Annotated in this window: 115 protein-coding genes, 3 pseudogenes, 2 riboswitches and 1 other annotated feature (2 of these 121 only partly in view); of the genes and pseudogenes, 43 read left to right on the top strand and 75 right to left on the bottom strand. The window is 47.4% G+C overall.

The window, feature by feature from the left end; translation table 11 throughout:
* A protein-coding gene (locus ACW5MY_RS06120; protein ID WP_013351858.1) for a DUF1360 domain-containing protein crosses the window boundary here: on the bottom strand, positions 1-111 show its 5' portion. It extends 246 nt beyond the left edge of the window; 111 of the gene's 357 nt are visible here — the first part of the coding sequence; it begins with the start codon at positions 109-111; its stop codon lies beyond the left edge, outside the window.
* Positions 112-281: 170 nt separating this feature from the next.
* Between ACW5MY_RS06120 and ACW5MY_RS06115 the strand changes: the two genes are divergently transcribed.
* The 5 genes from ACW5MY_RS06115 (at position 282) to cotZ (ending at position 2,837) form a co-directional block, all read left to right on the top strand.
* Positions 282-668: a spore coat protein gene (locus tag ACW5MY_RS06115; RefSeq protein ID WP_014470608.1), complete on the top strand. Its 387-nt coding sequence runs from the start codon at positions 282-284 to the stop codon at positions 666-668.
* A gap of 37 nt (positions 669-705) precedes the next feature.
* Positions 706-1,020, top strand: coding sequence for a hypothetical protein (locus ACW5MY_RS06110; RefSeq protein ID WP_013351856.1), 315 nt, complete (start codon positions 706-708; stop codon positions 1,018-1,020).
* Between the two features lie 92 nt (positions 1,021-1,112).
* A complete protein-coding gene (locus ACW5MY_RS06105) occupies positions 1,113-1,613 on the top strand; it encodes a spore coat protein (protein WP_013351855.1) in 501 nt (166 codons plus the stop codon).
* A gap of 149 nt (positions 1,614-1,762) precedes the next feature.
* Positions 1,763-2,245 carry a CotY/CotZ family spore coat protein gene (locus tag ACW5MY_RS06100; protein ID WP_013351854.1) on the top strand — a complete coding sequence of 161 codons (483 nt, stop codon included), beginning with the start codon at positions 1,763-1,765 and terminating at the stop codon, positions 2,243-2,245.
* 148 nt (positions 2,246-2,393) lie between these two features.
* Positions 2,394-2,837 (top strand): spore coat protein CotZ, encoded by a 444-nt coding sequence (cotZ, locus tag ACW5MY_RS06095; RefSeq protein WP_013351853.1) that lies wholly within the window; start codon positions 2,394-2,396, stop codon positions 2,835-2,837.
* 57 nt (positions 2,838-2,894) lie between these two features.
* Here cotZ and ACW5MY_RS06090 read toward each other — a convergent pair whose 3' ends face one another.
* The 10 genes from ACW5MY_RS06090 to ACW5MY_RS06045 all read right to left on the bottom strand — a co-directional run bounded on the left by ACW5MY_RS06090 (position 2,895) and on the right by ACW5MY_RS06045 (position 11,784).
* Complete coding sequence (locus tag ACW5MY_RS06090; RefSeq protein WP_013351852.1) at positions 2,895-3,482, bottom strand: CotO family spore coat protein; 588 nt, start codon at positions 3,480-3,482, stop codon at positions 2,895-2,897.
* A 97-nt stretch (positions 3,483-3,579) separates the two neighbouring features.
* Positions 3,580-4,356: an enoyl-ACP reductase FabI gene (fabI, locus tag ACW5MY_RS06085; RefSeq protein WP_013351851.1), complete on the bottom strand. Its 777-nt coding sequence runs from the start codon at positions 4,354-4,356 to the stop codon at positions 3,580-3,582.
* Between the two features lie 130 nt (positions 4,357-4,486).
* Positions 4,487-5,299 (bottom strand): bifunctional hydroxymethylpyrimidine kinase/phosphomethylpyrimidine kinase, encoded by an 813-nt coding sequence (thiD, locus tag ACW5MY_RS06080; RefSeq protein WP_013351850.1) that lies wholly within the window; start codon positions 5,297-5,299, stop codon positions 4,487-4,489.
* Positions 5,300-5,321: 22 nt separating this feature from the next.
* Positions 5,322-6,332 carry a thiazole biosynthesis adenylyltransferase ThiF gene (thiF, locus tag ACW5MY_RS06075; RefSeq protein ID WP_013351849.1) on the bottom strand — a complete coding sequence of 337 codons (1,011 nt, stop codon included), beginning with the start codon at positions 6,330-6,332 and terminating at the stop codon, positions 5,322-5,324.
* A complete protein-coding gene (gene thiG / locus ACW5MY_RS06070; protein WP_007610655.1) occupies positions 6,329-7,099 on the bottom strand; it encodes a thiazole synthase in 771 nt (256 codons plus the stop codon). The genes thiF and thiG overlap by 4 nt, the downstream gene beginning before the upstream one ends.
* Positions 7,096-7,299, bottom strand: coding sequence for a sulfur carrier protein ThiS (gene thiS, locus ACW5MY_RS06065; protein ID WP_013351848.1), 204 nt, complete (start codon positions 7,297-7,299; stop codon positions 7,096-7,098). The genes thiG and thiS overlap by 4 nt, the downstream gene beginning before the upstream one ends.
* Positions 7,296-8,405 carry a glycine oxidase ThiO gene (thiO, locus tag ACW5MY_RS06060; RefSeq protein WP_013351847.1) on the bottom strand — a complete coding sequence of 370 codons (1,110 nt, stop codon included), beginning with the start codon at positions 8,403-8,405 and terminating at the stop codon, positions 7,296-7,298. The genes thiS and thiO overlap by 4 nt, the downstream gene beginning before the upstream one ends.
* On the bottom strand, positions 8,389-9,006 hold the full coding sequence (tenI, locus tag ACW5MY_RS06055) for a thiazole tautomerase TenI (RefSeq protein WP_014470610.1): 618 nt from the start codon (positions 9,004-9,006) through the stop codon (positions 8,389-8,391). The genes thiO and tenI overlap by 17 nt, the downstream gene beginning before the upstream one ends.
* The gene (gene tenA, locus ACW5MY_RS06050) at positions 8,981-9,691 is read right to left on the bottom strand and encodes a thiaminase II (protein ID WP_013351845.1); all 711 of its coding nucleotides are present in this window, start codon (positions 9,689-9,691) and stop codon (positions 8,981-8,983) included. Before tenA ends, tenI begins: the two co-directional genes overlap by 26 nt.
* Positions 9,692-9,777: 86 nt before the next feature.
* Positions 9,778-9,886, bottom strand: a riboswitch (TPP riboswitch).
* Positions 9,887-9,939: 53 nt separating this feature from the next.
* Positions 9,940-11,784 carry a monovalent cation:proton antiporter family protein gene (locus ACW5MY_RS06045; protein ID WP_289394291.1) on the bottom strand — a complete coding sequence of 615 codons (1,845 nt, stop codon included), beginning with the start codon at positions 11,782-11,784 and terminating at the stop codon, positions 9,940-9,942.
* A 225-nt stretch (positions 11,785-12,009) separates the two neighbouring features.
* On the opposite strand from ACW5MY_RS06045, the pseudogene prpE reads away from it, so the two are divergent.
* Positions 12,010-12,760: pseudogene (prpE, locus tag ACW5MY_RS06040) on the top strand (bis(5'-nucleosyl)-tetraphosphatase PrpE).
* 33 nt (positions 12,761-12,793) lie between these two features.
* Here the strand turns inward: prpE and ACW5MY_RS06035 are convergent.
* From ACW5MY_RS06035 to ACW5MY_RS06020, 4 genes are read right to left on the bottom strand one after another with little or no spacing between them, the layout of a single operon-like run.
* Positions 12,794-13,687: an RluA family pseudouridine synthase gene (locus ACW5MY_RS06035; protein WP_013351842.1), complete on the bottom strand. Its 894-nt coding sequence runs from the start codon at positions 13,685-13,687 to the stop codon at positions 12,794-12,796.
* 14 nt (positions 13,688-13,701) lie between these two features.
* Complete coding sequence (locus tag ACW5MY_RS06030; RefSeq protein ID WP_013351841.1) at positions 13,702-14,502, bottom strand: NAD kinase; 801 nt, start codon at positions 14,500-14,502, stop codon at positions 13,702-13,704.
* A gap of 17 nt (positions 14,503-14,519) precedes the next feature.
* Positions 14,520-15,155 carry a GTP diphosphokinase gene (yjbM, locus tag ACW5MY_RS06025; RefSeq protein WP_013351840.1) on the bottom strand — a complete coding sequence of 212 codons (636 nt, stop codon included), beginning with the start codon at positions 15,153-15,155 and terminating at the stop codon, positions 14,520-14,522.
* A 27-nt stretch (positions 15,156-15,182) separates the two neighbouring features.
* Positions 15,183-15,548, bottom strand: coding sequence for a UPF0738 family protein (locus tag ACW5MY_RS06020; protein ID WP_013351839.1), 366 nt, complete (start codon positions 15,546-15,548; stop codon positions 15,183-15,185).
* A 124-nt stretch (positions 15,549-15,672) separates the two neighbouring features.
* Between ACW5MY_RS06020 and ACW5MY_RS06015 the strand changes: the two genes are divergently transcribed.
* From ACW5MY_RS06015 to ACW5MY_RS05995, 5 genes are all read left to right on the top strand, one after another.
* Entirely contained in the window at positions 15,673-16,245 is a 573-nt protein-coding gene (locus tag ACW5MY_RS06015) for a CYTH domain-containing protein (protein ID WP_013351838.1), read from the top strand.
* A 4-nt stretch (positions 16,246-16,249) separates the two neighbouring features.
* Positions 16,250-16,936, top strand: a complete 687-nt coding sequence (locus ACW5MY_RS06010; protein WP_013351837.1) for a lytic transglycosylase domain-containing protein — start codon at positions 16,250-16,252, stop codon at positions 16,934-16,936.
* A gap of 224 nt (positions 16,937-17,160) precedes the next feature.
* Complete coding sequence (locus ACW5MY_RS06005; protein WP_013351836.1) at positions 17,161-17,559, top strand: globin domain-containing protein; 399 nt, start codon at positions 17,161-17,163, stop codon at positions 17,557-17,559.
* A complete protein-coding gene (gene spxH / locus ACW5MY_RS06000) occupies positions 17,556-18,458 on the top strand; it encodes a protease adaptor protein SpxH (protein WP_289394290.1) in 903 nt (300 codons plus the stop codon). The genes ACW5MY_RS06005 and spxH overlap by 4 nt, the downstream gene beginning before the upstream one ends.
* A gap of 284 nt (positions 18,459-18,742) precedes the next feature.
* Complete coding sequence (locus ACW5MY_RS05995; RefSeq protein WP_003155026.1) at positions 18,743-18,910, top strand: hypothetical protein; 168 nt, start codon at positions 18,743-18,745, stop codon at positions 18,908-18,910.
* A 35-nt stretch (positions 18,911-18,945) separates the two neighbouring features.
* On the opposite strand, the gene pepF is transcribed toward ACW5MY_RS05995, so the two are convergent.
* From pepF to mecA, 3 genes are all read right to left on the bottom strand, one after another.
* Complete coding sequence (gene pepF, locus ACW5MY_RS05990) at positions 18,946-20,775, bottom strand: oligoendopeptidase F (protein WP_462061726.1); 1,830 nt, start codon at positions 20,773-20,775, stop codon at positions 18,946-18,948.
* A 228-nt stretch (positions 20,776-21,003) separates the two neighbouring features.
* Positions 21,004-22,164 (bottom strand): competence protein CoiA family protein, encoded by a 1,161-nt coding sequence (locus tag ACW5MY_RS05985; protein ID WP_013351833.1) that lies wholly within the window; start codon positions 22,162-22,164, stop codon positions 21,004-21,006.
* Positions 22,165-22,315: 151 nt separating this feature from the next.
* Positions 22,316-22,972 carry an adaptor protein MecA gene (gene mecA / locus ACW5MY_RS05980; RefSeq protein WP_014470612.1) on the bottom strand — a complete coding sequence of 219 codons (657 nt, stop codon included), beginning with the start codon at positions 22,970-22,972 and terminating at the stop codon, positions 22,316-22,318.
* Between the two features lie 275 nt (positions 22,973-23,247).
* Here mecA and ACW5MY_RS05975 point away from each other — a divergent pair, with 275 nt between their 5' ends.
* Positions 23,248-23,904, top strand: coding sequence for a TerC family protein (locus ACW5MY_RS05975; protein ID WP_013351831.1), 657 nt, complete (start codon positions 23,248-23,250; stop codon positions 23,902-23,904).
* Between the two features lie 57 nt (positions 23,905-23,961).
* Here the strand turns inward: ACW5MY_RS05975 and spx are convergent, their stop codons facing one another.
* The 8 genes from spx to ACW5MY_RS05935 form a co-directional block, all read right to left on the bottom strand.
* Positions 23,962-24,357: a transcriptional regulator Spx gene (gene spx, locus ACW5MY_RS05970; protein WP_003327578.1), complete on the bottom strand. Its 396-nt coding sequence runs from the start codon at positions 24,355-24,357 to the stop codon at positions 23,962-23,964.
* A gap of 177 nt (positions 24,358-24,534) precedes the next feature.
* Positions 24,535-25,113, bottom strand: coding sequence for a GNAT family N-acetyltransferase (locus ACW5MY_RS05965; RefSeq protein WP_013351830.1), 579 nt, complete (start codon positions 25,111-25,113; stop codon positions 24,535-24,537).
* Between the two features lie 117 nt (positions 25,114-25,230).
* Positions 25,231-26,418: a putative glycoside hydrolase gene (locus ACW5MY_RS05960; protein ID WP_013351829.1), complete on the bottom strand. Its 1,188-nt coding sequence runs from the start codon at positions 26,416-26,418 to the stop codon at positions 25,231-25,233.
* Between the two features lie 107 nt (positions 26,419-26,525).
* Positions 26,526-27,443 carry an oligopeptide ABC transporter ATP-binding protein OppF gene (oppF, locus tag ACW5MY_RS05955; RefSeq protein ID WP_014470613.1) on the bottom strand — a complete coding sequence of 306 codons (918 nt, stop codon included), beginning with the start codon at positions 27,441-27,443 and terminating at the stop codon, positions 26,526-26,528.
* The gene (locus ACW5MY_RS05950; RefSeq protein ID WP_013351827.1) at positions 27,436-28,512 is read right to left on the bottom strand and encodes an ABC transporter ATP-binding protein; all 1,077 of its coding nucleotides are present in this window, start codon (positions 28,510-28,512) and stop codon (positions 27,436-27,438) included. Before ACW5MY_RS05950 ends, oppF begins: the two co-directional genes overlap by 8 nt.
* Before the next feature lie 12 nt (positions 28,513-28,524).
* Positions 28,525-29,442: an oligopeptide ABC transporter permease OppC gene (gene oppC / locus ACW5MY_RS05945; RefSeq protein ID WP_013351826.1), complete on the bottom strand. Its 918-nt coding sequence runs from the start codon at positions 29,440-29,442 to the stop codon at positions 28,525-28,527.
* A gap of 3 nt (positions 29,443-29,445) precedes the next feature.
* Positions 29,446-30,381 carry an ABC transporter permease gene (locus ACW5MY_RS05940; protein ID WP_013351825.1) on the bottom strand — a complete coding sequence of 312 codons (936 nt, stop codon included), beginning with the start codon at positions 30,379-30,381 and terminating at the stop codon, positions 29,446-29,448.
* A gap of 106 nt (positions 30,382-30,487) precedes the next feature.
* Complete coding sequence (locus ACW5MY_RS05935) at positions 30,488-32,122, bottom strand: peptide ABC transporter substrate-binding protein (protein ID WP_013351824.1); 1,635 nt, start codon at positions 32,120-32,122, stop codon at positions 30,488-30,490.
* Between the two features lie 477 nt (positions 32,123-32,599).
* Positions 32,600-32,811 (top strand) — a binding site (T-box leader).
* 55 nt (positions 32,812-32,866) lie between these two features.
* Between ACW5MY_RS05935 and trpS the strand changes: the two genes are divergently transcribed.
* On the top strand, positions 32,867-33,859 hold the full coding sequence (gene trpS, locus ACW5MY_RS05930; protein WP_012117281.1) for a tryptophan--tRNA ligase: 993 nt from the start codon (positions 32,867-32,869) through the stop codon (positions 33,857-33,859).
* Between the two features lie 34 nt (positions 33,860-33,893).
* Here the strand turns inward: trpS and ACW5MY_RS05925 are convergent, their stop codons facing one another.
* From ACW5MY_RS05925 to ACW5MY_RS05885, 9 genes are all read right to left on the bottom strand, one after another.
* Complete coding sequence (locus ACW5MY_RS05925; protein ID WP_007409116.1) at positions 33,894-34,646, bottom strand: YjbA family protein; 753 nt, start codon at positions 34,644-34,646, stop codon at positions 33,894-33,896.
* Positions 34,647-34,793: 147 nt separating this feature from the next.
* Positions 34,794-35,708, bottom strand: coding sequence for an oligopeptide ABC transporter permease (gene opp4C, locus ACW5MY_RS05920; RefSeq protein ID WP_013351823.1), 915 nt, complete (start codon positions 35,706-35,708; stop codon positions 34,794-34,796).
* A gap of 21 nt (positions 35,709-35,729) precedes the next feature.
* On the bottom strand, positions 35,730-36,680 hold the full coding sequence (locus ACW5MY_RS05915) for an ABC transporter permease (RefSeq protein ID WP_013351822.1): 951 nt from the start codon (positions 36,678-36,680) through the stop codon (positions 35,730-35,732).
* A 66-nt stretch (positions 36,681-36,746) separates the two neighbouring features.
* Positions 36,747-38,375, bottom strand: coding sequence for a peptide-binding protein (locus ACW5MY_RS05910; RefSeq protein WP_289394288.1), 1,629 nt, complete (start codon positions 38,373-38,375; stop codon positions 36,747-36,749).
* A gap of 77 nt (positions 38,376-38,452) precedes the next feature.
* Complete coding sequence (locus ACW5MY_RS05905) at positions 38,453-39,442, bottom strand: ABC transporter ATP-binding protein (RefSeq protein WP_013351820.1); 990 nt, start codon at positions 39,440-39,442, stop codon at positions 38,453-38,455.
* A complete protein-coding gene (locus ACW5MY_RS05900; protein ID WP_013351819.1) occupies positions 39,439-40,425 on the bottom strand; it encodes an ABC transporter ATP-binding protein in 987 nt (328 codons plus the stop codon). Before ACW5MY_RS05900 ends, ACW5MY_RS05905 begins: the two co-directional genes overlap by 4 nt.
* Before the next feature lie 172 nt (positions 40,426-40,597).
* Entirely contained in the window at positions 40,598-41,383 is a 786-nt protein-coding gene (locus ACW5MY_RS05895) for a DUF2268 domain-containing putative Zn-dependent protease (RefSeq protein WP_013351818.1), read from the bottom strand.
* Positions 41,384-41,466: 83 nt separating this feature from the next.
* Positions 41,467-42,705 (bottom strand): beta-ketoacyl-ACP synthase II, encoded by a 1,239-nt coding sequence (gene fabF, locus ACW5MY_RS05890; RefSeq protein ID WP_013351817.1) that lies wholly within the window; start codon positions 42,703-42,705, stop codon positions 41,467-41,469.
* A 23-nt stretch (positions 42,706-42,728) separates the two neighbouring features.
* On the bottom strand, positions 42,729-43,667 hold the full coding sequence (locus tag ACW5MY_RS05885; protein WP_013351816.1) for a beta-ketoacyl-ACP synthase III: 939 nt from the start codon (positions 43,665-43,667) through the stop codon (positions 42,729-42,731).
* A 165-nt stretch (positions 43,668-43,832) separates the two neighbouring features.
* Between ACW5MY_RS05885 and ACW5MY_RS05880 the strand changes: the two genes are divergently transcribed.
* Positions 43,833-44,051: a hypothetical protein gene (locus ACW5MY_RS05880; RefSeq protein WP_013351815.1), complete on the top strand. Its 219-nt coding sequence runs from the start codon at positions 43,833-43,835 to the stop codon at positions 44,049-44,051.
* Positions 44,052-44,080: 29 nt separating this feature from the next.
* On the opposite strand, the gene ACW5MY_RS05875 is transcribed toward ACW5MY_RS05880, so the two are convergent.
* The 4 genes from ACW5MY_RS05875 to ACW5MY_RS05860 all read right to left on the bottom strand — a co-directional run bounded on the left by ACW5MY_RS05875 (position 44,081) and on the right by ACW5MY_RS05860 (position 46,713).
* On the bottom strand, positions 44,081-44,272 hold the full coding sequence (locus ACW5MY_RS05875; RefSeq protein WP_013351814.1) for a ComZ family protein: 192 nt from the start codon (positions 44,270-44,272) through the stop codon (positions 44,081-44,083).
* Between the two features lie 12 nt (positions 44,273-44,284).
* The gene (locus tag ACW5MY_RS05870; RefSeq protein WP_013351813.1) at positions 44,285-45,238 is read right to left on the bottom strand and encodes a BMP family ABC transporter substrate-binding protein; all 954 of its coding nucleotides are present in this window, start codon (positions 45,236-45,238) and stop codon (positions 44,285-44,287) included.
* A 93-nt stretch (positions 45,239-45,331) separates the two neighbouring features.
* Positions 45,332-45,898 (bottom strand): hypothetical protein, encoded by a 567-nt coding sequence (locus ACW5MY_RS05865; protein ID WP_289394286.1) that lies wholly within the window; start codon positions 45,896-45,898, stop codon positions 45,332-45,334.
* 80 nt (positions 45,899-45,978) lie between these two features.
* Positions 45,979-46,713 carry a lipase family protein gene (locus ACW5MY_RS05860; protein ID WP_013351811.1) on the bottom strand — a complete coding sequence of 245 codons (735 nt, stop codon included), beginning with the start codon at positions 46,711-46,713 and terminating at the stop codon, positions 45,979-45,981.
* A gap of 260 nt (positions 46,714-46,973) precedes the next feature.
* On the opposite strand from ACW5MY_RS05860, the gene ACW5MY_RS05855 reads away from it, so the two are divergent.
* Complete coding sequence (locus ACW5MY_RS05855) at positions 46,974-47,162, top strand: YjzD family protein (protein WP_013351810.1); 189 nt, start codon at positions 46,974-46,976, stop codon at positions 47,160-47,162.
* A gap of 40 nt (positions 47,163-47,202) precedes the next feature.
* Here the strand turns inward: ACW5MY_RS05855 and ACW5MY_RS05850 are convergent, their stop codons facing one another.
* The 10 genes from ACW5MY_RS05850 to ACW5MY_RS05805 form a co-directional block, all read right to left on the bottom strand.
* The gene (locus ACW5MY_RS05850) at positions 47,203-47,382 is read right to left on the bottom strand and encodes a YjzC family protein (RefSeq protein WP_013351809.1); all 180 of its coding nucleotides are present in this window, start codon (positions 47,380-47,382) and stop codon (positions 47,203-47,205) included.
* 91 nt (positions 47,383-47,473) lie between these two features.
* Positions 47,474-48,430 (bottom strand): ornithine carbamoyltransferase, encoded by a 957-nt coding sequence (argF, locus tag ACW5MY_RS05845; RefSeq protein ID WP_013351808.1) that lies wholly within the window; start codon positions 48,428-48,430, stop codon positions 47,474-47,476.
* A complete protein-coding gene (locus ACW5MY_RS05840; RefSeq protein ID WP_013351807.1) occupies positions 48,418-51,513 on the bottom strand; it encodes a carbamoyl phosphate synthase large subunit in 3,096 nt (1,031 codons plus the stop codon). The genes argF and ACW5MY_RS05840 overlap by 13 nt, the downstream gene beginning before the upstream one ends.
* Positions 51,506-52,564: a carbamoyl phosphate synthase small subunit gene (locus ACW5MY_RS05835; protein WP_013351806.1), complete on the bottom strand. Its 1,059-nt coding sequence runs from the start codon at positions 52,562-52,564 to the stop codon at positions 51,506-51,508. The genes ACW5MY_RS05840 and ACW5MY_RS05835 overlap by 8 nt, the downstream gene beginning before the upstream one ends.
* Positions 52,565-52,631: 67 nt before the next feature.
* Positions 52,632-53,789, bottom strand: coding sequence for an acetylornithine transaminase (locus tag ACW5MY_RS05830; RefSeq protein WP_013351805.1), 1,158 nt, complete (start codon positions 53,787-53,789; stop codon positions 52,632-52,634).
* Complete coding sequence (gene argB, locus ACW5MY_RS05825) at positions 53,786-54,562, bottom strand: acetylglutamate kinase (RefSeq protein WP_125122374.1); 777 nt, start codon at positions 54,560-54,562, stop codon at positions 53,786-53,788. The genes ACW5MY_RS05830 and argB overlap by 4 nt, the downstream gene beginning before the upstream one ends.
* 14 nt (positions 54,563-54,576) lie before the next feature.
* Positions 54,577-55,794: a bifunctional ornithine acetyltransferase/N-acetylglutamate synthase gene (argJ, locus tag ACW5MY_RS05820; protein ID WP_013351803.1), complete on the bottom strand. Its 1,218-nt coding sequence runs from the start codon at positions 55,792-55,794 to the stop codon at positions 54,577-54,579.
* A 21-nt stretch (positions 55,795-55,815) separates the two neighbouring features.
* Positions 55,816-56,853, bottom strand: a complete 1,038-nt coding sequence (gene argC, locus ACW5MY_RS05815; RefSeq protein WP_289394283.1) for an N-acetyl-gamma-glutamyl-phosphate reductase — start codon at positions 56,851-56,853, stop codon at positions 55,816-55,818.
* Positions 56,854-56,987: 134 nt separating this feature from the next.
* A complete protein-coding gene (locus ACW5MY_RS05810; protein ID WP_013351801.1) occupies positions 56,988-57,530 on the bottom strand; it encodes an MFS transporter in 543 nt (180 codons plus the stop codon).
* The gene (locus ACW5MY_RS05805; RefSeq protein WP_013351800.1) at positions 57,527-58,963 is read right to left on the bottom strand and encodes an FAD-binding oxidoreductase; all 1,437 of its coding nucleotides are present in this window, start codon (positions 58,961-58,963) and stop codon (positions 57,527-57,529) included. Before ACW5MY_RS05805 ends, ACW5MY_RS05810 begins: the two co-directional genes overlap by 4 nt.
* 327 nt (positions 58,964-59,290) lie before the next feature.
* Here ACW5MY_RS05805 and fosB point away from each other — a divergent pair, with 327 nt between their 5' ends.
* Positions 59,291-59,713 (top strand): metallothiol transferase FosB, encoded by a 423-nt coding sequence (gene fosB / locus ACW5MY_RS05800; protein ID WP_013351799.1) that lies wholly within the window; start codon positions 59,291-59,293, stop codon positions 59,711-59,713.
* Positions 59,714-59,846: 133 nt separating this feature from the next.
* On the opposite strand, the gene ACW5MY_RS05795 is transcribed toward fosB, so the two are convergent.
* On the bottom strand, positions 59,847-60,155 hold the full coding sequence (locus tag ACW5MY_RS05795) for a metal-sulfur cluster assembly factor (protein WP_003155088.1): 309 nt from the start codon (positions 60,153-60,155) through the stop codon (positions 59,847-59,849).
* Between the two features lie 62 nt (positions 60,156-60,217).
* Positions 60,218-60,985, bottom strand: coding sequence for a prolyl oligopeptidase family serine peptidase (locus ACW5MY_RS05790; RefSeq protein WP_013351798.1), 768 nt, complete (start codon positions 60,983-60,985; stop codon positions 60,218-60,220).
* Between the two features lie 114 nt (positions 60,986-61,099).
* Here ACW5MY_RS05790 and ACW5MY_RS05785 point away from each other — a divergent pair, with 114 nt between their 5' ends.
* The 3 genes from ACW5MY_RS05785 (at position 61,100) to ACW5MY_RS05775 (ending at position 62,344) form a co-directional block, all read left to right on the top strand.
* Entirely contained in the window at positions 61,100-61,912 is an 813-nt protein-coding gene (locus ACW5MY_RS05785; RefSeq protein ID WP_013351797.1) for a Cof-type HAD-IIB family hydrolase, read from the top strand.
* 85 nt (positions 61,913-61,997) lie between these two features.
* A complete protein-coding gene (locus ACW5MY_RS05780) occupies positions 61,998-62,147 on the top strand; it encodes a hypothetical protein (RefSeq protein ID WP_013351796.1) in 150 nt (49 codons plus the stop codon).
* On the top strand, positions 62,147-62,344 hold the full coding sequence (locus tag ACW5MY_RS05775; protein ID WP_013351795.1) for a DUF3813 domain-containing protein: 198 nt from the start codon (positions 62,147-62,149) through the stop codon (positions 62,342-62,344). Before ACW5MY_RS05780 ends, ACW5MY_RS05775 begins: the two co-directional genes overlap by 1 nt.
* A gap of 37 nt (positions 62,345-62,381) precedes the next feature.
* Here ACW5MY_RS05775 and ACW5MY_RS05770 read toward each other — a convergent pair whose 3' ends face one another.
* The gene (locus ACW5MY_RS05770; RefSeq protein ID WP_013351794.1) at positions 62,382-62,843 is read right to left on the bottom strand and encodes a BsuPI-related putative proteinase inhibitor; all 462 of its coding nucleotides are present in this window, start codon (positions 62,841-62,843) and stop codon (positions 62,382-62,384) included.
* A 14-nt stretch (positions 62,844-62,857) separates the two neighbouring features.
* Positions 62,858-63,700 carry a YitT family protein gene (locus tag ACW5MY_RS05765; protein WP_013351793.1) on the bottom strand — a complete coding sequence of 281 codons (843 nt, stop codon included), beginning with the start codon at positions 63,698-63,700 and terminating at the stop codon, positions 62,858-62,860.
* Between the two features lie 125 nt (positions 63,701-63,825).
* Here ACW5MY_RS05765 and ACW5MY_RS05760 point away from each other — a divergent pair, with 125 nt between their 5' ends.
* On the top strand, positions 63,826-64,677 hold the full coding sequence (locus tag ACW5MY_RS05760; RefSeq protein ID WP_013351792.1) for a DegV family protein: 852 nt from the start codon (positions 63,826-63,828) through the stop codon (positions 64,675-64,677).
* Between the two features lie 88 nt (positions 64,678-64,765).
* On the opposite strand, the gene ACW5MY_RS05755 is transcribed toward ACW5MY_RS05760, so the two are convergent.
* The 4 genes from ACW5MY_RS05755 to ACW5MY_RS05740 all read right to left on the bottom strand — a co-directional run bounded on the left by ACW5MY_RS05755 (position 64,766) and on the right by ACW5MY_RS05740 (position 69,907).
* Complete coding sequence (locus ACW5MY_RS05755) at positions 64,766-66,076, bottom strand: cytochrome P450 (protein ID WP_013351791.1); 1,311 nt, start codon at positions 66,074-66,076, stop codon at positions 64,766-64,768.
* A 132-nt stretch (positions 66,077-66,208) separates the two neighbouring features.
* On the bottom strand, positions 66,209-67,858 hold the full coding sequence (locus ACW5MY_RS05750) for a methyl-accepting chemotaxis protein (protein ID WP_038462709.1): 1,650 nt from the start codon (positions 67,856-67,858) through the stop codon (positions 66,209-66,211).
* Positions 67,859-67,860: 2 nt separating this feature from the next.
* Complete coding sequence (locus tag ACW5MY_RS05745) at positions 67,861-68,835, bottom strand: BMP family lipoprotein (protein WP_013351789.1); 975 nt, start codon at positions 68,833-68,835, stop codon at positions 67,861-67,863.
* Between the two features lie 175 nt (positions 68,836-69,010).
* Positions 69,011-69,907 carry a CvfB family protein gene (locus ACW5MY_RS05740; RefSeq protein ID WP_289394456.1) on the bottom strand — a complete coding sequence of 299 codons (897 nt, stop codon included), beginning with the start codon at positions 69,905-69,907 and terminating at the stop codon, positions 69,011-69,013.
* 99 nt (positions 69,908-70,006) lie between these two features.
* On the opposite strand from ACW5MY_RS05740, the gene ACW5MY_RS05735 reads away from it, so the two are divergent.
* The 4 genes from ACW5MY_RS05735 (at position 70,007) to ACW5MY_RS05720 (ending at position 74,043) form a co-directional block, all read left to right on the top strand.
* Complete coding sequence (locus tag ACW5MY_RS05735; RefSeq protein ID WP_289394280.1) at positions 70,007-70,498, top strand: YajQ family cyclic di-GMP-binding protein; 492 nt, start codon at positions 70,007-70,009, stop codon at positions 70,496-70,498.
* Between the two features lie 100 nt (positions 70,499-70,598).
* Positions 70,599-70,721, top strand: a riboswitch (SAM riboswitch).
* Positions 70,722-70,810: 89 nt separating this feature from the next.
* The gene (locus ACW5MY_RS05730) at positions 70,811-72,652 is read left to right on the top strand and encodes a bifunctional homocysteine S-methyltransferase/methylenetetrahydrofolate reductase (RefSeq protein ID WP_289394279.1); all 1,842 of its coding nucleotides are present in this window, start codon (positions 70,811-70,813) and stop codon (positions 72,650-72,652) included.
* Positions 72,653-72,736: 84 nt separating this feature from the next.
* A complete protein-coding gene (locus ACW5MY_RS05725) occupies positions 72,737-73,177 on the top strand; it encodes a GNAT family N-acetyltransferase (RefSeq protein WP_013351785.1) in 441 nt (146 codons plus the stop codon).
* Between the two features lie 239 nt (positions 73,178-73,416).
* A complete protein-coding gene (locus tag ACW5MY_RS05720) occupies positions 73,417-74,043 on the top strand; it encodes a pentapeptide repeat-containing protein (protein WP_013351784.1) in 627 nt (208 codons plus the stop codon).
* Between the two features lie 9 nt (positions 74,044-74,052).
* Here ACW5MY_RS05720 and pdxR read toward each other — a convergent pair whose 3' ends face one another.
* The gene (gene pdxR / locus ACW5MY_RS05715) at positions 74,053-75,498 is read right to left on the bottom strand and encodes a MocR-like pyridoxine biosynthesis transcription factor PdxR (protein WP_014470017.1); all 1,446 of its coding nucleotides are present in this window, start codon (positions 75,496-75,498) and stop codon (positions 74,053-74,055) included.
* A 125-nt stretch (positions 75,499-75,623) separates the two neighbouring features.
* Here pdxR and ACW5MY_RS05710 point away from each other — a divergent pair, with 125 nt between their 5' ends.
* Positions 75,624-76,232 carry a LysE/ArgO family amino acid transporter gene (locus tag ACW5MY_RS05710; RefSeq protein WP_289394455.1) on the top strand — a complete coding sequence of 203 codons (609 nt, stop codon included), beginning with the start codon at positions 75,624-75,626 and terminating at the stop codon, positions 76,230-76,232.
* Positions 76,233-76,287: 55 nt separating this feature from the next.
* Entirely contained in the window at positions 76,288-76,800 is a 513-nt protein-coding gene (locus ACW5MY_RS05705) for a DinB family protein (RefSeq protein WP_038462705.1), read from the top strand.
* A gap of 26 nt (positions 76,801-76,826) precedes the next feature.
* Here the strand turns inward: ACW5MY_RS05705 and iolG are convergent, their stop codons facing one another.
* From iolG to ACW5MY_RS05690, 3 genes are all read right to left on the bottom strand, one after another.
* The gene (gene iolG / locus ACW5MY_RS05700; protein ID WP_013351780.1) at positions 76,827-77,858 is read right to left on the bottom strand and encodes an inositol 2-dehydrogenase; all 1,032 of its coding nucleotides are present in this window, start codon (positions 77,856-77,858) and stop codon (positions 76,827-76,829) included.
* Between the two features lie 236 nt (positions 77,859-78,094).
* Positions 78,095-79,120 (bottom strand): LacI family DNA-binding transcriptional regulator, encoded by a 1,026-nt coding sequence (locus tag ACW5MY_RS05695; RefSeq protein ID WP_013351779.1) that lies wholly within the window; start codon positions 79,118-79,120, stop codon positions 78,095-78,097.
* Between the two features lie 35 nt (positions 79,121-79,155).
* Positions 79,156-80,019 (bottom strand): AraC family transcriptional regulator, encoded by an 864-nt coding sequence (locus ACW5MY_RS05690; RefSeq protein ID WP_013351778.1) that lies wholly within the window; start codon positions 80,017-80,019, stop codon positions 79,156-79,158.
* Between the two features lie 122 nt (positions 80,020-80,141).
* Between ACW5MY_RS05690 and ACW5MY_RS05685 the strand changes: the two genes are divergently transcribed.
* Positions 80,142-81,509: an MATE family efflux transporter gene (locus ACW5MY_RS05685; RefSeq protein WP_289394274.1), complete on the top strand. Its 1,368-nt coding sequence runs from the start codon at positions 80,142-80,144 to the stop codon at positions 81,507-81,509.
* A 35-nt stretch (positions 81,510-81,544) separates the two neighbouring features.
* Here ACW5MY_RS05685 and ACW5MY_RS05680 read toward each other — a convergent pair whose 3' ends face one another.
* Positions 81,545-82,288, bottom strand: a complete 744-nt coding sequence (locus ACW5MY_RS05680; protein ID WP_013351776.1) for a squalene/phytoene synthase family protein — start codon at positions 82,286-82,288, stop codon at positions 81,545-81,547.
* 84 nt (positions 82,289-82,372) lie between these two features.
* Entirely contained in the window at positions 82,373-84,214 is a 1,842-nt protein-coding gene (asnB, locus tag ACW5MY_RS05675) for an asparagine synthase (glutamine-hydrolyzing) (protein ID WP_013351775.1), read from the bottom strand.
* Between the two features lie 172 nt (positions 84,215-84,386).
* On the opposite strand from asnB, the gene ACW5MY_RS05670 reads away from it, so the two are divergent.
* On the top strand, positions 84,387-84,929 hold the full coding sequence (locus ACW5MY_RS05670) for a DUF2777 family protein (protein WP_013351774.1): 543 nt from the start codon (positions 84,387-84,389) through the stop codon (positions 84,927-84,929).
* A 38-nt stretch (positions 84,930-84,967) separates the two neighbouring features.
* Here the strand turns inward: ACW5MY_RS05670 and ACW5MY_RS05665 are convergent, their stop codons facing one another.
* The 3 genes from ACW5MY_RS05665 to ACW5MY_RS05655 form a co-directional block, all read right to left on the bottom strand.
* On the bottom strand, positions 84,968-87,643 hold the full coding sequence (locus ACW5MY_RS05665; protein WP_013351773.1) for a peptidase S8: 2,676 nt from the start codon (positions 87,641-87,643) through the stop codon (positions 84,968-84,970).
* Between the two features lie 174 nt (positions 87,644-87,817).
* The gene (locus ACW5MY_RS05660; RefSeq protein WP_013351772.1) at positions 87,818-88,174 is read right to left on the bottom strand and encodes a YisL family protein; all 357 of its coding nucleotides are present in this window, start codon (positions 88,172-88,174) and stop codon (positions 87,818-87,820) included.
* 94 nt (positions 88,175-88,268) lie between these two features.
* Entirely contained in the window at positions 88,269-89,174 is a 906-nt protein-coding gene (locus ACW5MY_RS05655; protein WP_013351771.1) for a fumarylacetoacetate hydrolase family protein, read from the bottom strand.
* A 216-nt stretch (positions 89,175-89,390) separates the two neighbouring features.
* On the opposite strand from ACW5MY_RS05655, the pseudogene ACW5MY_RS05650 reads away from it, so the two are divergent.
* The 7 genes and pseudogenes from ACW5MY_RS05650 to ACW5MY_RS05620 all read left to right on the top strand — a co-directional run.
* Positions 89,391-89,504 (top strand): annotated as a pseudogene (locus tag ACW5MY_RS05650) (aspartyl-phosphate phosphatase Spo0E family protein); the annotation flags it as partial.
* A 296-nt stretch (positions 89,505-89,800) separates the two neighbouring features.
* Positions 89,801-90,022 (top strand): spore germination protein, encoded by a 222-nt coding sequence (locus tag ACW5MY_RS05645; RefSeq protein WP_003155135.1) that lies wholly within the window; start codon positions 89,801-89,803, stop codon positions 90,020-90,022.
* Positions 90,023-90,034: 12 nt separating this feature from the next.
* Entirely contained in the window at positions 90,035-90,268 is a 234-nt protein-coding gene (locus tag ACW5MY_RS05640) for a spore germination protein GerPB (protein WP_014470013.1), read from the top strand.
* 34 nt (positions 90,269-90,302) lie between these two features.
* The gene (gene gerPC / locus ACW5MY_RS05635) at positions 90,303-90,923 is read left to right on the top strand and encodes a spore germination protein GerPC (RefSeq protein ID WP_013351768.1); all 621 of its coding nucleotides are present in this window, start codon (positions 90,303-90,305) and stop codon (positions 90,921-90,923) included.
* Complete coding sequence (locus ACW5MY_RS05630) at positions 90,920-91,096, top strand: hypothetical protein (protein ID WP_013351767.1); 177 nt, start codon at positions 90,920-90,922, stop codon at positions 91,094-91,096. Before gerPC ends, ACW5MY_RS05630 begins: the two co-directional genes overlap by 4 nt.
* Complete coding sequence (locus ACW5MY_RS05625) at positions 91,096-91,491, top strand: spore germination protein GerPE (RefSeq protein WP_013351766.1); 396 nt, start codon at positions 91,096-91,098, stop codon at positions 91,489-91,491. Before ACW5MY_RS05630 ends, ACW5MY_RS05625 begins: the two co-directional genes overlap by 1 nt.
* Positions 91,492-91,530: 39 nt before the next feature.
* On the top strand, positions 91,531-91,749 hold the full coding sequence (locus ACW5MY_RS05620; RefSeq protein ID WP_013351765.1) for a spore germination protein: 219 nt from the start codon (positions 91,531-91,533) through the stop codon (positions 91,747-91,749).
* Positions 91,750-91,789: 40 nt separating this feature from the next.
* On the opposite strand, the gene ACW5MY_RS05615 is transcribed toward ACW5MY_RS05620, so the two are convergent.
* From ACW5MY_RS05615 to addB, 5 genes are all read right to left on the bottom strand, one after another.
* The gene (locus ACW5MY_RS05615) at positions 91,790-92,089 is read right to left on the bottom strand and encodes a hypothetical protein (RefSeq protein ID WP_013351764.1); all 300 of its coding nucleotides are present in this window, start codon (positions 92,087-92,089) and stop codon (positions 91,790-91,792) included.
* 15 nt (positions 92,090-92,104) lie between these two features.
* Positions 92,105-95,497, bottom strand: coding sequence for an exonuclease subunit SbcC (sbcC, locus tag ACW5MY_RS05610; protein WP_013351763.1), 3,393 nt, complete (start codon positions 95,495-95,497; stop codon positions 92,105-92,107).
* A complete protein-coding gene (gene sbcD / locus ACW5MY_RS05605; protein ID WP_013351762.1) occupies positions 95,494-96,666 on the bottom strand; it encodes an exonuclease subunit SbcD in 1,173 nt (390 codons plus the stop codon). Before sbcD ends, sbcC begins: the two co-directional genes overlap by 4 nt.
* Before the next feature lie 66 nt (positions 96,667-96,732).
* On the bottom strand, positions 96,733-100,437 hold the full coding sequence (gene addA / locus ACW5MY_RS05600) for a helicase-exonuclease AddAB subunit AddA (RefSeq protein WP_462061900.1): 3,705 nt from the start codon (positions 100,435-100,437) through the stop codon (positions 96,733-96,735).
* A complete protein-coding gene (addB, locus tag ACW5MY_RS05595) occupies positions 100,424-103,924 on the bottom strand; it encodes a helicase-exonuclease AddAB subunit AddB (protein WP_013351760.1) in 3,501 nt (1,166 codons plus the stop codon). The genes addA and addB overlap by 14 nt, the downstream gene beginning before the upstream one ends.
* A 140-nt stretch (positions 103,925-104,064) precedes the next feature.
* Between addB and ACW5MY_RS05590 the strand changes: the two genes are divergently transcribed.
* The 5 genes from ACW5MY_RS05590 (at position 104,065) to ACW5MY_RS05570 (ending at position 108,770) form a co-directional block, all read left to right on the top strand.
* Complete coding sequence (locus ACW5MY_RS05590; protein ID WP_289394264.1) at positions 104,065-104,778, top strand: DUF421 domain-containing protein; 714 nt, start codon at positions 104,065-104,067, stop codon at positions 104,776-104,778.
* Positions 104,779-104,846: 68 nt separating this feature from the next.
* Positions 104,847-105,374: a ferritin-like domain-containing protein gene (locus ACW5MY_RS05585; RefSeq protein WP_013351758.1), complete on the top strand. Its 528-nt coding sequence runs from the start codon at positions 104,847-104,849 to the stop codon at positions 105,372-105,374.
* A 240-nt stretch (positions 105,375-105,614) separates the two neighbouring features.
* Positions 105,615-106,235, top strand: a complete 621-nt coding sequence (locus ACW5MY_RS05580; RefSeq protein WP_013351757.1) for a TetR/AcrR family transcriptional regulator — start codon at positions 105,615-105,617, stop codon at positions 106,233-106,235.
* A 15-nt stretch (positions 106,236-106,250) separates the two neighbouring features.
* The gene (locus tag ACW5MY_RS05575) at positions 106,251-107,447 is read left to right on the top strand and encodes an MFS transporter (RefSeq protein WP_013351756.1); all 1,197 of its coding nucleotides are present in this window, start codon (positions 106,251-106,253) and stop codon (positions 107,445-107,447) included.
* Positions 107,448-107,612: 165 nt separating this feature from the next.
* Positions 107,613-108,770, top strand: coding sequence for an AbrB family transcriptional regulator (locus tag ACW5MY_RS05570; protein ID WP_013351755.1), 1,158 nt, complete (start codon positions 107,613-107,615; stop codon positions 108,768-108,770).
* A gap of 37 nt (positions 108,771-108,807) precedes the next feature.
* On the opposite strand, the gene ACW5MY_RS05565 is transcribed toward ACW5MY_RS05570, so the two are convergent.
* The 4 genes and pseudogenes from ACW5MY_RS05565 to ACW5MY_RS05550 all read right to left on the bottom strand — a co-directional run bounded on the left by ACW5MY_RS05565 (position 108,808) and on the right by ACW5MY_RS05550 (position 112,174).
* Positions 108,808-109,332 (bottom strand): MarR family transcriptional regulator, encoded by a 525-nt coding sequence (locus ACW5MY_RS05565; protein WP_013351754.1) that lies wholly within the window; start codon positions 109,330-109,332, stop codon positions 108,808-108,810.
* Between the two features lie 86 nt (positions 109,333-109,418).
* Positions 109,419-110,893: pseudogene (locus ACW5MY_RS05560) on the bottom strand (monooxygenase).
* A gap of 142 nt (positions 110,894-111,035) precedes the next feature.
* Positions 111,036-111,551: a signal peptidase I gene (gene lepB / locus ACW5MY_RS05555; RefSeq protein WP_013351752.1), complete on the bottom strand. Its 516-nt coding sequence runs from the start codon at positions 111,549-111,551 to the stop codon at positions 111,036-111,038.
* Complete coding sequence (locus ACW5MY_RS05550; protein WP_013351751.1) at positions 111,548-112,174, bottom strand: TVP38/TMEM64 family protein; 627 nt, start codon at positions 112,172-112,174, stop codon at positions 111,548-111,550. The genes lepB and ACW5MY_RS05550 overlap by 4 nt, the downstream gene beginning before the upstream one ends.
* 150 nt (positions 112,175-112,324) lie before the next feature.
* On the opposite strand from ACW5MY_RS05550, the gene ACW5MY_RS05545 reads away from it, so the two are divergent.
* The 3 genes from ACW5MY_RS05545 to ACW5MY_RS05535 all read left to right on the top strand — a co-directional run.
* Positions 112,325-112,684 carry a hypothetical protein gene (locus ACW5MY_RS05545; protein WP_013351750.1) on the top strand — a complete coding sequence of 120 codons (360 nt, stop codon included), beginning with the start codon at positions 112,325-112,327 and terminating at the stop codon, positions 112,682-112,684.
* Between the two features lie 121 nt (positions 112,685-112,805).
* A complete protein-coding gene (locus ACW5MY_RS05540) occupies positions 112,806-113,006 on the top strand; it encodes a DUF3311 domain-containing protein (RefSeq protein WP_003155162.1) in 201 nt (66 codons plus the stop codon).
* Positions 113,003-113,103 carry the start of a sodium:solute symporter family protein gene (locus ACW5MY_RS05535; protein ID WP_013351749.1) on the top strand. The gene runs 1,369 nt beyond the window's last position, so the window shows 101 of its 1,470 coding nt (coding positions 1-101); its start codon is at positions 113,003-113,005; its stop codon lies off the right edge, out of view. The genes ACW5MY_RS05540 and ACW5MY_RS05535 overlap by 4 nt, the downstream gene beginning before the upstream one ends.

The following is a 113,103-nucleotide window of genomic DNA, read 5'->3' as shown; positions in this document are numbered from 1 at the left end:
CTCATGAAAAAGGCTCCGGAGCGGCGCCATAATGGTGTCAAATACGAAAAGCCTTGCCAGCCGAAAAACGGCAAACGATAACAGAATAAATGAAAGCCAATTGATAACCACCTGTTCACTCCTTTTTAAAACATGACCTCTTTATACATATGCGAAAACCCTGATCTTCATGAATCGCACCTTGTCCGGTAAAAAAATAGGTGCGGTTTAGTTGTTTTTCTTATTCCGCTCAGCGTTTCATTTGCATTATATAAAGTATGAATGAGAAAGGAGTGAAGGTTATGTCGTTTGAAGAAAAAGTCGAAACACTGCAACCGCAAATATACGAACAATTATCCAACGAATTCGAGCAGACGATCGAAGTGATTGATTGCGAAAATGTCACAATAGATACAACACATATAACGGCCGCTCTTTCTATACAAGCCTCAGTTACTACGGCGATTATCCTCGCGACACAGCTCGTGATCGCAGATGAAGACACAGCCGACCAAATGGTAACCGAACTGCTGATCCTGGATGATTGCCAGATAAAAAAAAGGACCGTCATTCAAGTCCTGAACAGCCGCAATATTAAAATCACACTGACAGCAGACGATATTATGGCCTTTGTACAAATTTTATTTCAATTATTAAACATACTTTTTGCTGAACTAGACATCCTTTAACCTTTCTTTTCAAATATTTAAATAGAGGTGAGAACAAATGGCAGATAACGAAAAATTAAAAAAAGAACTCGAAAATCTACCAGAAGTGGATCCGCTTTTAAAAGTGCTTGTCAGCAATGTCTTCAAAAAACACGGCGTGACAAAGGATAAAATGCGGGAAATACCTGATGAAGAAAAAGAAATGCTGATCGCATTAGTCAAAGACATGCAGGCGAAATCAGAAGCTTTTCTTGAAAGCCAGAAACAGAAAAAAGAGCAGGAAAAAGCGCAAGAACAGCAGACAAATCCGCAAACCCGCAGAGAACAATTAATCGAACAGCTCCGGCAAAGACGCCAAAATCCCGGTCAATAACTAAAAAATAGTGATTTTTATCAGGATATATGCCTGAGTCAAAGTAAGGGGCCGGCTCATTTAATAATAGTAAAAGAAAAGGAGGAATAGATATGGAAAGCAGACCATACTCTTGGGTTGCACTTGATCCTGAATGCGAACATCCGCGAGAAGAAAAAGAAGAAAAAGAAGGCAGAAGATGTAATGTTTGCTGTAACGGAAACGGATTCGGCGAAGATAATGCCTTCCTTGACCAAGACCTGGCTCAGGCGAATATCAACAAACAAGTTTCTGAAGAAGCGATTATTATCAGAGACTCTTGTGATATTAACGTGACGTCAACAGACGTTCAAGCAGTCGCTTCAGTCATGACAGCAATTAATGCAGCAGTCGTAACGGCCACTCTCACTTCAATCGCTGACGGAGTCATCGCTGAATTGGTCGCGCAAGACTTATTGCAGCTAACAGCTAACAAACAAATCAATCGTCAAAAACTGCTCATCGAAAACTCCCGCGGCGTAAACGTGACAACAGTAGATGCCGATATCGCAGTGCTGATCTCAACAGCGACAAATTTACTGATTGCTGTCTTAGTCATCACCCTCGTCCTCTAAAAAGAAAAGCAGAGCTAAAAACGCTCTGCTTTTTCTTATTTTCTCCGCATATGATGAATATATAGACGTTCACCCACACCAAGTGAAGCACGCGTACATATGTTGTTAAAGACAAAAGTCAAATACCCTAAAAGAAGGAGCTGAAATCCATGAGCTGCGGAAAACACCATGGCCGAGATGAAAATTGTGTATGCGATGCAGTCGAGAAGATTTTAGCAGAGCAAGAGGCTGTTGAAGAACAATGCCCGACTGGATGCTATTCCAATCTGTTAAGCCCGACGGTTACCGGTAAAGATACCATCCCGTTTCTCCTGTTTGATAAAAAAGGCGGTTTGTTCTCCACATTCGGAAACGTCGGAGGATTTGCGGATGACAGCCAGTGCTTCGAGTCTATTTTCTTCCGGGCAGAAAGAGTTTGCGATTGCTGCGCGACGCTTTCAATACTGCGCCCCGTAGATGTGCACGGCGACACCCTCAGCGTCTGCCATCCTTGTGATCCGGATTTCTTCGGTTTAGAAAAAACAGATTTTTGCATTGAAGTTGATCTAAGCTGCTTCAGCGCCATTCAATGCCTTTCACCGGAGCTTGTCGACCGGCCTGCGCCGCACAAAGAGAAAAAGCACCACGGATAGTCATTGATTCGCATCTTTTCTAAAGGAGAATCCCCTTCCAACCTTCTATTACAGATGCAATCATCAGCCCGCCCGGACGTCCGGGCGGCTGACTCTCCGATATCGTTTAATCCGGTACCATTTAAAACGTGAAGTCAGGAGGGATATTATGAGCAAGAATACAACATACTGTGTGCGTGAAGCAGTAGAAAATATTGAAGACCTGCAAAATGCGGTTGAGGAAGAATGTCCGGCCGGATGCTATTCCAACCTTTTATCGCCGGGTTATTCATTAGGCGATACAGTGCCATTTGTGCTTTTCACTTCTAAATCAGCGCCGTTTGTCGCGTTCGGAAATGTCGGCGAGCTGGATAACGGCCCGTGCTTTAATACCGTTTTTTTCAGGGTTGAAAGAGTCTGTGACGGATGTGCCACATTAAGCCTGCTTATTGCTTTTGACGAGCATAAGCACATTCTTGATTTTACAGATAAAGATTCTGTCTGCGATGTATTCCGTTTAGAAAAAACACACTATTGCATTGAAGTCGATCTTCACAGCTTCTGCGCCATCAATTGCCTGAACCCGAGACTGCTGAACCGCACACATTCTTAATCGAAAAGCATAAAAATAAGCTGCCGGATTAAAGAATTCAGGCAGCTTTTTGTATGGTTAAAAACCGAGCGGATGCAGCGAGGTGATATCGCTAATGGCAAGCTCCGCAGGCGCACCGTTGCTCGTCGTCCTCAAATAGATGGCATCATTTTTTCTGCCGACGATCACGCCTCTGTAAGTTTTCCCGTTGGCTTCTATCAGACAAAGCGCCCGCGGCATATTATGCGGCAGCTTCGTTAAGAAATCAATTTTTTCAACAATGGACATTCTGCTCATCGGCTTTTTCACGCGCTTCGGCGGAACTTTCTCCTCCGGGGCGTCATTGTGAACCGCTTCAGGCTCTTTTTCAGCGGTGTCAGGTTCATCAGCAGCTTCCTGCACTTGCGCCGGAACTTCTTGAGAGGCTTCCTCCGCGCGGCTGTGCTGTACAGGCGTCTGATTTTCCGGTTTGGCAGACGCGGCTCCGTCGGGCTGAGTCTTACATTCTTCCTCCTGCTTTCCAAACGCCGGCTCTTCTTCCGGCGGCTGATGTGCTTTCCTTTTTTTGATTAATATGTCCTGCATTGATGATTGCGTGTCTGTATAATCCGGCTGAACAATATACATGAGCGGTTTTTTGTCCGCGCTTCTGTTTTGTTTTGACATCTTCATCCCTCCGATTCTGTCATGTTTTATCTATATGACAGAATGATTAAAATCAGAAGAAAGAAAAAAGCAATCCCTGAAAGGGACTGCTTGTCAATTAACGTGCGGTAATATGGAAACCGGAATCAACGTGAAGATTTTCGCCCGTGATGCCTCTTGAGAGGTCACTGAACAAGAATGCAGCCGTGTCGCCCACTTCTTCAGGCGTTGTCGTGCGGCGCAGCGGTGCGCGCTCTTCGATTTCTTTCAGGATAGAGTTGAAATCACTGATTCCTTTTGCAGACAGCGTGCGGATCGGGCCTGCTGAAATACTGTTGACGCGGATGTTTTCTTTTCCTAAGTCAGCGGCTAAATATCTGACGCTCGCATCAAGAGACGCTTTTGCCACACCCATTACGTTATAGTTTGAAACGACGCGCTCTCCGCCGAGGTAAGTGAGTGTAACGATGCTTCCGCCTTCAGTCATGATCGGACGCGCCGCTTTTGCGACCGCTGTCAGAGAGTAAGAACTGATGTTATGCGCAAGCAGGAATCCTTCACGGTTCGTATTTAAATATTCACCGACAAGCTCTTCTTTGTTTGCAAACGCGATGCAGTGCGCGATGCCGTGAATCACGCCGACCTGCTCTTTAATGCTCGCAAAGCAAGTTTCGATCTCAGCGTCATTTGTCACATCACACGGAAGGATGAGAGAATCATTTCTTTCTAATGTAGCCGCAAGGTCATGAACTGATTTTTCCAAGCGTTCTCCTGCGTATGTGAAAATGAGGCGCGCTCCGGCTTCATGCAGCGAGCGGGCGATTCCCCAGGCGATACTGCGTTTATTGGCGACGCCCATCACAACGATGTTGCGGCCTTCAAGTGAAAAATTCATATGTATAAAGCCTCCTGTAATCGTCTTAAAGACATAGTTTTAGTACCTGATCTTAATTTTTATCATATCATAACCTTGTCCAGATTGAAAGCATGGGAAAAAGACCGCTGGGTGTCGAAGCGGTCTCTTTTTATCTCGTCTGCAGACTGTTTCTTTTAAAGGCAAAATGATTGGTCGGGCCGTGTCCCGCTCCGATGCCGAGCGTATGTTCCACCGCTTCACGCACAAAATTGGCGGCTATCTCAAACGCGGTTTGAATCTGTTCTCCCTTTGCGGTTTCCGCCGTCAGCGCAGCCGCAAACGTGCAGCCTGTTCCGTGAGTATGTTTGGTGTCAATATAGGCGTGACTGATTTGGGTAAAAGACGAACCGTCAAATAATAAATCAACGATTTTCCCCTGTTCCGGCTGATGTCCGCCTTTTATGATGACGTTTTTTGCGCCAAGCCTGCAAAGGCATTCAGCCGCTTTTTTCCGGTCCTCAAACGTGCGGATTTCCATCCCCGTCAATGCCTCAGCTTCCGGAACATTCGGCGTAACCGCATAGCTGCGCGGAATCAGCAGCTCTTTTAACGCGGCCTGTGATTCCACCCGCAGCAGGGAAGCGCCTCCTTTGGCAATCATGACGGGGTCGGTGATGAGATGATCCAGCCCGTACTGATCTATTTTTTCCGCTATTTCCGCAATCATCTCTGCGCTCCACAGCATCCCCGTTTTTATCGCGTCAGGCCGTAAATCTTCCGCCACCGCGTCGATCTGGCTGCCCAGCGCTTCCCTGGTGAGCGGATAGATGCCGTGAACGCCCAATGTGTTCTGGGCGGTTACCGCTGTAATGGCTGACATTCCGAAGACACCGAGCTCCTGAAAGGTTTTGAGATCGGCCTGAATACCGGCGCCGCCTCCTGAATCTGACCCGGCAATCGTCAATGCTTTGCATATGCTCATGCTGTTTTTCTCTCCTTTCACATTATCCGATCCATTTATGATAAAAGGATTTCGCTCTGCTGATATCACTTGTACCGTGAATTAATGCTCTTCCGTCACGAAACAAAACCATCTTGACATTGTCTGCGCGGAACGAAATTAAATACGGGTTGGCTGACACGTCAAGCCCCGCCCGCCTGAGCTGTTCCGCAAGCCTTTGCAGATCAAACTGTTCGGATATCCCCGTTCTGATCTGTACCGTGTTCCGGCCGCACAGAACCGCCGCTTTCGTCTGATTTTCATAAGATAAAAACGGAAAATCATTTGTGCCGCAGCTTGGACAATCAGCCGACTTAAGCTGGGCGACGTTTATTTCTGACCGTTCATTTTTCCATAAATCAAACGAACGGAGAACATGCTCAACAGGTTCGCCCGTTAACAGCTTCAGCGCGTCTGCAGCCTGAAAAACGGCCGTCTGCAGGACAGCCGGGCTGATAATTCCCGCCGTATCGCATGTCATTCCGCCTAAAGGCAATGTCTCAAGCAGACAGTGAAGACACGGCGTGACACCGGGTATGACGGTGAATGAAAGTCCGTAGCTTCCGACACAGGCGCCGTACAGAAAGGGAATTCCTTTCTGTACAGCCGCGTCATTCACAATCATCCTTGTTTCAAAGTTGTCAGTGGCATCCACGATAAGGGATGCGTCACAAATCAATCCGGGTGCGTTTTCCGCAGTGACATCCATGACAAAACCTTCTACCTCTACATCACTGTTTATAGATCGCAGCCGCTTTTCTGCTGCCGCGGCTTTCGGCATTTCCTGTCTGACATCGTCTTCGGTATAAAGCTGCTGGCGCTGGAGATTACTCCACTCCACATAATCTCTGTCGGCGATCGTTACCTTCCCGACTCCTGCTCTGACAAGCATCTCCGCACTTGCCGTGCCGAGCGCACCCGCACCGATAATCATGGCATGAGACGAACGGAGCTTCTGCTGGCCTGAGGGACCGATCGGCTGAAACAGCTCCTGTCTGGAATATCTGTCCGTCATACCGGAAGACCGTCACGCGGACTGCTTGCAGTTCCGTAATCTTTCACCGGTATTCTGCCGGCTTCATAAGAAAGGCGGCCCGCTTCTACGGCAAGCTTCATTGCCCGGGCCATTTTGACCGGATCATCAGCGCCTGACACAGCAGTATTTAATAACACGCCGTCAGCCCCGAGCTCCATCGCGTAGGCCGCGTCTTTGGAAGACCCGACGCCGGCATCGACAATGACCGGCACCTTCGCCTGTTCAATGATGAAGGAAAGATTCAGCGGATTTAAAATCCCCTGGCCTGAACCGATCGGTGAAGCGCCCGGCATAATGGCATGAACTCCGAGCTCCTCAAGACGCCTTGCGAGCACGACATCATCTGACGTATACGGCAGAACGATAAATCCCTCTTCGAGCAGCTGTTCTGATGCTTTCAATGTCTCAACCGGATCAGGCAAAAGTGACCGGCTGCATCCGATAACTTCTACTTTTATCATGTCACAAAGTCCGGAAGCTTTGGCAAGCCTTGCAATTCTGACTGCCTCTTCAGCCGTTGCGGCGCCGGCTGTATTCGGCAGAAGCGTGTACTTAGATAAATCAAGCTGTTCGAGAAAGTTTGGCTGAGACTCTTCAAAGATGTTCATCCGCCGCACCGCAAAGGTTAAAATATCTGATTCCGAAACCGCCACCGCTTCTTTCTGAATCTCAAAACTCGGATATTTACCTGTTCCTAACAGCAATCTTGACTGAAACTGCTTTCCTCCTATTGTTAACATCCTCATCCGCCTCCTACAAAATGAACAATTTCTATGACATCCCGGTCACACAAACTTGTATTTTCATAATTCTTTTTTTCAATGATTTCTTTATTTCTCTCTACAACTACGATTCTGTGATCAAGCTGATACGATTCGAGCAAATCCTGAACCGTTCCCTCTTTTCGATCCCAATCAATTTGTTTTCCGTTCAGCTGAAGGATCATATGTGAACCGCCTCCTTGCGATCAATTCGAAACGCTTCTTCCCATTCATGTTTCACCTGTTTCCCCAGGATCATATCCCGCACCATTTCAGCCGTTGCCGGGGCCAATAAGATGCCGTTTCTAAAATGGCCGGCGGCGAATATGATGCCGCTGTCTTCAGGATGCCGCCCGATAAACGGCTTTCCGTCTCTTGTACCCGGCCTGAGCCCCGCCCAAAACCGGTCTATTTTCATATGTTCGATGGCGGGCAGCATGGTTTTCGCTTTTGAGATGACGGCTTCGATCCCGCCGATGTCAGGCGTATCGCTCCAGTCGCCCTGTTTCATTGTGGCACCGATGACAAGCCGGCCGCTTTTTCTCGGGACGACATAACTTTGACCATGGTAAAGGGTTTTGGTAAGCGGGATATGGTCATTCCACACAGAAAGGCATTCTCCTTTCACAGGGAAAAAAGGCTGTCCCAAGCCGAGCTGGCTGAAAAACCGGCCGCTCCATACACCGCTTGCAACTGCGACTTGGTCAGCATAAACATCCCCGCCGGATGTTGTGATACAGAATGCTCCGTTCACCCGTTTAACGGCGGTCACATGTGTATGCTCATATATATCAGCGCCATAGCGCCGCGCCCCTTTTGCATACGCTTTGCAGACATAATACGGCTCGACATGGACATCGTCTTTTATAAAACTTGCGCCGAGAATGTCCTTTGAAGCGTACGGCTCTTTTTCAAGGGCTTCTTCCGCTGAAAGCCAAGTGACGGAAGGTAAATCATCCATCTTTCGTAAACGGATAATGTCTTCTTCGGTATACGCCAGTTTAAGCATTCCGCCGTTATGGCGCCTGATGTCAATGCCGCAAGCCTCCTCCAGCTCGCGCCCTGCCGCTTCATACAGTCTTTGGCTGTACATGGCGAAATCAAAAAACGCATCCCGGTTTTCACATTCCGCATGAGCACCCAGCATTCCCGCAGCAGCGCTTGTCGTTTTTCGGCCGATCGCACCGTCTTCAAACAAGACAACGTTCTTTTGAGTCTTCGCCAGTTCATAAGAAATGGCGCACCCGATAATTCCGCCGCCGATAACCGCCGTTTCATAGTGCTTCTTCATAATCGGCCTCCCTTATTGCGCGTGCATACCGTTTTGCCGCTTCCTCAGGATTTTCAGCTGAGAAAATGCCTGACATGACGGCAATTCCGTCCGGTTTCGCCTGCTTTGCCTTTCCGATTGTCTGCAGTGTCACTCCGCCGATTGCGATTACGGGGATAGAAAGCGTGCTTTTAATATCTGAGAGCAGGCTGATGCCTCTTGCTTCAAGTCCTTGTTTACATTCGGTTTCAAATACATGGCCGAACACCACATAATCCGCATCTTCTTTTTCAGCTTGGACCGCTTCTTTCAGCGAATGAACCGAACGCCCGATATGAAGATGGGGAAATCTGTTTCGCACCTGTTTGACGGAAAAGCTGCGGGCCGGAAGCTGAACACGGTGTATATTGGCAAAAAGCGCGACATCCGCCCGGTCATTAATAACCAATTTGTCCTTATCGGCGCCGCCTTTTTTCAAAAGTGCCAAAAGCTGCATGATCTCTCCCGCTGTTTTGTCCCGCTCACGGATATGGATAAAGCTCACTTCATGCTGAATCGAAAGAATATCCTCCGCCAGCTCGGCAACGGGCTTGCGATTATCGGTTACCGCGTGCAGCTCCAAAGGACTCCACCTCTTTTCCGCCCTTTCCGGACCAGCCTTCTTTTTGATAAGCCATTCCCCAAAATTGATATTCATAATAGCTTGAAATCACAAAATTCTCTTTCATTTTCGCGCGGATTTCCTCTGTGCTGCTTTCAGCAATCTCGTTAAAACGGCTGATCTGTTCTTCGACTTGCTGTCTGAACCAGTCTCCGCCGTATGTGCCGATCCATTTTTCATAAATCGGATGTTCCGGTTTGCATTCCTTTAAGTGTTCGCCGACTTCATAATAAAGCCAATAGCAAGGCAGAAGCGCAGCTAAAATTTCTCCAAATTGGCCGCTCATCACCGATCTGTACATATGAGACGTGTAAGAATAAGCCGTCGGTGCCGGTTTAAAGGCCGCACGTTCTTCTTCTGTAATTCCTAAAAGCTCCGTAAACTCGCGGTGCAGCGCCATTTCTGCTTCATATGTACCCTGAGCGTGGCCTGCCATCCTGCCCGTCGTAAACAAGTCTTTGGCATATGCGGCTCCGAATGCCTGAACTTTTGCAAAATGTGTCAAGTAGTAGGAATCCTGCAGCACGTAATAGCTGAAACGGTCGATCGGCAGGCTTCCGTCACCGATTCCCGTTACAAACGGATGAACAAAACTTCCGTCCCACCATTCGGCTGCCGCCAGTCTGCACTCTTCAGAAAATGTCATTATGTCTTCCCCCCTGATAAAATAAAAAAACCACTTTCCCGCATCGGAAAAGTGGTTTGGAATTTATATGGATAAAAGGAACCCAAAAAAATACCGCTCCACTTCCCTACGCAGGTCTGAACCTGTTCAAGTTATGAGGGTCTAAAAGTCTCACTTTTATCTCAGCCCTTATGAAGGACACCCCTAGTGGTCATACGATTGATTATTTACTTGTTATGCCTTCTATCTTATCACGAATTGCAATTTGGTCAAGCTTCAAGAATGTTTCTCAGTTTCGACACGTAGTTACGCGAGCCCGTAACGATGAGACGGTCTCCTGTTTTCAGCCGCGTGTCTCCGTGCGGAACGATGCTGTCCACACCTCTGAAAATCCGGACGAAAATCACATCGCCCATCAGCGGAAATTCCCGGAGAATGATGCCGTTATACGCCGTGTTTTCCAGATTGATCTGATAAAGCGAAGACTCTTCGTTCGTCAGGAGGCTCATCACGCCGGGCGCCTCGATTAACGCGCGCAGCAGCGTTTTTGTAGACAGAAGGATAGAAAAAATACTGATGCCCTCTTCCTTCAGTTTTGTTTCATGTTCAACCGAGCCGACGCTCGCAATGATACGCTCAGTCCCTTTCTCTTTCGCGATTAAGGCGATTTCAGCGTTCACGTCTTCATTGCCCGTCGCCACTACAAGGATATCCGTTTTGAAAATATCGTGGGACTCAAGCGTGCCGGGCTCATAATCAGAAATGGTCTCAACCGAAAAAACGGATTCCGCAAGCTTTTCTCCGGCATTTTCCTGATCCACATGAACGACCCGAACTTCATATTCCTCATCAGGCAATTCCAGCGTCACCGGGAGCGTCATTTGATTTGCGCCGATAAATGTAATGCGCTTTTTCTCCTGCGGCGCACTTTGCCGTTTGTATAATTTTTTAAATCCGATCGGTGTGATGATGCTGGCAATAACCGCAACCAACGTCAGCGCGCCGGACATATTAGCGCTGATAATGTGGAGCCTTTCTCCGATCGTAGCCGCCGCGATGACAAGCGAAAGCGTGGATGTCAGCAAAAACCCCGAAGCAAACACGGTTCTTTTGTCATACCATTTCTTTAAATAAATCACCGGGAGCATTTTGCTGATAAACAGCGCAATCAGAAGCAGCGGGATCATCGTCAATATTTTCGGATCTTGGAAGAGCGTCCAAATGTCCAGTTTCACCCCGACCATGACGAAAAAGATCGGAATTAAAAACCCGTATCCGAATGAATCCAGCTGCTCCACCATCTCTTTATTCGGAGACAGAAGCGATACCAAAACGCCTGCTAAAAACGCGCCGAGAATATTTTCCGCCCCGAGAGATTCTGACAAAGCGACAAGCACGATAATCAGTGTGAAAATGGCTCTCGTGCCGATCTGAACGGTGCCTTTAGACATCGACTGCACAAATGAGCGGTGTTTAAAGATCCTGCCGAAGAAATACAGCACGACTCCCGCGGCAAAGAGAATCAAAAGAAGCCACATATTTCCGCTGTCTTCTCCGTAAAGAGAAGAGAAGAAAGCGAGCAGAATCATCGTAACCAAGTCCGCAATAACGGCGACAAGCAGAATGATCTGGCCGATGTTGGAGTTCATGATCCTTTCTTCTTTTAAGGTCGGAACCACCACTCCGAGTGATATCGTCGAAATAATAAGCGTCATTAAAAATGCGTTTTGAATAAAACCGGCTAAGACAAAGCCGTAGGACAGCAGCAATGATAAAATAAAGATGCCGAAAAATATAATCAGTGCGGCAGAAAACGTGTTGGGCGCTTCCTTGCCGTTCGGAAGGAATTGTTTTTTCTTCCCTTTCTCAAATGACGAAAAATCAATTTCCAAACCGCTTAAGAACATTAAAAAGATAAAGCCGAGGACAGACAGCGTCTCCAGCCACGTGTCTCCCTGAACGACGAGATTCAGGCCGCTTTTTCCGATAATAAGCCCCATGATGATTTCCGCGACGACAACCGGAATGCTGAGCTTAAACCGATGCAAAAGGAGCGGCGTCAAAAAAGCGACGATCAGAACGACGACTAAAGATGCGACTGATGTGTGTTCCATTAGTAAATACCTCCTTAAAACAAGGGTTATAAAAGCCCGCTTAAAGCGGACAAAACCTTACTTTTTTAAAAACATAACGCATATTCTAACAAGGCTGACCGCGAAAAAAAAGTGATAAGGCTTTATTTCTTTAATTCTTTTTTTAATTTGTGCCAAAACAGCGTAATTAGGTATAGGAATTAACCCCATAATAAATAAAAAACCGTTCAAAGGAGGCTGACACAAATGGCTTATGACATCATCAGCGATATACACGGATGTTATGACGAAATGATCGCTTTAATGCAAAAGCTCGGATATGAAGTGAAAGACGGAAACGCCCGTCCATCCTGAAGGCAGAACGCTTGTCTTTGCGGGGGACTTAACCGACAGAGGCCCTAAATCCGTTGAGGTGATGCGTTTTGTGACAAAAGCATATGAAAAAGGGGCCGTCCGTTATGTCCCGGGAAATCATTGCAACAAACTGTATCGCTACTTAAAAGGAAACCCCGTAAAAGTGATGCACGGACTGGAAACAACGGCAGCGGAACTGAAAGAGCTGTCTCCCGCTGACAGAACGGAAATATCCAGACAGTTTATCCGATTATATGAGTCAGCGCCGCTTTACGACATTTTACATAACGGCGAGCTCGTTGTCGCCCACGCTGGCATAAAAGCTGACGATATCGGTAAATACACGCGTAAGGTGAAGGAGTTTGTTCTGTACGGTGATATCACGGGAGAAACCTATCCCGACGGCAGGCCCGTCAGAAGAGACTGGGCTGCCGCTTATGAAGGCAAAGCATGGGTGGTTTACGGCCATACCCCGGTAAAACGCCCCCGGATCGTCAACCGTACGATCAATATTGATACAGGCTGTGTCTTCGGCAATAAGCTGACAGGCTTTCGTTTTCCGGAGCACGAAACCGTTTCTGTAACAAGCTCAATGCCGTATGATGCATCACGATTTCGCGAGGATGACGGCACGCAGACATGAAAAAAAGCCCGAGACCGGTTAACGGTTCGGGCTTTATATGTGTTCAATCAATGTTTTCATATCGTCAGGAACGGGGGCATGAAAAACGAGCGTTTCTCCGGTCATGGGGTGTACAAATGAAAGCAGCTCACTGTGAAGAGCCTGCCGTGCAATTCCCTCGTTTTTTCCGCCGTACAGTGTATCGCCGACTAACGGATGGCCGAGATAACTCATGTGCACCCGGATTTGATGCGTCCGCCCCGTCTCCAGACGTAACGCTGCAAGCGTGGACGCATGTCCCGCTTTTTCCGCTTGAAAATGCGTCACTGCTTTTTGTCCCTCCGGCGTTACCATCCGCTCAATAATACTGTCGGGCTTTCTTCCGATGGGCGCGTCCACCGTTCCTTCTTTCTGCAGAATGACGCCGTGTACGACAGCGAGATACCGCCTGTTAACAAGGCCCTTCTTCTGCGCTGCCGACAAAAGGGAATGGGCAAGCCGATGCTTGGCGATCAGCATCGCTCCCGATGTATCCCTGTCAAGACGGGTGACAAGATGAACTGTTGACTGCACGCCGTTTTTACGATAGTGGCTGATCACTCCGTTCGCGATGCTTTCGGACGGGTGCTCTCTTGATGGAATTGAGGAAACATACGGCTGTTTATTGACCACAAGCACATGGTCATCTTCATAAAGGATATCAAGCGGAACCGGCTCAGGCAAAAGCGTTTCACTCACATGCTCCTTTGGGAATTCAATCTTAAGCACATCTCCGGCCGCTAACACGGTGCGGACGGTTACGTGCTCTCCGTTTACAAGAAGGTCTCCGCCGCCGAATTTAATATCAGCGAGAAGCCGCTTTGAAATGCCGAGCTGCGCCGTATATTCTTTTACCGTCATGCCGGCTTCCGGGGCAGAAATGTTCTTTTGGATAAAAAAGTTTTTCAATCCGTTTCCTCTTTCTATTCGCCTTTTCCGATAAAGGAGTCCTGCACTCTTTTCCAAAACGGAAACGGGCGGAATCTTGCAAATCTGACTTTTTCTTTTGCCACCCGGCACAGAATAGACTTGACATCCTTATGCAGCAAGGTTAAATGATCTATCGTGACTTGGAAGTCGACTTCGTTTCTCGGCTTGATGACACAGTTATGATGATCGGGAAGCAAAAGCGGCGAACCGACAGTCCTGAACACTCTGTTATTGATGGATGCCATTTCCGCAAGCTGAATCGCTCTGATGGAAGGGTGGATGATCGCGCCGCCTAACGCTTTATTATAAGCCGTGCTTCCGGAAGGCGTGGACAGACATAAACCGTCTCCCCTGAACGTTTCAAACAGCTGGCCTTTAATTTCAACGTCAGCGACGAGACTGCCTTCTATGCTTTTGATCGTACATTCGTTCAAAGCCAGATACCGCTCCTCACGTTCTTCATCATGATAAGTGACAATCACCTCAAGAAGGGGATACTCCACGGTGTGATACGGCGTTTTGGCGATGGCCAGAACAAGCTTCTCTATCTCCTGCGGAACCCAATCGGCATAAAAACCCAAATGCCCCGTGTGAACCCCGACAAAAGCAGTTTTATCGAGACGGTCGCTGTACCTGTGGAACGCGTAAAGAAGCGTTCCGTCACCGCCGACGGAAATAACGATTTCCGGCTCTTTTTCATCCAAGGTCATGTCAAAATCGAGTAAATACGCCTGTATTTTGCTTTTCAGTGTATCTGAAACCTCGTCTCCTTTTGAAGAAACGGCAAATTTCATGCCATTCCCCTCCTTTCCTACTGGTGGCCGCCCGCTTTTTTCTTTCGTGAAAACGCGGCTTGGGCTTCCTGGATCTCTCCGCGGATTTCTGACATTTCTTCATCGAGCCGGGATGCGGCTTCTGAGGCCCGCTGCAGCCTCAGCTTTACTTTTTCGGGAATGTTCCCGCTGTATTTGTAATTCAGTGAATGCTCAATGGTTGCCCAAAAGTTCATGGCAAGCGTCCGAATCTGTATTTCTACAAGAAGGTGCTTTTCTCCGGACGCTGTCTGTAAAGGATATAAAACGACAAGGTGGTAAGACCGATATCCGCTTTCTTTATGCTCTGCTATGTAATCCCGCTGGTCGACAACGGTAAAATCTTTTCTGGCAAACAGCATATTTTTGACGATCTGGATATCATCTACAAATTGGCACATAATACGAAGCCCCGCGATATCCTGCATCGTTTCAATCTGATGAAGCGGTATGCTTTTCCGTCTCGCTTTTTCAAGTATGCTCGCCACCGGCTTTACGCGGCCTGTCACAAATTCAATCGGTGAGTGATCATCTTCATACTCATAAAGGGTTCTGACACCTTTCAGCTTCACCTTTAATTCTTCAACAGCCTGGCGGTATGGCGCTAGAAATTGCTCCCATTGTTTGTCATCCATCGTACATCCCCCAATTCCGAACCTGTTCTAAAGAAATACGCTTTTCACTTTTTCTTCCATATCTCCGTAGTTTGCATTATCTTTAATATTTTCAATAAGATAATCGAGTTCTTCATGCAGCCCTGAAAGTTCAACCGTTTTGCCGCCGGCCTCAAGCACCGCCGGTTTTCTTTGGTCAAGGGCCTCTTTCAGATCCGGCCATACATGGTCTTTTATAATGACATATTCAAAAGAGTCAGCTGTTTCAAGTATGTATACAAAAGCAAAGTGATCGGAATCAACAAGCATTTGACCTGAGGCTTTGCGTTCCGCTCCGCTTAAGTCTTCTCCGCACTTCAGTCGGAGCGCGTCTTCTGTTAATGATGCATTTTGGATTTCAATTCTCTTTTGCATAATGTTCTCCTTTTTTAACAAAGTACAGCATTTATTTTATCATATCAAGGTCGATATTGATAAACGTAACCTCTAAAGAGATAATGGGAATTATACAATTTTTCGTCCTGAAAGGAAGACTGTCATGACCCAAGAAATAGAAATTGAGTTCAAAAATCTGCTGACAAAATCAGAATTTCAGAAACTAAGTGAAGCACTCGGCATGAAAAAACATGATTTTAAGCAGCAGATCAATCATTATTTCGACACAAAAGATTTTTCTCTGAAACAAAAAAAATCAGCCCTCCGCATCCGTGAAAAAAACGGCGCGTTCGTCCTGACATTAAAAGAGCCTGCCGCGGTCGGTCTGCTGGAAACGCACCAAGAGCTTACGTCACCTGACCTTGACGGCTTTAAGATTCCGGAAGGCCCTGTCAAACGGCAGCTGGAAGGTCTCGGTATCAATTCAGAACACATTTGCTGGTTCGGAACGCTGTCAACTGAACGCGCGGAAAAAGAATCAGAAAAAGGCTTAATCATTTTAGATCACAGCCGATATTTAGAGAAAGAAGACTTTGAATTGGAATTCGAGGCCGCTGACTGGGACGAAGGAAAACGGGCGTTTGAACAATTGCTCAAGCAATTCAGCATCCCGGAGCGGACCACTAAAAATAAAATCCAGCGTTTTTATGAACAGAAACAAAAAAAGGTGGAATGACAGAGTGAATATAACGAATTGGGCGGCCATTCTCCAGCTTCAATCAATGGCGCTGCAATCAATCTCTAATACAGGCACGGCTTCAAGCGGACAATCTTCACAAAGCCCGCTTTCAGATTTCAGCGCGCTGCTCAGCCAGTATACGGACACAGCCGTCCGGCAGCAGCCGGAAGCGGGAATTTTAAACGGGGTGCGGACCGCTCACACTTCATATTCACCGAGAATTCCGGTTACAGCCAGTTCAGCGGACGCATCACAGACCGCTTCTCAAAGCATTAAGCCTGCGAATGCGGCTTCTGACATCAGCACCGGAAACTTTTCAATAGACAGCGCCATTCAAAAAGCGGCCGAGAAATATGGAGTGGACGAAAAGCTGATCCGCGCCGTTATTAAACAGGAATCGGGCTTTAATCCGAAAGCGGTCAGCGGCGCGGGGGCAATGGGGTTGATGCAGCTTATGCCTTCCACGGCTGAATCACTCGGGGTGTCAAACCCGCTTGATCCCGTCCAGAACGCTGACGGCGGCACGAAGTACTTAAAGCAGATGCTCACGAAATACGACGGGAATGTGTCCTTGGCGTTAGCCGCCTACAACGCGGGCCCCGGCAACGTAGATCGGTACGGAGGCGTTCCGCCGTTTAAGGAAACACAGCAATATGTCAAAAACATAACCCGGCAGTATTACGCGTAAACCAGAGAGGCTTCCTTCTCTGGTTTTTTTGCGGAGTGAAATCTTACACATGAATGAAGGCGATGTGATATGATATGAAATACAAGCGCCTGACAGAAAGGCACTTTGTTTGTAGAAATAAAATGTTATTGCTAAAATATACAGTAACTGAAGATAGTAAAACTGAAAGATAATTTCGCAATAGGAATGATGGTTCCTATTAGCCATATAAAGGAGTAGTCAACATGGGACAATCGTTTAACGCACCATATGAAGCGATTGGAGAGGAACTTCTATCGCAACTTGTTGATACTTTTTATGAGCGTGTCTCGTCTCATCCCTTGCTGAAACCAATATTCCCAAGTGATTTGACTGAAACGGCCAGAAAACAAAAGCAATTTTTAACCCAGTATTTAGGCGGGCCTCCCCTTTACACAGAAGAGCACGGACATCCCATGCTCAGGGCAAGGCATCTTCCCTTTCCGATTACGGCCGAGAGGGCTGATGCGTGGTTAAGCTGTATGAGCAGTGCGATGGATCATGTCGGGCTAGAGGGCGATATTCGTGAATTTCTGTACGGGCGTCTGGAATTAACGGCCAGACATATGGTAAACCAGTCGGAAGCGGAGGATCGATCATATTGACGAATTATCAGCATGAGCAATACTTCGCCCATTGCCACGGACATCCAAAAAAACCGCTGGAAATTTACATGTTTGTTGACCCTTTATGTCCTGAATGCTGGTCGCTGGAACCCGCCATAAAAAAACTAAAAATCAGATACGGACGTTTTTTTACGCTGCGGATCATTGTCTCCGCGAGTATCACGTCGCTGAATAAGCAAAAACGGAAAAAACACCTTCTTGCCGAAGCTTGGGAAAAAATTTCGAACCGTTCCGGGATGCCTTGTGACGGAAGCCTTTGGCTTGAGCAGGAACAGCCTTTGTCATCGCCTTACCTTGCCGCACTCGCGTTAAAAGCGGCCGAACTGCAAGGAAGAAAGGCCGGCATCGTGTTTCTTCGCAACATGCAGGAAAGCCTGTTTGTCTCAAAGCAGAATATTACGGATGAAGACGTTCTTTTAGAGATTGCCAAAAAGACGAAATTGGATGTCGAAGAATTCAAACGCGACCTCCATTCACAAAGCGCAGTCAAAGCGCTTCAGTGCGATATGAAAATCGCGGCGGAAATGGACGTCACCGTCAATCCGACATTGACGTTCTTTAACAGCCTGCATGATGATGAAGGGCTGAAGGTGCCAGGCAACTATTCTTATGACGTATACGAAGAAATCTTATTCGAAATGCTCGGCGATGAACCGAAGCCTTCTGAAATGCCGCCTTTGGAATGTTTCATTGAATATTTCCGGTTTGTCGCATCGAAAGAAATTGCACTTGTTTATGATTTAAGTCTTGAAGAAGTTGAAAAAGAAATGAAAAAACTGGCATTCGCCAAAAAGGTCGCCAGAGTGGAAGCAAAGCACGGTCTGTTTTGGAAATCCCTGGCCGGCACCAAGGAAGATGTCACCTGCTATGATCATTAAAAAAAGCTGATTCCTTACGGAGCCGGCTTTTTTTGTGCAAATAAAGAAACCGCGCCGGGATAAGCGCGGTTTCATATGTCTTAACGACAACAAAGGGGATGGGAGAAATTTTTCACGGTCAAACAAAGGGGTAATGTTTGTTTGTGATCAATTTCACATCCTTATCATATCAAATCTTGTCGAGTTTTGACAAGCCATAAGCTTAATGTTCATATTTTTGTCACAAAACATAACTGACTGCTTGTTTTCATAGAATATATCAATGAAAACAAGGAGGGACATAAATGCTCCGCACCGTATTGATCATCGGAATGATTGTGTTTTTCTTCTTTTTAAATCTGCTGGCTATGATGCATATGCTGCCGATTTACATTACATCTCCCCTGCTGTTTCTATCCATATTGTTTGCCCTGTACCGGCTGAATCACCGAAAAACGTTTAAAGGATTTTAAAAAGCCTGCGCATCTAATGCACAGGCTTTTTTGTATTAGGAAGGATTCACTTTCGAAAGGAGTTCTTCCATTTCATTCAGTTTCTCTTCAAACATTTTGCAGGCAGCTTCGATCGGTTCAGGCGAAGTCATATCGACTCCCGCTTTTTTCAGGATGTCGATCGGATATTCTGAGCTTCCGGCTTTTAAGAAGTTGGTATAACGCTCAACCGCAGGCTTGCCTTCTTTTAAGATCTGGCTGCTCAGCGCTTGAGCCGCACTGTAGCCTGTCGCATATTGATACACATAATAATTGTAATAGAAATGCGGAATTCTTGACCATTCCAGGCTGATTTCTTCATCAATTACCATGTTGTCTCCGAAATACTTTTTATTCAGATCATAATAAAGCTTGTTCAGCAGTTCAGGCGTTAACGGCTCGCCTTCTTGCGCTTTCGTATGAATCAGATGCTCAAATTCAGCGAACATCGTCTGTCTGAAGACTGTGCCTCTGAAACCTTCAAGCATGTGGTTGAGAAGATACAGACGCTGTTTTTCATCTTTTAAGCTGTTCAGCATATATTCACCGAGCAGCGCTTCATTGGTCGTAGAAGCGACTTCAGCGACAAAAATGCTGTAGTTTCCGTACGGATACGGCTGATATTTTCTCGTATAGTAGCTGTGCACGGAATGGCCGAACTCGTGAACGAGCGTAAACAGATTATTGACAGTGTCGTGCCAGTTCATTAAGATGTACGGATTCGTGCCGTATGTACCGGACGAATAAGCACCGCTGCGTTTTCCTTTGTTTTCGTATACATCGACCCAGCGGTTTTCAAGTCCTTCTTTTAAAATAGACGCGTATTCATCGCCTAACGGAGCAAGCCCTTTGAGCATATAATCTTTTGCTTCCTCATATGTGACCTTCATTCCCGAATCTTTTACAAGCGGTGTGTACAGGTCATAATTGTGGACTTCATCAAGGCCGAGCACCTTTTTCCGCAGATCAATGTAACGGTGTAATAACGGAAGATGTTTATTGATCGTTTTGATAAGGTTATCATAAACTTCTTCAGGGATGTTGTTATTGGATAAAGCCGCTTCCCGTGCTGATTTGTATTTTTTCACCCGGGCGTAGAAATTATCTTTTTTCACAGTGCCACTGAGTGTAGTCGCCATCGTGTTTTTATACTGTCCGTATGTTTTATATACGGCTTTAAAGGCGTTTTTACGGACTTCCCGATCGCTGCTTTCCAGAAAATTAATAAAGTTGCCGTGTGTGATTTGAGTTTCCTTGCCGTTTTCATCTTTTATCGACGGAAACGTAATATCGGCGTTGTTTAAAACACTGAATGTATTGGAAGGCGAAGACAGCGCTTCTGACGCTTCCGCAAGCAGGGCCTCTTCTTTTTCGCTCAGCACGTGCGGACGCTGTTTTGTAATTTCTTCAATGGCATGGGAGTAAACCTTAAGCTCTTCTTTTTCCAGAATAAACTGATGCAGCTTGTCCTCCTGAATCGCCAGAATTTCCGGTTCAATGTAAGCAGTCGCACTGGCGGCCTGAGAATACAGACTTGCGGCTTTGTCGTTCAGTCCTTGGTAGAAAGAATTTCCCGTATCCTGATCTGAGCGCATATGCGCGTATGCATAAAGTTTTCCCAGACGGCTCGTCACTTCATCCTGTGCGGTAAGCCCCGCGTATAAATTATCGGCTGAATGAGCAAGCGTGCCTTTAAAGGAAGATAAATTCGGAATTAATTCTTTAACTGCTTGAAATTCTTTATTCCAGGCCTCATCACTAGGAAAAATATCCTCTAGTCTCCATGTATGCTCTGCCTTTACTTCACTTCTGTCAGGCAGCTGTGCTGCTTTATTTTCCTCAGTCATGGTGATCCCCCTCGTTTTCTTTATTTCAAGCCAATTGAAAAAATGATTGTTTCTCCAAAAGCTTGTGTTGTGATTATCTTCCGGCTTTTCACTGCCTTTTGTCAAATCATATGCGGCGTATAAGACCGAGCATACCAATAATACAATGAAAAACCGAAAACAAAATGCTTGTACGCCCTTCACATTCAGCCACCACCTTGACGTTAGGGTGAACGAAACGGAGCATTCTCATTCCCTAAAAAAGAGCAGGTCCCGGCGGTGCAGCTCTTCGGCCGTTTGAGGGCGCTTGTGTTGGGTTGAAGGCATATATACTTCATTCTCAGTTTCCCTTAAAAAATCCTGCAAACATAAGAAATCAGCATATTGTTTTATCGCCATTCTGATGAGATCTTCATGTGAATCATACCGCATCCTGATCTCCTGCCGCCGGATTTTTTGCCGCAAATAATGAACCATGCCGGATAACCGGATCGGTGCGCCTTTTTCACAAAGCTCCGCAAGCCGCAAGTATAAATGGCCCTGCCACACAAAAACGGGACTTGCAAACACAAAGCCCGCTGAAACGGGGATAAACACTTCAGAAGGCAGAAAAGGAAAGGCAATCTGATGCCGTTCGTAAAAAAGTTGCCGGATAAGACCTGCATCTTCAGATAAAAACCGGCCGCTTTTTTTGCGGAAGCCTGCTACGGCGCGTCCCCAAGAGGAAAGGTTGACGCTGTGCCGGCCCTCCGGGAGAGAAATGTCTTTCAGGTTTGCTTTATGAAGAGGGATCATGGTTAAGCCGGCATAAGAATAGCCGGTGTAAAACGGGGTGATGGAATGAAGCTTATAAAAGGAGCGGACATCGGGGCAGTAAAACATCAAGGAGGAAAATGAGTTAACTTCAAATAATTGCCAGTGATAAGCAGAAAGCCGGAAAAAATGCGCAGCCAGCCGTTTTAAGCGTTTTGCTCCGATGATCCAGACAGGCCGATACCCGGCGTTTTTCAAGCCGGCCGTCCGGCTCTTTAAAGAATCTGCCGAAAGGTTTGCACATTGAAATTCAAAAGCCAGCCGCTCTGTGCCGCTTTCCGCCGTCAGATCAGGCCGCTGTCGGGCGGAAGGCAGATACGGCTCTAGGCTGACGGCGCAACCTTGTGTCTTAAGCCAGAGAAAAAGCTGTCTTTTTCCTTCCAGATGATATTCGCTTTCGGGTTCGGATTCTCCCGGGCACAGCCTGCTTTTTTTATGAGCGAAGTGCGGCAGTTTTTCCCGTCCCAATTTAATATCAAGCTCACTTTCACAAACGGGGCAGAACCAGCGTTTCTTTCTCAGCTCCGCCGCTTTTTCTTTTGAATAGCTTCCGGCCAGCTGAATGAGCTGTCCCTCGGCAGTCAAAGCACTGAACATGCTGCATCTTCTCCTTTCCTGAATCTTGATGTATTCAGCAGAAAGAAGGCATACTCCTTTTTGCGGATGAGAGCCGTTATGCAATTTTCAGCCGTTCATAAAGTCATTCAGAACAAAAAAAAACCGATTTCTGCTGAGAGAAATCGGTTTGTTATGATGCAAAGTGTTTTTTTATCGTATATAACGCATGATCAGCGATCACCAATTTTCCGTATTCTTCAAGACGGTGAATGCTGACTGATGATTCTTGCGCGTACTCCAACAGGATGCTTAGCTGATTTTCAACCTCTTCATCAGTTTGCTCATAAAAATCTGCATATAAATAATATCGGTCTTCAAACGAATACAGGGTCGTTTTAATTCCGTTAAGATTCAATTTTGATAGCGAGATGAGATCCTCAAAATCGTCGAACCGCAAAGTGAACTGAAGCTTTTGCTCCTTATCCTCCCGATTCTCGGCCTGCTCTTCTTTCTGGAAATCATCAAGTAGAGCATCGAGATTTTCATCTGCCGGCTCTTGTTTTTTATCTTCCGGGATCGGCAGTTCGAGTTTTTGTCCGTCCTTGGAAAGCTGGGCTTTTGTTACGATTATTTCCAGTCCTTTGTCCAATGCCTGAACCTGAATCCAAAGAGGACCCTCGACAGCGAATTCCTCTTCATCATGCACTTCATCCATGACTTCCCAGAACAGTTCTTCACTGCGCTCGCGATTGTACCAGATTTCTTCTCTGTCAAAACCGCGATCTTCAATATCACCATAAGACATATAAAATTTTACTGTATGCTCATTAATTCTTTCTATTTCCATTTTGCCAACCTTCCCTTCTTTATAAGATGTTGAAGGGACATCTAAGCTCCCGATGAATAGTACTTTACTACACTTTACCCATTCCGTCCACATCTTAACCTTATAGAAGACAGCGCAAATTCTTTATATTTCTATTTTATGATAAAACAGTTATAAAAGAAATAAAAAAGCATTTTCACACCGAAAAACAGGCTTTCTCCCGGTTCTCATCATAAATAGCGCACCGCCTCATATATTAGCTGTACAAGCAACCGATCTATAAGCGAGGTGTTATTATGCCGCACGATTACCTGCTGTCCCTTCTGCTCATTATCGGAATTGACCTCATTCTCGGCGGTGACAATGCCGTCGTCATCGCGATGGCCAGCCGGAATCTGGCGCATAAGCAAAGACAGCAAGCGATCATCTTCGGAACGTTTATCGCAGTCGTCTTAAGAATCGTTCTGACGAGCGCCGCGGTCTATTTATTGAATGTTCCTTTTTTACAATGCGCAGGCGGAGTGTTTTTATTGTATCTCGGCTATCAGCTTCTGATCGAGAAGAAAGATGCGCAGCATGTGAAAAGCAGTTCTTCCCTTTGGAAAGCCATCCGCACAATCGTTCTGGCTGATATCTTTATGTCGCTTGACAATGTCATTGCTGTAGCCGGCGCTTCTCACGGTGAGCTTACACTTGTTGTGATCGGGCTCTTCATCTCGGTGCCGATCATCATCTGGGGCAGCAAGCTCGTTCATGCCGCTATGGACAAAATGCCTTTATTGATGTATGCCGGGAGCGGCCTTCTCGCGTTTACCGGCGGTGAAATGATTGCCGGAGACAGCAAACTGTCATTTTTCATGGCAGAACACAGCGCAATACAGATGATGCTGCCGATTTTGACCGTCGTTTTTGTCATACTCGCCAGTATGATTTATCAACAGACTGAAAAATAACAAAAAGCCCAAAACGCGATGGTTTTGGGCTTTTTCCATGCTTATCGTAAGCTTATATCAGTTGGCAAGACGCTGTGCTTCTCTTAATTGGAAAGAACGCACTTTTCTTGGCAGGAATCGTCTGATTTCGTCTTCGTTATAGCCGACTTGCAGACGTTTTTCATCAATGATGATCGGACGGCGGAGCAGTCCCGGATGCTCATTGATCAAAGTGTACAAGTCTTGAAGAGGCATTGATTCAACGTTTACGTTTAGTTTCTGGAATACTTTAGAACGGGTAGAGATAATTTCATCCGTACCGTCTTCAGTCATACGCAGAATCTGCTTGATCTCATCAATTGATAACGGCTCGGAGAAGATGTTTCTTTCTTCAAACGGAATCTCGTGCTCTTCAAGCCAAGCTCTTGCTTTTCTGCATGACGTACAGCTAGGTGATGTGTATAATGTAACCATTAATCTTCACTCCTCTAATTAGTAGGATGAACATGTTTGTATTCTCAAATTGAAATGACTTTAAAAAAGGAATCTTTATAGGTATTATACTATAAAAAAGTAAGTGTGAACAGTCTCCTGAGAAAAAAATGTGTCAATCCGGCAAATTTACGTTTTGCGGAATTTTTTCATTCTCAATTAGCTCAGCTGATCGAAAATGTTTTTTCGTTTGTTCTCATCAATGACTTTGAGAACTTCATCCGTTTTTTCGTATGATTCTCCGTACCATTTTTCATCTTTATAAGTGTGAATGGTTTCATATGTCTGTTTCATCGCTTCAAACATTTCTTCTTCTGACTCTGTCTTAGGTGACCAGTACAGAATCTCCATTTTGTTCACTTCATTCGTAGCCAATGACCGGCGCCGATACCCGATTGACTGCGCGTGCTTGAAATGCTCTCTTTGATAAAAACGCAAACGCTTCTGTGTATCCGTGTCATCCTCGTCAACAGGCTCCACCTCAAGAAGAATCGGCTTGTTTTTCTTTTTCAGCCTGCCGATCAGCTTGCTTCCGAGACCTTGACCTCTGGATTTCTTTGACACAAACAGGTAATCAATAAAGATAAAAGAGTCAAATTCCGCATACATCAGCACGTGGTACTGGCCCTCTTCTTTATGATAAACATCGCTTTGCTCCTTCAACAGAGCTTCCATATGCGCTTTTGATTTCATTTCTTCAATCGGAAAATATTCACTCAGCTTCTCGTACCAGTTCATTCATTTGCTCCTTATGGGTTCGTTGTCTTCACACTTTTAGATATACCCCATTTCCGATTGTTTAAACAATCTTACATCTATTAAGACGTGTAATCCTTTGACATGGTTTCAATTTTTTTAAAATGGTGTGTAATCCACATTTTTTGTATAACGGTTTGCCGCGTCCCACAATAAAAATTCGTCAATCCCTTCATCATGCAGCGCTTTTATCTGGTCTTCCACCTGGCTTTTCCCGTATTCTTGGTAATTTCCGCTGCCGAGATAAGAAGCCGTGAAGTCCTGAAGCCACGGACGTGACACCGGCGGATGTTTCAGTTTGGACAGTTTTTTATTTTCCACCTTCGCGTATTCTTTGACGACTTTGTAAGGCTCAAGGTCCGGTTTATCAATTCCGAAATAGCTTGTCCAATGGCTCGGGTAAATCATGGATGAGATGACATCGACCCGTACTGAAATCTTGCTGAAATTCTGGCCGATCCCCGGTGCTTCCGGCAGCGTCGCAGAATAACCGAAAATATCAGCCGACACATCCGCACCGTACGGTTTGAGTTTTCTTTTCGCATAACCGACAAAATCAGTGACGGCGTGCACGCGTTTCTGCACATTGCTGTCCGCTGTTTTTCCGTAATCGCCGTGTCCGTATGTCAGTTCGTCATCACGTTTTTCAAAGCCTTCAGGAAAACGGACATAGTCAAACTGAATTTCTTGAAACCCCATCTTCGCGGCTTGTTTTGCAATCTTTACATTGTAATCCCATACTTCTTTCATAAACGGATTGACGAACGATTCTCCGCGGCCGTTTTTCCAGACACTTCCGTTTTTTTCTTTAAAGGACCATTCCGGCTTTTCGTTCGCGAGTTCGCTGTCTTTAAATACGACAATACGCGCAATCGGGTAGATCTTTTTTTCCTCCAGTTTTTTCATCATCTTTTTTGGGTCTTTGATGTACGGCTTGGCGATTTTGGCATACTCAGAATGACCGTCCGGCTTAAAGGTAAGATTTCCGTGGTCATCCTTCACATCGATCACCATTGAATTGAGCTCCGTTTTGTCCACAAAGTCTGTCAGCTCCTGAAATTTGCTGCCTCCCGCTGAATGCCCTGTAACGTAAATGCCCCGAACCTTATCAGGATGTGTAAAATGCAGACCTGACGGATAAGCGAACCTGTCATTTGCTTTTGGCAGTTCTTTTTCAGTCAGCGCCACTTTCACAAGCGGCTGTTCCTCTTTCACAGCGGCTTGTGCAGGATAAGCGCCTGCACTGAAAAACAGTCCCGCCGCAATGGCGCATAAAATAGTTCTCATACTGATCTCCCCCTTTTTTTCCATTATAGGAAAACGGGAGCAGCCTTAATAAACTTGGATGTGCGCAAAAAAAATCCTCCAAGACTAAGTCTTGAAGGATGATACTTTTATTGATAGGTTTTAAATTCAGCTTCAGTGCACATGACAAAGTGTCCCGGTTTGACTTCACGAAATTCCATCTTTTCTCCGTTTTGGAGCTGATGGATTGACGGGTCGTACTTCTTTCGCGTGCGATTTCTTTCATAGTCCGGATCAGGGAGCGGGATGGCGGACAGCAATGATTTCGTGTAAGGGTGAAGCGGGTTTTCGTAAAGCTCATCCGCCGGCGCAAGCTCCACCAGTTTCCCGAAATACATAACGCCGATGCGGTCGCTGATGTATTTGACCATTGATAGATCATGGGCGATAAACAGGTAAGTGAGTCCTTTTTCTTTCTGCAATTCTTTCATTAAATTGACGACCTGTGCCTGAATGGAAACGTCAAGCGCCGAAATCGGTTCGTCCGCAATGATAAACTCCGGATCAACCGCCAAAGCTCTGGCGATTCCGATACGCTGGCGCTGTCCGCCCGAAAATTCATGCGGATAGCGGTTGGCGTGTTCTTTATTTAAACCGACCGTTTCCAGCAGTTCGTGAACCCGCTGCATCCGCTCTTTTTTCGTTTTTGCCAGACGGTGAATATCTATCCCCTCGGCAATAATGTCGGCGACTGTCATTCTCGGATTTAAAGAAGCGTACGGGTCCTGGAAAATCATCTGCATTTTCCGGTTAAACTCCAGCAGTTTCTTGCGGGATTTTTTTCCGTGGACATTTTCTCCGTTAAAGAGAACTTCACCGCCGGTTGCCTCATACAGCCGGATAATACTGCGGCCCGTCGTTGATTTACCGCAGCCAGATTCCCCGACAAGGCCGAGCGTTTCACCTTTATAAATATCAAATGACAAATCATCTACGGCTTTTACTGTTCCTTTCGGCGTAAAAAAATGCTGTTTTAAATGTTTGATTTCGAGCAGTTTCTCAGTCATTTTTTTCACCTTCCTTCATTAAAACAGGCTGCTGATACGTATTCGGCAGCTGACGGATTTTAGCCTTCACCGCTTCAGGCGGCTCGACCTTAGGCGCATCAGGATGCAGAAGCCATGATTTCACAAAATGCGTATCAGACACTTTATACATCGGCGGTTCCTGTTCAAAATCAATCTTCATCGCATATGAACTGCGAAGCGCAAATGCGTCCCCTTTCGGAGGATTCGTCAGATCAGGCGGCGTACCTGGAATGGCCGTCAGTTTTTCCTGGTCGGTGCTGTCCAGGCTCGGCATTGAGGCGAGCAGCCCCCATGTATACGGATGGCGCGGATCATAAAAGATTTCATCCACCGTGCCCGATTCGACCACCTGACCCGCATACATGACGGCGACCCGGTCAGCGACATTGGCGACAACGCCGAGATCGTGCGTAATAAAAATGATGGATGTATCAATTTTCTTTTGGAGATCTTTCATCAGCTCAAGGATCTGAGCCTGAATCGTCACATCAAGAGCTGTTGTCGGTTCATCGGCAATTAACAGTTTCGGATTTGCCGCGAGCGCCATCGCGATGACGACACGCTGTCTCATACCGCCTGAAAATTCGTGCGGGAATTGGCCGATCCGTTTTTCAGGCATCGGAATTCCGACGAGATCAAGCAGTTCTACGGCGCGTTTTTTAGCCGCTTCTTTTGAGATTTTTTCATGTTTGAAAAGCACTTCCGTAATTTGTTTGCCGACTTTCATTGTCGGGTTCAGAGAGGTCATCGGGTCTTGGAAAATCATTCCGATTTCCTTTCCTCTGATGGCCTGCATTTCTTTTTCGGACATCGGTACGATATCGCGCCCGTCAAAAAGAATCTGTCCTCTTTTAAAATAGCCCGGCGGCATCGGGATCAGCTTCATAATTGCTTGGGAGGTCACACTTTTTCCGGAACCTGACTCTCCTACGATCGCCAGCGTCTCTCCTTTATTCAAATGGAAATTCACGCCGCGGATTGCCTGTACCTCTCCGCCGTATGTTTTAAATGAAATGGCTAAGTCTTTTACTTCTAACAAGCGTGTCACTCATATCACTCCTTATTTGCGTAACTTAGGATCCAGCGCGTCTCTTAACCCGTCGCCGACAACGTTAAAGCCGAACATCGCCAGGCAGATAAAACCGGCAGGGAAGAACAGACGCCAAGGGTAATAGGTTAATGCAGGCAATCCGTCTGAGGCCATCGTTCCCCAGCTCGCAAGCGGCGCAGGTACGCCGAGCCCCAAATAACTTAAAAACGCTTCTGTAAAAATCGCCGTCGGAACCGTCAGTGTCATCGTTACGAGGATAGATCCCATCGCGTTCGGGACGATATGCTTAAACAAAAGCCGGCCGGTTTTAGCGCCGAGTGTCTGTGAAGCAAGCACATACTCCTGATTCTTTAATTGCAGCACCTGTCCGCGGACGATTCTCGCCATGTTGATCCAGCCCGTGATCGTCATCGCGACGATAATGGTCAGCAATCCTTTCGGCAGGACGACCATAAGCAAAATAACCATTAATAATGAAGGAACAGCCCACAGAATGTCAGCGATGCGCATCATCACTTCATCTGTGCGTCCGCCGCGGAATCCGGAAATGCTGCCCCAGATTACGCCGATTAATAAATCAAGCACGGCAGCGGCTACACCGATAAAGATGGAAATCCGCGCGCCTACCCATGTCCGGACGAATATGTCCCTTCCAAGGTCATCTGTGCCGAACCAATGATCTTTCGACGGTGCTTTATCGGCATTTAATAGATTGGTAGTCGCATAATCATATCTTGAAAAGACAGGTGCAAAAATCGCCATAAGAATAATAAGAACGATCAGTATAAACCCGACCATCGCAAGCTTATTGCTGCGGAAGCGGAGCATGGCGTCTTTCCAGAGGGAAAGGCTTTTTTTACTTATTTTTTCGGCATCGCCGGCATTAGCTGAAGCTGGTTCAAACATATTTTTAGGAATGTTCTGCATGGTCTAGGCTCCTTTCTTTGCTTTAGAAAGCTTGATTCTCGGATCGATTAATCCGTACAGCACGTCTACAATTAACACGCAAAAAAGAAGGATTACGCTGAAGAACACGGTAACTCCCATAATGACGGTATAATCACGGTTTGTAATACTGTTTACAAAATGCGCCCCTAAACCGGGAATTCCGAAAATAGATTCAATGATGAAACTTCCAGTTAAAATGGATGCCGCCATCGGCCCCATATATGTCACGACGGGCAAAAGCGCGTTTCGAAGCGCATGGCGCACGGTGACTGACGGACGGGAAAGTCCTTTTGCTTTTGCAGTCCGTATGTAATCGCTGTTTAACACTTCAATCATGCTTGAACGGGAGAGTCTGGCAATGAACGCCATCGGCATGGAAGCGAGCGCAATGGAGGGCAGAAAGGTGTATGCCCAGGATTCCCACCCCGCGACCGGGAACAGTTCTAATTTAATTGAGAAAATATATTGCAAAATCGTCGCCAATATAAAGCTCGGAACTGAGATCCCAAAGATCGTTAAGATCGCAATGGTATAATCCTGCCATTTATTATGGTACAGGGCAGCCAGCACCCCGAAAAGCACACCAAACGCTAAAGCGAGGAGAATAGCTTCTGCACCGAGAGTGAATGAGACGGGGAAGCCTGAGTTGATTAAATCATTAACACTTTGGCCTTTATATTTAAAAGAAGGTCCGAAGTCCCACAGCGCCACAGATTTTAAGTAGCTGACATATTGAACGAAAAGAGGCTTGTCCAGACCATAGTGTTCGTTTAAGTTTGCCTCAATTTCAGGCGGCAGCTTTCTTTCGCCGGAAAATGGTCCGCCCGGCGCTGCCTGCATTAAGAAGAAAGTGGCGGTCACAATCACAAACAGCGTGATGATCATGTAAATGAATCGTTTACCGATATATTTCAGCAAGGTGAACACCTCCATGTTTTTTACAATTTTATACTTTATCAGTAAGAAAGGTATATGGGGACATCCTCCCCATATACCTTGGGTCTTTTGTTTTCAGAACTGCCTTTTATTCAAAAGAAGCGTTTCTGAAGTAAACTTCACCTGTTCCGGTTATGATCACATTTTTGAGGTTTTTATCCTGCACCCAAGTATCTGTATAGAAATAAACTGGCGCGACCGGCATTGCGTCAATAAAGATTTTTTCTGCTTTTTTCAGCTCTGCGATACGTTTATCCGGATCCGTTTCAAGCTGAGACTGATTCAGCAGCTTTTTAAACTCAGGGTCTTCCCATCCGGTATCATTGTTTCCGCCTTCTTTATCGCGGAACAATTCAAGGAAGTTGATCGCGTCATTGAAATCGCCGAGCCAGCCCATACGTCCGATTTGGTAATCCTGGCTGTGCAGCTTGTCGATGTACACATTCCATTCTGAGTTATCAAGCTCCACTTTGACACCCAAGTTCTTTTTCCACATTTCCTGTACGGCCTGCGCGATTTTCGCATGCGCATCGTCCGTATTGAAGGAAAGTTTGATTGCCGGAAGGTCAGAGGCACTCTTGACGCCTAATTCCTTCAGTCCTTTATTTAAGAATTCTTTTGCTGTTTTGACGTCATTGTCTTTGAAATAACCTTTTGTGTTATCCTTGAATCCCTTCATTGACGGCGGTACTGCAGCCATGGCCGGGATTTGTTCGCCCTGCGTCACATTTTTCACGATTGACGAGCGGTCGATTGCATAAGCAAGGGCTTTACGGATGTTCACATTGTTAAGCGGCTTCGCTTCTGTGTTGAATTTGTACCAATACACGCCTGCGATCGGTTCAACGTGAAGAGATCCGTCTTTTTTCAATGTCGGCAGAGATTCAGTCGGAAGCTGACCGAGCGGCATTCCTGCCCAGTTAAGTTCGCCCGCCTGGAATTTTTTCAGTTCGGTGTTGTTATTGTTAATCATCACCATGTTGATTTTCTTCAATTTCACAGAATCTTTATCCCAATATTGATCGTTCTTTTCGAGCGTGATGGAACCGCTGTGTTTCCAAGCTGTCATTTTGAACGGCCCGTTTGACACATAATTGTCGCCCGCGTTTGTGTTCCAGTTTTTATGTTTTTCCGCAATTTTCTTGTTGATCGGCATATACGTATAGAATGAAGTTAATTGCAGGAAGTAAGGTGTCGGGTTATTCAGTTCAACTTTTAATGTTTTGTCGTTTACGGCTTTTACGCCTACGTCATCAAGCTTTCCTTTACCTGTATTGGCAGCTTCAGCGCCTTTGATGTAGTAGAGCTGATAAGCGTATTGTGATTCGTTGTTCGGGTCAAGCGCCCATTTCCATGCATATTCAAAATCCTGCGCAGTCACGGGATCGCCGTTAGACCATTTCGCACCGTCACGAATCGTAAATGTATAGGTCTTTCCGTCTTTGCTTGTTTCAATTTTAGATGCAGTTCCTTCTTCAGGCTCACCTTTGGAGTTTACGCGTGTCAACCCTTCAAAGGTCTGGCGGATTACGCCTCCCGAAACAGAATCATTCGCTAAACCCGGATGCAGTGAGAACGGCTCGGTTTTAATATTGATATTAAGTGAAGTCTGTCCTTTGGTGTCTTTTTTACCATCGCCTGATCCGCCGCTGAATCCGCCGCACGCACTTAACACAAGCGAGAAGATAAGCATCAAACCTACAATAGACCAACGCTTTTTCATGCACTAACCCCCTAATCAAATTTTTCAGCCTTTACTACTAAATACTCAGAAATATCAGACAAAATAACTTAATATTTTTCTAAACTTTAATTGTGTTCCGTCTTTTCTGATTATTTTATGTAAAGAAGCTGTAACAATAGAGTGAACAAGTTCATTATAATGAAATGAATAATTTATTGCAATACTATTTTCTCAATTTAAAATATTTAAATTTGGTCAGTTTTTCTGTCAATAAGGTGATACACTTCTATTGTTTAAAGCGTAACCTAACTAAATTTTTTCATTGTAATTTCCAGTTCATATTGCTTTTTACATATAATATTCGTTATACGAAATGTTGATATGCGTTATCATTTAGGCATTTTTAGTTCTTTTCGGGTATTTCCAGGCCGTAAGCAAATTGGAAATACGCTTGTATTCTCCTGATGACATTTGGCTATAATTGATTTATAATAGATCAATCAAATACATTTTATTGTGATTGCTATGATGAAGAGTAGTACACATGTTAACCCGTTTGAAGAGAGCCTGCGGTGCTGGGAGCAGGTAACGGACCATGCGGAATGGACTTCTGAGCAGCTGACCGAACATAAGTAGGCCCAGCCGGAGCAGCCTCCGTTACCAACGTCTCGAGCGATTCCATTTTAATGGAATAATCAGGGTGGCACCACGGTTCATTCGTCCCTTTTTTCTACGGGAAGAATGGGCTTTTTTTATTATGTTTTAAGAAATGAGGTAAGTTCTATGAAGAAAACGATTTTTTCAGGCATTCAGCCGAGCGGTTCCGTTACCCTCGGCAACTACATCGGCGCGATGAAGCAATTTGTCGATTTGCAGCATGACTACAACGGATACTTCTGTATCGTCGATCAGCATGCGATCACGGTTCCGCAGGATCGGCTTGAGCTGCGGAAGAACATCCGCAATCTCGCGGCTCTATACGTGGCCGTCGGGCTTGATCCCGAGAAAGCGACCCTCTTTATCCAGTCAGAGGTTCCCGCTCATGCCCAAGCGGGGTGGATGCTCCAATGCGTCGCATATATCGGCGAGCTTGAGCGGATGACGCAATTTAAAGATAAGTCAAAGGGCAAAGAAGCCGTCGTATCAGGACTGCTAACATACCCGCCGCTGATGGCCGGTGATATTTTACTGTACGGAACGGATCTTGTTCCCGTCGGAGAAGACCAAAAACAGCATCTTGAACTGACCCGCAACCTGGCGGAACGCTTCAATAAAAAATACAATGACATCTTCACGATTCCTGAGGTGAAAATCCCTGAATCAGGCGCGCGCATCATGTCACTGGCTGATCCGCTCAAAAAAATGAGCAAATCAGATCCGAACCAGAAAGCATACATCACGCTGCTTGATGAGCCAAAGCAGCTCGAAAAGAAAATCAAGAGCGCTGTCACTGATTCCGAAGGCATTGTAAAGTATGATAAAGAAAACAAACCGGGCGTCTCTAATCTTTTGACGATCTATTCTATTTTAGGAAACACATCAATTGAAGAATTAGAGGCCAAATATGAAGGAAAAGGGTACGGTGAATTCAAAAGCGATTTAGCCGAAGTCGTTATCGGCGCACTGACACCGATCCAAGAGCGCTATCGTGAATTAATTGAGAGCGACGAGCTTGACCGCATTCTCGACGAAGGAGCGGCGCGCGCTAACAAAACGGCCGGCAAAATGGTGAAAAAAATGGAAAACGCCATGGGTCTCGGGCGGAAAAGAAGATAAAGAAAAGAGGCGGGATAACCCCCGCCTCTTTTTTTTAGTTCACTTTTGATTCCTGTTCCATTTCCCAAAGCTTTTCGAAAAACGGCTGTCCTTTAATCAAATTCTCACAGAACGCGAGATGCTTGTCTGACCAGCCTTCAATTGTTTCATTGTAAAGCATGTCCCAAATCTCCTCAAAGCTCATCCGTTTGATCTGCTCGTACATATGCGGATTCCATTCCGTATACCAATACACAATCTCCGCGCGGTTTTTCAGCCCTTTCAGCTGATCAAGCGCCATAAACATCAGCTGCTTGATCTGCCGTTCTTTTCTCGTCAGGCCTCTGACATGCTCCGGCGCCAGTGATAAAATGTGATATTCCTTTGAAGACTCCAATTGCGCCGGCTCAAATTGAAACGATTCCGGCTCTACATCCTTGACCATTTCATAAACAAGCTGCTCCTGTCTCGGAATCAGGCGGCTCTTTCTGACCGGGATGGTATATCCGATCGTATCCACGGCAATGATGCCGATCCCGTCTGTCACGACAAAACAGTACTCAAGCTTCGTCCGCTCATGATTTTTTCGCACGTATGACTTTTGATGCACTTGATCAAGCAGCTCTTTCGGAAGCTCTGATAAGTCGTTTTCTATGTAATGAAATAATACTGACGGCACTCTGAGCAGCGGCGTCTGATCCAAAAGCTCAACCGTGTCTTCCTTCCGCCATTCGTGAAAATGGCAGACATTGTAGCCATTCTCTTCCCCTTCAAACCAATTGACCCACACATCATGAAGAAATAACATATTCGACCCCTCACTTTATAAAAACTGTTGTCCACAGTATAGGCAAGGGAAAGATAAATTATTCCATTTCGATATGAGATTTCCGCAATACAGGACTGGATTTCTGCCTGTAACGCAACAAAAAAATCTCCCGTTTCGTCCGGGAGATCATTTCACATTTTTCGGATCAAGCGCATCACGCAGCCCGTCTCCGACAAAGTTGAAGCACAATACGGTAAGAAGGATCAGCAATCCCGGGAATAACGGGTACCACCAAGCTTGAATCATAAGCGTAAAGTTTTGCGCATCCTGAAGCATATTGCCCCAGCTTGCGATCGGAGGCTGTATCCCGAAACCGAGGTAACTTAATGTAGACTCTGCCAAAATAACCGTTCCCACTTTTAATGTGGCTGAGACAATTATCGGTCCCAGCGCATTCGGCAATATATGAGAAAAAATGATATGATGATTTTTTGTACCGATCGTCTTTGCAGCCAGTACAAACTCTCTGGAACGAAGCGATAAAAACTCCCCCCGGACAAGGCGCGCTGTTGTTGTCCAGCCTGTAAGGGAGAAAATTAAAATTAATTTATCCATTCCGGGCTGAAAAATCGTAACAAGTGTAATAAGCAAAAATATATCAGGTATAGATAGTACGATATCAACAGTTCTCATGAGAATGGCATCGACAATCCCCTTAAAATATCCGGCAACAGCTCCGACAACTGTCCCGATAGTAATCGCACCGATCACAGAAGCGAATCCGACAAGCAAGGAAACCCGCGCCCCGTACAGAACCCTCGTAAAGATATCTCTTCCGAATTTATCAGTTCCCATTAGATGTTTTAAACTCGGCGGTTTCAAACGGTTGATAAGAGATTGACTCTCTGGAGAGTAAGGAGCGATTACCGAAGCGAATAAGGCAGACAAGATGATGATGGTTAATATAACGGCTCCGATGACAGCAAGTTTATTTTGAAAGAACTTTTCGAAAAAAATCTTAGTCATTGTTTCCGGTTTGGATTGAATATTTTCCTTTAATTTTATTTCACTGGGGGGTGTGCCGGTATTTGGCTGTAACATTTGATCTCTCACCTCTCTTTGTTAATATTCAATGCGGGGATCAACCAACGCATATAAGATGTCTGCAATTAAATTCCCCACCACAACCAAAACAGCTGAAATGACCGTCATGGCCATGATAACCGGATAATCTCGTGAAAAGGCTGAATCAATAAACAATTTGCCGAGACCCGGCCAAGTAAAAATCTGTTCTACCACTACCGCTCCCCCGATAAATGACGGTATCATCAGACCAAAAATAGTGATAACCGGAAGAAGTCCGTTTCTCAAACCGTGTTTAAAAATCACTTTATTATCCCGAAATCCTTTCGCACGCGCCGTACGTATATAATCCTGCTTTAACACATCAAGCATACTGGATCTTGTATATCTCGTTATTCCAGCCATGTCTGCCGTGGCGAGCACAAAAGCAGGCAGAATTAAGTGATGCAAACGGTCAAATATGTTGAAGTCAGCATTTAAAGTGCCTACTCCGCCAGTGGGAAACCATCCCAGATTTACAGATAAGACCATGATTAAAATCAAACCGAACCAAAAATTCGGAATGGCAAGCCCTAAAAATGAAGTAACAGTTATCCCATAATCCAATTTTGAATAAGGCCGTTTCGCCGACAGAACACCAAATGGAATAGAGATAAGAAGAGCGACAAGGGTTGAAAAAAGCATAAGCACAATCGTATTCGGTAAGCGGGATAAGATAAGTTCAGAAACAGGAGTGCCTTTCTTTACGATAGAAGTCCCGAAATCCCCTTGGAGCATATTCCCCAGCCATTTCACATATTGAACGGGTTCCGGATCGTTCAACCCGTATTTTTCAATGAATTTCGCCCTGTCCGCTTGACTGATTGTAGGGTCCATCATAAGTGACATCGGATCTCCGGGCGCTGCTTTCATGATGGCAAATGATAAAATCGTAATGCCTAAGAGAATCGGCAAGGACATTAATGTTCGCCGTAAAATATATGTAACCATGTTCTTGTCCCCTTTTTAAATAGGATAAGAGAGGAAAGGAACTTCCTTCCCTCTCAAGGGCTTCTGCTATTTTTGGTCCAGCCACCATTTTTCAATATTGTACAAGTCATTTTTAGGGTGGAATACATAGCCTTGTAAATTATTCGGCATCGCTCTGTGATAATTGTAATAGAATAAGAAGCTGTACGGCTGATCTTCCGCAATCAATTTGTAAATCTCTTCATATTTCTTTTGGTATTCTTTTCTGTCGGTAATTGACTTCGCCTCTTCAAGAAGCTTATCGACTTTCGGATTTTTATACCAGATATTATTCAGCCCGTTTTTAGATTGGCTTGAATGGAAGATGGAGAACTGATCCGGGAACGTTGTAAGACTCCATCCGAGAAGAAGTGCGTCATAATCCCAATTAGGGGCACTGGTCTGTTCAATTAACGCACTGAATTCAACAATCCGCGGCTTAGCCTCAATTCCCACTTCTTTTAATTGCTGCTGAACGACAACTGCTAAATCTTCGCGAATTTTATTGCCTTGATTCGTTTTAATTTCAAAAGAGAATTTTTTCCCATCTTTGTCAAGGTAGCCGTCACCGTCATGATCTTCCCATCCGGCTTCTTTTAACAGCTGTTTTGCTTTTTTCGGATTATAATCAAATGTCGGCACTTTAGACTTCGGATAATTCCATGACAGCGGACTCTCAGGAACATTCGCTACCTTGCCGTCTCCATTCAGCACTTGATCCACCATTGCCTGCCTGTCAAGAGCGTAAGTCAATGCCTGGCGCACTTTTTTATCCTTAAAGAGCTCTTTTTTCTCATTCCAGCCGATATAGCTGTAGTTTAAACCAAGGTCAGATTTGACCTTCACATTTCCAAACGTTTTAACCGAATCAAAATCAGTGCCAGGCACAACGAAGAAATCAATATCTCCCGCTTTTAACTGGGCCACGGCAGCGTTAGAATCAGGAATTGTTTTCACTGTCACTGTATCGAGATAAGGTCTGCCTCCAAAGTAATCATCGTTTGCTTTCAGTTTGACATACTCGCCCTTTTTCCACTCAGCAAACTTAAACGGACCGGAGCCGATTGGATTTTTACGGTTAAATTCATTCTCTCCCAGGTCGGCAACCGGAACCTTACCCAAAATATGTTTAGGTAAAATGCCGTAACTGTCGAGAACGACATTATAGAAATAGGCATCTTTTTTCTTCATTTTAAATTGAATTTCATATTTTCCTTTTTTCGTTACGGATTTAAGTGACTCAAAACCTGAGCCCCGCTCACCGTTGTAATCTTTGTTAAGAGGAATACTGTAGGTGAAAACTACATCATCGGCTGTGAGCTCTTTTCCATCATGGAATTTAACGCCTTTTTTAAGTTTTACGTTATACGTTAATCCCCCGTCAGCTTCTGTTACTTTTTCAGCCAGCGACGGCTTGACGTTCAATTTTTCATCGGTTTCTAATAATGTGCTGTAAATCATTCCTTCAATATCGGAACTTGCAACATCAGTGGAGTAAAGAGGATTAAAAAGTGTTGGTTCCCCAGTTGACCCGACAACCAAATCTCCGCCTTTTTGCGGCTTTCCTGCCGGTTTGGATTCGGTGCTTGTGGATTTTGAACCGGAGCATGCTGACAGGAAGATGGCGAGCGTCATAAAAACACTAAGCATCATCAGTGCGGTTTTACGTAATTTCATATCAATTCCCCCTTTGTGATATATATGCGGCAAACAGGTTATGTAATCCGGCATACCCCCTCTCGATGCTTGCCTTTTCAGGCGTATAAATGGCAGGAAACGTAATGGCCGGGAGCGGCTTCCTCAAATGCCGGGACTTGTTCCTTGCAGATCGGTTTGGCCATCGGGCATCGCGTGTGGAACACGCATCCTTTCGGCGGGTTTGCCGGGCTCGGCAGTTCTCCTTTCAGGATAATTCGTTCCCGCTTGACGGCGTCTTTTTTTCTCGTCACAGGCACTGAAGACAAAAGCGCTTGCGTATAAGGATGAAGCGGATTGTCGTACAGCTCGTGTTTATCGGTCAGCTCCATCATTTTCCCCAGATACATGACGCCGACTTTGTCACTGATATGGCGGACAACACTCAAATCATGAGAAATAAACAAATAGGTCAGATTGAATTCTTCCTGCAGCTCCTCCATCAGATTGATGACTTGGGCCTGAATGGAGACATCGAGCGCGGAAACGGGTTCATCCGCGATAATCAGCTCGGGATTCAATGTCAAAGCCCGCGCGATCCCGATCCGCTGACGCTGCCCTCCGGAAAATTCGTGCGGATAGCGGTTTGCAAAGCTCGGATGAAGACCGACTTTCGCCAGCAGCTCCTCCACTTTCTCGTTCCGCTCGCGCATGCTGTACATATGGTGAGTCTGTAACGGTTCTTTAATAATGGAGCGGAGCGTTTTTCTCGGATTAAGCGATGCAAAGGGATCTTGGAAGACCATCTGGATGTTTTTCCGGACGCTTTTTCTCAGCTTTTCTTCAGATAAGCCGGAGATATCCTGACCTTTAAAAAGAATCCGGCCGTCTGTCGGCTTGTATAGACGGATCATCGTTCTTCCCGCCGTTGATTTGCCGCATCCTGATTCACCGACGATGCCGAGCGTCTCCCCTCGCTTCAGTGAAAATGAAACGCCGTCAACAGCCTTTATGTCTCCGACTTTTCTTTGAAAAAAACCGGAGCGGATCGGGAAATATTTTTTTACATCTTTCAGCTCTAAAATCGTTTCTTGGCTCACAGCTGTCATTTTGATTGGGCACCCTCTTCCTCATATAGAAAACATCTTACAGAACGGCCGCTTTCATGTGTCACCAGCTCCGGCTGCCCCGTTTTGCATTTGTCCATCGCTTTTGAACACCTCGGGGCGAATCGGCAGCCTACCGGAAGATTATCCGGTGTCGGGACACTGCCTTTGATCGCTTTTAATGTATCAATCTCTCCGTCTATCACCGGTATGGAGTTTAACAGCCCTTCCGTGTACGGATGGAGAGGGTTTAAAAATAAGTCTTCCACACTCGCGCTCTCTACGACTTGTCCGCAGTACATTACAATCACCCTGTCTGCGGCTTCTGAAACGACGCCTAAATCGTGAGTGATAAGCAGAATGGAAGTATCGAATTTATTGCAGAGGTCTTTCATCAGCTCCAATACTTGGGCTTGTATCGTCACATCAAGCGCCGTCGTCGGTTCATCGGCGATCAAAAGTTTCGGATTGCAGCTGAGCGCAATGGCGATCATCACCCTCTGTCTCATCCCTCCGGACAGACGGTGCGGATATTCTTTCATCACTTGTTCCGCTCTGGAGAATCCGACGAGCTCAAGAAGCTCAACGGCCTTTTTGGCCGCTTCTTTTTTACTCATTTTTTTATGGTATTCAAGCACTTCGGTAATTTGTTCCCCGATGGTCAGCACCGGGTTCAGGGAAGTCATGGGTTCCTGAAAGATCATAGAGACGTCATTTCCGCGGATTTTGCAATATTCGTTTTCGGTGAAGGAGGCCAGGTCCCTGCCTTCAAGCTTAATCGAGCCGTCCATAATTTTTCCGCCCGATCCTTGGACAAGTCCCATAATAGAAAGCGAGGTGATGCTTTTGCCCGAGCCGGATTCTCCTACAAGTGCGACGGTTTCGCCTTTGTTAATGTGAAAATCAACCCCGTCGACTGCGAGAATCGGCTGTTTCTTTCTGAAAAAATAGGTCTTTAAATTATTCACTTCTAATAGTGTGCTCATGATACGCCCCTTTCTCATTCCGGTGCAGCAGAGGGAAACATACGTTTCGCTATCACAAAATATAGAATAGTCGAAAAATTTTATAGTTGTATATTATTACATCATTATTACAAAAGCAAGAATTTTTTTGATAAATGTAATATCCTTAAATAATTTCCATTCTTTTAATCTTTTAAAGCGTTGCTTCCAGAAAGGTTTTTGAAGGTGTGGCCAATGCTTCTTTTACTGTTTTTTGATGGTCGGTTAAATATTTTTTTACTATATTGAATCCGACGGCATACCCAAGCATTGAGGGGAAGTATCCTTTTCCGTATAACAGCTGGGAAAACATCCTGTTGTCTCTCGTTAATCTGAGGTTCGGCTTGACTCTTTTTTCAAACAGAAAATCAAGCTGCTCAGGCGTATAGTAGGACGTCCATTCCGCCGTAAGACTTGAGCCGAAGCGCTCATATACAGCATATTCTGCCAGCCCCTCCATCATGATTGTATCAAGTAATGTCTCATCTTTTTCGTCCATTGTCACATGCTCTAACCGGCAGACGTGATTATATTCATGCGTCATAAGGGCGGATACAGCGGAATTGGAGATATCCGACGATAAAAAGAGAAACATTTTGTCCCGGAAGGCTAGACCGGATTTTGACCCGAATTCCATACGTACTTTCCGGTTCCGTTCATCGACGGGCAAAACAACGATCGGCACGTCCGGCCCGCTCCACTTCTCCTTTAAATAAGCTTCCTCCTTTTGGATATGGCTGTAGCATCCCCTTTCTTTCAGCCGTTTACTGGTCACGACACCGTCCTTCAGATGGCGGAACATGCCGTGGTTTTGAAGCATCGCAAGTATCGATTTCCATTCTTTCTTTTCGGCCCCTGAAAAAAGCGGCAAAAGGTGCGGGGCCAAATCATTGATGGATGCCGCCTTTTCCATCCATTGATATGTCAGCTTGACGCTCATACCGGTTCGCCTCCTCTTGTTGTTATCATATGCACGCACAAAAAAACCGGCCACCTTTTTCAGGCAGCCGGTCAAAAACTGTATTATTGATATTTTTTAAAGATCAAAGTGGCATTATGTCCGCCGAATCCAAGCGAGTTGCTGAGTACGATGTTTACATCCTGCTCGCGCGCTTTGTCCGGTACATAATCTAAATCACACTCTTCATCAGGTGTTTCGATGTTAATTGTCGGCGGGATGATCCCGTCTTTAATCGCCATGACGGAGAAGATTGCTTCAATTCCTCCGGCAGCGCCTAACAAATGACCCGTCATTGATTTTGTCGAACTGACGGCAAGCTTGTACGCATGATCACCGAAAACCGTCTTAATGGCTTTTGTCTCGTATTTGTCATTGTAGTACGTGCTTGTGCCGTGAGCGTTGATGTAATCAATTTCTTCAGGCTTGATGCCCGCGTCTTTGATTGCTTCCTGCATCGCTCTCGCACCGCCTTCCCCGTCTTGGGCAGGCGCGGTAATGTGGTAAGCATCACCGGTTGAACCGTAGCCGACAATTTCTCCGTAGATTTTCGCACCGCGGGCAAGCGCATGCTCAAGCTCTTCAAGCACGACGATCCCCGCGCCTTCTCCCATGACAAAGCCGTCACGGTTTTTATCAAACGGGCGGCTTGCCGTTTTCGGATCAGGATTTGTAGAAAGGGCTTTGTTTGCGCTGAAGCCCGCAAATGACATTCTTGTCAGCGGCGCTTCCGTTCCGCCCGAAATCATCGCATCGGCATCGCCGCGCTGAATGACTTTAAACGCGTCACCGATAGAGTTCGTTCCCGTCGCGCATGCCGTCACCGTGCAGGAGTTGACTCCTTTTGCTCCGAGAGCGATTGAGATTTGGCCTGTCGCCATATCCGGAATCATCATCGGCACAAAGAACGGGCTGACCCTTCTCGGACCTTTTGTCAGGAAGATTTCGAATTGGGATTCAAGCGTTTCAAGGCCGCCGATTCCGGACCCGACCCAAACGCCGACTCTCGGCGCGATCTCTTCTGTAATGTTCAGACCGGCATCTTCAACGGCCATTTTCGCGGCTACGACAGCATATTGAGTGAAGCGGTCCATTTTTCTCGCTTCTTTTTTATCCATGTAGTTTTCAACATTGAAATCTTTCAGCTCAGCAGCTACTTTCGCCGGATACTCGTCCGATTCCACACGTGTGATCGGTCCGATTCCGGATACGCCGCTGATTGCATTTTTCCAGCTTGTTTCGGCATCATTGCCAAGCGGAGACAGGGCTCCAAGCCCTGTAACGACTACTCTTTTTTTACTCATCTTGTGTGCACCTCACCTTTTTTCTATCGTCCCCAGCGCATTGCTATGGCGCCCCATGTCAATCCTCCGCCGAAACCGACCATGACGATGACATCGCCGTCTTTAATTTTACCTGCTTCCAGTTCCTCTACTAATGAAATCGGAATGGATGCTGCGGATGTGTTTCCATATTTATGAACTGTTTTAGACATCTTTTCAACCGGAAGCTCCAAACGCTCCCGTGCCGCTTCCATGATGCGGATGTTTGCCTGATGGGGAATCAAAAAGTCTACATCCTCTTTGGAGAGGCCGGCTTTTTCAATTACATTTACACTCGATTCACCCATTTGCCGGACGGCGAATTTGAATACTTCTCTTCCATGCATGATTGTATGCCCTTTTTCATCTAAGTACAAGTGCTGACCGCCTGTACCGTCTGCTCCGAGCTCAAATGACAGTATGCCTCTGTCGTCGCTGACCGGTCCGATGACCGCCGCTCCGGCTCCGTCTCCGAACAGAACAGCCGTATTGCGGTCTTCCCAGTCTGTAATGCTTGAAAGCTTTTCAACGCCGACGACGAGGACATGTTTGTATGTTTGTGATTCAATGAATTGTTTGGCGGTTACGATACCGTACATAAATCCCGCACATGCGGCGCTGATATCCATCGCGCACGCTTTTTTAGCCCCGAGCTTTTCTTGTATCATACAGGAAACGGTAGGGAAAGACTGATCGGGAGTGACCGTGGCCACGAGGATCATATCAAGATCCTCAGCGGAAATGCCCGCCTGATCAAGCGCTTTTTGCGCAGCCTCGGCAGCCATGCCGGATGAGTACATATCTTCAGCGGCGATTCTTCTTTCTTCTATACCTGTTCTCGTACGAATCCACTCGTCCGATGTATCTACCATTTGTTCAAGATCATGATTTGTCAGCACTTTTTCCGGAATGTAACGGCCGACACCAAGAATTCCAGCTTTCATAGGAAAGACTCCTTTTTATAATGAATTTATAACTAATTAGTTATGATCAATTATTAGTATCAGGTACTAATTCTACCCTATTTTTTTTCTGTTGGCAATATATTCGTCTAAACTATCGGCTCTTGATCCTCATAGAATAAACGGAAGACGAAAGGAGGCTTTACTATGGATATTTTCTCTAAGATGATGTTCGGCAACTCCGAGGAGCGGGATAAAGAACCGGAAGAAAATCCGGAGCAGCCTCAGGCTGAAAACGAAGAGCAGATCGATTACAACCACGTGATGAATCAGCTGGGCTCCATCATGAACTCCCTGGATCAATTAAAGCCTGTATTTAAAGACCTCGGGCCGATGGTGTCCGCCATAAAGAAAAAAATCATGTGAAAAGCCACTTCATGAAAAAGTGGCTCTCTTTATTTATTCAGCTCCCCGGCATCAGATCTGCCAAGCTCATACGCTTCCGCCATGACCGATGTAAACAGGTTCATGAACGGCTGAATCATTTCCATAGACAGATCAATGCCTGATTTCTCAAGCTCCGCCTTTGCTTCCGGCAGGTATTTCATCGCGATCTGCATAAATTCAAGAGACTTTTCATGCTGCATGTGTATCCACCTCTATTCATTTGACGGCAGTTCATTTGTTTGGTTATACGTTTTTACAAGGTCTGAGATTTTGTCTTGAAAGGCTTTGTCCACCAAAGGGCTGAACGTCCCCATTTCAACGACTCCTTCCCTGAAATCGAAGTTGTGATCTCCGCTCTTGAGCGTACCTTTATTATATTGCTCGGCGATTAATGTATAAGCTTTGTCTACATTTTGCACGGTGCTTGTCAGCACCGTGTTTTTGCCGAGATACGATTGCTCGGCGACATAGCCGATGGCGTAAAGCCCGTCTTTTTTGATTTGCTGAATGACAGGAACATTATACCCGTCTCCGGCCGGATACACAACATCCGTGCCTTCCGCTTTTAACTTCTCGTAAAGATGCAGCGCTTCATTGCCGTTATCCCAGTGGTCCGTAAATTCAGTATTGACGGTGATATCGGGATTTTCGTATTTCGCCCCTTTGATAAAGCCGTCTACTTCAGGCTGCCATAAGAACGAGGCGATGACGCCGACCTCATTGGTTTTTGACATATGGGCAGCCGTCATTCCCCCGAAAAAGCCCATCGCTTCTCCCATGAGATGAACGCTTGTGACATTATCGTTTTTCGCCGTTCCGTTTGCGACGACGAACTCCATATCGGGATAATCCTTGCTGATCATATTGAAGATTTCCTCGTATTCATTTCCGTGCCCGTATAAAAGATTGACTCCTTTTTTATGCAAATCATCTATCGCTTTTAAAATATCTTCATCAGATCTGATATTTTCTTTATAATAAACGTCAACGTTAAATTCAGATTGTATCGCTAATAAACCTTTGTAACCTTTTGTGCCCCATACCAGGTCACTGATGGTATCGGGAAAAAGCATTCCGACCTTCTCAATTTTTCCTTTAAACGGAGTTTGTGCGCACCCGCTCAATAAAAGGAGGACAGAAAAGATCATGACAAGCCTGGTGATCAAGCCGTGTTCAACCCCTTTTCAAACTCATAACATGTATAATTAATTGACATACGTTTATTGTAGCGGTAATGCACATAACATGGAAGGTATTTCTTAAAAATTGTCGAATATTGATAAAAATTGTCTTTTCCACTCTTGAATTTTCTTTTCCGCTTCCGTTTTTTGCGTTTTTTCTTTTATTTCCAGGGTAATAATCTGATTTTCATCCTCTGTGCCGTCAGTTTCAAGCTTATTCATCAGACCGCAGACCGCGTCTTCTAAAAAGACCCTGTTTTCGCCGTTTTCTTTCGCTTCCGTCCACGGGCCGTAAAGAGGCGGAAGGATAATCGCTTTAGCCGTGTCCCGCTGACCGTTTTTTTCCCAGTCTTCGTGATCCTCACTGTAAACAATCCAATATAAAGGCTCCTTCCTGTCTTCAGGCAGACACCCGCTCCCATATTGAACACAGATTCGATCGTATTCCTTTTCGCCGATTTCATCTATTATTTGAAAAAGCCCGTTTCTCCCGAGCCACATTAAACGTTCTTCTAAATACAGCTGCCTCGTTTTGTCCTCCGGTTCATCCAAAATGACATCAACATGCACACCCTCATCCATCATCCGTTCGCATAATGAAAGGCCTAGAAATTCATCTGCTCCAATGATCAGCGCTGTCTTCATCACATCTGCCGCCTTTCCGGTTTTTCATTCAAACAAGCAAAACAGCCCTCTGAAAAGAGATGGCTTTTGTATTCTATTCATTACAGGTCTTTTTCATGACTGCGGAAAAACCGGCAGATGGCTCTGTACATCCGCGCTGGATTCTCAAGCAGGTGATACGTGATAGCGGTCTTACTTCCGGTCTTTTCCCGGGCTTCTTTATATACGTTCGCATGCAGGGTATACGGGTACGGCGCTCCGGTCGTTCTTTGCCATATATGTACCGGCGCGCAGGTGCTGCATCCGGTGATGGTCTGATAGTTCAGTGAGCTTGCCTCTTTTTCAGAAACACCGAAGCTTTGAGCCGTTTCTCTCAGAAACTGTTTATAAAAAAACTTATTTTCTTTCTCTGATTCGAAATGGGCTTGAAGATCAAGACAAGGATCTAACATTGCGGCTGAACGGATATGCTCGGGCGAAGATCGCAGCAATTGATCGGCGATGAGGGCGCCCATGCCTTCTGCGAGCAAGTGTATCTTCGGATTGAGGGTTTCTTGTTTCAGCACATAATGAATCAGCTGCCTGGCGTAAGCGGCGGCTTTTTCCGATCCCCAGTGCCTTCCGTATAAATTGCTGTTGAAGATCGTATAACCTCTGTCACGCAGCGTATTTAACAGCTGGTTTCTCCCTTCATGTTCGAGCCAAAAGCTTGAATCCCCGCTGACAAAGTGAGTTCTGTCTCCAAGAATAAAGATACAGAAGCCGTTCGGCCGATACGGCAGATGGATGACGTTCAGCTCAGATCCGAGTTGGAAAAATCTTTCCGTTATCCCCATGCCTTTCCGCCTCCTTTTACTCCTAGTCTCTCTATTGACTATCATATGTAAGACGAATGAAAACGGATCAGTTAAACCCCTATTTGCTTCTATGTTTTGGCTATTATACCAAGTGCGGGGACCGTATTTTCCATCAGACAGCCGAACTTGCGGGAGAAAGTCAGCTCCGGGCGCGCTTTTTGATGCGAAAATGACCTTCCGCCCGCGCTTTATGTATGGTATGATACAACGTAGAATAAAATGAAGGACGAGGTGGAAACGTGCGGTTTATTATCAGTTTTATTTGGACGTTCCTTTTATCACATATGGCCTGTTATTTGATCGCCTCCATGAACAGCGCGGCATACAATTTCAAGCAATCATCCGTTATTGCAGTGGTTATTGCGGTGCTTGTCTTTGTTCTTGCGGAGATCATGCCTGTCAAACAGGATGCAAGCCAGCATTCATAAAAGAACTAAAAAACCTGCTTTTCAGCAGGTTTTTTTGTATTCACGGTTTTCGCTGATACGTCCACAGTCTGTTGTGATTTGAAGTCTCGGGAAACATTTCTCCCGTTGTGAGCTTGATTTTTTGCGGATTTTTGACCATGCTTCCCGTTTCGCCGATTTCAACGTACACACCGTTATTCGGCGCTTTTTGTCCCGGGCGGAATTGATGCTGCTGTCCCATGTCATTTCCTCCTTTTTCTTTTTCATGTAGTATGCGCTTGTATGGAGGAAAATATTAAAAAGCCGCTGAATGAGGTTCAGCGGCTTTTTTGTTAATCCTGTTTGTAAAGAAGAGCTTTCAGGAGCGCTTTTTGCGCGTGAAGCCGGTTTTCCGCCTGCTGGAATACCGCCGAATTCGGACCGTCGATAATGTCGGACGTGACCTCTTCCTCCCGATGCGCGGGCAGGCAATGCAAAAATGTATAGTCAGGTTTGGCGAGACTGACGAGTGAGGCGTTGACTTGATAAGGGGCAAACACGCTCAGCCGCTGCTGCGTCTCTTCCTCCTGCCCCATGCTCGTGAAGACGTCGGAGTAAATCACGTCGGCATCCCGCACCGCTTCCTGCGGATTATCGGTCAGGGTGATCTTCGTTCCGGAAACAGCCGCGGCTTCTTTCGCGGCATTTACCGCCTCTTCCTCAACTTCATAGCCTTTCGGCGAAGCAACCGCAACGTCACAGCCCATTTTTGCGCAGCCGATCATGAGTGAATGCGCCACATTATTTCCGTCACCGATATAGGCGACTTTTACTCCTTTCAGCTTTCCTTTTATTTCTTGTATCGTCAACAGATCCGCGAGAGCCTGACACGGATGGTACCGGTCGGTCAGCCCGTTTATGACGGGAATGTCTGCATGCTCGGCAAGCTCTTCGACTTTTTCATGCGCGAAGGTGCGGATCATAATGGCATCAACGAATCCGGACAGCACCTTCGCCGTATCTGCGACCGTCTCTCCCCGGCCAAGCTGCAGGTCACTGCTTGAAAGAAAAAGTCCGGTTCCGCCGAGCTGGGCCATTCCCGCTTCAAATGACACACGCGTGCGGGTCGAAGATTTTTCAAAAATCATCGCCAATGTTTTCCCTTGGAAAATCGGCTGTATCGGATGTTGTTTTAACAATGAAGCTTCTGTAAGAAGCGCGTTGATGTCTGACGGGCTGACATCTTTTAAGGAAAGAAAATCTTTGCCGTACAAATGGGTTAATGTGTGTTCCGCTTTTACTGTGTGCATGATTCCACTTCCTTTTGATAAAGATCTTTGAGCGATACAGGCTGAGGTGTGCCGGAGCCGCTTGCCAAAAATGCTTTGACGGTTTCCAGTTCAGTAAAGACCGTCACACCGTGCGTCATGGCTTCTATCCGCTGTTTGCGCGCTTCTTCTGAGTGATTGAAATTGATATGAACCGCTTTATCCCTTCGGTCTGCCCAAGCCTGAAAAGAGTCTTGGCATACGGTGAATCCCGCTTCTTGGGTCTGCTGTGCCAGTTTTTCATCTCCGCCTTCCAGATAGACGCTGCCTTTTTTCTCCCAGACGTGCGCATAGATTTTTTTCAGGGCGCTTTCTGCGTCAAACGCGACACACATGCCTTCTCCGGTCGACTTCATTTCCGGGCCGGGCTTTACGTCCACGTCCTGAATGGCGTGAGAAGAAAATACCGGGAATTTCACTGCCGTTCCGTGCTGATTTTGTATCACGGGCTTGATTTCTTTAAGGGAAGCTCCGGCCAGCAGTCTGGCGGCAAGCGGAATCATCGGGACTCCCATAACCTTAGACACTACAGGAACCGTTCGGCTTGCCCGCGGATTCACTTCAAGAACGAGAATATCTCCCTTTTCATCAATTACAAACTGGATGTTCATGATGCCTTTGAATGCCAGTTTTACCGCAATTTTTTCGGCAGCCTCTTTTAACTCCCGCTGCATTTCAGGGGTGACAGAAGGCCCCGGAAGAATCGCAAAACTGTCGCCTGAATGGACGCCTGCCCGTTCGATATGCTCTGTGCAGGTCGGCACAAATACTTCATGTCCGTCAGAAATCAGATCGATCTCCACTTCTTTTCCTGTAATGTACTGGTCGATCAAAATCGGGTACGGCATGCCCGCTTCGTTTTCAAGCAGTTCTGAAATTTGCGCTTCTGACTCAACGATTATCATGCCCATCCCTCCGATGACATAAGACGGACGGATCAGCACGGGATAGCCGATACGGCTTGCTTTTTCCGCGGCTTCTTCTTTCGTATAAGCTGTTTCCCCTTTGGCATGTTTCAGATCCAGATCATCAAGCAGTTTATAAAACAGATCCCGATCCTCCAGCGCATCAAGGGTTTCAAAGGATGTTCCGAGCAGCGGAATGCCCGCTTTTTCCAGCGGTTCAGCAGCATTGATAGCGGTCTGTCCCCCAAACTGGACGATGGCAAAATCAATGTTTTCATGTTCCGCCACGTTTAAAATATGCTCTGTCGTCAGCGGTTCAAAATAGAGCCGGTCGGCAATTTCGTAATCCGTGCTTACTGTTTCCGGATTGTTATTGATCATAATCGTTTCATATCCGAGCTTTTGCAGGGTCAGGACGCCGTGAACGGCACTGTAATCAAATTCCACTCCCTGCCCGATGCGGATCGGGCCTGAGCCGATGATAAGCGCGCGTTTTTTCTCTTTTCGGCTGATATCTCCGTCGCTTTCCCCGAGATAGGTGGAGTAGAAATAATTCGTCTTGGCATCAAATTCAGCGGCGCATGTATCTACGATTTTAAACGACGGGACGATGCCCGATTTCTTTCTGAGAGCGCGGATGTCTTCTTCCGTTTTTCCCGTAAGAGATGCGATCATGACGTCCGTGAAGCCCTTTACCTTCGCCTGTTTTAAAAGCGGGACAGACAGGTTATCTCCTTCTTCCATCAGCTTGTTTTCCAATGTGATGATATTCCGGAACACATGGAGAAAAAACGGGTCAATTTTCGTTTCGGCATGAATGTCTTCTATTGTTACACCGCGGCTTAACAGTTCCATGACGACGAAGAATCTCCGGTCATCCGGCGTTACCGCTAATTCCCGCAGCTGATTGAGCGTACAGCCGCCGAGTTCAGGCAGGCGGGTGCCGATCGTTTTCAGCTCAAGGGAGGCCGCCGCTTTTTGAATGGCCGCTTCCATATTTCTTTCGATCGCCATGACCTCTCCCGTGGCTTTCATCTTCGTTCCGAGCGTGCGGTCGGCATATTTAAATTTATCAAACGGCCAGCGCGGGAATTTGACGATGACATAATCAAGCGCCGGTTCAAAGCTTGCATAGGTAGAGCCTGTCAGCGGATTTTTCAGTTCATCAAGCGTATAGCCGACGGCAAGTTTCGCCGCCATTTTGGCAATCGGATAGCCGGTCGCTTTTGACGCGAGGGCTGATGAGCGGCTGACACGCGGGTTCACTTCAATGACATAGTACTGTTTGCTGAACGGATCCAGCGCAAATTGAATGTTGCAGCCGCCGACCACATCCAGCGCCGAAATAATCGCCAGGCTTGCCGAACGAAGCATCTGATATTCCTCATCGGTTAACGTCTGGGACGGTGCAACGACGATAGAGTCTCCTGTATGCACGCCGACGGGATCGATGTTTTCCATGTTGCAGACGGTAATGCATGTATGATTTTTGTCGCGCATGACCTCGTATTCGATTTCTTTAAAACCGGCGATGCTTTTTTCGACGAGGCATTGGCTGATCGGGCTTGCTAACAGCGCCTGTTTAATCAGCGTCTGAAACGCTTCTTTCGTTTTCGCGATTCCGCCTCCCTTTCCGCCTAACGTATACGCCGGTCTTAGAATGACCGGAAACCCGATAGACTCAGCGAAGCGGAGGGCGTCTTCTTCGTTGTCGACGATTTCGCTTTCCGGAACGGGCTGGTCAAGCTCTTTCATCAGGGCGCGGAACTGCTCCCGGTCTTCGCCTTTTTGAATGGTTTCCACCGATGTTCCTAAAAGCTTGACGTGATGCTTCTTCAGCACGCCTGCTTCTTCAAGCTTAACGGCTAAATTCAGCGCGGTCTGACCTCCTAAATTGGCAAGCAGACCGTCCGGTTTTTCTTTTTCAATAATGGCCTCGATGCTTTCGGGTGTAAGCGGTTCAAAATAAATTTCATCAGCAAACGCCTCATCCGTCATAATCGTTGCCGGGTTGTTGTTGACGAGAATAACACGGTATCCTTCTTCTTTCAGAGCCATGCAGCCCTGTGTTCCTGAATAATCGAATTCAGCCGCCTGGCCGATGATGATCGGGCCGGAGCCGATGACCAATATGCTGGAAATGGTTGTATCTTTAGGCATGAGCGATTTCTCTCCTTGCTGGTATCACTTTCTCTAGAAATTCATCAAATATCCACTCGCTCTCAGCCGGTCCGGGATGAGCTTCAGGGTGGAACTGAACGCTTAATACGGGAAGGCGTTTGTGAATGAGCCCTTCCACTGATGTGTCATTGACATGATGGAACCTGATCGACAGCTCATTTTCGTCAATTGATGATTCATCGACGACATAGCTGTGGTTCTGGCTTGTCATAAACACCCGTTTCGTTTTCCGGTCAATGACGGGATGGTTGGCACCCCTGTGACCGAACGGCAGCTTATACGTATTCCCTCCGAAAGCGAGAGCAATCAGCTGATGTCCGAGACAAATGCCGAGTGCGGGGAAAGCATTCAGTAAAGCCTTAATCCGGGTCATGTACGGAGCAATCGCTTTCGGGTCCCCAGGCCCGTTTGAAAGCACGATTCCGTCAGGCTGAATGTCATAAACGGCGTTCATCTGGTGATACGGAATGACCGTTACTTTACAGCCGCGCTTGACAAGCGACGAAGCGATTGATTTTTTAAAACCGAAATCAATCAGCGCAATATGCCGTTCTCCGTCCCCCATTGAGGTGATCTCTTCGGCCTGCGCCAGCTCAGCCGGGTTTTCTGTTCCGCATGCCGCCGGAACCTCTCCTGTTGTTGATACGGCAGCGTTCATCGTGCCGCCGGAGCGGATGGTTTTGACGACGGCCCGTGTGTCCACTTCGGTTAAGAGCGGGATGTTCCATTTATTTAAATACTCTCTCAGGCTTGAGACTGCTTCATGGTGAGAAAAATGTTCACACGCTTCATACACGACAACAGCCTTGACTTGAGGGATCTTACTTTCAAGATCTTTTTCATTAATTCCGTAGTTTCCGATCAGCGGATACGTAAAAACGATGATCTGGCCCTTATATGACGGGTCTGTAAGCACTTCCTGGTAGCCCGTCATTCCGGTGAAAAAAACCGCTTCGCCAACGCAGCATGCCTCTTTTTCAAGTTCACCGCCGAATGATGTTCCGTCTTCCAATACTAAATAGCCTTTCATCTAAAGCCCACCTCTTGATGAATAATTAATTAAAAATATGAATTTTTATACCTTGATAACAAAAAAATTATCGTTTCACTGCGGAATTCGCTTCGATCGCTGCTTTCAGCATGCTGACGGCCGACAGTATTTCTTCTTCAGAAACCGTAAGCGGCGGAAGCAGCCTGATGACATTCGGTCCGGCCGGAAGCACGAGAAGTCCGCGTTCCTGCAGATCTCCGATGATGCCGGAAACGGGGCCTGCGCATTCAATGCCGATTAATAACCCTTTTCCGCGGATGTTTTTTACAAAAGGCACTGTCAGCTCACGTTTCAGCTGCGCTTTTAAAAAAGCACCTTTGTCCGCCGCAGCCTGGAGAAAGTCCGGCTGAAACACAATGTCCAAGGTCGCATTCACAGCTGCCATGGCAAGCTTATTGCCGCCGAAAGTCGTGCCGTGCGTACCCGGTGTGAAGGCTTCGCCAAGCTTCTTTTTGCCGATCACGGCTCCGACGGGAAAACCGTTTCCAAGCCCTTTCGCAACAGTGATAATGTCCGGAGAGATGCCGAAATGCTCATAGCCGAATGCCTTGCCCGTCCGGCCGATTCCGGTTTGAATCTCATCTGCGATAAGCAGCGCCTTTCTGTCTTGGCAAAATGTCTGTAATGCTTTGATGAATTCCGGATCGGCGGGATGAACTCCCCCTTCACCCTGCACCGTCTCAAACATGACGGCGGCGATGTCATCCTCGTTTGAAAGCGTGCTGAATGCCGACGGATCATTAAACGGCAGATAGTGAAAACCTTGAAGCATCGGTCCGAAACCGGTTTTGATTTTGTCTTGTCCGGTGGCGGCCATTCCCGCATATGTCCGTCCGTGAAAAGATTGATGGAATGTCACGATTTTTGTTTTTCCCGTTGCTTTACGGGCAAGCTTAATGGCGCCTTCATTCGCTTCGGCTCCGCTGTTGCAGAAGAAAACAAGATCCCCCGCGCTATGTTCAGCAAGCTTTGCCGCGGCTTTTTCCTGAAGGTCATTTTCAAACAGATTGGAAACGTGCCATACGCTGTCAAGCTGTTGTTTGACCGCTTCTGTCACCGCGTCATGGCAATGGCCGAGATTGGAAACGGCGATACCCTGAATAAAATCCAGATACGTTTTTCCGTTTTCATCCTCTGCGATTGTCCCTTTCGCTTTTTTGATATCGATAGGCCAGCGGCTGTAGGTTTGAAATAAGCTGCTCATGACACGCTCTCCTTTTCCTTGACGATTTTTGTTCCTTGAAAGGCTTGATCAGTGAAAAACGCTCCTTTTCCGTTCACAATCATCACTTCCGCCACATCTTCACTCAATGCCGATAATGCCGACTTCACCTTCGGAATCATCCCTCCCGAAATGACGCCGTCGTCGATGAGGGCTTGAATCTCTTGCGGCGTCAGAGTATCCAGACGGTTCTCTCCGTCCATAATTCCTTCGACATCCGTGACAAATAAAAGTTTATCGGCGTGTAAGGCGGAAGCGACGGCCGAAGCCGCGGCGTCTGCATTTACGTTCAGCGTTTTGAAATCACTTGTCATGGAAAGCGGAGCGATAACGGGAATGATGCCTTCTTTCATTAATGCTTGAATAATGGCCGGATCGGTTTTTTTGATTTCGCCCACTTCTCCGTATTTATCTTGATCAAGATAGGATGCTTGAAGGAGTCCGCCGTCCTTTCCTGAGATTCCCGCTGCTTTCAGCCCGTTTTTCGCCAGTTCGGCCACGAAAAATTTATTGACCGACCCTGACAAAACCATTTCCGCTGTCTCAAGCACCGGTTTGGTCGTTTTCCGCTGCCCATCGACAAATTCCGTTTCTATCTGCAATGTTTTCAGCATTTGTGAAATTTCCGGGCCGCCCCCATGCACGACGGCAATGTTCCAGCCCGATTGCATAAGCTCTTTTACATTTTGAAAAAAAGCGGCGGATAACTCGCGGATCACGCTGCCGCCGCACTTAAAAACAATGGTTTTCCTCATGCCGCTCTCCTTTGTTATGTGCGATAGCTCGCATTGATTTTGATATAATCATAGGTTAAGTCACAGCCCCATGCCCGGCCGCTGCCGGAGCCTTCGTTCAGGCGGACTGCGATCGTAATTTCATCACATGATAAGTACTCCTTGGCATCGGTTTCTGAAAACGGCTGAGGTTCGTTGTTTTTAAACAGACACTGTCCGCCGAGGAAAACTTCCACTTGTTCGGCCGTTACGCTTGCCGCACTGTGCCCGATTGCGCCGATGATGCGCCCCCAATTGGCGTCCGTGCCGTAAACGGCGGTTTTCACAAGGCTTGAGCCGACGATTTTTTTGGCGATAATATTCGCTTCAAGATTATTTTTCGCACCTTCGACTTTGGCTTCAATTAATTTCGTCGCTCCTTCACCGTCTCTGGCAATTTCTTTGGCAAGGTCTTCGCACACAAGCTTTAACCCCTTTTTAAAAGCCGGCCAGTCGGGATGCTGCTCCGTCAGACGATCATTCCCCGCGCAGCCGTTCGCCATTACGAGCACCATATCATTCGTCGATGTTTCTCCGTCAACGGTGATTTGATTAAATGAAACATCCGTGATCTCCCTGAGCGCGTTTTTGAGCGACTGTTCTTCCACGGCCGCGTCCGTTGTGACAAAGCCGAGCATTGTCGCCATGTTGGGGTGGATCATGCCTGAGCCTTTCGCCGCTCCGCCGATCGTGATGATGTCTCCGCCGATCACCAGTTCATAACACGTCTGTTTCGTCACCGTATCCGTCGTCAAAATGGCTTCTTCAAATGCTCCGGACAATGACGGCGCTTGACCGAGCTGTTCAATACCCGCTTGAATTTTTTTCATGTCTAAAAGCTCACCAATCACCCCGGTTGACGAAACCGCCACAAGCTCTGGTTCAATACCGAGCTGGCTTGCGAAGCTGTCCCGCATTTGATAGGCGTCCTTTAAGCCTTGGTCTCCCGTACAGGCGTTGGCAATCGCGCTGTTGACAATTACCGCCTGAAGCACAGCTTCTTTTTTCAAGCTGTCTTGCGTCACTTTCAGCGGCGCTGCCTGAAAATGGCTCTGCGTATATACCGCTGCACTGACTGCCGGCGCCTCGCTGATAATCGCTCCGAGATCTTTTTTTGAATAGCGCAGCCCGCAGTGGACACCCTTTGCCTCAAACCCTTTCGGCGAGGATACGCCGCCTTTTATTTTCGTGATTTCCTCACTCAGCTGAATCATATTCTGAATCCCTCTTTCGTTCTATGGATAGACTGGCGTCATCGTGAGTCCCGTTTCTTCCTGCCAGCCATTCATGATATTTAAATTTTGCACCGCCTGCCCGGCGGCGCCTTTCATCAGATTATCTATGACAGAAACGATAGTCGCACGGTTTGTTCTTTCGTCCACAGTGACACTAATATCGCAAAAATTGCTGCCGTATACTTCTTTTGTCGCCGGGTATTCACCCTCCGGCCTGATTCTGACAAAATATGAATCTTTGTAAAATTCGCAATACATTTCTCTTATCTGCGCAGAAGACATTCCCGGAGGTGCGTCAGTATACATCGTCGCCATAATGCCTCTTGTCATCGGCGCCAAATGAGCGGAAAACGTAATTGGACCTGTGCCCGGCTGCCATGCCGCCAATTGCTGTTCAATTTCGGGGGTATGCTGATGGTCATTGACCTTATAAATTTTGAAATTATCATTCAGCTCAGAATAATGAGTGCCCATGGATGCTTTTCGGCCCGCGCCAGATACGCCGGTCTTCGCATCAACAATCAGAAATGAATCTTGTAAAAGCTTATTTTTTGCCAGCGGGGCGAGACCGAGCAGTACAGCCGTCGGAAAACAGCCCGGATTAGCAATCAGCTTTGCAGTCTGAATCTCTTCTTTTTGCAGTTCCGCTAAACCGTAAACCGCGTTTTGAATCGTTCCTTCAGGGGCAGCCTTCCGCTTATACCACTTTTCATACACGGCCGGGTTATGAATCCGCAGATCGCCGGAAAGGTCAATGACCGGGATGCCCGCTTCCGCCAGCTTAGGTGACCACTCTCCGGAAACGCCGGGCGGCGCGGCTATGAACATGACATCAATTTCGTTTCGGATGGTTTCTATATGAAGCGGCTGGAGTGATTGGGACGCTATATTCCTCAGATGCGGATATGAAGCATTATATGCCTTTCCTTCGTCACTCGATGAATATAATATACAATTATCTGCATAAGGGTGATGGTTAAGAATCCTGACAAGCTCAGCGCCTCCATAACCAGTTGCGCCTATAATACCTATTTTCAACGGGTTCACCTTCTTGGTTTTTGTGAAATTATTTAACATTATAACATGAATAAAAATTAATTCAATTGTATATTTAATATTTTTTCACCCGTTTTTCCATCTGTTTTCAGAGACAAAAAAACAGGCTGATCGGATCAGCCTGTTTTCTTCAGCATCATCAGCCCGCTTATAAAAAACAGCACAGAGCTGGCGTAAAAAATAATATATACCGTAAAGAAATCAGCAAGAAAGCCGCCGATAATAATGGCGGCGGCTGAAAATACAGCCGTCCAGAAGTGGTAGCTGCCGACTTTTTTCCCACGTTCCCCGCCGTCGGTATAATCGGCGATCAAGATTTTTTCGCCGTGTTTTTGCATGGCCCCGAACAGGCCCAAAAGCACTTGCACAACATAAACCTGTTGTACGCCGGTAATATGCGGGAGCGTCAGAAGAAGCAGCGCCATGCCCCATGAATTCGCCATAAGGAACCAGCGGGGATCCAGTCTTGCCGACAGCCTGCCGAGCAGCGGATGGATCAAAGCACCGCTCAGGCCGAACAAGCCGTATGACAGACCGAATTGCGTGTAGCTGGAGCCGATGTTTTTAATAAATAAAATATAAAACGGAAAGATCAGGCTGCCGGCAAAAAAGACACTGCTTTGAGACAGGATCAGCCATTTTAAATGATTTTGTTTCATGATTTGTACCTCTGATAAAAATAATTCATAAATAAGTCATCCGGATCATACTTGTGTTTTTTCTGAAAGAATATATCGCTTTTCGGATATGCCTCGCGCATCTGCTCCTTCGTTTGGTACAGCATATACGGCAGATAATAGCTGCCGTGATGGCGCAATGCCGTATCCGTCATTTTTCTGACGATGCGGGCCGTATCCGCCTGACTGTCTTTTGAAAACCCTTCATTGATTAAAAGAACGAGCGAAAACATGTCATCCTTTGCGTATGACAGATCGGCTTTTTCATTTTTTTGCACGTAGCGGATCGTAATATTTACAAGGTTGAGGTCTTCATGTGACAGCGCCGCGCGTAAATCATGAATGTACGGCGCAAATTCGCCGACGGGTACAAAGTACTCTTGAAGCACATCGGTGTTGTCCGTGTTTTCATATTCCAAAAATTTCGATTCTGACCTCATGACATTGTTCCTTGAGATTTTCACGCCGTTTTGGCTGAGAAAATAAGACTGCTGTGCCGACCAGAGCCAATTTCTTCCCCAGTCATACCGGCGGGAGAGGCCGAGCGCGAATTTTGTCAGCGCAGGATGCTCATCTTCTTTCAGCTCATTGTGCTGCTTTAATTCTTTCTGATTGTCTGAAAGCGTGTAATCAGTCACATACATATCGTGCAAAAAGCCTTTATCTCCGGTTGCAATCCGTGCGAGATGCATGCGCACTGCAGGGTTGCGCCGGACATGCTGAGTAAAATATTGACTGTATGTATCAGCGTTCATGCGCTTCGTTTTCATTTCATACAGCTCATCATCCGTCAGCTCGATATCCGCGTCAAGGATGACGCCGAACAGGCCGTATCCGCCGATGACGGCTGAAAACAGGTCATCTTTCGGGGTGACGGTGATGATTTTGCCGTCCGCTTTTAAAAGATGAAATGATTTGACCGTATCTATCAGCGAACCGTACCGGATATCCCGTCCGTGGGCATTGGCACTCAGTGAGCCGCCGATCGTGAAAATGTTTTGTGACTGCATGACCTTTACCGCGAGCCCGTACGGATTGACATAGCGCTGAATATCATTCCACGTCGCTCCGGCCTGCACTCTGATGATTTTTTTCTTCCGGTCGAGACCGAGTATTTTGTTGTAGCCCGTCATGTCGAGAACGATACCGTCTTCATAATACGTCTGGCCGCCCATTGAGTGCTGGGCGCCTGCGATTGAGATGTTCAGATGCTTTCTCTTTGCTTCCTTAATCGTTTCGACCAATGTTTCTTTCTCTTTTCCTTTGACCGTCTGCTTAATTTTCACGGGCATGAGACGGCTGACATCCGTCATTGTTCCCGTCTTCTGCTCCCGTTCTTTGTGGAAGGCAGAAACAGCGAACAGCCCCGTATAAACAAGGATGCTAAGGATAATGAAAAGTATTTTTTTCTTCATAGGTTCCTCCCTCGCATGCAGCCGGTCTATTATATCATGACTCAAGCCCTCTTTTTTCCTTTTTATCCTTAAACCGCAAAACACCGAATGATGGAACATTCGGGGCTTTTTAGCTCCTTGTCTTTTTTTCGCACGCCGGTCTGCAACGACAATCCCGGCAGCGAAAAGAAGGCAGTACGAATCAGGTTTAATACAGCTTAAAGGCCAGCCGGAAAACAGCGCGGTAAACGGTGATCATAAAAATCACAGAAACCCTTAAAAAGTTTTTTAGTCGGTATATAATCGTTATATATAAGGAATAACAACCATTTTAAATGAGGTGGGAAAATGAACATAAAAGGAATCAATCATCTTCTTTTTTCTGTTTCACATTTGGAAAAATCTATAGAATTTTATGAGAACGTATTTCATGCACAACTCCTGGTTAAAGGACAAAAAACAGCATATCTTGATCTGAATGGGCTTTGGCTTGCGCTTAACTTAGAGGTGGATATTCCAAGAAATGAAATACATAAATCCTACACCCATATGGCTTTTACAATTGAGGCGAAAGATTTTGATGCAATACATCAAAAATTAAAAAGTCTAAATGTAAATATATTAAATGGACGTGCCAGAGATAAGCAAGATCAAAAATCAATTTATTTTACTGATCCTGATGGACATAAATTTGAATTCCACACAGGTACTCTGCAAGACAGACTAGCCTATTACAAAAAAGATAAACCCCATATGAAATTTTATATATGATGGTTTATGTAAACTTTTGTGCACTCCAACACGTTTTGCGATCCTAAGCAACCCCCGCAGCCAAAAGAAAAGCACCTCCGGATTTTAGGGTGATCCTAAATTCCGGGGTGCACTCAAAAAGCTGTCTTTCTTATTACTGAATCCCTAATGCGATTTTCGCGTAGCGTGACATTTTGTCTCTTGTCCACGGCGGGTTCCAGACAATGTGAACCTCAGTCTCTTTTACGTCCGGAATGTCGGCGAGCGCTTTTTTCACCTCGTCGACGATGATCGGAGCGAGCGGGCACCCCATTGATGTCAGTGTCATCGTGACGTGCGTCAGGCCGTCGTCATCCATATCAACGTCGTATACGAGGCCGAGATTGACGATATCGACGCCGAGCTCAGGGTCAACGACCTGCTCCAAGGCGCCCATGATGTTTTCTTTTAATGCTTCTTCCACGTTCCATCACTCCTTTTTCCTCAGTATAACGTATATGCGGCTTTTGTTAACACCTTTGTGCTTTATAAATGCTTATCGAACCAGGCGACTGTTTCTAAAACGGCGTATCGCGGGACTTTATGATCCGCCCGTTCGTCTTTCAGAAACTGAAGATGCTCAGGCCGGCTGCTGTAAAGCGGTTTAATCGTTTCATAAAAACCGCGGGTCGGTGCATACGGAACAACTTTGTCTTGGACACCGTGCCAGAACAACAGCGGGCGGCTGCGCAGTTTTTCCGGGTGCAGACTGAGATCGAACGGTTTGAGCCGCGCAAACAGTTCATCGACCTGTTCTTTTGTGACGTCAATTTCGATGTCCTGCTTCTGGATGTGGTCAATCTGCTGCTGAAAAAACGCCGTATAGTTCGGGCTTCCCATCAGACTGACGCCGGCTTTGACCCAATCATACGCAGCCATCGCGCCGAAAGTCGTAATTCCGCCCATTGACGTGCCGGCGAGGCCGATCCGCCCGTCTTCAATCAGACCGCGCGCTTCAAAATCCTTTTTCAGCACGTCAAGCTCCGTGATTTCATTTAATACAATGTCCCAAAAATGGACGGCGAGCTCTTCCGCTGCCAGCTGTTCAGCGCGTTCACCGTGGTAAAGAGCTTCCGGCAGCACGGCTCTGAAGCCCTTTTCAGCAAGCAGGTAAGCAAAATGAAGATTATGCTCCTTCGCGCTTGTAAAACCGTGAATAAAGAAAACAAGGGGAGCGGGACGGTCCCGATTTTCTTCTTTTACAATATGTAAAAACGGAATGCCTGATACGGTTTGATGATCAATAAGAATCACGTTGACTCCCTCCTTAGGATAACCATAATCATAAGTGTAACATGTAGACAATAAAGATGGTAAAAAGCTACACTGTACATAAGAGAAAAACAGCAAATCATAAAGGAGTTATTTATGGAGACAAAACCTTATCTCATCGCCTTAGATCTGGATGGAACTTTATTAAAAGATGATAAAACCATTTCCCCCGAAACGGCACGGACGATTCAATTGCTGACAGAAGCGGGACATCATATCTGTATCTCAACCGGGCGCCCTTTCCGTTCCAGTTCGATGTATTATGACGAGCTGGGGCTGACAACGCCGATTGTTAATTTTAACGGAGCGTTTGTCCACCATCCGAAAGACGAATCATGGGGACGCTATCATACGTCTTTATCAGTCGATGTGGTCAGACAGCTGGCCGAGCTTACAGAGACCTATCAAATACATAATGTGCTCGCTGAAGTTATCGATGATGTGTACTTCCATTATCATGATGAGCATTTAATCGAGGCGTTTCATATGAATATGGCGAATGTCACGTTCGGCGATCTGCGCGAAACAGTCAAAGAAGATGTGACGTCCGTATTGATTCACGCGAAGGAAGAGGACGTCGCGGACATCCGCGCGCATTTATCCGAGGTGCATGCCGAGGTCATTGACCACAGAAGATGGGCAGCTCCATGGCATGTGATTGAAATTATTAAACACGGGATGAATAAAGCGGTCGGCCTGAAGAAAATCAGCGACTATTACCAAGTGCCGAGAGAACGGATCATAGCGTTCGGCGATGAAGACAACGATCTTGAAATGCTCCGGTTCGCCGGCTGCGGCGTAGCGATGGAAAACGGCACGGATGAAGTCAAACAGGCGGCTGACCGTGTCACGGGTTCAAATGAAGCGGACGGTATCGCCGCATTTTTAACATCCTATTTCTCCCTATGAGGTTTTCCCGCTCATAACCAGAAGCCTTCCGCCCATACTAAAACAGACGACTCATCTCGTCTAAATATGGAAGGGGGACATTGCAATGGGTAAACGAAACAAATCAAAACGGTTTATTCAGCAAGGCAAGGACTCTGTCAGTCTTCATGACGCAAGATTTCCATATCGGTCTACATTAGAGGAAGCACAGCATGAGGCAGCAAAAGACGAAGCTGAAAGACAGGTTTTTTATTAATGAGAAACGAACTGTTTTCTCAAGCCAAGTCATTCGTCCAGCAGGCTGTCATGATTGCTAACGGTTTCGAGGACGGCGACCGGGAAAAAGCTGTCTCACGCGCCAAAAATGCCGTGTCTTCCGCGTACGCCAATTCGACAGATGCAGAACGTCAGCAGCTGCACCAATTTCAGGATCAGCTGGAGAAATTGCAATAAAAAACGGCGCCCCGTTTAGACGGGGGCGCCCTTTTTTTTACTTCACTTCAAATGTTTTTACCGTTTTCAGCCTTTTTCCGATCTGATCGGACTTTCCTAAAAACGTCACCGTGACCGTATATGTTCCCGGGCCGGGCACGTTTTTCCACACATCTGAAAAGTCATATGTTTCATTCGGCATTAATGTCACGGTCTGAAACGCCTGAGTAAACATTCTGTCTTTTGAATAGCGGTACAGTTCTTTGTTATGTTGATCATGTACGGTCAATTCGAATTTCTGCCCTGAGCTGAATGTGAAATCGATCGGGCTGCCGCTTTTGTTTTTTAAAGACATTTGAAATTCGATCTGCTGATCCGTCTGCACAGGATTTACGGCTAATTCAACTTGCTGTTCATTCATCTCTCCGGATACCTCCTCAGCGGGCTCCTTCTGCCCGGATTGACTGCTGCATCCGATCAGTAAAACGACCGGTAATAACAGGCCAAACAGCCATTTCATTCTATCCGCTCCTATCAGTCTTTTCTGAAGAAACCAAAGATCCCCGTCGTTTGCACGATGTTTGTGAAGGCTTTCGGGTCGACCTCTTTCACGATTTTCTCAAGATCATACAATTCGTACCGCGTGATGACGATGATCATCATTTCTTTCTGTTCGTTCGTGTAAGCGCCCTTTGCCGGCACCGTCGTAATGCCGCGAACCATTTTTCCGTAAATCGCTTCTTTGATTTCATCGGCTTTTTTCGTAACGATCATGGCGGTCAGTTTCATGTGGCGGGTGTGAATGGCGTCAATCACCCTTGTTGTGACATACAGAGCGACAAGGGTATATAATGCTTTCTCCCATCCTTGCAATAATCCTGCCGTCAAAATGATAATCCCGTTCAAAATGAAGAAATACGTACCGACCGGTTTATCCTTCCATTTGGCCAGCACCATCGACACGATATCAAGGCCGCCTGTGGAAGCGCCGAATTTCAGCGTTAAACCGATGCCGACAGCTGAGATGACTCCTCCGAATACGGTATTCAGGAGAATATCGTGCGACAGTCTCATTTCCGGGAGAATTCCCATAAAGACGGACGTCAGCGCTACGCTTAATATGCTGTATACGGTGAATGATCTGCCGACTTTCAGCCACCCTAACACACCGATGGGAATGTTTAAGAGGAACATGAGAACTCCTGTCGAAATATAAAAAGGGGCGTATTGATCAACGACGCTTGACAGCAGCTGGGCGACACCGGTAAAACCGCTGGCATATACATTCGCCGGTATCAGGAATAAATTCAGTCCCGCCGCATACAGAAACGCGCCGATGACGACAATTGTTAATTTTTTTGCTTGTTCAAGTACCATGGCTTGCTCCTCCGCTCATTTTCATTATTAGCTTTTCCCTTAAAACAAAGTTTTGAACACTAATTTGCCAAATTTATATGATATAGTTGGCATCACTCTCACCAATTGGAAAGAAGGGAATTATGATGACAGTTCACCTTATTGCTGACAGCGCCTCTGACCTGCCGAAATCTTTCATTGAAGAAAATCGGATCGGGTTCATTCCGCTGCACGTAACACTTGACGGAAACGAATATGAGGACACGGTCACCATTCAGGCGGATCATATATTTCAAGCGATGCGGGATGGGAAAGTTCCGAAAACATCCCAGGCATCGCCGGACACGATAAAAAAAGTATTTTTACATTACGCGGAACTGGGAGAACCGGCGATTTACATCGCCTTTTCATCAGGTCTTTCCGGCACCTATCAGACGGCCGTAATGGTCGCCAATGAAATCAAAGAGGAATTTCCCGATTTTGATTTACGGATTGTTGATTCCAAATGCGCTTCTTTAGGCTGCGGTCTCGCCGTGATGTACGCGCAGACACTCTGTGTTAACGGAAATACAATACAAGAAATCGAAACATCTGTAAAGAGCTTTTGCGCCCGGATGAAACATATATTTACGGTCGATGATGTCGCTTATCTTGCGCGGGGCGGCAGGATTTCTAAAACGTCCGCTTTTGTCGGCGGGCTTTTGAACATCAAACCGATTCTGCATGTGGATGACGGCAGACTCGTGCCGCTCGAAAAATTGCGCGGACAGAAGAAACTGTTTAAACGGATTCTAGAAATGATGAAGGAAGAAAGCGGCGATTGGGCGGATCAAACTGTCGGAATCAGCTATGCCGATAACGAAGATACCGCTCTCAGCATGAAACAGCAGATCGAAGAAGCGTTCCATCCGAAAGAGGTCATTCTTCATTCAATCGGATCAGCCATCGGCGCTCATTCCGGACCGGGGACGCTTGCGATTTTTTTCCTGAAGCCATAATTTCCAATGCCGGCGGGCATCCTAACGAAAAGAAGGGAGGCTTTCCGCATGAAAGACGATGACAAAAAACCGCTTGATAATAACGCCCTTAATCAGAAAAAGAACCGGCTTGCCGAAAAAAACCGCCAGGCAGGCAAGAAACAGGAATCGAAAAAACCCGATCACCTATAATCACAAATCCGCTTTCAGGCAATGCCGGCATTCTGGACAGGCTGAAGCTCAAATCTTGGGGCGGAACATCGTATTCTATTTCATTAGTAAGAAACGCTAGGGAAGCTTTCATGACTTCCACGGTCATTCCTTCACCCGGACAGCGGTGGCCGTCAGCCGGATCACCTCCGCCCTGGGGAATGAAATCAAATTTATTTTCCTCCCGTCCCTGAAAACGTTCCGGGCGGAATTCATTCGGATTCTCCCAAAGCCGGGAATCATGGTTTGTTCCATATAGGTCAAGCATGACGGATGCACCCTTTTTAAACTCACAGTTCTTCCATACGAAATCTTTTTTCACAACGGCTCCTAAAAACGGGGCGAACGGGTAATACCGCCGAACTTCATGTACAAATCTTTCGGCCTCCTGATCATCTCCCGACCTCAGCTTGTCCCGATACTCAGGGTGGTCATGCAATGCCAGAGCTGAAAACGCAATGAAGTAAGAAATGGCGGCAATCGGGCGCAGAACATTAATAAGCTCAACAGCAGCCATGTGAGAATCGAGCCTGCTCCCGTCAAGTTCTGTATGAACAGCCATTTCATACAAGGCTGAGCCCTCCGGCGTTTGCAGCTTGCCGGACCGCACATCCTCAATGACCTCCTCTACCCATTTCTCCGTTTTCGGCCTCGCCCTTCTGCCTTTCCAATGACGCGGTCCGACAGCGCCGAATGCGTCTACCATATCGGTGAAATCCTCCGCCCGCTCTTTCACTTCCGAGTCTTTCAGCGGAACGCCGGCCCACTCACAGGCAGCCCGGCACAGCACTTTTTTCGCTTCATCAAAAAGGACAATTCGGTCTGCACCCTCCCACTTTTCCGCAGATGCTTTCCACTGTTTTGCCACCGCTTCCGCAAGCCGTTTTTGCCGGGGAGGTGTCATCAGCGACATAAATAGGAGCTTCCTGTGCTTATGCCGTTCACCGTCCATTGACTGGATTGCCCCTGTTCCGAATAACGTTTTCTGCACCCGTTTGGGGAGGGCTTGCTGGCGCTGAAATCGTTCTGTGTCATAAAAAAGCTTTGCGGCTTCCGCTCCGCTCATACAAATGAATGTCTTCCCTAATAATCGGGCGCGAAACACATCTGAGCGATAATTCTCCGCTCTGTTTTTCACAAATACATATCCATCGCGTAATAAAGCCAGACTATTATCAAGACCCTTTTCATGCGGAATTTGTTCAGTCATCCCGATTCCTCCCTTCTTTTTTCACCTTTCACGAAAAAGAATAAATGTAAAAACTTGTATATTCAGTATTTGTGTTTCATTCAGAAGTTACTCATGTCAGGCTGCAAAAATCAGGGGCGGGGCAAAAGCCTATTACAATGTAAAACGGCGGACCTGATCATTTAACCGTTCTGTCAGACTGCGCAAGGCATTGACACTTTGTGTCATGTTTTTAAAGGATGACAGCTGCTCCAAGGCTGAGGCTGAAATTTCTTCGCTTCCGGCGGCAGTTTCCTGAACGACGGCGCTGATGCTTTCGGCATGCTGCAGCACTTGCTCACCAAGCTGTTTCGATTCGCGGATCTGCCCGTCTAAGTGAGAAAGCTCCGCCTTAATGTGCGCGGCTTTCTGTTCGATATGGGCGAATGATTCTGACGTTTTCTCCATTAGCTCCTGCTGTCTGTCCCCTAAAGCGACGCCGGTCGTAACAGCGCCGGTAATAGATGTGATGCCGCCTTCAATTTGCTTTACCATATCGAAAATCTGCGCGGTTGCTTTGGCTGATCCGTCTGCCAGCTTCCGTATTTCCTCGGCAACGACGGCAAATCCTTTCCCGGCCTCTCCTGCTCTGGCCGCTTCGATCGCCGCATTTAATGACAGCAGATTGGTCTGACCCGCAATGTCAGAAACGGTCTGGGCCATCATACTGATGCCTGCCGCGTGTTTTATGAACAGATCAGCGGCTTTTGAGATTTCTTTTGACGTTTCATTGCTTTTGTCAATCGCTTGTTTTGTTTCTGCCAAAGCACTTCGGCCTGCAGCCACCGCTGAAATGGTGTCCTCGCTGCTTGCAGTGGTCTGTTTTGAGCGCTCGGCATTCGCTTTTGCGTGCTCATCCATTTTTTCAATAAATAACACCGCATGCTGCAAGTCTTCTGAAATGGTTTGTGAGCCCTTTGCCATTTCTTCCGTTGATACGGACACCTGCTCGGTCATTTCCGTGAGTGTCTGGTTTTCTTTCGTCAGGCCTTCTGCAAATGTTTCCACTTCGCGGCCGACCTCTCCGATCGCCTTGATTAAGGTGCGGAGCTGTTCTGTCATGATTCCGAATGAATCATTCAGCTCTTTCAGCTCGTCTTTTCCTTTGTAGTCGAGTTTTTCAACAGCCAGGTTTCCGCCGGCGATCTGCCGCGCGTTTTCGGCCATCAGGCGGATCGGCCCGGCAATTTTCTTTGTCAGCCTGACGGATGAGAGCACGGTAACGGCAAGGAGCACGATTGTTAACACCGCTGCGCTGTAAACAATAAATTGAATTTGATCGGCCGTTTGTTTCTGCATCTGTTCATAACGGCTGCGGCTTTCAAGATTGAGCATGTAAATGTCATTCAGCAGACCGTTGATGCGGGCCGCCGTCCTTGTCGCTTCGGCCGGACTCTTTGTATTCAGGGCCGCAGCAGCCTCCGTCTGCCATGTTTCATATTTTTTGGCGAGCTTTTCATAGGCGGCTTTTCCCGCCGGGTCAGTCATTGTTTTTTGTAGCGCGTTCAGCCGGTCGGAGCTGTTTTTCATATAGGTGCGAACGCTCTCTTTCTGGGCATCGGCGAGTGTGTAGGAATAGCTTGTGATGCTTTCTTTCAATGTATTGAGTTCAGCTTTCGCCGCCTGAACGCTTAACAGCGCTTCGACCTCATCTTCATTTGAGGCTTGAATCTTCATCATGTTTACGATCGTAAAACCGATGACAGCGGCAAAGCATATCATCGTCACGGCCGCGTTAACGAGAAGTCTGGTCCGTAATGTCACGCTCATTCCCCTCCCTTTTCGATCAGCTTGCTTTTCATATCAGCGATTTTTTTTGTCAGCTCATCTGAATTCTTCACGATTCTGATCTGGGCTAAGTCCATGCCATTTTCCTTTAATCCATAAACGATTTGGCCGTTTTTGATTTGCTTTCCGTTTTTTAAATCTTTGGCCAGCTCGTAAATCACATGGTCAACGTTTTTCACTAAAGAGGAGATAACGGCGTGTTCGGCAGTGTAATATTGGTCGCTGTCCACACCGATCGCGTATATCTTTTCGGCCTCCGCTTCCTTCAGCGCGCCGACACCCGTAAAACCGGCCGCCGTAAACAGGACATCGGCTTTCTGATGAATCATTCGTTTGGCGATCTGCTGCCCAAGCTTGTCATTATCAAACGATCCGCTGATTTCAGACAGTACACGAATATTTGGTTTGATTGATTTCGCCCCTTCCACATAGCCTTTTTTAAACCGTTTAATGACGTCGGCATCTGAGCCGCCGATAAATCCGATCGTGCCAGTTTTTGTTGTCAGGGCCGCCAGTGCTCCTGCTAAATAGCTTCCCTCATCTTCTTTAAAGGTAACGGAGGTGACGTTTTTCAGTTCTGACACTGAATCAATCAGCACAAACTGCTGGTTCGGATATTTTTTAGCGACCTTTTCTAAATCCGGCTGCATGCTGTAGCCGAGTGCCACAACAAGATCATTTCCTTCTTTTACAAGTTGAGTCAGTCCTTTTTCATATGTACCGGTATCCTTTATTTCTCTGTAGTCAAATGTGATGCCGAGCTCGTCTCTTGCTTTCATTAAGCCTTGAAAACCAGAATCATTAAAGGACTGGTCGCCAAGTCCGTTGTCCGTCAGCATCATCCCGATTTTTTTCGCCTCACGGCCGGCCGTTTCGTCTGATTGGCTGTTTGCACATCCGGCCGCACCGAGTGCGATCAGCAGAACAGCCGCAAATATCACCATTTTTTTCATTGAAACTCTCCTTTGCGGTTTTTTCTATATATCGGTCTGCGTGTCAGAATATTTTATTTCAATAAAATATTTATTTTTTTGAAAACAAACATGAAAACAAAGAAAATCAGGAATATTGTGGTTTTGAAGGAAATAAAAAACATCGGTTTTGTTCACCGATGTTTTTGCAGAAAATTTATTGTTTTTCGTATGTCCAGCCGTCTTCCTGATATACCTTGCCGTTTTTCATCAGGTGGCCGAGCGCCCGCTTAAAGGCGGCTTTGCTTAAATTGAACCGTTCGCGAATATCGTCAGGATGGCTTTTGTCTCCGTATGGCATCGCGCCGTTTCTTGATCTCAGATAGGTCAAAATCTCTTCAGCGTCAACAGAAAGCGCGTCCTGCTTTCTCGGCAGCAGCGACATGTTGACAGAGCCGTCTTCCTTCACCTCGATGACACGCCCTGTCACACGGCTGCCGAGTCTCGGCTCTTCTTTTCTTTCCGAAGAGTGAATAAACCCGCGGATGCCTTCATCTGTAATAATGAAAGAGCCTGATGCAATCAGCCTGTACACCGTTCCCGTCAGTTCTTTATTCATCATCTCTTCGCCTGCATCTGTAAATAATTCGCTGATGATGTCCTCCGGCGCCGGCTTGGCAAACATGCGCCCGCGGTTTGTCACCTTAAGCATGCAATACAGTCTGTCGCCTTTTTGCGGCCAGACGGATTTATACGGGGGCAGATGCTCCGTTGCGACGAGCGCGTCTTTTGACAGACCGACGTCGACGAATACGCCCATATCCTCCACTTGATCCGTCACTTCCACCCATCCGTAATCATAAAAGCTGATGAGCGGCTTTTTCATCGTCGCCGCGAGCCTTTCCTGATGGTCGACGTAAATAAATACGTCCACTTCATCTCTGTCTTCGATATCCTCTGTGATTTCACTGTTATGTAAAAGAACCGTATCCTCGCCGTCAGTTAAAAAATAACCGAAATCGGTTTGGTGATCTATACTAAGCGTGAGCTGCTGCCCTGGTCTCATGTTATCGTCCTTCCTGCTTCGCCCGTATGAGGCTGATGTTTTTCCCATTTTTTCCAATTCACACAAATTCATGCTTTATGCTGTTGGACATTTCTCTTTATTCTACTATAATCAACTCATAAGTGAAATGTTATAGGAGGTTTTCTCATGGCAAAAGAAAGTTCTTTTAATATCGTATCAAAAGTTGAATTTCCCGAAGTTCAGAATGCGATTCAGATGACGCTGAAAGAAATCGGCACGCGCTATGACTTTAAAGGATCTAAAAGCGATGTGAGTTTAGAAAAGGAAGAACTTGTCCTGATTTCAGATGACGAGTTTAAATTGAATCAGCTCAAAGATGTGCTGAGCGGCAAGCTGATCAAACGGGATGTGCCGACGAAAAACATTGAATACGGCAAAATTGAAAATGCCTCGGGAGGCACAGTGCGCCAGCGCGCGAAGCTTGTACAGGGCATTGATAAAGACAACGCAAAAAAAATCAATGCAGTGATTAAAAACTCCGGCTTGAAAGTAAAGTCGCAGATTCAGGACGACCAAGTGCGCGTCACCGGAAAAAATAAAGATGATCTGCAGCAGATTATTGCAGCCGTCCGCGGTGCAGACCTGCCGATTGATGTTCAATTTATTAATTTTAGATAAATTATGTGATTCCTATTGATTATTGTCTCTATTTTCGGTAAATTTGGAGAAAGGGATTTTCACAGTTAAGTTTTGGAAACCCATGACAATTAAATGAACGTTCTTATCAAGAGAAGCCGAGGGACTGGCCCGACGACGCTTCAGCAACCGGTGTAATGGTTTACCCAAACCATGACCAAGGTGCTAAATCCAGCAAGCTAATAAACAGCTTGGAAGATAAGAAGAGAGACAAATGATCACAAAGTCTTCTTCTTAAGAAGACTTTTTTTATTTCTCTTTTTTCCTTGCTGAATGTGATGAAGGAGGCAAACAATGGGACTATTACAAGACTTGGAAGAACGGATATTAATCGGGGACGGCGCGATGGGCACTCTCCTTTATTCCTACGGCATTGACAGATGTTTTGAGGAACTGAACGTCTCAAAGCCCGAGGAAATCAAGCGGATACATAAGGCTTACGTGGAAGCCGGGGCAGACATCGTTCAAACAAACACGTACGGCGCGAATTTTATTAAGCTCTCAAGATACGGACTTGAAGATGACACGAAAAGAATCAATCAGGAGGCGGTCAGAATCGCGCGCGCTTCCTCAGACGGCGCTTATGTTTTGGGAACGATGGGCGGCATCCGCACCTTCAACAAAAACGCCTACAGCCTTGAGGAGATTAAACGCAGCTTTCGGGAGCAGCTTTATTTACTGCTTCACGAGGAGCCGGACGGCCTGCTCTTGGAAACATACTATGATTTAGAAGAAGCGCGCGAAGTGCTGAAGATCGCCAGAAAAGAAACGGAACTCCCGATCATGCTGAACGTTTCCATGCACGAACAGGGCGTGCTGCAGGACGGAACACCGCTTCGGGAAGCGCTCAGATCAATTGCCGGCCTCGGCGCTGATATAACGGGAATCAATTGCCGGCTCGGCCCGTACCACATGATTGAAGCCCTTACCGAAGTGCCTATTTTCCGTGACGCTTATTTATCGGTCTATCCGAACAGCAGCCTTCCGTCTTTAGAAGGAGGCCGGCTTGTTTATGATACGGACGATGCCTATTTCCGGGAGAGCGCCATACAATTCCGCACTCAGGGCGCGCGCATTATCGGAGGCTGCTGCGGCACAACGCCCAACCACATCAGAGCCATGGCTGATGCGGTCCACGGACTTTCACCCGTTACTGATAAAGAAGTGAAAATCAGACGGGAAGAAGAAGTCATCTCAGTCCGGGATGAACGGACCGATCCGGGTTTAGACGAAATCGCCGCGCAAAAACGGTCAATCATCGTAGAGCTTGATCCGCCGAAAAAATTGAATTTTGGCAAATTTCTGAAAGCGGCGGCTGAATTAAAGGAAACCGGCATAGAAGCGCTGACGCTCGCCGACAATTCATTGGCGACACCGAGGATCAGCAATGCAGCCTGCGGTTCATTACTGAAAGAGCGCCTTGATATCCGTTCTCTCGTCCACATTACATGCAGAGACCGCAATATCATCGGCCTTCAGTCACATTTAATGGGGCTGGATACGCTCGGGCTCACCGACATTTTAGCCATCACGGGCGATCCTTCAAAAATCGGCGACTTTCCGGGAGCTACCTCCGTCTATGATTTGACGTCCTTTGACTTGATCAGGCTGATTAAGCAATTCAACGAGGGCATTTCTTTATCAGGGAAACCGCTCGGCAAGAAAACGAACTTTTCCGTAGCCGGGGCATTCAATCCGAATGTCCGCCATCTTGATAAGGCGGTAAAACGGCTGGAGAAAAAAATCGAGTGCGGAGCCGACTACTTCGTGTCTCAGCCTGTTTACTCAGAGCAGCAGCTCATTGACATTCATCATGAAACGAAGCATCTCAAAACGCCGGTGTATATCGGCATTATGCCGTTAACGAGCAGCCGCAACGCAGAGTTCATTCATCATGAAATACCGGGCATTAAGCTGTCAGACAGCATCCGGGAAAAAATGGCGCAGGCCGGTGAAGATAAGCGGAAGCAGAAAGCCGAGGGCCTTGCCATCGCCAAGTCGCTTCTTGACACGGCGTGCGAACTGTTTAACGGAATCTATTTAATCACCCCGTTTCTCCGTTCTGATTTGACGTCAGAACTCGCAGCTTATATTAAGCAAAAGGATGAAAAACGGGCTGATGTATATTTGCATTGATGTGAAAACAAGCCGCCTGATATGACAGGCGGCTTTTTCATGGTACGATACAGAAAAAGAATCAAGCAAAGGAGGATTTTTTTTATGGTTGAAGTAAAACCCATCACCGCAGAAGACACGTACGCGATCAGACACAGCGTGCTGCGCCCCCATCAGACGATAGAGGATTGTAAATATGATCAGGACAGCGTAAAAGGAGCTTTTCATCTCGGAGGTTTTTACGACGGACAATTGATCAGCATCGCTTCTTTCTATCCGCAGTCTCAGCAGGCATTAAAAGCTGAGCCCGCCTACCAGCTGCGCGGCATGGCGACGCTTGAGGAATACCGGACACAAAAAGCGGGAAGCACATTAATCGCCTATGCAGAACGGAAACTGGCCGATATGGGGGCGGCGCTTGTCTGGTGCAACGCCAGATATCACGTGAAAGGATATTACGAAAAGCTCGGCTGGACAAGCATCGGCAGCCCCTTTGACATACCCGGCATCGGCCCGCATGTGATCATGTATAAAGAACTCGCTTGAAACAGACAAAAGCCCTTGGCGTCTCTTATAAGGGCTTTGTTTTGTTATTTTTAGCGTTAAGCGAATCCGTACATCACGTCCCACTCCCCATGCTTTTTTAAGCGCCGCTATTGACGCTCTCCCGCTTTTTTATTACCCTTTGTTCATTAAGCAACAAGCAATTCGGCAAGGACGGCAGGTGTGAAACGATATCTGTCAATTGCTGATTTCAGCTATTTTTTAAGAAAAGGGAGTAAAAGATGAATACGATCCAAAAACCGAAAATCCCGAAAGAATTGCCGGTGCTTTCTTTCACCAAAGCGCTTCAGGACGAACAGATCAAAGATGTCATAATTGAAAACGAAATCATAAGCGGAAAACTGCACAGCCTGCGCGCTGAAAAAGTCATATTCAGAAACATGGTTTTTACAGATGTCTCTTTCAGACATATGGAATGTACGGATGTTCTGTTTGAAAAATGTGATCTCTCAAACGCTGATTTCAGCGGAAGCATCATCCATAGAACGGTCTTTCAGCATTCAAAACTTCTCGGCCTGAACTTGGCGGATTCCGCTATGCGCAATGTGCGGTTTGAAGACTGCCTCGCAAATTACAGCTCGTTCAGCTATTCCAATATGAAGCATGTCCGGTTTGACACGTGCGCTCTTTTAGAAAGCGAGTGGAATGATGCCGCCCTTGAACACACAGAACTTAACGCATGTGATCTGAACGGCGCAAACTTCATCGGCACGTCCCTTTTTAACATGGATATCAGTACGTGCACATTTGATCACCTGCACGTCTCACTTGATAAGCTGAAAGGATGCCGCATCTCTCCGGCGCAGGCCGTTACATTCGCAGAAGCGCTCGGAGCCATCGTGACGTAATCCCCTGAACTACAAAACGAAACGGCGGGCGATGTCCGCTATCGTTTGAATGCCTTTTTCCAAGTCCGGCAAGGATGCGTACGAATAGGAAAGACGCAGACTTTGCCGGTCTTCGGGAAGGTAAAGAGCTCCCGGATTGATCAGCACGCCGGCCTCCAGTGCACGGGTGAAAAACGTTTGAACGGCGAACGCTTTATGAAAGGTGACCCAAATATAAAAGCCTCCCTCCGGTACATGCCACTCCGCAATATCTCCCGCGTATTTCTCAAGAAAATGCAATGCCGCATCTCTCCTGATTTTGAGTTCCTTTCTGAGACGCAAGAGACGCGTTTCATAGCGGCCGTTTGACAGCCATTGGCATGCCGCCCATTGAGATAACGCGCTGGAGCCGTAATCCGTCTGCATTTTAATATCGGCAAGCCTGTCTGCAACCGGCTCAGGGGCGACGGCCCATCCGATGCGCAGACCCGGGCTTACGGTTTTTGACAGCGTGCCGATATACAGCACGTTTCCCTCACCGTCCATAGATTTCAACGGAGGCGGCGGTTCTTTATCGATCCATAAATCACCGTACGCGTCATCTTCAATGACAGGCAGGCGTTGATTTCTTGCGAGCGCGATAAGATCTTTCCGCCGCTTATATGACATCACCGTTCCCGTCGGATTTTGAAATGACGGAATGGTGTACAGCAGCCCTGCTTCGTATTGCCATCCGTAAGCGGGAAGGTGATCCGTTTTGATTCCGTTCTCATCCATCGGCACCCCCTTAAGCCTGATGCCGGCTGATTGAAACACACGCAGGGAATGAAGATACGACGGATTTTCAGTCAGCATGACGGAGTTTGGTTTTAACAGCCCGATTGAAATGAGCTGAAGCGCCTGCAGCGCCCCTGAGACGATTAAGATGGATGCCGGAGACGCGTAAATGCCCTTTGTTTTTAAATGTTCCGAGACGCATTGCCGAAGCTTCAAGCTGCCCTTCGGTTCCTCATAGCCGAGCGCAAAGATTTCAGTCCCCGCTTCACGGAACAGTTCGGCCATCTCTTGCTCAGGAAGCAGCTCCGAACTCAGCTCACCCGTTCCCAGCCGAATCAGATCCGGACGCGGCTCGTTTTGATTAATGGCCTGAATCAAGGCTGAATTCGGCTGATGACTTCCCGATGTAACGTATGTGCTCCAATCAAGGGGCTTAGCCGCTGCCATGACGCTCCACGTATTGTTGACGACTTTTGTGCCTCCCCCGCTTTTTCCTTCCAGAAGACCTTGTGCGATCAACTCATCAATTGCTGCCGTCACTGTGCTTCGATTGACTTGAAGCTCCTCAGCCAGCTTTCTTTGTGAGGGGATTTTCGTACCGATCGTCCATTCCCCGTGAAGTATTTTTTCTTTCATATGCTGTTCGATCTGGAGATAAAGCGGTATGTATGACTCCCGATCCGGACGCCAGCTCTTCATACGGCACCCCTCCTTTTTTACTTATTATACATTTGGCTGGTTCAGATACCAACCAAATGGCCGGAGACATCAGCACACGATCCGTCTACAATGAGATTCAGCTGATGATTGGAGGAATTTATGATATGAATGCCATTTTTCACGGAGTGATGCTCGCTTTCGGCCTTATCTTGCCATTAGGCGCGCAAAACGTATTTATTTTTCAGCAGGGAGCCTGGCAGAAACATGTGTGGCAGGCGTTCCCCGCAGTGATAGCCGCCGCGGTATGCGATACGATTCTCATCACCGTCGCCGTCGCAGGCGTGTCAGTGATTATTGCGGAGATTCCTGTCTTCCGGACTGTCATGCTTATTTGCGGCTTTTTGTTTCTCAGTTTTTTAGGCTGGCAGACTTGGCGAAGCAAGCCGCAGGCCGAACAGGCGAAAAAAACGGTTTTCACGGCAAAAAAACAGGCAGCCATGGCAGCCGTGGTGTCCCTTTTGAACCCCCATGCGATCTTGGATACCGTCAGTGTCATCGGCACGAGCTCCGCCGCCTACCCGGGAATTGATAAATGGCTGTTTGCCGGTGCTTGTATTGCGGTTTCCTGGGTTTGGTTCGCCGGACTGGCATTTGCGGGACGGCTCGTCCAAACGGCGGATTCGGGCGGCCGGCTGCTCGGCATCCTGAATAAATGCTCGGCATTGGTGATGTGGGGGGCGGCTGTTTATTTTGCGGCGCTTTTGCTCCGATAAAAAGGAGTTCCGGCAAGTCATGTTGAATGTACCGAAGGGAAAAGGGGGAATTGGAATGTCAGAGATTCTAAAGCTGCATCACTACCACAGGTGGGCGAATGAGCAAGTCATTCAGCACCTGAAGACCATGCCCGCGGCAAGCTTACAGCAGGAACTGAAAAGTGTTTTCCCGACCGTGAACGCCGTGCTTGTGCATATATGCCGGGCCGATTACATCTGGCTTCACGTGCTTTACGGAGAAACTTACGAACAAATCGTCTCGCGATTTGATCAATTTGAAAAGCTTGGCGGAGATTTGGGGGCGATTGAACATAGAATGACAGAGCAGTACGAAGATTACAGCCGATTTTTAAAAGTACTGGAGAATCCAGAAGGTCCGATCTCTATTTCTCACCCGCGCCTGGGAACGCTGAAGACGACATATGCAGATGTGATCCGGCATGTTGTGAATCACGGCACATACCATCGCGGCAACATAAGCGCGATGCTTCATCAAATGGGATATAAAGGCGTGCCGACTGACTACATTTTTTTTCAGACGAATCATAAAAAAGCAAAGGCATGCTGAGCCTTTGCTTTTTCTCTTCGAATCTATCACAACCCGGCATAGCTGGAAGCGCCCGGGGTAAGCTTTACAGCCCTTCCGGTTTTAAAAGATTCCGTCGCGGCGATCCCGATTTCTAAGTTAATCGCTGCATCAACGTCTGTCACAATCGGAGTTTCCCCTTTTTTCACACATTCGGCAAAGTGCTCAAGCTCCAGACGATATGCGTCTTTAAAGCGGGCTTGAAAATCCGGGATAATTTCGTAGCTGCTGCCAGACTGCGTTAAAACGGTAACATGGCTTTTCCGCAGCGTACCGACTAAAATGCTTCCCGTCGTGCCGATAATTTCGGCGCGGATGTCATGGCCGTACGGAGAATTTCGGCTTGCCTCCACATCGCCGGCCGCGCCTGAGTCAAACTCAAGATACGTTAACGCCTGATCAACATCGCCGCATTCCTCCATGAACGGGTGCTTTAAAATTCTCCCGTGCCCGCTGACGGACGTAACCTCGGCATTCATGAGATATCTCGCGATGTCGTAATCATGAATGGAACAGTCAATGAAAAGCCCTCCGCTATGTTTGATAAATTCAGCGGGCGGTGCGCCTTGATCTCTCGTAAACCCTTTATAATAAATGGGGTTGCCGATTTCTCCGGCGTCAATTCTTCTTTTCGCGTCGGCGTAAGCCGGGTCAAACCGCCTCATAAACCCGACCTGGCAGATGACGCCCGTTTCTTCGATTTTTTTCATGACTTCTTTAGATTCCTCAAGACTAAGGGTCAGCGGCTTTTCAACAAAGATGTGCTTTCCGTTTTCAGCGGCCTTGGTAATCATTTCCGCATGTGTGCTTGTCGGGGTGACAATGATGACGGCGTCAATCGCCTCATCTTCCAGCAGATCATTCGGATTTTCCGTCCATTTGGCGATTCCTAATTCTTTCGCACACGCTTCCGCCTTCCCCTTCATTGGGTCACAGACGGCCGCAAGCTCGGCTCCCCGAACTTCGCTGACTAAATGCTTTGCATGAAAAAATCCTAATCGCCCTAATCCCAGCACCGCACATCTGATTTGATCTGTCATATATCTCCGCTCCTTTTACCTTGAGGCCGCATGCCGCGTTAAAGCAAGCGGTTTCTCTTATTAAACTTGCTTTTTTTCATCTATCATTCTTTCATAATCATCATTGAAAAAGCGCTTTATTTATAATGTAAGCTGATTGCTTATTTTGTTTTGCGCAAGCGCTTTCCCAAAAGCTGATTTTATTTTACAATGCTTTTCACTCGTTTGACAATGTTTTTCACAGAAAAAAACGCGCCTCATTGCTGCGGGCGCGTTTTTGCCGGTGCCGTAGACTGCCTGATGACAAGTTCCGGAGATAAAACAATTTTACTTTTTGCTTTTTTCTTCCCTTGAATCTCATCAATGAGAAGTTCAACGACGCGCCTCCCCATTTCGCGGATAGGCTGGGAAATCGTCGTGAGCGGAGGAGCCGTCATCTCAGCGAGAATGGTATTGTCAAAGCCGATGACGGACAAGTCTTCCGGCACCCGAATGCCCCGGGAGCGCGCAGCCTGTATTGCCGCGCACGATAACACATCATTAAAAGCGAAAACGGCGGTCGGAAGGTCTCTGTCAAACAGCTCGGCCGCTGCCTGTTTTCCGCTTTCCAGCGAATATTCCGTCGGAATGATGAGCGATTCATCGAGTGTCATCCCCGCTTGACGCATCGCTTTTTGAAAACCTTTGATTCTGTCTCTTTCACCCGTGGTCGAGCCGTTGCCGACGATACAGGCGATCTTTTTATGGCCTAAAGATATAAGGTGTTGAGCCGCCGTATAGCCGCCGAGAAAATCATCGATAATGACGACGTCCATCGGCGCGAGCGGTTTATCCTGAGTGATCATCGCAAGCGGGGTGCCTGATTTCACAATATCATCAAGCGCCGTGACGCTGTCATCATGATCAAGCCCCGTCGCGAAAATAATGCCGTCCGCCTGCTTCTGCCGCAGCATGGAGAAATACTTCGTTTCTTTTTCAGGCTGGTAATCCGTGCTGCAGATAATGATATGAAACCCAAGGACACCGGCACTGTCTTCAATGCTTTTCGCCAGTTCCCCGAAAAACGGATTTGAAATATCCGGGGTGATCAGGCCGATCATATTCGTCTTTTTGCCCGTCAAAGCGGATGCGTGAACATTCGGATGATAGTCCATCTCCTCCATGACACGGAGCACCATCCGCCGTGTTTTGTCACTGATCCTCCCCGTGTTGTTGATGACCCGCGAGACGGTCGAAATGGAGACGCCCGCCTTTTCGGCCACATCGTAAATTGTCATTTTCATGCTTACTAATCCCTCTTCTGTTCTCTGGTTTTAGGTCAGTCCGTTTTCCTGCTTACGAATTTGCGGTATTCAAGCGGCGTAATGCCTTCAATCTGTTTGAACAGTTTAGAAAAATAGGTCGGGTCCTCCATGCCGATGGCGTCTGCGATTGCCCCCATTTTGTCATTTGTGGCGGACAAAAGACGCTTCGCCTCCGTCATTCTGACTTTGTTCGTATACTGGCCGGGCGTAACGCCGAGCACCTGCTGCATACAGCGGGTCACGTAGTCTTGGTTGTAATGAAGAGCCGAAGAGAGCGCTTTGATGGTGGTTTTCTCCTGATAGTGCTCCTGCAGATACCGGGCGGCCTCCCATGCGACTCTTTCCTTTGCGGACGGTATTTGGAACGCTTCCTTTTGAAGATGAAGCAGCAGCTCTTCAAACAGAATCTGCTTTCTGAGCGGCAGATCGGAGTTCTCTGCGCTGTCATCAGTCAGGACGCTGAATTGCCCGGCCATAAACTGCGGGCGCCTCACCTTACCTTTTTGCGGCAGGGACAGGCGGTAGCGGGCCGGCTCTTCAAAGCTGCCTTTTTTCCGCCTCAGCTCCGCCCAGTTATTCCCGGTTGTTTCCGTCACCTCATATGCCGTTCCCTCAAAATGAAGCCACGAATAGGATGTCGTTTCTTCACTTCCTTTTGTCCCGTAATGTTCAAGGCCAGGAGAAAGCAGAATATATTCTCCGGCTTCTACGGAAAAGGCGTTTTCGTCTTCTGTAATGTAGAGGACGCCTTTTTTCACATACAGCAGATCAAACACCGGGAAGACCCGTCTCACATGGGTTTCGCCTTTTTTGAACGTCCCTTCTCCCGCAGCGATAAAGACCGGGAACGGAGGGACTGTGAACTCGAGAAAGGACATATTTTCGGCCCTCCTTTTTAAGTCGGATTTTTGCAAGAAGTTTCGTTTCTCTCCCTTTTTATTATAAGAAAATGGAGGTACACTTTTAAACGTTGATTTTGTCAGGAAAGGGGTTAAAAGAAATGAAACAAGCGATTTTAAAACGGACTGCATTCAAACAATCCTCTGATCACAAACTCTCATTATACGCGCTGACTTGGCCGATATTTATTGAGGTTTCATTATATATGTTTATGGGAAACGCCGACACTCTTATGCTTAGCCAATACTCTGACAACAGTGTGGCGGCCGTGGGTGTCAGCAATCAGATTTTAAATTTAATTATCGTGATGTTCAGCTTTATCGCAACGGGCACGACAATTGTGATTTCGCAGTTTTTAGGTTCTAAGCAGAAAAAAGAGGCGCAGGAAGTGGCTTATGTTTCGATAGGAGCGAACTTTGTCATCAGTCTCGCCATCAGCGCCGCCGTGTTTTTCGCGGCCGTTCCGATGCTTCATGTTATGGGTCTTTCCAATGAATTGATGCCCGATGCCAAAGTCTTTTTACAGGTGGTCGGCGGGCTGTCATTCATTCAGGCCCTGATTATGACGTTCAGCGCCATTTTAAAAAGCTACGGTCATACGAAGGATACGATGTTCGTTACGATCGGGATGAATATTTTAAATATCGCCGGAAACTTTCTTGTCATCTTCGGACCGCTCGGCCTGCCGGTGTTAGGCGTCGCCGGGGTTGCGATGTCAACGTCCATCGCGCGGATCATCGGGTTAGTTGCTATGATTGTAATCGTCAAAAAACGCATCGGACTCGGTCTGACATGGAAAAAGATCTTTCACGTTCATAAAGAGCACTTGCGGAAACTATTGAAAATCGGGATTCCGTCTGCCGGCGAACAGCTGTCTTATAACATTTCACAAATGGTTGTCACTTATTTTATCGCCATCATGGGCGCCCAGGCGCTCACAACAAAGGTTTATACACAAAACATCACGATGTTTATCCTGCTGTTCGGAACGGCGATCAGCCAGGGCACACAGATTTTGATCGGCAGATATATCGGCGCCAAACAGTTTGACGACGCTTATGACCGCTGCATGAAAAGTCTGTGCTGGGCGCTTGGCATTGCCGCTTTGACATCCGTTATCATGACCTTGTTTTCAAAGCAGCTGATCGGAATTTTCACAAGCAGCCCTGACATTATTACGACGGCGAGCATGCTGATTGCCATGACGATCATTCTTGAGCCCGGCCGTTCATTTAATGTCATTATCATCAACTCGCTCCGGGCCGCCGGAGATGCAAAATTCCCCGTCTATATGGCGATGATCTCCATGTGGGGCATCGGTCTGCCTCTCGCTTATCTGTTCGGCATCCATTTCGGATTGGGGCTTATGGGCATCTGGATTTCATTTATCGCGGATGAATGGGTCAGAGGCATTCTCATGTACAGAAGATGGAAGTCGCGGATTTGGATTCAAAAAGGGATTGCATAAACGCCCGAAGCTTCGTTGTGAAGCCGGGCGTTTTTTTATGCCTGTGTAAGCCGCTTTCTCATGTCATCGAGCTCTGACCGGTAATGTGCCAGCAAACCGGTAACGGCCGGCCTTGAGTATAACGGAAACAGCTCCAGCTCTTCAGACGCCTCTTCGAAATACGCCTCGGCTTCGAAAGTGATATACTCCCATACATTCATAAAAGCTTTGTTGATGGTATGTCTCTCCAGCTCTTCTTCCGTATAGCCGAATTGTTCCATCACCTGACGCGGAAGACGCTTTTTCATCCGCTCATCCGTATGAATCCCAGTGAGAACCCGGGTCAGCTGAACGGCGGCTCCTAATGAAACAGCAGCATGGCGGAGCTTCTCTTGATTTCGGCGCGCGCAAACCGGCAGCAGAAGCAGACCGAGCGCTCCGCCTGTTTGGCCCGCGTACATCAGCAGGTCATCAAACTCTTGATAGGTCTCTTTTTCTCTGTCAGACCTTTGGCCGGCGATAAACTCACAGAACGGCTCTTCTTCCAGCCCAAATTGCTGCCGCACGTCGGCGAGCGCCTCCCACAAAAAGCCTTCGGGGCTTGTCCCGTTCAAAACGTCTTGTGCCGCCTGTTCAAATCCCTCAAATTCCTGAACATCCGCAAGCTTCTCAGCTTCATGAAACAAAGCAAGCACAGCCCATGCGGCCTGCCTGTTTTTTGGCGGCAGGGATGAAAAAGTTTGTTTATATAAAGGAAAATGCGCCTCGGCAAGCTGCGCGCATGTTTCGTATTCGGTCATGGTATCACTCCTCTGTTTTTTAGTGTACCATATGTTTCACAATAAAAAGACCGATATCCTCAGCGGAAACCGGTCGCGGCACTGTTATTCTTCTATATCAATGCGGTACGCCTCAAACCATGTATGGATTTGGGCAAGATGGGCGATCAGCTGCGGGCCTTTCATCAGCTGGCCGAACCATGGAACCTGAAAAGATGAACCCTCTGTTTCCAGCAGCATCTCCAGTTTTTTTCTGTCGAGCAGGGTGTGAAGCACGGAATCTTTTTGTTGTAAAATCGTTTTCAGCCACTCTGTAACTCCTTGCGTGTATTTCGGGTGATGCGTTTTCGGATAAGGACTTTTTTTGCGGTACAAAATGTCTTCCGGAAGCAATCCTTCAAGCGCCTTCCGCAAAATGCCTTTTTCCCGGCTGCCATGCATTTTCATTTCCCAAGGGATATTCCAAACGTATTCCACGAGTCTGTGGTCGGCGAACGGCACCCGCACTTCAAGACTTGCACCCATACTCATGCGGTCTTTGCGGTCCAGCAGATTTGTCATAAACCAAAGCATATTTAAGTAGAACAGCTGCCGTCTCGCTTTGTCTGTTCCCGTCTCACCGTCTAACAGCGGTGTTTCCGCAATGGTTTCTTCATATCTCGCATTCACGTATTCTCTTAAGTTCAGGCGTTTTTGCCATTTTTCGTCCAAGAGGGTGATTCTCTCCTCAGTGGATCTCATCCAAGGAAATCCGTCTTCTTCCGCCGCGGTATGAAACCACGGATATCCCCCGAAAATTTCGTCCGCGCATTCTCCGGAAAGACTCACGACAAAATCTTTTTTTATCTCACGGCAGAACCACAACAGCGAGGAATCAACATCAGCCATGCCCGGCAGATCTCTGACGAGAACGGATTCCTCCAGATGTTCAACCAGCTGATCCTGTGTAATTACGCACTGATGGTGCTGTGTGCCGAATGCATTTGTCATTTTATCGATCCACGGGCCGTCATCATTCGGCTGAAAGGCGCTCGCTTTAAAAAATTTGCTGTTCTCCTCATAATCAATTGAATAAGTATGGAGGGGATCTCTGCCTTCTTTCTCAAAATGAGCGGCGGCTATCGCGGTAATCGCGCTCGAATCAAGCCCCCCTGACAAAAATGTGCAGACCGGCACGTCAGATACGAGCTGGCGCGTCACCGCATCCTGAAATAAGTACCGAATATGAGCGGCGGTTTCATCGAAGCTGTCTGTATGCTTTTCGCTCTTTACATTCCAATAACGCCAGATGGACAAACCGTCCTTAGAAAAAGTAAACGCATGAGCGGGACGCACTTCGTGAATTCCTTTAAAAACCCCGCAGCCCGGTGTTCTGGACGGCCCGAGTCCGAAAACTTCCGAAAGTCCGCTGCTGTCTGTGCGGGCTTTCACATCAGGATGAGCAAGGATGGCTTTCAATTCTGATCCAAACAGAAAGGAAGAACCGTGTTCTTTATAAAAAAACGGTTTGACGCCGAGCCGGTCTCGCGCCCCAAACAGGCGCTCCCGCTTTTCATCCCAGATGGCAAAAGCGAAAATACCGTTCAAGCGGTGAACGCACTCCTCCCGCCACTCAATATAGCTGTGCAGCAGCACTTCTGTGTCAGAGGTCCGTTCAAAACGGTGGCCTCTCGCCTGCAGCTCTTTCCGCAATTCTTCCGTGTTATACAGCTCGCCATTATAAATGATGGTGTACGTTTCCTCTTGATGCGTGCAGGCCATCGGCTGGCGGCCGCCTTCAATATCAACGACCGAAAGTCTTTTATGTCCGAATAAAACATGGGGCTCTCCCCAGACGTTTGAATCATCAGGCCCTCGTTTTGAAAGAGTGTCTATCATATTGTTCATAATATGTTTCTCTTGGACGAGCTGCTTTTGAAAATCGACCCAACCCGCAATTCCACACATGTGATATCAGCTCCAATCCCGTTTCTGTCGGTATCAAATTCATTTCTATCAGCACTTTACCCAGTTTATGCAAAGAAACGCAGATAGTTGATTTGTCCCACTAAGAGTTGTATGAGACAAGCCTGATTTGGAAAGAACGGAAGAGAAGATCAAACAAAGGAGCCTCGTGGTTATGAAACGAAAACAGCTTTTCTCAGAAAAAAACAAATGGGGGCGCGGCACTCTGATGATAGAGGACGGCATCTGCCTCGTCGAAAACGATGAGGGCGATATTCTGCTTGCAGACAGTCTCGGAAACGCCGCCGTATTGATGAAACGTGACGGCAGATGGCAGCCGGCCCGGATTCACGGCGGTACGGCCGAAATCGGCGCAGACACCATCGCTCTCTTCGGCGGAGAAGAGATCCGTTATGAAAAGGCGGTAAAACGGCCGCTTTTAGCCCTGCTGGATTCGCTGGACGATGAAACGTTTCTGCTGTTTCTCAGCCATCTGCACGGGTTCGGCCTGTCTGTATATGATTGCGTATTTTCCTACAATCAGTCGCTGTTTTCCGGTGAAGGCGTCTCGTTTTATCATTTCTCGGCGGATGATGCCCAATGCGCCCTGCAGCATCACCGCGGCGGCTCGGGTAAACATGACAGATTTGAATGGACGGCATCTGACGGGCGGCGCTCAATTATGTATTCAGCGGCAAAGCACGGCGGAACAGCGTAAAAAACAGGCGGCGCCCTTTAAAAGGCACCGCCTGTTTTTTATTTTACAACCGTTACTTTAACCGCTTTGCTTTCTTGTTTATCCGTGTCGGCAGCCGTCACATAAAGCACGGTGCCTGCTTTTTGCTTTTTGATTTTGACGGAGAACGCGCCTTTTTGATCCGCTTTCTGCGTCGCGATCACTTTTTTCGCTTTATCTTTGACGGTGATTTTTGCTTGGCTGTTCGCTTTTCCTTTAACCGCCGTATCTTTTGCTGTCACTTTACTGACCTTCGGCGTGCCGGACGGGGTCCCTTTGGCTACGACAAGCGTGACAGATGTTTTTGCGTCATCTTTAGAAGCTTTCACGTGTAAAACGGTGTCTTTTTTCTGCATCGGGATATTTACTTTAAACTTGCCGTCTTTACCTGCTTTGGCGCTTCCGATCTTTTTCTTGCCGTTCATCACTTCAAGGACCGTGCCCTCTTTCGCTTTTCCTCTGACAGCCGTCTGTGTGCTTTCAAGCTTGTTGATCTCCAGCCCTAAATCAACTGCGCTGACAGCCTTCATAATATTCAGGCGGCCGTGGCCGGAATGCCAGTCAACTCCCGGAATGACGGGAATCGGGATCGGGTCGCCATTGTCATCATACAGCTCTTCTTCCTTGCCGTCCTCGCTTTTAAACGAGATATCGTCTGCGGTCTGCTTTAATTTCGCTTCGACTTCATTCGGTTTAAGCTTCGGATTTTGAGAGAGCACTAAACCCGCGGCAGCCGCAACATGCGGGGCAGCCATTGACGTGCCGCTCATATATGTGACGTTTCCGTTCGGGACAAGACTCGGGATATCAGAGCCGGGCGCCGTCAAGTCAAGCCCTTTTCCATAGTTTGAGAAGTCAGAGGTCATATCCATCCGGTTGCTTGCACCGACTGAGATGACATACTTTGATGATGCCGGGTAGGAAAGTTCGTTCTGAGCTTCATTTCCGCTGGCCGCGGCGATGACAACATTTTTGGACGCCGCGTATTTCAGAGCGTATTCAAGCACTCGGCTGTATGCTCCCCCAAGGCTCAGGTTAATGACTTTTGCGCCTTTGTCGGCTGCATATTTGATGCCGAGGGCGATTTGCTCTGTATCTCCCGAACCTGTTGAATCAAGCACTTTCACGGGAATAATGCCCGCATTGCTGTTTAAACCCGCCATTGAATAGCCGTTATCTCGTTTGGCGGCGATAATTCCGGCAACATGGGTTCCGTGCCCTTGATCATCCAAGGCGCTGTTTGATCTGTCTACAAAATTGCGGCCGAGATCAGTCCTTACCTTTCCTTTCAAATCGGCAAGCGTGCTGTCTACGCCTGTATCAACGACGGCAATGAGCGTGTCAGTAAGCTTTCGCTTCGACAGCAGAGCAGACGCCTGATCAAATTTCACATCGGCTCCCTTGACGCCGCCGTCCGCTCCGCTGTTTTTCAGCGACCATTGATAAGGATACTGGATGTCGGCCGAGAGGCTTTTGTATTCACGCACCGGTTCTGCAAATTCTACAGCCGGCAGTTTGGACAGTGACGATGCCGTTTCTTTTACCCGCTTGGCACTCATCGTGTAAGCGCCGTTCTGGTCTTTCGGCATGTCTAGGGAATAAATACTGTCAAACAGTTTTTCTGCCTGCTTGATGCGGGACATGTCTTTTTTAGATTGCGCGCTTGCTTTAAGACCTGCCGCTTCTTTTGTGACCGCGGCAAGGCTTTTGTTATTTTTCAATTTAAAAATGACTTTCCCGGTCTGAAGCTTGCTTTTTGCAGCAAGATGGTTTTCTGTTAAAAACGCTCCGGCTGTTTTGCCTTTCAGGCTGTGAATGCCGAGTTTATCCGCCTTTTGCTCCAGCTCTTTTTTTATATATGACGGTACTGACTGAAGTACGGCGGCGTATAACCGTTCAATCGCCTTTTGGTCTTGCGCGGTCACCGTGTATGCGGAATCCGCGCCGTTTTCAGCCGTATCGCTGAACATCGGCTTCAGTGTTTTAAGATCCTGATACATTTCATCTCTTGCTTTTTTACTGAATACGAGCTTTGCCGCCATAAACGGAGCGGTTTTGTAATATAATTTTGACAACTCTTTGCCAGTCGGGGTTTGATTGAGCTCTTGATCACGGATCGTCCGCAAATCTTTTAAAATACCGGCTCCCTCTTTTTTCTGGCTGACACTCATTTCAACAGGGCAGGACTCCTCTTCTTCCAAATCTGCCGGCCCAAGCGACGTTCCTTCATAGCCGATGGTGTATTGCGCTTTTTCCGCATTTTCATTCTGAGCGCCTTCATCTTCGGGCTCTTCACCCAGATACTCTACTTTTATATAGTAGGGGCCTTCCCAGGCATGCGGAATATTGATTTCAATTTTTCCTTGGTCCGTGTAAGAGCGGTACATATCAAAGGTGTCATCACTGAGGGCTTTCTCTTTGCTGGGGTAAACGGATACATTTAAGAAAGATTGACTTCTTACAGTTAATGCCATGTGCGAATCTTGTTTCACTTCATCTTTTCCGGGCGTGATTGTATACCAGACTGATTGTTCCGGCTTATCAATGGTGCCGGACTGTTCTTTCCCCTTTGCCAAGGCTTTCGTCTGGCCGATTTGTTCCTCCGCTGACACTTCAGAAAACGGAGCGGCGAGGCTCAGCACTAGAACCGCTGACAAAACGGCTGCCCAAAAAGATGCAAATCTCCTTCGTCTCATCTCAAATCCCCCTATCTTTTGATTCTCTTGAAGAGTAGCATACTGAAAGAGAAACAGATACCTAAAAAAGGAATATTTAAGCTGAAATTAAAATACATGGAAATAGGCGCCGAATATAAAAATTTATGTCCAAATAAAAAAACCCGGATCGTATCCGGGTTTTCAAGCGATTGATTAAAATATGTGAAAGCCGATCGGCAAGTGAAGGCCGAGAAGCACCGTCAGGACGAGCACGATAATAAAACCGATCCACAGTCCTCCGGTTGATTTGCCTTTTTTCTTGCGGATGACGAGCATTTCCATCAGGCCGATGGTAATGATGCCGAGCAGCATTTTTCCGGCGTACTCTCCGTTCCAATTCGCAAAACGGACAAACAGTTCAGCGCCGGTCAAAATAATAATAATGTAGAATAAGCGCAGAATCATATGCGTAATTTTTGCGCCTTTCGCTTTCCCTGAGCCGTACAGCCCGTAGCTGACAAACACCAGTATAAGCGCAACGACCCATGAAGTAATATGCCAATGTGTCATTATGTTCAATTCCCCCCTATCAGATCAATCTGCCTCACTTATGGTACCACAACAAGCCGCTGTGAGCATTATCAATCGCGATAAAGACACACAATTATCCGATTTGGTTCGACAGCGTGCCGATCGGTTCAATTGTAATGTCAACGCGGTCTCCCGGCTTTAAAAATTTCGGCGGCTGAAACCCTTTTCCGACACCGGCCGGCGTCCCCGTCGCTATTATGTCGCCGGCTTCAAGCGTCATTCCTTTTGACAGCGTCTCGATCAGTTCAGCAATCGGAAAAATCATGTCACCCGTTGATCCTGATTGGCGCAGTTCCCCGTTCACCCGCGTTTCAACTTTCAGGCTTTGCGGATCACTGACGGCCGACTTATGTACAATGACCGGGCCCATCGGGCATGTCGTATCAAGGCTTTTGCCGATAAAAAACTGTTTATGCTTTTTCTGCAGATCGCGCGCCGTTATATCATTTACAATGGTATAGCCGAAAATATGGTCAAGCGCATTTTCTTTGGAGATGTGCGATCCGCTTTTTGATATAATAACCGCCAGCTCCCCTTCATAATCAAGCTGCTCCGTTGCATCCAAGTGGCTTTTCACTGTTTCTCCGTGGCCTGTAACGGAAGTCGGGGCTTTCGTAAAAACCATGGGATGCTCCGGAATATCCGCCTCACTTCCCATTTCAACGGCATGATCACGGTAATTTTTCCCGATGCAGATCACGTTCTTTGAAGGTCTCGGAATAGGCGCACAGAGCTTCACGTCAGACAGTGCATACATAAATGAACCGGACTCATCATTCGGTTTTTTGGCCCATTCCGCAAGCTGTCCGGCATGCGCGACGAACTTTTCTCCCTTTTGAATACACTCTATCAGCGAACCCGGAATCGTCTCAAGTTCAAACAATTTTTTTTCAGCCTTTTGCAGATCTAAGATTTTGTCATCATCCATGATCAGGCCGACAAATTTCCGGCTGTTCAGTTCCCCTGTCGCAAATTTCATGTTAATCCCCCATCATTTTTAAATCTGGCATTCCTTTATGTATTCTTTCTCCGGGCGGAAAATCCTCTTTTGAACAGGCTGAAAATATTCGTAAAAGAGTATCAAAAATTGTCACTTTTTCAGTCATATTGACGAAATAAAACCTTCTCAGCCAAAATGGGTTATACTATTACCATCCTATGTTTTCCAAAATAATCGAGAATTGGAGACCACACGATGAACAGTAAAATTGAAGAAAAAAGATTGACTTTATTCGAGACAGCGCAAAAATTCGGAATCAATGCGAGGGAGACCATCAGGTGCAGCCAAGAGCTGGACAGCCTCTTAAACGGGTGCCGGGGCGGGCTCATCCAACAAACGAAAGACAGCGGGCTGAACCCGGCCGCACAGCTTCAGCCGGATTACACTGTAGGGAAAAAAGAGGCTTTCTCATAAACACGATATGAATATAGATTTGAACCATTTGCTTTTAAGACCCGGCACGCGTAAAGCGCCGGTGTTTTTTTATGTCTGAGATTTTTCCGCTCACAAAAATGTGCGTTTGTCATAAGCTATTTTAGGCAGGCAGCCCAAATAAGCTCCTGGAGTGTATTCCATGAAAATCTTTACGAAAAGGATGTGCTCGTATGCCCGCAATTGTCGGAGCGTTTAAAATTAATGCCGTCGGTACGAGCGGAGTCGTTCATATAGGCGACTGCATCACCATTTCTCCAAAAGCAGAGGTTAAGACATTTGCCGGAGCGGGCAGCTTCAATACCGGAGACAATCTCACACTGACGAATTACAGGAATTCAACGAATGTGTACGATAATGATGTAATCGATCAGCCGATGGCAGGTAACGCATAAAGGAGGCGCCGTATGAATTTTTACGTCAATCAGTCGATCCATATCAATTACATGCGTGTAGAATCTGTCAGCAATTCCTCCATACTGCAAATCGGGAGCGCCGGTTCAATTAAAGCTCTTTCCAACCTGTATAACACAGGGAGTTATGTAGAGCCGGCGCCGCCTGTCACCGCGGGGCAGACTGCAACAACAGGGGGAGGTCCCGGCACCTCATCATTTGTACCGCTCCAGCCGCCAAGCCGGTAGTTCAATGAAGGAAACGAGACGCGAGGTGAATGTCATGTATGATCAATCGGTTTCATCCTACCTGCAGAATTTAAATTCCTTCGTCCAGCAGCAGGCGCTTCAGATTCAGGAGCTCGAACGGCAGCTGAAAGAGTTTCAGAACGAAATTTCAACGCTGAAACAGCAGCCGCCATCCACAAGAATCGATCGGCTCGAGTATAAATTTGATCAGCTGAAAATTGAACGGCTGGAAGGAACGTTAAATATCGGATTGAACCCGACTGATCCGAATGCCGTTCAAAACTTTGAAGTCGGCCAGACATCTCCGCAGGTCGGAATGATGCAGCAGGAACAGGCGGGCCAGCAAATGCAGCAAATCCGTCAAAACGTCGATATGTACCTGAATGAAGAAATCCCCGTGCTGTTAGAACAGCTCGAAACCCAGTATGAGAGCAGGCTGGACGAAACGAACAAATATCATATTATTGAAGATATCAGAAAGCAGATGGACAGCCGGATTAAGTATTATATGTCCCATGTCCCGAAAGAAGAAAACACGGCGCCCGCGCAATACGCCGAGGAGATTGCCGAACACGTGAAGCGTGATATTGTCAGGGCCGTCGAGCATTTTATTAAACACATACCTGGTGAAATGAAAGGTGATGATCCGTCATGATTTTTACAGTGATTAACCGGAACATTGAAGTCGGCGATATCCGGTCGACCGGTGTCTCCAGTTCTTCCTTATTATTAATCGGCGACACCGAATCCGTCTACCTGTCTTCCATCTTTGATACACCTCCGGAATCTCTCATTATCGGGCCTCTTGTGCCGCTGGCGCCGGAATAATGTTAAAGCGGATTTCACGCCTCAGGAGCGCCAAAGTCAATTCAGTCGGGATTGGGAGTGTTTTTCAAGCAGGCGATACGAATGAAATCAATATGAAGGTCAAAGTTTTGGCCGATCAGCGTACTCTTGCCGTATACAGAGACGATGAAGGCTTGTTTAACAGAAAAGAATACCAGATCTTCCGGCAGCCCGCCGTCATGCCGTTACCGGAAACGGGAGTCCAAAGTGCATTCTGCCATGAAAATCCTTCGATTCGGGTAAGGAATGTGAAAGTCCAAGGGGTATCGTCAGCGTCCGTGCTTCAAATCGGATCGTCATCGGTCGTATTGGGCGATTCACGGCTGAAACATATTAGGCAGATCGCCTCACCGAGCTCACAATCACCGCAGACCTGACATATAATGACGGTGAGACTTCTATAAAGGGTGTCGTTTATGCCAGCAATTACCGGACCTATAGCTATCAATTCCATATCGGGCGGAGTCGTAAACTTTGGTGATTCCTTTTACCTTTCTCCAAAAAGCTCTTCTAAATCTGCGCTCGGTTCGGGAGCAGGCAATACCGGAGATTTCCTTTTATTAAACAACGTTGTCAATGCGACAAACTATATAGACCCCGATGTCAGCGATCAGAATGTGGCCGGAAACGCATAAAAAGCAGCCGCTCTTTAAGGAGGGGGCTGCTTTTTTGTGTTCAGTGTTTTTTTCGTTCGTTTGATTTTTTTGTTTTCACAAGCTTTTCCGGCGGCTGTTTTCTGATCCATTTCACAAACCGCGCAAGTTTCGGATCACGCCGCAGCTCTTCTATTCCCGCGAGCCTTGCCGCAAGCTCCTGATTCGTATAAAGCGCGTGTACCTGTTTATGGCAGGGAATGCAGAGCATTGCGGTCGGAAGGAATGTCCCGCCTTCTTCCTTAGGCGTCAGGTGGTGTTCCGTCAGCCGCACATGATGGCGGCCGCATAATTCACATGTGCCCTCGGCAGAATCGGCCATAGCTCCTTCTCCTTTCTACATGATCTCCATTGTGACCCGGGTGCCTTTTCCGCCCGGTTCGGACGGATGAACGATTAATTTTTTCGGCAGCCGCGCTCTGAGCTCCTGCACATGGCTGATCACCCCGACGGACAAATTATCCGATTGCAGCTTTTCCAGCGCTGTGACAACGGTGTCTAAAAGCCCTTGGTCAAGCGTCCCGAATCCTTCATCTAAGAAAAAGAATTGCAGCGGATATTGCCCCCGCAGCTGAATCTGGGCAGACAAGGCAAGCGCAAGCGACAGCGATGTCAGAAACGTCTCACCGCCGGAAAGGCTTGATACGGGGCGTTTGACGCCGCCGTTCGCGTCATCGCGCATGACGAAGCCGCCTTCTGAATCGACTAATATGGCATACCGCTGTCTTGTCAGCGCTCCAAGCCGTGCAGAGGCGTCTCGGGCCACGCTTTCCAGCTGTTCCTCCGCTAAAAATTCGACGAATGTATTGCCTTTACATACAGACTGGAGCTTATCAAGCCTGTCAATCTGTGTCTGCCAGCTTTTCAGTTCGGCTTCAATCTCTTTAAAGCGCTTATGCTGTTTCTGCATCACCGCAAAGGCTTTTGCCTGAGCTCCTTTTTCCTCCTTGGCGGCGCCTGACTCAGCCTCTGCCTGCTCCAGCAGAGAAACCGATGCTGTCCATTCTTCTTCCGTTACCCGGCGGCCGGCTAATTTATCAGTGACACGGCGGATATTTGCCGAAAGCTGCTTTGAGCTGTCCAGAAATTCATCAATTTCTCTTTTCATTTCCTCGGCCCGCTCTTTCGGAAGCAGGCTTTTTTTGACTTGATCCGGCTCGGCAAACCCGGTGTCTTTTGATTTCCCGTACCAGTCATTTTGCGCTTTCTCAAGGGCGGACTCAGCGTCCCGCAGTGACATGAGGCTCCCGGATTCCCGGCCTTTTGCGTCATTCAGTGATTGCTGAGCCTGCTGCAGCGCATCGAATAACGACTGTTCTTTCGATTTTAAGAGCTGTAATTCCTGCCGCACTGCGTCAAGCTTTGCAGAAATGGATGTTTCTTCAGCTGCTGTTCCGAGCTCTTGTTCATATCCGTCAATGACCTGCTGCAGGCGCTCTGACGCATAGTGAAGCTCGAGCCGTTCCCGTTCAAGCTGATGCTTCTTCTCCTGCAGCCGTTCTTTCTCATCTTCATGTTCCTTTAGGAAGGCGATGCTTGTTTCAATGCGCTTCTCGAATTCCTCTGCCTGCCTGTCCTTTTCGTCTATCGAAGCCTGCCAGGCGTCAATCCGGTTTAACGGAATATCCCCGCAGGCTTCATTGTACTGATTCAAGCGGCTTTCTGACAGCGATTCGAGCTCTTCTAATGAATGTTTGAGGCGCTCTGCTTCTTTTTCCTCATAGCGGATTCGTTCGCCCAGCTGTTCAGCTTGTTTCACCGTCTTTTGATAGGTACTGATCAGTCTCGTGACCTTCTCTTTTACCGACAGCATATCCTGTTTCATTTGTTTCCACTCCAGGCGGACGGCGCTGAACGCTTCATCAAGCGGACGGCCGCTGATAGAAGAAGCGGCTTCCAGCTCCGGGACCCGGGCGTTTTGCAGAAACGGACATTCTTCGGTAAAACGCCCCGACTGCTCTTCTAATGCAACCTTGGCCGTCAGCACTTCCTGAGAAAGAGCCGCCGCCTCAGAAAGCAGCGCTTCAACCTGCTGCAAACGTTCCTGTACAGCCGTATCGGGCGAATATGTTTCATGAGCGGAGCGCGAACGGTCATGCTGCGTTGAGCCGCATACAGGACAAGGCTTTCCTTCGATTAGTTTTTCCGATAATTCTTTTGTTAATGCAGCCGTTCTCGCTTCCTCTGAGCGCCTGCGCAGGTCGGTTTGCGTTTTGTCCGCCCGTTCGGCTGCGGCTTTCAGTGAACGTTCCGTTTCACAGACCATATGGTAAACGGTTTGAAGTGTTTGATAAGCGCGCGTAATGTCCTCTTCTTCCGATTTCGCCTTTGCGCTGAGCGCCTCGCTTTCTCCGTTCAGCTTCTCCATGTTTTTCAACTGGGCTGTCAGATTGACCCGTTCTTTCTTGATTTGTTCCTGTGTCTGCTGAAAGCCGGCTGCCAGCTGTGCGGCGGTCTGGCATTTTTTCCGTTCATCAGCGGTCACTTGAACTGCTTTCAGCTCTTCTTTCAGCTCATTCTGCCTGTTTTGGCCGCGGGTCAGGCGATCTTTCACTGCGGTCAGCTGTTTCGAGGCGGCTTCGTATTCTTCCTCTTTTTTGCCGTGCTCCGCCTTTGTTTTTTCCGCTTCTTTTTTTGCTTCAAGCAGCTTTTGTTCAATGGCTGACAGCCTTTGATACAGCTCTTCTTCCTTGACAAGCTTCGGCTCTTGTTCAGCCTTATGAATCCGCCACGCTTCATAGGCTTCATTTTGCCGGGTAAATGAAGCGGTTTCCGCCTCTAATTTCCGTTTGGCCAGTTCGTGCTCCTTCTCGGCGCGCTCCTTCCGGCGGACGGCTTCCGTGTAGCGATCTGCATACGGTTCAAGAGCGAGAGCAGTTTCCGCTTCTTTAAGACGGTCAGTCAAATCCGTGATATACGGGCGTTTTTCCTCAAGCTTTTCCTGCCGCACCTCGTATTCGTTTCTCTCTGTCTGCAAGTTCCAAATCTCCTGGTGATTCTCAAAACGTTCTTTTGCTTGGACCCGTTTCTTCTCAGCCGCTTCAAGCCGTTCATTCGCTTCATGAAACTGCTGTTCAGCCAGCTTCAGCGCGTCTTCCCCCGCGTCTCCGAGGCCGGATTGTTCTGCCAGCATCTCATTTTTTTTCGCGGCCGCTTCCTGCGCCCGCCGCCGCAATTTTTTGACAAGCCTGTCACCGTACTGTTCCAGATTAAAAAGGCGCTGCAGCATATGTCTTCTTTCCGCGCCTTTCAGTGACAGAAACTCGGCAAACTTTCCTTGCGGGAGCACGACGGCTCTTGTAAAGTCGTCAATGGTCAGACCAAGAAGCTCTTCCACCTTTTTGTTCACTTCATTCGCTTTATCGGCAAGCACGGTTTGTTCCTCTTTGATTTCAATCAAGCGGCAAAGGGCGGTTTTCACTTTCGTTTCATCCGTTCTCTTAAAAACGCGCTCTACTTTGTAGGACACCCTGTGGCCGGATTGAAGCGCGAATGTAAAAGAGACGGCGAGCTGATCTTCGGCATGGTTCAGAATGCCGTGCGTATTATTTGCGGCGCGCTCCACTTTTCCGTATAAAGCGAGTGTCATCGCATCAAGGATCGACGACTTTCCGCTTCCCGTCGGGCCGAAAATTCCGAACACCCCGGCACCGGACAGTCCGTCAAAGTCAATGGTCTGTTCCTCTCTGAAGCTGTGGAGCCCTTTTATCGTTAACAGAATCGGCTTCATGTCGCATCCTCCTCATCATCCGCTGACGCAAGCTCTAAAAACAGCTTGACCATCTCCTCATCCGGCACGCCGCCGCCCGTTTGTTTTTCATAAAATTTCTTAAACCGGTCCTCAATTGATGTGTTTTTCACTTCAATCCGGTCAATGTCTGTCTCTTTTTCTTCAAAAACCGGCCTGATATGGATAAAGCCTGGATGCGCTTTTCTCAGCCGATGGATTTCTTCAAGAGAAAGCTGATCCGTCAAATGGATATCAAGATCGATCCAGGCATTCCGGTCACGCCCTTCATCGAGCCAGCCGTGAACCTCGCTCAGCCCCTGCGCTTTCCATTTGACAAGCGGTTTTCCGGAAGACAGGAAAATCTCTTCCCACTTCGCTTCTCCGCCCGGCTTCGCTTCTACCACCGTCACCGATTTGGCATAACCGGCTTCTGAAAAGCTGTATGCCAGCGGAGAGCCGGAATAGCGGGCAGCCGTTTTGGCACGCTTGATCGTTTGCGGACGGTGGAGATGGCCGAGGGCCACGTAAGCCGCATCAGCCGGCAGGCTTTCAGCGGCGACCGTGTAAGCGCCCCCGACTTCAATCGGACGCTCTGAATCGGTCTGATTTCCTCCCGCGACATAAATGTGGCTCGCCGCGACTTTCACGGCATCGTCCCGGCACAGACCGCACATGCGGGCAAACGCCTCTCTGATTTTCACATCGTAATGATCGCGAAGAAGCTTTTCCTCAAACGTATCAGACAGCACCTCGTTTAATCTCGCTTCTGACGGATAGGCCAGCGCGGCAACGGCTAACAGCTCGTCCGCCGACGGCACCTCAATATGGACGGGTTCTGTCCGCGGATAGCCGATTAAATGAATGCCGCGCTCATTTGTTAACGGAGAAGCAGCCGCCAGCCTGTCAGGATTGTCATGGTTCCCAGCAATGACGACAACCGGGCGTTTTCCGCCGTCAGAAAGCGCGGAAAGACTTTCGTAATACAGCTGTTCAGCGAGCGCAGGCGGATTGACCGTATCAAATACATCCCCTGCCATAATGACCGCATCAATGTTTTCTTCTTTGACAATGGTATTCAGCTCTTCCAATACCTCGGCCTGTTCACTCAGCCGGCTTCTGCCTTCAAGCGTTTTGCCGAGGTGCCAGTCAGCTGTATGTAAAATGCGCATACCGCATTCACCTCACTTTTCTGATAGAAAAAAAGATCCGCTCCAAAAAAGGAGCTTCGGATCTTATTACAGTGTAAGAACGTGACCTCCATCGAAGAAATAGAGCGCACGCCTTTTCACATTCGTTTTTGTAATTTGTTCAACCGCTTTTGTATACAATTCGATTTGTGTTTCATACCTTTTTTGCAGGATCGGAGCCGCGCCTTCAAATCCGTTCCGGAATTTCCCCTCAATTCGATCCGTTTTATAGTCCAGCAAATAGAGTCCGTCCGCAGTTTCATAGAGGCAGTCAATAATTCCCTGGACGAGCAGCGGTTCACCGGCCGTTTCGGCATCCTTGTACACCTCGCTGGCCGGAAGCGCCATACTGAACGGCACCTCCCGATCAATCCGCAGGGCCCCAACAAGGTCTTTTCCGATTTCAGTGCCGAAAAACTGAATCACTTCATCAATATCAATTGCGTCCTGCTGTTCTTCTGTCAGCAGCTCTTTTTCGTAAAGCATCCGGACCGTCCGCTCCGCTTCTTCGGCAGTCGGAACATGCGTCAGCGGTATGTGCTGCATCACCGTATGCATCGCAGTCCCTTTTTCGGCGGCTGTCAGCCCTTTTTTCATCATAAAGCCGGGACGCTTGTATAAAAGAGTGTCCCCTGACGGTTTGATGAGAGAGCGTCCGCTGTACTCATCCTCGTATTCTTGCTTTCTCTTCAGCTCAGAAACAGACTGCTTCGTTCTGATGGCGGTCAGCTTCCGATACGGATATTCCCATTCAAGAAGACGGCGCGCCTGATCATCGAATGAAAACGAATCAGGAATCGGCTCGCCATGCTGTATCGCTTTTAAACGTTTGCTCTTTTCTTCAGCACGTTCCTCAGGGCTATCTTCCAGCAATTCACTTTGCTGCAGCATCCGGATGTGAAAACGCGCCGGGTCGTGCGCGATATCCTCCGGCGCCAAAAGCCCCGGAGCCCTGTGCGCCTCCATGTCACTGTGACGGATGAGCGCCGGACCGATAAAGTCCAAATAAGATGACGCCTGATAGCGGTCGAATTCAGAAAGGAGCCAATCAGCCCGGTCTGCTTGCGCCTGCCATTTGGCCAGCTGTTTTTCCCGGTTTTTGCAGGAACCGACGAGAAACAGCTTTTCCTTCGCCCTTGTCAGCGCCACATACAATACGCGCAATTCTTCTGATAAAAGCTCTCTGCGCATTTTTTTCTTCATTGCCACAAGCGGCAGAGTCGGATAGCTGATTCTAAGTTCCGGATGAATATACTTCGTGCCGAAACCGAGCTCTTTATCAAGCAGGTATGGTTTGTTGAGATCCATCATATTAAAACTTCTGCCGAGACCGGCGGTGAAAACGACGGGGAATTCAAGTCCTTTGCTGCTGTGGATCGTCATCAGCCGAACGACATCCTCCTGCTCGCTGAGCGCCCGCGCCGTCCCCAAATCATCGCCGCGCTCCTGCATCCGTTCAATGAACCGCAAAAAGCGGAATAACCCGCGGAATGCCGTCGCTTCATACGAACGCGCCCGGTCATACAAGACGCGCAGATTGGCCTGACGCTGCTTTCCGCCAGGCATGCCGCCTGCATAATCAAAATATCCGGTGTCGCGGTATACTTCCCAAATCAGCTCAGACACTGAATGATTCGTCGAGAATGACCGCCACTTTTGCAGACTGTCATAAAATATTCTCAGTTTTTGATACAGGTCGTCATGTCTGTCCCCGTTCGCTATATACGCTTTCAGCGCTTCATAAAACGGCGCTTTTTTCTTTTCAAGGCGTATGAGGGCGAGTTCATTTTCGTCACAACCGACGATAGGCGAGCGCAGCACGGAAGCAAGCGGAATATCCTGATACGGATTATCAATCACCTTTAAGACTGAAAGCGCCGCAGCCACCTCAACGGCTTCAAAGTAACCTGATGTCAAATTGGCGTAAACCGGAATGCCCTGGTTTTTCAGCTCTTCCATTAATTGCGGAGCCCATGGCATGGAACGCAGCAAAATCACGATATCCCGGTACTGGATATTCCGGTGTGTTTTTGTTTTGCCGTCATATACCTTAAACGGAGATGAGACAAGCTTCCGGATCTCCGCGGCTATCGCTTTCGCTTCCCAATGCACGGTTTCAAAGTCTTCAGCATCCTCGGGGCTGTCTGCGTCATCAGCGCTGTCAATCAGCAGCAGTTCCGTTTTCGCCGCGTCATTTGGCGGATACGATGCGCCAAGCTTTAATGCCGCCTGTTCATCGTAGTCCACTTCGCCGATTTTGCCGCCCATCAGCTGCGTAAACAAGAAATTCGTACTGTCCAAAATATCGGAGCGGCTTCGGAAGTTTTGGTTCAGGTCGATTTTCTGCCCGGCGCCTTCCCCATCTTCCGTAAACCTTTTGTATTTCCCGAGAAAAAGCAGCGGCTCGGCAAGTCTGAAACGGTAGATTGATTGCTTGACGTCCCCCACCATAAACAGATTTCCCGACTCTTCATTCCCGCTTTTAACAAGCTGCAAAATGGATTCCTGCACAAGATTGGTATCTTGATATTCATCAACCAGAACTTCATGGAACTGATCTTGATAATAAACGGCCGCTTCACTCGGCACACGCCGGCCTTCTTCATCCCTTGCAGTTAAAATCGCCAGACAGTAATGTTCCAAATCTGAGAAATCAATGATTGATTTTTCCTGTTTCGCCGCTTCAAATCGTTTTCCGTACGATATTACGAGCTGAACGAGGGTTTCAATAACAGGCTTCATGTCTTTTAAACTCTTTAAATGATCTTGCGGGCTTCTTGTAAAGTAATCGGTTTTTAACTTTTCGATCAGTTTCTTCGCGCCGTTTCGCAAATCAGTCGCTTCGTCCAAAAGCACCTTGTCAAATTCATCACCCTTTACCGCCTTGGCCCGTTTAAATGTGACCGCAGGAACCCGTTCATACAGCGCCTTAAAGTCATGCCGGCAGCTGATCAGCTCTTCTATCTGCTGAAGGTCATCCAAAATATTATCAGCACGCGGCGCCGGCCCGCCGGGCGCTTTTGTCAGTTCAAGCGCCTTCTCTAGCTTTTGTTTTGCCCCGAAGAGCGCCATTTCAGCATCTTCTCTCACATACTCGTAAAACGGCAGCTCTTCCATTTTGCTTTCTTCTGTCACATCATATAGGCGGACAAAGCTTTTCAGCCACGCTTCAGGGTCAGGATGCGACCGGGAATACTCATACACCCGCTTGACGAGGTCTTGAAGATCCAGATCATGCCTGTCCGTCGTATATCTGTCCACAAGCTCATAAAACGCCTGATTCCCTTTTGCGTATTCATCCTCAAACAGCTCATCAAGCACTTCGTCTCCGAGCAATTCGCCTTCCGTTTGGTCAGCCATCCGAAAACCCGGGTCAAGATCAATCATATAATAATATTTTTTAAGCACCTGCAGACAGAAAGAGTGCAGCGTCGAAATGCTCGCCCGATTTAATAGAGACAGCTGCCGTCTGATATGCAAAGACCCCGGATTTTTGGCGAGTTCTTTTTCTAATGCTTCAGCGATCCGATGCTTCATTTCCGCTGCTGAGGCGTTTGTAAATGTCACCACAAGGAGCCTGTCAACATCAACCGGCTCTTCTTCCGCGGTTATCTTTCTGATCATCCGCTCTACAAGCACGGCCGTTTTACCTGATCCGGCTGCGGCAGCGACCAGAATATCGCGGCCGGAAGAAACGATGGCGCTCCATTGGTCATCCGTCCATATGCTGTCTTTCGGTTTAGGAATTTGCATCATCATTCGCCTCCTTTTTCAGCCAATCCAGTATAGTGCCGTCTTTTTCCGCTTTCAGGCTGCGGTATTCATTTTCTTTAAGCGACTCATCAAACTGGCACACCGATTTAAAAGCACAGTACGTACAAGGCGTCTTATCTTTCAGCTTATACGGGGTAATGGACACAAGCCCGTCCGTTATCGCTTCGCCCGCCTGCTCAAATGTCCGCCTCACATGGTCTGTCAGCAGATGAAAATCCCGTTCGCTGACCGCCGCTGAATCGGACCGTAAAGATCCGTCCTTTTTCAAACCGGCATTGATAATATTTGAACGCCCTTCCTCCAAAGTCGTGTCCATCAGGCTGATCGCCTCCCGGTCACCGAGGAGAAGGCCTTTCATTTTAAATTTCTTAAAAATTTCCTGCTCGATTTCATCAAGTTCCATCGGCAGACTGGCCTGAATCATCGGATCATGAATATGGAAATACAAAACGCCTGCCGGTGTCGCTTTCATGCCGAGCCAATCCGCTGAGTGTGTAATTGATAAGTCAAGGTATGTGAGCATTTGCAGAGCGAGCCCGTAATATACCTCAGCGAGATCAAGCCCCTTGTCGCTTGATTTATAATCAACGATTCTCAGCAGCAGGCCTTTTGAGCTTTCCGCTTTATCCACGCGGTCGATCCGGCCGACGAGTTCCATCGTACAGCCGTTTTTCAGCGTGAAAGTGAGCGGAGGCAGCGGTCCGCTTCCGCCGAAACCGAGTTCAAGGCCGATCGGGACAAAACCGCTCGCCTTCGCATGCTCGCTTAATATGCCTGAGACACGCGTGACGATCTTCTGCAGTTTTTCCTTCACATAAAAGTGCCTGTTTGAGCTGAGCAGAATCTCTTTTTGCAGCCTTGGCGCAAGCCGTTCCACCGCATCATAGGAAAAATTCCGGCACTGATCTTTCGTCAGATCGCGCCATTCCAGCTTCTGCTCACGAAGCCGGTCTGAAATCAGCTTCAGGCTGGAGTGAAACAGCTGTCCGATATCCGGCGCTTCCAGCTTGAAAAACTGCCGCTCTTTTAATTGCAGCCCGTGAGATGCAAAATGAGAAAACTGGCAGGCATTAAACGCCTCCATACGAGAGACGCTTCCTTTAATGTGCTCGCCGTAAAGCTGGCGCGAAACAGGCCGGTCAAGACGCTTTGCCTCATTTCGGAAAAACAGGCTTGAAAACAGCTTTTTCGCACGCTCGTGATCAGGCTCTTTCATCAGCACATTGTATGCGCTCCACCACACGTCACTGATCTCGTACTCTCTTGTCCACAGCCTGAGCTGGCTTGCCGTATACGTCTGTGCCACCTGTTTATTGACGAGATACTGAAGCTGTTCTTCTTCGCTTACCTGCTCGGGATCAGCCGCTGACAGCTTTTCCTGGTGATCGGGAAACAGCTCGCCGAGCCTGTTTACAACGATTGACGGCAGGAGCGTTTTTCCTTCCGCATCGGCAATCGGGTATGTCACATACAGACGGTCAGACGGACTTGACAGCGCCATATAGATGAGAAAATGCTCATCAAGCAGCCGCTCACGCCCCGCGGAAGAAAGCTCCACTCCGACCGCTTTCAGCCACTCCCGGTCATCATCAGACAGCACGCCGTTTTCATCCGGGCGCGCCGGAAGAACGCCGTCATTGGCCCCGATGACAAATGTGCAGGATGTGCCGTACATTCTGGACAGATCCATATTCCCTACAAATACTTGATCAAGCGCAGGAGGAATTAAAGAAAAATGAAGCGATTCGGTTCCCGTTTCAAGCATTTGCTGGAACAGCGCCAAAGACATTTCATCTTCACCCATCATGCCCGCAAACTCTTCGAGAAGCTGGATAACGGCATCCCACGCCTGGCCATGCTGCTGCGCTTCAACCATGTTTCCGGCCTCTTCGGCCTGCTGTCTTTTCCGGTCCAGCTTCAGGGGAACATCGGTATCTTCCAAAAAGAGATAAAGAGCTTCCGCCATGCTTTGAACCGTTTTCGCTTTTTTCAGCCGGTTTTGAAGCCGGATGAGCGGCTCGGCCATCCACTCTCTCGTCTCATTCAGCATGTGTTCCATCTCTATTTCCTGATCCGTCTGCGCGAAATCCTCATCGAGCGATACGAACCGCCTGTATACAAACCGCTCCCCGTTCGTCCAGCGCTCGCCTTTGATTCCGTAGGCGATACAGTAGTTTTCAAGCTGATCAACCTGCTCTCTTATTTTCTGCTCCGGCTGATCAAGGGGGAATAACAGTTCAGTTTTCGCACAGCGGAACACCGCTTCATATCTCCAATTCCCCTTCACGACATCCAAGCTTGAGCGGATGAATTCAATAAGCGGGTGATGCTGCATAGAAGCTTTTCCGTCTATAAAATAAGGAAGCCCGTAATCTGCAAACACTTCCTTCAGCAAGTCTTTATAATCTTCCGGCTGACGGATGAGAATCGCCATATCTCTGTACCGGTATCCTCTGTCCCGGACAAGTGATTGAATTTCCCGGGCAATACCCTCGAGTTCAGCTCTTCTGTTCTGTGCCTGTATGACGGTAAAAGCTTCCTGTCCGCCCGTATACACAGCCGCGGGACGCACATCGTACTGCGATTCTATACAGGCAAGCTCCGGCACATGCTGATGCCGCTTCGTTCCATGCAATTCCTTGCAGGAAATATCGGCATTCAACTCCTTTGCCGTCTGATAAAGCTTATAGTATGTGCTGCCGGTCATTCTGAACAGATCGAGCTCATCCGGAGCCTGTTCCGCCGAAGGGCTGTCCGCCGTCAGAGAGAATGTGACATGTTCAGCATGCATGATCAGCTGCTCCAGCACCCTTAATTCCTGCGGCGTAAATTGATAGAAGCCGTCAACATAAACACGGGCGCCTTTTATAACATCCGCCAAAGGAATCTGCTGAGCGAGCAGCGTCAAATAATCCTCTGAATGCAAATAGTGGCCGGCGAGGCTTCTTTCCATCTGCTGATATAAAATGCCTAAGTCATGAAGTTTTTCAGACAGCATCCGCTCTCCGCGGTATTCTGACGCCGTTCCGCTTTCTGCCATGCGGCGGACGTCTTCAGGTTCAATACAGTACCGCTTAAACTCTGTCAGCATCCGTTCCACCTGCTCAGTGAATCCGGTTTTGTCACTCGCTTTTTGATAGACTTTAAAATCGTGCTTATGTTCTTCAATCAGTTTCCTTAAAAGCATCTGCACACCCGTCGTCGTCACAAACGGACGGTTCATGCCCCCCGTGTGCTGAAGCACGCGCCACGCCAAACGCGAAAAGCTGAACACTTGAGCGCGTATCATGCCGCCGATATCCGGCGTTTTAGCAAGCTCATATTCCATTAAAAACGTCATTTGATCCGGGACTAGAAAAATGATCGGTTTCCCGAACGGCTCCCGGCGCAGTTCTTCTTGAATGCTGTCGATAATCAGCCTCGTTTTCCCACTCCCCGATCTGCCTACTAAAAACTCAACACCCAAATTAGAAGACCCCTCTCTTTTTATCTTTCTACATTTTATCGAAAGTTGACGAAAATGACCAATCTCATCTGCTGGTAAAAACGGGATGACTGTTTTAAAAAGTATCGTTTCTGACCAAAATAAAGAAAAAAGGACTAAATATGATGTCAGAATATCCCGAAGTGATTGTACGAACCATTCTGTCGTTCAGCATTCTGTTTATCGGCGCCCGGATACTCGGAAAAAAAACCATTTCACAGATGACGCTTTTTGATTTCATTGCGGCCAGCTCGCTCGGCGCCATCACGGCAAATCTGTCGTTTAATACAAAGCTGCCGATTCATTATACTGTCATTGCCTACATTATTTTCGTGGCAATCATTTACCTGGTCGCATATCTTTCGATGAAAAACAGGTCCGCCAGGGGTTTCTTTGCGGGCAAGCCGACCATTATCATTCAAAACGGCAAAATACTTGAGCATAATATGAAAACGATGCGTTATACCATTGACTATTTGAACCAGCAGCTGCGTGTTAATGACGTATTTGACATTTCTCAGGTTCAGACCGCCATCATTGAAACAAACGGCAGCATGTCAGTGGAGGTCAAGCCGGAATTTGCGCCCGTTACAAGACAGGATCTCGGCATTTTTGCCGGGCATAAAAAGAACTTCGCCGTTGAGCTGATTATGGACGGCCAGCTGGTGGCGAAGAACCTGGAAGAAAACCACGTATCGGAAAAATGGCTGAGAAAAGAATTGGACAGGAGAAACCTCAAAACGGAAGACGTCGTATATGCGGTGCGCGGAAGCAACGGCCGGCTGTTTGTCGATACATATGATGACCATATTACATCGCCGCTTGATAAAGAATAAACATAACATCCGCACATGTCACGGGCTGCCGCCGTATAATACCCTATAAACATCCGGGGGTGAGTCCAATGCACGAGCATTTTTTTCATTATACAGCGGTCTGCGGCGACGACTCTGTTCTTATAAAAGATCTGATAAAATCCATTAACGGCGAATACAGCGCCGTGATCTGCTACTCAATATTGGCCGAAAAAGCGCCGACCGCAGAAATCAGAAGACGGATCGAACATATCAGAGAGGAAGAAGTGCGCCACCTGCACGCTTTCTCTTCACTGTATACTTCAATTACCGGACGACAGTTGACTCCGAAACAGACGGAACATTGTCCGCACACATACAGAGAAGGACTGAATGCGGCCTTTCTTGATGAACAGAAAACGAATGATTTTTATTTGCATGCATCCGACAGAGCGGTAAACCCGGAAGCGAAGCGATTATTTGCCCGCACGGCATTTGACGAGCAGCGTCATGCCGTCTGGTTTTTATACCATATGATCCATTCCCCTTCCCACCACCACACAGGGGGAACGGTATCAAACGCACCGAACAAAGGCTATACTGAGGTAAAAACAGTAAATAATGGTCCGGATAGATAAACGCTCTCCCGCCGGAAGTCTTCAGACCGCAGACAAACCCCGTTCTTTCAACATGAGAGAATGGGGTTTACTTTTCGGGCTGATGTTGTATGCTCATCCGCTCTAAAAACAGATAACTTCTTCATTGTATAATCAGCAAAAACACTTTATAATAAAATAAACCAACTGGTCGGTTTTTAAGAAAATGAGCCCTGCTTGCCGGGACAATAACATGAATACGGCGGAAAGGATTTGTGTGAAGTGACAAATACAAAAGGCGGTGCCGGAAAGAGCGAAAAGACAAAGAATAGGCTCGTATCCGCTTCGCGTGACTTATTTGCAAAAAAAGGTTATTCAGAAACAACGATTCGAGACATTTTAGAGGCGGCCGAGATCAGTAAAGGCAACCTTTATCATCATTTTAAAGGAAAAGAGTTTCTGTTTCTTCATATCATGGAAGAGGATCATCGCGTGATGATCGAGACGTGGAGGGAAATGGAAGCTGATCTGAAAGATGCTGCCGAAAAGCTGACGGGCTTTGCAGAGCTCCTCAGCCGGATGAGCATCAATTATCCGCTGATGAGGGCAAGTGAAGAGTTTTATGCGAGTGCGTTCACGTCAGCGGAGGTCGTCAAGCGGCTCAATAAAATTGATATTGAATATGACGATGTGATGAGAGAGATCTTAGAAGAGGGAAATCAAGACGGCAGCTGGTCCATTCATCATGTCGAATCAAAAGTAAAAATCCTGCTATCCGTCTTTTACGGTTTAGATGTGTTATATAAAAACGATTCCATTCAGCAAAGAAAAGAATTGCAGAAGGAAGCCATCTCCGTGTTTATTCACGGGTCGATCAACGCTGATAAACAGAATGACAGCTGACAAAGGAGAAACAACATGCAAAAACCGATTCGAGAACAAAAAGCTGTACTCATCATCTTATTAAGCAACATATTTATCGTGTTTTTAGGCATTGGATTGATCATTCCCGTTATGCCGCTATTTATGAACGTGATGCACTTGACGGGCAGCACAATGGGGTACCTTGTCGCTGCCTTTGCCGTCGCTCAATTAATTGCATCCCCCATTGCGGGGAGATGGGTTGACCGCTTCGGCAGAAAAATCATGATTCTCGCCGGGCTGTTTCTGTTCGCATTATCCGAGCTGACCTTCGGATTGGGCACCCATGTCTCCATTTTGTATTTCGCAAGGGTGCTGGGCGGCATCAGCGCCGCTTTTATCATGCCCGCTGTTACAGCGTATGTCGCAGATATTACGACGGTGCAGGAAAGATCGAAGGCGATGGGCTATGTATCCGCGGCCATCAGCACAGGGTTTATCATCGGGCCCGGCATAGGAGGGTTTATTGCCGATCACGGCGTTCGCATGCCGTTTTTCTTTGCCGCAGGCATTGCTTTTATCGCAGTGATTTCCTCAGTCTTTATGCTGAAAGAGCCATTGACAAAAGAAGAACGCGCACAGCAGATGGAAAGCGTCAAAGAGTCAACCTTCTTAAAAGATTTGAAAAAGTCGATTCATCCAAGCTATCTAATCGCCTTTATCATCGTCTTTGTGCTGGCATTCGGGCTGTCGGCGTACGAAACGGTATTCAGTTTATTTACAAACCATAAATTCGGCTTTACGCCAAAAGATATTGCCATTATCATTACGTTCAGCTCCATTGTTGCGGTCATCATTCAAGTGCTCGCATTCGGCAAGCTTGTCAACTCCCTCGGGGAGAAAAAAGTCATCCAGCTTTGTCTGATCGTCGGCGCTGTTCTGGCTTTCGTATCTACGGTGATGTCAGGATTTTTGCCCGTGCTTGCTGTCACTTGCATCATATTCCTTGCGTTTGATTTACTGCGCCCCGCACTGACTACTTTTCTATCCAAAATCGCAGGAAATCAGCAGGGATTTGTTGCCGGAATGAACTCAACATACACGAGTTTAGGCACCATTTTCGGCCCGGCTCTGGGCGGTATTTTATTTGATATGAATATTCACTTCCCGTTTCTGTTCGCAGGTGTGGTCTTATTTCTCGGACTGGGGCTGACCCTTGTATGGAAAGGAAAGGTTAGTGAGGTTTCGGAGTAGAGTGTACTCACTCTTCTCCGGAGCTTTTTTTGTTTATGATAAGAAAAATGAATGGATTACGAGAAATAAATCATTATTTATTTATCTCAAAATCTATACTATAGTAATAGTAAGGTTAACGAGCTTAACAATTTAATATGAATGTTTCAGGAAGAAGGGTTTTCATTGAAGAAAGACAAACATCTCCTTACGGATATCTGGTTTATTCTTATCAGTGCGGCAGGGGGGTTTCTTCTTTCGCTTACAGGGATGTCGATCGCCTGGATGCTCGGAACGCTTGCCGCCGGCTGCATCCTCTCCATGACGCGGCCCCGCTGGCTGTTCATGGCGGCTGACAGAAGAGGCATTAACCGCAGATGGCTTGCGGCTGGGCAAATGATCCTCGGCATCGAACTCGGCCAGAAACTGAACCTGTCCGTGCTTTCAGTTTTACGGGAACATTGGCTGCCGGTAGGCTTTATGCTGATTTTCTCTATCGTGATGGCGCTTGTTTCCGGATACGTGCTCTTTCGGTTCAGCCGGACGGACATGATGACAAGCTTTGTAGGCACGGCGCCAGGCGGTTTATCCGCCATGCCCGGTATCGCCCAGGAAGTCGGCGCCAATACCGCGATTGTAAGTCTCATTCAGCTGACGCGCGTCCTTTTGGTCGTTATGACGATACCGTTTCTCGTCATTTTCTTATTTACCAAACAAAACGGTACGGCTCAGACATCAGCCGGAGCCGTTTCAGCAGGAGCCTCACATCCGGGCCTTATTCCCGTCTTGTTAACGGCCGGATTTATTTTGGCTGCCTGGCTTGCAAGTAAAGCCGCAAAACGGCTGAAATTTCCCGCTCCTTGGCTGCTCGGCAGCATGATCGGCGTTGCTTGTGCGGAAATCGGCATATCCGCCTTGGCGGGGAAAGACATGCTGGCTTGGTGGCCGCCACAAGCGAACCAACTGTCACAAATTTTTCTCGGCGCCACAATCGGTTCAAAAATGTATAAAAGCATGTTCAGCGGTGTTACTAGAGTGCTGACCGTCGGGTTTATTTCTTCCGTCGGGTTAATCGCCGCAATGATCCTGAGCGCGGTTGCCGTTTCTAAATTAACAGGCATCTCCATGATTACATCGGTTCTCGCCTTCTCTCCCGGCGGGATCGCCGAAATGGCGGCAACTTCGATCACTCTGCATGAGGACTCGACTTTTGTCGTTGCGGTTCAGGTCATCCGGATCGTTCTCGTGATCGCCATGCTCCCGCCTTTCTATCGCCTGCTGCATCACCTTTCTCAGCTGAAACGGGCACACGGCGAGAGAGCCCGGGCAGAAAGAGGAACCTGAGCTGAATAAAAAAACACGCATCCATATGCGTGTTTTTTTATTTTAACAGCTGCTCTCCGCCGCCATTTACAGACCGCCAGTTTGCTGAAAGATCGCGGAACAGCCGTTCAGCAAATAACAGTTCTTCGTCTGTATAGCGATCCAAAAACGCCAAGAGCCGCTTTTTTATCATCTCATGATATTTGTGATGAAGGCAATGCAGCTCTTTCCCGGCAGGGGTCAGCCGGAAGTAGACTTCTTTTTTATTGTCGCTCAGCCGGGTTCTGCGCAGGAAACCGGCTTCCAAAAACTTCGCGCAGCTTCTCGATACGGTCGGTTTTGTCGTTTTCATTTTTTCCGCTATTGATGTGACATTGATCGGTTCATGATCCCCGATACAAGATAAAATGTGAATTTCCGTCAAGGTCAGCTGAAGTTTTTTCCCGTTTTCTTCACGGAGTTCGTCCATCCGTCCTGCTAACGACGCCCTGATGTCCTCCTGACACCTCTCCTGCTCGTGGAAAATATCTGTCAATCCTTCAAGAATCATGTGTTTTGCATGGTCTGGCTGTCTTCTGTCCAACTGCGGGTCACCCTTCCGTATTGATTGTTTCTTTTACTATAACGTTTTGTTACGCAAGAAACAATCATACAAGCGAAAAAAGGGTATCAGATGAATCCCCATCTCTCCATACCGGCCAGAACGGTTTCTTCCGCTTCACGTCCTGAGCCGCCGGCTGCCCATGCCGCATGGCCGTCCGGCCGAATCAAAACGGAGTGGACGTCATCCCAATCGGCACGTGTTTCAGAAAGCTCCGCCCTGACAAACTCCACGCTGTCCGTGCCAATGCCGGCGGGAATGCTTCCTCTTAATGACAGCAGCACAAAGGCTCCTTTGTGAAGAAAATCATACAGCCGGGCCGGCCGTCATGAAGAGTCAGCTCTATATCGGGCAGCCGTTTTCCGTTCAGCCTATGAGGGGGCAGCTCCGGGTCCGGTTCATAATGCAAATCAAGCGCGGATACTTTTCCCGCCAATAAACGGTTCGACTCCTGAAAATCCAGCAAAGCGGTCATCGTATCTCTTAACGCCATCCCTGACTCGGTAAAATCCATGAGCTTTATCTGGGTTTTTATATTGTGCAACACTTCTTTTCCCGTGCTGTGCCTTTCCTGATGGTAGCTGTCCAGAAGATGAGGCGCCGCTTTTCCCTTTATTTGCGCCGCCAGCTTCCACCCGAGATTGAAGGCATCCTGAAGCCCCGTGTTCAGCCCTTGGCCGCCGGCAGGAAAATGAATGTGCGCCGCATCCCCGGCCACAAAAACCCGGCCGGAGCGGTACTGTTCAGCCTGACGTTCGGCATTGCCGAACCGTGACATCCACACCGGATCACTCAATCCGAAATCAGTGCCGCATATTTCCCGCAGATCTTCTTTCAGCTCATTTTCTGTAACCGGCTCTTCTTTCCGCTTTTGCGGAGCGTGCGGAGAAACGATAAGGACACGGAAAAGTCCGTTCGAAAGAGGGACAATGACAACCGATCCCTGCAGACGGCACACTGAAAAAAAGGCGGATTCAGGCGGATTTTTCAAAACGGCATCACAAAGGGTTCCTATTAAGTCGGCATCAGTCCCCAAAAAAGCGATGCCCGCCTGTTTCCGGACAAGGCTCCCCGCTCCGTCTGTACCCGCGGCATATAAGCTGCGCAGGGTGCGGATACCGCTTTCGTCCCGGAACACCGTCTCCACCCCGTCATCCGTCTGGGTAAGAGCCACTGCTTCTGCCCCGCGGATGATATCTGCGCCTAAACTTGATGCATACTCCTCCAAAAGCCGCTCCGTTTCTGCCTGAGGCAGCATTAACGAATAATTCTGCTTAGAATCCAGCCGAGAAAAATCCAGCCGTGTATCCAGCATCGAAAAATGGCCGGAAGACACCTTCGTTCCTTTATCCAAAAAGCGTCCCAAGATGCCTCTCATTGCAAAAAGTTCAAGTGTGCGCGGATGCATAATAAGCGCTTTAGAATATGGCACCGTCTTCTTCAATCGTTCAATGACAGTCGTTTTCACTCCGGCAAGCGCAAGCTCTGATGCAAGCATGAGCCCGACCGGACCTCCCCCGATAATGGCAGCCTGTGTTTCCATCTTATCAGCCCTCTTTCGCATTTTTTGTTGCACACGTAACAAAATAACTAAAAATAAAACGCGTGATTTTTGTTTCGCGCGTAACAATTCTATTATAATCTTTCCTTTGCTTTTTGACAATCATTTCTAAAAAAGACGCCGTTCACTTGGCGTCTGATTCACTGATAACACCGACAATGTCTTTATCCTTAATCGGTCCGAAATGACGGCTGTCGAGGCTGTATATGCGGTTGTCGCCAATCACGAAATATTGTCCCTTCGGTATCCTCTTGCGACCGGTCGTTTCCTTCAACGTATAATCACCGGTCACATGGCTTCCGGCGGACAATGATGACTTTAACGGTTTTAAAAACGGTTCCGCCACCCGTTTTCCATTCACAAACAGCTGGTCCTCCCTGTAAGTGATGGACTCGCCCGGGAGCCCGATGACACGTTTGATCAGCACTTTGTGGTGCGGGCCTTTAAACAGGACAATATCGAAACGGCGGATCGTTTTGTAACGATGGGAAAACTTGTTGACCATCAGCTCATTTCCTTGTTTAAAGGTCGGATTCATGCTGATTCCTTCGACTTTATAATCAATAAAAATGGCATTTTTTAATTGTATGGCCAAAACAACGATAAGCACGCCGGCTATAAACCAAAATCGTTTTTTCAAGATTCCTGTCCCCCTCCGTCTTTCTCATGCTGACTGATTCTCGTCTGTAAACGCCGTTCGATATGCTTTCCGGCATACCACAGCACCGCGATCACCGTTAGGGCGCCCGCCATCCGGAAAGGCTGTGTAATGAGTGCGTGAAGATCATACCCGATAAAGCTGATCATAAAGATCATGACCATTTTCCCCATAGCGGCCGCTGATATAAACTGCAGCGCCCCCACCCGTGACAGGCCGGCAACGACATGAACCGCAGCGGACGGCGTAAAGGGGAAGCAAAGTAAAATAAACAGCGGACCGAAACCGTGCCGCTCAACCCAGAGCATCAACCGCCTTATGGTTTGATGCCTGCGGATGAAACCGAAAGCTCTTTTCTGTCCGAAATGGCGGACGGCGTAAAACATCAGCATTGATCCCGCCGCAGATCCGAGCCACGACAGGAAAAAGCCTTCCCACAGCCCAAATGCATTCGTATTCGCCACCACAAATACAACAAGCGGCAAAAACGGAAGAAACGCTTCAATAAAAGGCAGTAAAACCGCAGCCGCCGGTCCGAAAGCTCTATAGCTTTGGAACCACTCCGTCAGCCGCTCCTCAGTCAAATATGATATAAATTCCTCCAACGTTTATACTCCTTAACGAGTTTGTCTATCCTTATTCTACACATTATCTCCAAAAAACGAAAATGTTTACGAGATTTTCCGACTTGAAATATCGTGTAAACGAGTATAAAATAAGAACAAACGTTCGCACCTAAGAAAGAAGGAGTATTTATGCCTGACATCCGGAACAACACCCGCGATCTCATCGAAAAAGGCCTGTTTCTGCCCATGACGGCTGCCATCCTGAACCGGGACCTCGAAGCGCTTGATTCGTGCCCGTTCAAATTAAAACAACCCTATAAACAGCTTATCAGCTGCTCTTTAAAATTAGCACAAAAGGATTTGAGTGATGTTCGAAAAGAGTTAAGAAAGCGTAAAATCAAAATTTACGAAGCGGAAAGAGATGAAGCATTTACACTTTATATATGCACCATTGACGGCTATGAAGAAAAACACCGTTATTTCAACCCGAGAATACGGGAACAGGTAACCGCTTTATTGGAATATTACCTGTCAGCCGCGACCATTTAAAAAAGCAGCCGGGACTGCTTTTCCTTTTCAACCGGTAAAATTCAGACTATTCACACTATACATTCGACATTATTTTCTTTATAATCGGGACACGCTGTTTTCAATGAAAAGGAGGAATGTTATGAAACTGATTCATGTTCTCGCTGCCCTGCCCTTTTTCGGAATTCTCGCCGGTATTCCATTTGCCAACCGGGTGACGCCTTATGTTTTCGGAATGCCTTTCATTCTTGCATACGTCGTCATCTGGGCGGTGCTGACATCGGTTCTGATGGCTGCGGTTTACAAATTGGACAAAGAAAACAAGGCGGGTGAGACGGAATGAACGCAGCATTTCCCGTAATGGCCGCCGTGCTCCTGTTTTGTGTATATCTCGGAATCCGCGCCCGAAAAGGAAAAAAGATGGACCTAGAACAATGGAC

Source organism: Bacillus sp. Bwzl_19 (assembly GCF_054900515.1).
The sequence above is the reverse complement of the archived record's forward strand: the minus strand, read 5'-3'. Positions and strand labels throughout refer to the sequence as shown.

Coding starts and splice junctions, on each gene's coding strand:
- ACW5MY_RS06115 (WP_014470608.1), top strand. CDS start 282: ATGTCGTTTGAAGAAAAAGTCGAAACACTGCAACCGCAAATATACGAA.
- ACW5MY_RS06110 (WP_013351856.1), top strand. CDS start 706: ATGGCAGATAACGAAAAATTAAAAAAAGAACTCGAAAATCTACCAGAA.
- ACW5MY_RS06105 (WP_013351855.1), top strand. CDS start 1,113: ATGGAAAGCAGACCATACTCTTGGGTTGCACTTGATCCTGAATGCGAA.
- ACW5MY_RS06100 (WP_013351854.1), top strand. CDS start 1,763: ATGAGCTGCGGAAAACACCATGGCCGAGATGAAAATTGTGTATGCGAT.
- cotZ (WP_013351853.1), top strand. CDS start 2,394: ATGAGCAAGAATACAACATACTGTGTGCGTGAAGCAGTAGAAAATATT.
- ACW5MY_RS06090 (WP_013351852.1), bottom strand. CDS start 3,482: ATGTCAAAACAAAACAGAAGCGCGGACAAAAAACCGCTCATGTATATT.
- fabI (WP_013351851.1), bottom strand. CDS start 4,356: ATGAATTTTTCACTTGAAGGCCGCAACATCGTTGTGATGGGCGTCGCC.
- thiD (WP_013351850.1), bottom strand. CDS start 5,299: ATGAGCATATGCAAAGCATTGACGATTGCCGGGTCAGATTCAGGAGGC.
- thiF (WP_013351849.1), bottom strand. CDS start 6,332: ATGACGGACAGATATTCCAGACAGGAGCTGTTTCAGCCGATCGGTCCC.
- thiG (WP_007610655.1), bottom strand. CDS start 7,099: ATGAGGATGTTAACAATAGGAGGAAAGCAGTTTCAGTCAAGATTGCTG.
- thiS (WP_013351848.1), bottom strand. CDS start 7,299: ATGATCCTTCAGCTGAACGGAAAACAAATTGATTGGGATCGAAAAGAG.
- thiO (WP_013351847.1), bottom strand. CDS start 8,405: ATGAAGAAGCACTATGAAACGGCGGTTATCGGCGGCGGAATTATCGGG.
- tenA (WP_013351845.1), bottom strand. CDS start 9,691: ATGACATTTTCTGAAGAGTGCAGACTGGCGGCAGCCGAATGGTGGGAC.
- ACW5MY_RS06045 (WP_289394291.1), bottom strand. CDS start 11,784: ATGGAACACACATCAGTCGCATCTTTAGTCGTCGTTCTGATCGTCGCT.
- ACW5MY_RS06030 (WP_013351841.1), bottom strand. CDS start 14,502: ATGAAATTTGCCGTTTCTTCAAAAGGAGACGAGGTTTCAGATACACTG.
- yjbM (WP_013351840.1), bottom strand. CDS start 15,155: ATGGATGACAAACAATGGGAGCAATTTCTAGCGCCATACCGCCAGGCT.
- ACW5MY_RS06020 (WP_013351839.1), bottom strand. CDS start 15,548: ATGCAAAAGAGAATTGAAATCCAAAATGCATCATTAACAGAAGACGCG.
- ACW5MY_RS06015 (WP_013351838.1), top strand. CDS start 15,673: ATGACCCAAGAAATAGAAATTGAGTTCAAAAATCTGCTGACAAAATCA.
- ACW5MY_RS06005 (WP_013351836.1), top strand. CDS start 17,161: ATGGGACAATCGTTTAACGCACCATATGAAGCGATTGGAGAGGAACTT.
- ACW5MY_RS05995 (WP_003155026.1), top strand. CDS start 18,743: ATGCTCCGCACCGTATTGATCATCGGAATGATTGTGTTTTTCTTCTTT.
- pepF (WP_462061726.1), bottom strand. CDS start 20,775: ATGACTGAGGAAAATAAAGCAGCACAGCTGCCTGACAGAAGTGAAGTA.
- ACW5MY_RS05985 (WP_013351833.1), bottom strand. CDS start 22,164: ATGTTCAGTGCTTTGACTGCCGAGGGACAGCTCATTCAGCTGGCCGGA.
- mecA (WP_014470612.1), bottom strand. CDS start 22,972: ATGGAAATAGAAAGAATTAATGAGCATACAGTAAAATTTTATATGTCT.
- ACW5MY_RS05975 (WP_013351831.1), top strand. CDS start 23,248: ATGCCGCACGATTACCTGCTGTCCCTTCTGCTCATTATCGGAATTGAC.
- spx (WP_003327578.1), bottom strand. CDS start 24,357: ATGGTTACATTATACACATCACCTAGCTGTACGTCATGCAGAAAAGCA.
- ACW5MY_RS05965 (WP_013351830.1), bottom strand. CDS start 25,113: ATGAACTGGTACGAGAAGCTGAGTGAATATTTTCCGATTGAAGAAATG.
- ACW5MY_RS05960 (WP_013351829.1), bottom strand. CDS start 26,418: ATGAGAACTATTTTATGCGCCATTGCGGCGGGACTGTTTTTCAGTGCA.
- oppF (WP_014470613.1), bottom strand. CDS start 27,443: ATGACTGAGAAACTGCTCGAAATCAAACATTTAAAACAGCATTTTTTT.
- oppC (WP_013351826.1), bottom strand. CDS start 29,442: ATGCAGAACATTCCTAAAAATATGTTTGAACCAGCTTCAGCTAATGCC.
- ACW5MY_RS05935 (WP_013351824.1), bottom strand. CDS start 32,122: ATGAAAAAGCGTTGGTCTATTGTAGGTTTGATGCTTATCTTCTCGCTT.
- trpS (WP_012117281.1), top strand. CDS start 32,867: ATGAAGAAAACGATTTTTTCAGGCATTCAGCCGAGCGGTTCCGTTACC.
- ACW5MY_RS05925 (WP_007409116.1), bottom strand. CDS start 34,646: ATGTTATTTCTTCATGATGTGTGGGTCAATTGGTTTGAAGGGGAAGAG.
- opp4C (WP_013351823.1), bottom strand. CDS start 35,708: ATGTTACAGCCAAATACCGGCACACCCCCCAGTGAAATAAAATTAAAG.
- ACW5MY_RS05915 (WP_013351822.1), bottom strand. CDS start 36,680: ATGGTTACATATATTTTACGGCGAACATTAATGTCCTTGCCGATTCTC.
- ACW5MY_RS05910 (WP_289394288.1), bottom strand. CDS start 38,375: ATGAAATTACGTAAAACCGCACTGATGATGCTTAGTGTTTTTATGACG.
- ACW5MY_RS05905 (WP_013351820.1), bottom strand. CDS start 39,442: ATGACAGCTGTGAGCCAAGAAACGATTTTAGAGCTGAAAGATGTAAAA.
- ACW5MY_RS05900 (WP_013351819.1), bottom strand. CDS start 40,425: ATGAGCACACTATTAGAAGTGAATAATTTAAAGACCTATTTTTTCAGA.
- ACW5MY_RS05895 (WP_013351818.1), bottom strand. CDS start 41,383: ATGAGCGTCAAGCTGACATATCAATGGATGGAAAAGGCGGCATCCATC.
- fabF (WP_013351817.1), bottom strand. CDS start 42,705: ATGAGTAAAAAAAGAGTAGTCGTTACAGGGCTTGGAGCCCTGTCTCCG.
- ACW5MY_RS05885 (WP_013351816.1), bottom strand. CDS start 43,667: ATGAAAGCTGGAATTCTTGGTGTCGGCCGTTACATTCCGGAAAAAGTG.
- ACW5MY_RS05880 (WP_013351815.1), top strand. CDS start 43,833: ATGGATATTTTCTCTAAGATGATGTTCGGCAACTCCGAGGAGCGGGAT.
- ACW5MY_RS05875 (WP_013351814.1), bottom strand. CDS start 44,272: ATGCAGCATGAAAAGTCTCTTGAATTTATGCAGATCGCGATGAAATAC.
- ACW5MY_RS05865 (WP_289394286.1), bottom strand. CDS start 45,898: ATGAAGACAGCGCTGATCATTGGAGCAGATGAATTTCTAGGCCTTTCA.
- ACW5MY_RS05860 (WP_013351811.1), bottom strand. CDS start 46,713: ATGGGGATAACGGAAAGATTTTTCCAACTCGGATCTGAGCTGAACGTC.
- ACW5MY_RS05850 (WP_013351809.1), bottom strand. CDS start 47,382: ATGGGACAGCAGCATCAATTCCGCCCGGGACAAAAAGCGCCGAATAAC.
- argF (WP_013351808.1), bottom strand. CDS start 48,430: ATGCACACAGTAAAAGCGGAACACACATTAACCCATTTGTACGGCAAA.
- ACW5MY_RS05840 (WP_013351807.1), bottom strand. CDS start 51,513: ATGCCTAAAGATACAACCATTTCCAGCATATTGGTCATCGGCTCCGGC.
- ACW5MY_RS05835 (WP_013351806.1), bottom strand. CDS start 52,564: ATGAAAGGCTATTTAGTATTGGAAGACGGAACATCATTCGGCGGTGAA.
- ACW5MY_RS05830 (WP_013351805.1), bottom strand. CDS start 53,789: ATGAGCAGCTTATTTCAAACCTACAGCCGCTGGCCTATCGATATCAAA.
- argB (WP_125122374.1), bottom strand. CDS start 54,562: ATGAGGAAAACCATTGTTTTTAAGTGCGGCGGCAGCGTGATCCGCGAG.
- argJ (WP_013351803.1), bottom strand. CDS start 55,794: ATGATTCAGCTGAGTGAGGAAATCACGAAAATAAAAGGCGGCGTATCC.
- ACW5MY_RS05810 (WP_013351801.1), bottom strand. CDS start 57,530: ATGAAACAAAATCATTTAAAATGGCTGATCCTGTCTCAAAGCAGTGTC.
- ACW5MY_RS05805 (WP_013351800.1), bottom strand. CDS start 58,963: ATGAAGAAAAAAATACTTTTCATTATCCTTAGCATCCTTGTTTATACG.
- fosB (WP_013351799.1), top strand. CDS start 59,291: ATGAACATAAAAGGAATCAATCATCTTCTTTTTTCTGTTTCACATTTG.
- ACW5MY_RS05785 (WP_013351797.1), top strand. CDS start 61,100: ATGGAGACAAAACCTTATCTCATCGCCTTAGATCTGGATGGAACTTTA.
- ACW5MY_RS05780 (WP_013351796.1), top strand. CDS start 61,998: ATGGGTAAACGAAACAAATCAAAACGGTTTATTCAGCAAGGCAAGGAC.
- ACW5MY_RS05775 (WP_013351795.1), top strand. CDS start 62,147: ATGAGAAACGAACTGTTTTCTCAAGCCAAGTCATTCGTCCAGCAGGCT.
- ACW5MY_RS05770 (WP_013351794.1), bottom strand. CDS start 62,843: ATGAAATGGCTGTTTGGCCTGTTATTACCGGTCGTTTTACTGATCGGA.
- ACW5MY_RS05765 (WP_013351793.1), bottom strand. CDS start 63,700: ATGGTACTTGAACAAGCAAAAAAATTAACAATTGTCGTCATCGGCGCG.
- ACW5MY_RS05760 (WP_013351792.1), top strand. CDS start 63,826: ATGACAGTTCACCTTATTGCTGACAGCGCCTCTGACCTGCCGAAATCT.
- ACW5MY_RS05755 (WP_013351791.1), bottom strand. CDS start 66,076: ATGACTGAACAAATTCCGCATGAAAAGGGTCTTGATAATAGTCTGGCT.
- ACW5MY_RS05745 (WP_013351789.1), bottom strand. CDS start 68,835: ATGAAAAAAATGGTGATATTTGCGGCTGTTCTGCTGATCGCACTCGGT.
- ACW5MY_RS05740 (WP_289394456.1), bottom strand. CDS start 69,907: ATGGGAAAAACATCAGCCTCATACGGGCGAAGCAGGAAGGACGATAAC.
- ACW5MY_RS05735 (WP_289394280.1), top strand. CDS start 70,007: ATGGCAAAAGAAAGTTCTTTTAATATCGTATCAAAAGTTGAATTTCCC.
- ACW5MY_RS05730 (WP_289394279.1), top strand. CDS start 70,811: ATGGGACTATTACAAGACTTGGAAGAACGGATATTAATCGGGGACGGC.
- ACW5MY_RS05725 (WP_013351785.1), top strand. CDS start 72,737: ATGGTTGAAGTAAAACCCATCACCGCAGAAGACACGTACGCGATCAGA.
- ACW5MY_RS05720 (WP_013351784.1), top strand. CDS start 73,417: ATGAATACGATCCAAAAACCGAAAATCCCGAAAGAATTGCCGGTGCTT.
- pdxR (WP_014470017.1), bottom strand. CDS start 75,498: ATGAAGAGCTGGCGTCCGGATCGGGAGTCATACATACCGCTTTATCTC.
- ACW5MY_RS05710 (WP_289394455.1), top strand. CDS start 75,624: ATGAATGCCATTTTTCACGGAGTGATGCTCGCTTTCGGCCTTATCTTG.
- ACW5MY_RS05705 (WP_038462705.1), top strand. CDS start 76,288: ATGTCAGAGATTCTAAAGCTGCATCACTACCACAGGTGGGCGAATGAG.
- iolG (WP_013351780.1), bottom strand. CDS start 77,858: ATGACAGATCAAATCAGATGTGCGGTGCTGGGATTAGGGCGATTAGGA.
- ACW5MY_RS05695 (WP_013351779.1), bottom strand. CDS start 79,120: ATGAAAATGACAATTTACGATGTGGCCGAAAAGGCGGGCGTCTCCATT.
- ACW5MY_RS05690 (WP_013351778.1), bottom strand. CDS start 80,019: ATGTCCTTTCTCGAGTTCACAGTCCCTCCGTTCCCGGTCTTTATCGCT.
- ACW5MY_RS05685 (WP_289394274.1), top strand. CDS start 80,142: ATGAAACAAGCGATTTTAAAACGGACTGCATTCAAACAATCCTCTGAT.
- ACW5MY_RS05680 (WP_013351776.1), bottom strand. CDS start 82,288: ATGACCGAATACGAAACATGCGCGCAGCTTGCCGAGGCGCATTTTCCT.
- asnB (WP_013351775.1), bottom strand. CDS start 84,214: ATGTGTGGAATTGCGGGTTGGGTCGATTTTCAAAAGCAGCTCGTCCAA.
- ACW5MY_RS05670 (WP_013351774.1), top strand. CDS start 84,387: ATGAAACGAAAACAGCTTTTCTCAGAAAAAAACAAATGGGGGCGCGGC.
- ACW5MY_RS05665 (WP_013351773.1), bottom strand. CDS start 87,643: ATGAGACGAAGGAGATTTGCATCTTTTTGGGCAGCCGTTTTGTCAGCG.
- ACW5MY_RS05660 (WP_013351772.1), bottom strand. CDS start 88,174: ATGACACATTGGCATATTACTTCATGGGTCGTTGCGCTTATACTGGTG.
- ACW5MY_RS05655 (WP_013351771.1), bottom strand. CDS start 89,174: ATGAAATTTGCGACAGGGGAACTGAACAGCCGGAAATTTGTCGGCCTG.
- ACW5MY_RS05645 (WP_003155135.1), top strand. CDS start 89,801: ATGCCCGCAATTGTCGGAGCGTTTAAAATTAATGCCGTCGGTACGAGC.
- ACW5MY_RS05640 (WP_014470013.1), top strand. CDS start 90,035: ATGAATTTTTACGTCAATCAGTCGATCCATATCAATTACATGCGTGTA.
- gerPC (WP_013351768.1), top strand. CDS start 90,303: ATGTATGATCAATCGGTTTCATCCTACCTGCAGAATTTAAATTCCTTC.
- ACW5MY_RS05630 (WP_013351767.1), top strand. CDS start 90,920: ATGATTTTTACAGTGATTAACCGGAACATTGAAGTCGGCGATATCCGG.
- ACW5MY_RS05625 (WP_013351766.1), top strand. CDS start 91,096: ATGTTAAAGCGGATTTCACGCCTCAGGAGCGCCAAAGTCAATTCAGTC.
- ACW5MY_RS05620 (WP_013351765.1), top strand. CDS start 91,531: ATGCCAGCAATTACCGGACCTATAGCTATCAATTCCATATCGGGCGGA.
- ACW5MY_RS05615 (WP_013351764.1), bottom strand. CDS start 92,089: ATGGCCGATTCTGCCGAGGGCACATGTGAATTATGCGGCCGCCATCAT.
- sbcC (WP_013351763.1), bottom strand. CDS start 95,497: ATGAAGCCGATTCTGTTAACGATAAAAGGGCTCCACAGCTTCAGAGAG.
- sbcD (WP_013351762.1), bottom strand. CDS start 96,666: ATGCGCATTTTACATACAGCTGACTGGCACCTCGGCAAAACGCTTGAA.
- addA (WP_462061900.1), bottom strand. CDS start 100,437: ATGCAAATTCCTAAACCGAAAGACAGCATATGGACGGATGACCAATGG.
- ACW5MY_RS05590 (WP_289394264.1), top strand. CDS start 104,065: ATGATGTCAGAATATCCCGAAGTGATTGTACGAACCATTCTGTCGTTC.
- ACW5MY_RS05585 (WP_013351758.1), top strand. CDS start 104,847: ATGCACGAGCATTTTTTTCATTATACAGCGGTCTGCGGCGACGACTCT.
- ACW5MY_RS05575 (WP_013351756.1), top strand. CDS start 106,251: ATGCAAAAACCGATTCGAGAACAAAAAGCTGTACTCATCATCTTATTA.
- ACW5MY_RS05545 (WP_013351750.1), top strand. CDS start 112,325: ATGCCTGACATCCGGAACAACACCCGCGATCTCATCGAAAAAGGCCTG.
- ACW5MY_RS05540 (WP_003155162.1), top strand. CDS start 112,806: ATGAAACTGATTCATGTTCTCGCTGCCCTGCCCTTTTTCGGAATTCTC.